This window comes from Williamsia maris (assembly GCF_024171815.1).
In the GTDB taxonomy this organism is placed as follows: Bacteria; Actinomycetota; Actinomycetes; order Mycobacteriales; family Mycobacteriaceae; genus Williamsia_A; species Williamsia_A maris.
In genome coordinates this window covers 400,633-515,975 of record NZ_JAMTCJ010000004.1, presented here as the reverse complement: position 1 = coordinate 515,975, position 115,343 = coordinate 400,633, and the positions used below count along the sequence as shown (strand labels likewise).

The following is a 115,343-nucleotide window of genomic DNA, read 5'->3' as shown; positions in this document are numbered from 1 at the left end:
ACTGCTCGTCGCCGCACTTCAACTGATCCGGCCCGGCGGTGTGGTCATCTACTCGACGTGCTCGCCGCACCCGGCCGAGACCGTCGGCGTGGTGGAGTCGGTGGTCGCCGACGGACTGGCCCGCACCCTCGACGCCCGCCCCCTCGTGCCGGTCGACGACCTCGGCGACGGCCCGTACGTCCAGCTCTGGCCGCATGTGCACGGCACCGACGCGATGTTCCTGGCGGCGCTGACCCGACCGTGACATCGCGGGGGATCCGACGGTCGGCGCAGCGGGCGACACGCGGGGGTGGAGTTCGCCGTGCAGGCGATGCATAGACTTCCGGCCATGTCTCTCGACCGTCCGGCCCAGCCGATGATCGCGCCGTCCATCCTCTCCGCCGACTTCGCCAACCTGGCCGCCGAGGCCAATTCGGTCGGCGACTCCGACTGGCTGCACGTCGATGTCATGGACGCACACTTCGTCCCGAACCTCACCCTCGGGTTGCCGGTGGTGCAGAGCCTGCTCAAGGCCACCGAGATCCCGATCGACTGCCACCTGATGATCGAGGACCCCGCCCGCTGGGCGCCGCCGTACGCCGAGGCCGGCGCCCACAACGTCACCTTCCACGCCGAGGCCACCGACGACCCGATCGCCGTCGCCAAGGACATCCGCGCCGCCGGGGCGAAGGCGGGGCTCAGCCTGAAGCCGGGCACCGACCTCGATCCCTACCTCGAGATCCTCTCCGAGTTCGACACCCTGCTGGTGATGAGCGTGGAACCGGGTTTCGGAGGACAGTCCTTCATGCCGGAGGTGCTCGAGAAGGTCCGGACCATCCGCAAACGCATCGACTCGGGCGCGCTACGACTTCTCGTGGAGATCGACGGCGGCATCAACGCCGACACGATCGAGCAGGCCGCCGAGGCCGGGGTCGACTGCTTTGTCGCGGGTTCCGCGGTCTACGGCGCCGCCGATCCCGCGGTCGCGGTGTCGAAACTGCGCGCGCAGGCACTCGCCGCGCGCGGCTGACAATGATCACCGGCGGCCCGCGACGCCACGAGTCGGCGATGCGCGAGGCCATCGCCGAATCCCTGCGGGCGCGGGGTGTGAGCTCGCCCAACCCGCCGGTCGGCGCAGTCATCGTCGACGACACCGGCGTCGTCGTCGGACGCGGACACACCCAACCCGTCGGCGGCCCCCACGCCGAGGTCATGGCCCTGCGCGATGCCGGTGATCGCGCCCGGGGCGCCACGGCGGTGGTGACCCTCGAGCCCTGTGATCACACCGGCCGCACCGGTCCGTGCACCCGCGCGCTGCTCGACGCGGGCGTGTCCCGGGTGATCTATGCCGTCGACGACCCGAACCCGGGGGCGGGTGGGGGAGCGACGACGCTGCGCTCGGCCGGGACCGCGGTCGAGGCGGGGCTGCTCGCCGATGTCGTCAGGGACGGCCCCTTACGCGAATGGCTGTTCCGGCAGCGGACTTCTCGGCCGCACGTGACCGCCAAGATCGCGGCGACCCTGGACGGCCGTATCGCCGCACCGGACGGGACCAGCCAGTGGATCACCGGCTCCGGCGCGCGCGAGCGCGTCCACGTCGATCGCGGTGAACTCGACGCGATCGTCGTGGGTACCGGCACGGTCCTGCGCGACGACCCGACGCTGACCGCGCGGTTCCCCGACGGCACCCTGCGCGAGCACCAACCGGTCCGGGTGGTCCTGGGCAACCGGCCCATCCCGTCCGGCGCGCGGATCCTGGGACCCGATGCCCCGACCGTCCACGTCCCCGGGCACGACCCCGTCGCGGTCCTGAGCGCGCTCGACGACGCACTGCACGTGCAGGTCGAGGGCGGGCCGACGATCCTCGGCGCGTTCTTCGCCGCGGGACTCGTCGACCGAGTCCAGGTCTATCTCGCGCCGACGATCCTGGGGGGCGGGGCCGCCGCGGTCGACGACCACTCGGTGCAGACGCTGACCGACGCGCACCGATTCGTCCGTTCCGGGCTGGAGATCCTCGGCGACGACGTTCTGATCACCCTGACCTCAACCCCCTGACCGGCGTTTTCGCCGGTCGCGGGCGCGCGGTGTGCGGTTCGCGCTGTGCTAGCGTCGAGGGAGAAGTTCTCAGGGCGGGGTGTGATTCCCCACCGGCGGTGACGACGAGAAATCGGCGAAGCCCGCGAGCGCCCGGACCATCGACCGACCGGTCGGAGGGACGGGGTCAGCAGATCCGGTGTGACTCCGGAGCCGACGGTCATAGTCCGGATGAGAGAGAACGCACCGCGGTGGATTCCGCGTTCGTATCGCCCTGGGTCGTGACGACTCGAGGAGCATTGGTGTTCACCGGAATTGTCGAAGAGCGCGGGACCGTCGTCTCGCGCGAGGACCTCGTCGACGCGGCGCGGTTCACCGTGCGCGGCCCCCTGGTCACCAGCGACGCCGGACACGGGGACTCGATCTCCGTCAACGGCGTGTGCCTGACCGTGGTCGACCAGCCCGCGGCCGACGACTTCACCGTCGACGTGATGGCCGAGACCCTGCGCCGCAGCAGCCTCGCGTCCCTGGACGCCGGCGCGCCGGTCAACCTGGAGCGCGCCATGGCCGCAGGTGGTCGGTTCGGCGGCCACATCGTGCAGGGCCACGTCGACGGCGTCGGTCGTGTGTCGTCGGTCAGCCCGTCGGAGAACTGGACCGTCATCCGCATCGGCATCGACGCGGCCACCTCGCGCTACATCGTCGAGAAGGGATCGATCACCGTCGACGGTGTCTCCCTGACCGTCTCGGGCATATCCGAGCCCGGAGCGGAGTTGTCCTGGTTCGAGATCTCGCTGATCCCGACCACCCTGGCGATGACCACACTCGGCACCGTCACCGTCGACACCGTGGTCAACCTCGAGGTCGACGTGATCGCCAAGTACGTCGAGCGGCTCACGGCCACCCAGAACCACCCCACCGTCTCCCAGCAGAACGACGAGGTTGCATCGTGACGATCTTCGACACCGTTGAGCGCGCAGTCGCCGACATCGCAGCGGGCAAGGCCGTCGTCGTGGTCGACGACGAGGACCGCGAGAACGAGGGCGACCTCATCTTCGCCGCCGAGAAGGCCACGCCCGAACTGGTGGCGTTCATGGTCCGCTACACCTCGGGTTACCTCTGTGTGCCGCTCGACGGCGCCGACTGCGACCGTCTCGGCCTGCCGCCGATGTATTCGGTGAACCAGGACAAGCACGGGACCGCCTACACCGTCACCGTCGACGCCCGCGAGGGCATCGGCACCGGTATCAGCGCCTCGGACCGGGCCGCGACCATGCGCCTGCTCGCCTCGTCGGAGAGCACCGCCAACGACTTCACCCGTCCCGGGCACGTGGTCCCGCTGCGCGCCAAGGAGGGCGGGGTGCTGCGACGTCCCGGCCACACCGAGGCCGCGGTCGACCTCGCGCGGATGGCCGACCTCGCACCCGCGGGCGTCATCTGCGAGATCGTCAGCCAGAAAGACGTCGGCGCGATGGCCCAGACCGACGAACTGCGGGTCTTCGCCGACGAGCACGACCTCGCGCTGATCTCCATCGCCGACCTCATCTCGTGGCGTCGCCGGCACGAGAAGCACGTCGTCCGGGTGGCCGACGCGCGTATCCCGACCGGGCACGGCACCTTCCGCGCTGTCGGGTATACCAGCATCTACGACGAGGTCGAGCACATCGCGCTCGTCCTCGGCGACATCCCCGGGCCCGACGGCGAGGGCAACGACGTCCTGGTGCGCGTGCACTCGGAGTGTCTCACCGGTGACGTCTTCGGCTCGTTGCGGTGCGACTGCGGACCGCAACTCGACGCGGCGATGGAGATGGTCGCCGCTGAAGGACGCGGCATCGTGCTCTACATGCGGGGACACGAGGGCCGGGGGATCGGACTGCTGCACAAGCTGCAGGCCTACCAGCTCCAGGACAGCGGTTCGGACACCGTCGACGCGAATCTCGAACTCGGACTGCCCGCCGACGCCCGCGACTACGGACTCGGCGCGCAGATCCTCGTCGACCTCGGCGTCAGCTCCATGCGCCTGCTCACCAACAACCCGGCCAAGCGGGTCGGGCTCGACGGATACGGACTTCACATCACCGAGCGGGTCCCGATGCCGGTACGTCCCAACGCCGAGAACCTGCGGTACCTGCGTACCAAGCGTGACCGGATGGGCCACGACCTGATCGGCCTCGACGACGTCGCGGGTTCGGCCGCCAACGCGGGCGGGACGTCGGCGTGAGCGGGGCGGGCGAACCGACCGTCGAACTCGCCGCCGCGTCGGACCTGAAGCTGGCGATCGTCGCGTCGCAGTGGCACGCCACCATCTGTACCGCGTTGCTCGACGGCGCCCTGCGCGTCGCCCAGACCGCGAAGATCGAGTCGCCGACGGTGGTGCGGGTGGCCGGGGCGATCGAGCTGCCGGTCGTGGTGCAGGCACTGGCCCGCACGCACGACGCGGTCGTGGCGCTCGGGGTCGTCATCCGCGGCGAGACACCGCATTTCGAGTACGTCTGTGACGCGGTGACCGCGGGGCTGACCCGGGTGTCGCTCGACGAGAGCACCCCGGTGGGCAACGGTGTGCTCACGACGCTGAACGAGCAGCAGGCGCTCGACCGCGCCGGGCTGCCGGACTCGTTCGAGGACAAGGGCGCACAGGCGGCCACCGCAGCGCTGGCCTCGGCGATCACCCTGACAGAGCTCGCGAAGCTCCCACCCCGGTGACCCGTCCGATGGATGCCTCCACCTCGACCGAATGGGACTTCACCTATCGGAGTCGGCGGACCGCGCGCTACGCGACGATCGTGGCGGCGCTGTTCGTCATCGCCCACGTGGCCGTCGGCATCCTGCTGCGGGTCTCCGACACCGGCGTGCGGTTCCGCATCACCGATCAGATCGGTCTCGCGATGATCGGCGTCGTGCTCGGTGGCGCAATCATGACCCTCACGTTGCCCAGAATTCGTGTCGGCGCATCCGGTGTCGCGGTGCGGAACATCCTGGGGGAGCGCGTCTTCGACTGGGCTGACGTCGAGGGCATCTGGTACCCCGATTCCGGCCACTGGGCCCGACTCGAACTGCCTGCCTACGAGCATGTCCCGGTGATGGCCATCCAGGCCAACGACGGCATCCGCGCGGTCGAGGCCATGGACACCGTCCGCGAACTCCTCGAGAGATATCGCGCCTAGAGGGTTTGTCGAGCCCGTCGAGTGCGCCGACGCTGATCAGTGCAGATGGTCGGCTCACGTGACGAAAAGCCGCTGACGGTGCGGAAAGCGCGCATCGAGTGTGCGTCGTCTCGTCGAATCTCGCGTGCCGTCGTCAGCACACTCGATGGCGCTTTCCACACAGCCAGCAATCATGATCAGCGGGTGTCGCCCATGACCTCTCCCTCGCGGCGGGGGTCGGCGCCACCGATCCACCCGTCCTGGTCGCGGACGACCGCGGCGAGTCCGGACGACTGGTCGGCGACCGACACCTGATGGCCCATCTTCCGTAGCGCGAGGACCAGGGGATCCCGGTCACCGTTGTCGGTCGGGTCGACGCCGGGGTGCTCACCACCGACGTTCGTGGTCGGGCTGTTGGCGGCACCGAAGTCCACACCGGAGACCGCCTGCTGCGGATCGAGCCCCCAGTCGAGGATCCCGACGAGGGTCTTGATGACGAACTGGATGATCACCGAACCACCGGGCGAGCCCACCGCGGCGGTGAGATCCCCGCGGCCACCGTCGGCGGCGTCGAAGACCAGGGTCGGCGACATCGAGCTCCGCGGTCGCTTGCCCGGCTCCACCCGGTTGGCCACGGGCGCACCGGATTCGTCGACCGGGTCGGCGGAGAAGTCCGTCAGCTGATTGTTCAGGATGAACCCGTCGACCATGTGGAACGACCCGAACGCGGACTCGACCGTCGTCGTCATCGAGGCGGCGTCCCCCTTCTTGTCGATGACCACGATCTGGCTGGTCCCGTGCTCCGGTGTCGGCACGACACCGGCGGGCACCGGTCCGAAGTCACCCGGCTCCGCCTCGCCCATCGAGCGGTTCGGATCGATCAGCGACGCACGCTTCTTCAGATAGGCGGGGTCGGTGAGCGCCGCGGGTGAACCGCCCGGCAGGGGGACGAAATCGGTGTCGGCGACGTACTTGTCGCGATCGGCGTAGGCGAGCCGCTCGGCTTCGGAGATCAGGTGCACGGCCTGTGCGGTCGGCACACCGCCGTTGCGGTCCCTCTCGCGCGGGCCCATCGAGGCCAGGTCGAAGTTCGACAGGATCCCCATCGCCGACGCGACGGTGATGCCGCCGGACGAGGGCGGCGGCATGCCACACAGGACGTGACCGCGGTAGGTGGTGCACAGCGACTCCCGCTTGCGGGCGCGGTAACCGGCCAGGTCGTCGAGGGTGGTCAGTCCGGGCGTCATACCGCCGGCGGTCGACCCGACCTTGTCGACGATGTCGCGGGCGATCGCGCCGGTGTAGAACGCGTCGGGTCCCTCGCTCGCGATCGCCCCGAGCGACTTCGCGTAGGCCGGGTTGTTCAGCGTCGTGCCCGCGGCCTTGGGGGTCCCGTCGGGGTTGAGGAAGTAGGCCTTCGCCTCCGGGTCGGCGACCAGATCGGTTCTGCTGTCGGCGATCGCGGCCGCCATCCGCGGGCTGATGGCGAACCCGTCGTCGGCCAGCCGCACGGCGGGGGAGAACAGGTCACCCCACTTCTTCACGCCGTGGTCGGACTGCGCCATCTCGAGCATCCGCAGCACGCCCGGCGTACCGATGGACCGTCCGCTCGCGCGCGCCGAGGGGACTGGTTCGGTGCGCTCGGTCGGGCTGATGTGACGCAGGTAGTCGCCGGTCGCCGCGGCCGGTGCGGTCTCGCGACCGTCGTAGGCCTGCACCGATCTCGACGCCGCGTCGTAGTAGACGAGGAACGCACCGCCGCCGATCCCGGTGGCCTGCGGCTCCACCAGACCGAGCACGGCCTGCGCGGCGACGAGCCCGTCCGCGGCGCTGCCACCGTCGCGGACGACGTCGCAGGCGGCCTTCGTCGCGAGGGGGTTCGCGGTCACCACCGAGTACGACCCGGTGCGCACCGGCGTCATCTGCGTCCGGTAGCCGGTGGCGACCTCCGGGTTGGTGGCGATGTCGCGGCTCGCCGGTGCCCCCGCGGTGGCCGAGGCTGCCGCGATCGGTGTCCCGTTGGCCACATTCGTACACGTCCCCGAGTCGGGCCCGGACGCGGTGGAGCCGTCGTCGCCGCACGCGGCCGAGGTCAGGGCGATGGCGGCGACGGCGAGGACGGCCACGCTGCGGACGGGACGGGGGTGCACCTTCATCCGCCGACGCTAACAAGTCGGGCACGTCTGTGGGCCGTACTAACCTGGACGCGTGCCCGATCCGACCACGTACCGCCCGGCGCCGGGGAGCATTCCGGTCCACCCCGGCGTCTACAAGTTCCGGGACACCTATGGCCGCGTCATCTACGTCGGCAAGGCGAAGAACCTCCGCTCGCGGCTCACCTCGTATTTCGCCGACCTGTCCACGCTGCACCCGCGCACACGGCGGATGGTCACCACCGCCGCGTCCGTCGAGTGGACGGTGGTCGGTACCGAGGTCGAGGCGCTGCAGCTCGAATACAACTGGATCAAGGAGTTCGATCCGCGGTTCAACGTCCGCTACCGCGACGACAAGACGTACCCGATGCTCGCGGTCACGTTGAACGAGGAGTACCCGCGGTTGTTCGTCTACCGCGGACCGCGGCGCAAGGGTGTCCGCTACTTCGGCCCGTACTCGCACGCCTGGGCCATCCGCGAGACCCTCGATCTGCTGACCCGGGTGTTCCCGGCCCGGACGTGTTCGGCCGGGGTGTTCAAACGTCACCGGCAGATCGACCGCCCGTGCCTGCTGGGCTACATCGACAAGTGCGCCGCGCCCTGCGTGGGACGGGTCGACGCGGTCGAGCACCGCGAGATCGTCCAGGACTTCTGCGACTTCCTCGCCGGCCGCACCGACCGCATGATCAAGCATCTCGACAACCAGATGGCAGCCGCGGCTGCCGATCTCGACTTCGAGCGTGCCGCACGTCTGCGTGACGACGTCGGCGCCCTGCGTCGGGCCCTGGAGAAGCAGGCCGTCGTCCTCGGCGACGGCACCGACGCCGACGTCGTCGCGATGGTGGCCGACCAGCTCGAGGTGTCGGTGCAGATCTTCCACGTCCGCGGCGGTCGCGTCCGGGGCGAGCGTGGGTGGGTGGTCGAACGCACCGACGTGCTGAACGCGACCACCGACTCCGACGACGACACCCCCGACCTGGCCGAGCAGGTCGGGCAGTTCCTGACCCAGTTCTACGGCGCCCAGGTCGATCAGGACGCGACGGTGAGCGTCGACTCCGACCACGAGGGCAGCGAGCCGGTACCGCGCGAGGTCCTGGTGCCGGTGCTCCCGCCCGACGCCCCCGAGTTCACCCGGTGGCTGTCCGGGCTGCGCGGGTCGAACGTCGACCTGCGCGTCCCGCAACGCGGCGACAAGAAGGCGTTGTTCGAGACCGTCGAACGCAATGCTGGCGAGGCGCTCACCCAGCACAAGCTGCGCCGGGCGGGGGACCTGACGACCCGGTCGGCGGCCCTCACCGAGATCCAGGAGACCCTCGGACTCGACATCGCGCCGTTGCGGATCGAGTGCATCGACATCTCGCACGTGCAGGGAACCGATGTCGTCGCCTCGCTGGTCGTCTTCGAGGACGGCCTGCCCCGCAAGTCGGACTACCGGCACTACGCGATCAAAGAGGCTGCGGGCGACGGGCGTTCGGACGACGTGGCATCGATCGCCGAGGTGACCCGACGCCGGTTCCTGCGCTACCGCTCCGACGCCGAACCGAACGCCGGTGTGGTGCTCGAGAGTGGTCCGGTGCCCGCGCCCGGCGCGACCGCCGACCCCGCCGACAACGGGGGAGATCTCGCCCCCGAGGCGTCGATCGACCCGGCCACCGGCCGACCGCGCCGCTTCGCCTACCCCCCGAACCTGTTCGTCGTCGACGGTGGCGGCCCGCAGGTCCGCGCCGCGGCACAGGTGTTGAGCGAGCTCGGCGTCACCGACGTCGCGGTGATCGGGTTGGCCAAACGTCTCGAGGAGGTCTGGGTCCCCGACGACGAGGACCCGGTGATCTTCCCGCGCACGAGTGAGGCGTTGTTCCTCCTGCAGCGGGTGCGCGACGAGGCGCACCGGTTCGCGATCACCTTCCATCGCAGCAAGCGCAGCAAGCGGATGACGGCCTCGGTCCTCGACGGTGTGCCGGGACTCGGCCAGACCCGTCGGGCCGCGTTGGTGTCGCACTTCGGTTCGGTCGCCCGGCTCCGCGACGCGTCGATCGAGGAGATCGCGACCGTGCCGGGGATCGGTCAGTCCACCGCGAAGGCCGTACAGATGGCTCTCGCCGGCCCGGTGGTCGAGGCCTCATCCGGTGCGTCGGAGCCGCAGCAGGCAGGATCGACCGAGCGGACACAGGATTCGCGAACAGATGGGAACAGTGATGGCTGACCGGGACCCCGCGTCCGACACCGACATGGTGCCCGGCGCGACGACCGGACGACAGATCGACGTCCTGCTCGTCACCGGGATGTCCGGTGCCGGTCGTGGCACGGTGGCGAAACTGCTCGAGGACCTCGGCTGGTATGTCGCCGACAACGTCCCGGCGTCGCTGATCACCCAGATGGTCGGTGTGGCGCAGAGCGACGACCCGTCGATCACCCGACTCGCGTTGGTGATGCGGGCGGGCGCGGAGTCGTTCAGCGCCGAGGTGTCCGACGTCCGCGAGGAGCTCGAGGCCCTCGGTCAGCACCCGCGACTGCTGTTCCTCGACGCCGGTGACGCCGCGCTGGTGCGTCGCTTCGAGCAGGTCCGCCGCTCGCATCCACTGCAGGACAACGGAACCCTGATCGAGGCGATCGCGCGTGAGCGCGCCGTGCTGGCCAAGGTGTCGGAGACGGCGGATCTGGTCGTCGACACCTCCGATCTGTCGGTCACCGCGCTGCGCCGCATCGTCGACAACGCGTTCGCCCAGCCGTCGACCACCGAGGTGCGGATCGCGTTCCAGTCGTTCGGGTTCAAGTACGGGCTGCCCATCGACGCCGATCTCGTCGCCGATGTGCGTTTCCTGCCCAACCCCTACTGGGTGCCCGAACTGCGCGACCACAACGGCCTGGAGTCGCCGGTCTCGGACTACGTGCTGGGCCAACCCGGCGCGTCGGACTACCTCGATGCTTTCGAGCGCGTGATCCGACTCACGGCCCGGGGATACGAGCGAGAGGGCAAGCGCTACATGACCGTCGCCGTCGGGTGCACCGGCGGCATGCACCGCAGCGTGGCGATGGCCGAACAGCTGCGGACACGGCTGTCGGTCGCGACCGCGGACTCACCGGACTCCGGCGCGGACACCGACGTCGCCGACACCGCGGAGGGCCGCGCGTTCGCCGTCCGGGTGGTCCACCGCGACCTGGGACGCGAATGAGCAGCGGGATCGGCAAGGTCGTCGCGCTCGGTGGCGGACACGGTCTGCACGCCACCCTGACGGCCATGCGACGACTCAGCGACGAGGTCACCGCGGTGGTCACCGTGGCCGACGACGGCGGGTCGTCGGGCCGGTTGCGCTCGGAACTCGGGGTCATCCCGCCCGGTGATCTGCGGATGGCGATCGCGGCGCTGATGTCGGCAGGCGGCGAGCACGAACCGGCCGGTGGCCGGGACCGTTGGGTGGCCCTGTTGCAGCACCGATTCGGCGGCCGTGGCGCCCTCGCCGGACACCCGGTGGGCAACCTGCTGCTCGCGGGCCTCACCGAGGAACTCGGCGACCCCGTGACCGCCCTCGACGCCGTGATGGAGCTGTTCGGCGTCCCCGGACGCGTGCTCCCCATGTCGGCGGTGCCCCTGAACATCGAGGCGGAGGTCTCCGGGCTGGAGGCCGATCCGCGGATCAGCCGCAGCATCGCCGGGCAGGTAGCGGTCGCCACGACACCGGGCACCGTGCGACGCGTTCGTCTCCTCCCGCCCGATCCGCCGGCGTGTCCGGAGGCCGTCGAGGCGATCGCCGCCGCCGATCTCGTGGTGCTCGGCCCCGGGTCGTGGTTCTCCAGCGTCATCCCGCACGTCCTCGTGCCCGAGCAGCTCGCCGCCCTCAAGGCGACGTCCGCCCGCCGGATGCTGTTCGTCAACCTCGCGCCGGAAGCCGGTGAGACCAGCGGCTTCTCGGTCGAACGACACCTGCACGTGCTGCACGCCCACGCCGACGACTTCCGCGTGGACGACGTCATCGTCGACGCCGGTTCGGCACCCGCCGGGCGCGAACGCGACCACGTGGAGCGTGCCGCCGCACTGTTCGGCGCCCGATTGCACGTGGGCGACCTCGCGCAGCCGGGCACCCATGTACACGATCCGGAGAAATTGGCCTCCATGGTGCTTACGCTGTGCGAGGAACAGACCGATGGCTACGCTGTCGGGGCAGTCGACCGACCGCCTTCGGCAGACCGGCTCGGGTAGCCCCGCCGCCGCGAGCACGACGGGGGACGTCGTCGACGCCCGCGATCACGGGCCAGCAGCGACGAGTCGGCGCAGCGCCGAGGAAACTACGCGTCTGGGGGGCGACCCCCGGCAGGAGGACAGCAACCGGTGGCGATGACAGCAGCCGTCAAGGACGAGCTGAGTCGGCTCGTGGTGACTCAGACGAGTTGCCGCAAGGCCGAGGTGTCGGCGTTACTGCGGTTCGCGGGCGGCCTGCACATCGTCGCCGGACGAGTCGTCGTCGAGGCCGAGGTCGACCTCGGCAACGTCGCCCGCCGACTCCGCAAGGAGATCTTCGACCTCTACGGCTACAACTCCGAGGTCCACGTCCTGCGCAGCGGCGGGATCCGCAAGTCCGCCCGCTACATCGTCCGCGTCACCAAGGACGGTGAGGCCCTGGCCCGCCAGACCGGTCTGCTGGACATGCGTGGTCGCCCGGTGCGCGGACTGCCCGCACAGGTTGTCGGCGGCGGTGTCGCCGACGCCGAAGCCGCTTGGCGCGGAGCATTTCTCGCGCACGGATCGCTCACCGAGCCGGGACGCTCTTCGGCCCTGGAGGTCAGTTGCCCCGGACCCGAGGCGGCGCTCGCGCTCGTCGGTGCCGCACGGCGGTTGGGGGTCTCGGCCAAGGCCCGGGAGGTCCGTGGCGCCGACCGCGTCGTCATCCGAGACGGCGAGGCCATCGGCGCCCTGCTGACCCGGATGGGCGCACAGGACACCCGCCTCACGTGGGAGGAACGCCGGATGCGCCGCGAGGTGCGTGCGACCGCGAACCGGCTCGCCAACTTCGACGACGCGAACCTTCGCCGCTCGGCGCGGGCCGCCGTGGCCGCGGCCGCACGGGTCGAGCGCGCCCTCGACATCCTCGGCGACACCGTCCCCGACCACCTCGTCGCGGCCGGTCGGCTGCGGGTGACCCATCGTCAGGCCTCGTTGGAGGAGCTCGGACAGCTCGCCGACCCGCCGATGACCAAGGACGCGGTCGCCGGGCGGATCCGCCGGTTGTTGTCGATGGCCGACAAGAAGGCCCGCACCGACGGCATCCCCGACACCGAGTCGGCGGTCACCTCCGAACTGCTCGACGAGGCCTGAGAACACCCTGCTCGCACGCGGTGAAGGCGTCGCCTTCGCCTGCGGGACCCCGGCAGATTAGGCTGGCCGTACCGCGACAGATCGATCCACACCCCACAGCTGAGGAGCTCATTGTGACCGTTCGGGTAGGCGTCAACGGATTCGGCCGGATCGGCCGCAACTTCTTCCGTGCCGTCGAGGCGCAGAAAGCGCTGGGCACCACCGACATCGAGATCGTCGCCGTCAACGACCTGACCGACAACGCGACCCTCGCGCACCTGCTGAAGTTCGACTCGATCCTGGGTCGTCTCGACGCGGACGTGTCGCTCGAGGGTGACGACACCATCGTCATCGGTGACCACAAGCTGAAGAGCCTGTCGGTCAAGGAAGGCCCCGCCGCGCTCCCGTGGGGTGACCTGGGTGTCGATGTCGTCGTCGAGTCCACCGGCATCTTCACCAAGCGCGACAAGGCCCAGGGCCACCTCGACGCCGGCGCCAAGAAGGTCATCATCTCCGCCCCCGCCTCCGACGAGGACATCACCATCGTGATGGGCGTGAACCACGACAAGTACGACGGCAGCCAGAACATCATCTCCAACGCGTCGTGCACCACGAACTGCCTCGGCCCGATCGCGAAGGTCCTCAACGACGAGTTCGGCATCGTCAAGGGCCTCATGACCACGATCCACGCCTACACCCAGGATCAGAACCTGCAGGACGGCCCGCACTCCGATCTGCGCCGCGCTCGCGCCGCCGCGATCAACGTGGTGCCCACCTCGACCGGTGCCGCCAAGGCCATCGGCCTGGTGATGCCCGAGCTGAAGGGCAAGCTCGACGGCTACGCACTGCGCGTGCCGATCCCGACCGGCTCGGTCACCGACCTCACCGCGCACCTGCGCAAGGCCGCCACGGTCGAGGAGATCAACGCCGCGATGAAGGCCGCCGCCGAGGGACCGCTCAAGGGCATCCTCAAGTACTACGACGCGCCGATCGTCTCGTCCGACATCGTCACCGACCCGCACAGCTCGCTGTTCGACGCCGGCCTGACCAAGGTCATCGACGACCAGGCCAAGATCGTCTCCTGGTATGACAACGAGTGGGGCTACTCGAACCGCCTCGTGGACCTCATCGGTCTCGTCGGCAAGTCGCTGTAAAGGGCGGTCGGTCTCCTCTCATGGCACTTGCATCGCTGAAAGACCTGCTCGAGAAGGGCGTGCCCGGCCGCATCGTCCTGGTGCGCTCGGATCTCAACGTCCCGCTGGACGGGGAGACCATCACCGACGCCGGGCGAATCATCGCCTCGGCGCCCACCATCGCGGCCCTGGCCGACGCGGGTGCCTCGGTGATCGTCACCGCGCATCTCGGACGCCCCAAGGGTGAGCCGGACCCGAAGTTCTCCCTGGCGCCGGTCGCCGCCCGCCTCGGCGAGGAGCTCGGACGCAACGTCCAGCTCGCGTCCGACGTCGTCGGCACCGATGCGCTCGCGCGCGCCGAGGGTCTGACCGACGGTGACGTCCTGCTCCTGGAGAACATCCGGTTCGATCCGCGGGAGACCTCGAAGGACGCCTCCGAGCGGGAGGCGCTGGCCAAGGCCCTCGTCGAACTCGTGGGTGACGACGGTGCGTTCGTGTCCGACGGTTTCGGCGTGGTCCACCGCGAGCAGGCGTCGGTCTACGACGTGGCGAAGTTGTTGCCGCACTACGCCGGTGGGCTCGTCGAGTCCGAGGTCAAGGTTCTGCAGAAGCTGACCGCCGACGTCGCGCGACCGTACGCGGTCGTGCTCGGCGGGTCGAAGGTGTCCGACAAGCTCGGCGTCATCGAGGCCCTCGCACCCAAGGTCGACACGCTGGTCATCGGCGGCGGCATGGCGTTCACGTTCCTCGTCGCCCAGGGCCTCTCGGTCGGCACGTCGCTGCTGCAGGACGATCAGGTCGCGGTCTGCAAGGACCTGCTCGAGCGGTTCGGCGACGTCATCCATCTGCCGGTCGACGTGGTCGTCGCCGACTCGTTCTCCGCCGACGCCGCCACCCAGACCGTGTCGGTGCGCGACATCCCGGACGGCTGGATGGGTCTCGACATCGGCCCGGAGTCGGTGAAGCGATTCGCCGCCGTCCTGGCCGAGGCGCAGACCATCTTCTGGAACGGTCCGGCCGGTGTGTTCGAGTTCGACGCCTTCGCGGCGGGTACCAAGGGGGTGGCCGAGGCCATCGCCGGCGCCACCGCGTCGGGCGCGTTCAGTGTTGTCGGCGGCGGTGACTCCGCCGCGGCGGTGCGCCACCTCGGTCTGTCCGACGACGCGTTCTCGCACATCTCCACCGGCGGCGGCGCCTCGCTGGAATACCTCGAGGGCAAGGAGCTCCCGGGGCTGAAGGTCCTGGAGGACTGAGAACGTGGCAAACCGCAAGCCGCTCATCGCGGGCAACTGGAAGTGCAACCTCAACCACCTCGAGGCCATCGCGCTCGTCCAGAAGATCGCCTTCGCGCTCCCCGCGAAGTACTTCGACAAGGTCGACGTGACGGTCATCCCGCCGTTCACCGACATCCGCAGCGTCCAGACCGTCGTCGACGGCGACAAGCTGCTGGTGACGTACGGCGCGCAGGATCTGTCCGAGCACGACTCCGGTGCGCACACCGGCGAGATCAGCGGCGCGTTCCTGGCCAAGCTGGGCTGCACCTTCGTCGTCGTCGGGCACTCGGAGCGTCGGACCCTGCACGCCGAGACCGACGAGGTCGTCCTCGGCAAGACCAAGGCCGCGCTGCGGCACGGGCTGACGCCCATCGTCTGCATCGGTGAGGGCCTCGACGTCCGCGAGGCGGGGGAGCACGTGGCCTACAACGTCGCGCAGCTGACCGGTTCGCTCGCCGGCCTCTCGGCCGACGAGATCGCGAAGGTCGTCATCGCCTACGAACCGGTGTGGGCGATCGGTACCGGTCGGGTCGCGAGCGCGGCCGATGCCCAGGAGGTCTGCGCGGCCATCCGTTCGACGCTGGCCGAACTGGCCGACGCCACGGTGGCCGCATCCGTGCGGGTCCTCTACGGCGGCTCGGTGAGCTCGAAGAACGTCGGCGAGATCGTCGGCCAGACCGACGTCGACGGCGCCCTCGTGGGCGGCGCGTCGCTCAAGTCCGACGAGTTCGCGACCCTGTCCGCGATCGCCGCAGGTGGACCGCTGCCCTGATCGAGGGGTGGACCACGTAGACTCGCCGAGAGTTTGCGTCGCGACAACGAAAAGGATCACCGTCAGTGAAGTTCGTCTTGGACATCGGATTGGTCATCACCAGCGTTCTGATGGTGATCCTCGTGCTGCTGCATCGCGGTAAGGGCGGCGGCCTGTCCTCTCTGTTCGGTGGTGGCGTCCAGTCGAGCCTGTCCGGATCCAGCGTCGTCGAGCGCAACCTCGACCGCCTGACCGTCTTCGTCGGCGTCATCTGGTTCATCTTCATCCTCGGCATCGGTCTGGACATCAAGCTGTCCTGACCGCCCGAGATGCCGCCGATCGCATTGGGCGGGATACTGGAGCGATGACGGAACAGTCCACGGCAGCAAGCAGTCCCGCGTCCGACCGCACCACCTCCGAGCACGGAGCGGACGAGAGCTTCGTCGCCCCCTCGGACGTCCGGGTCACCTCGACCGCCACCGGTAGGCAGGCGACCGAACCCCTCCGCGAGGACATCCGACTGCTCGGCGGTCTGCTGGGCGACATCGTCCGCGAACACGCCGGCGAGGAGATCTTCGACCTCGTGGAGCGGGCACGCGTCGAGTCCTTCCGGGTCCGTCGTTCCGAGATCGACCGCAGCGAGCTCGCCGAGACCCTCGCCGGCCTGGACGTGGCGCAGGCGACGCCCGTCATCCGGGCCTTCAGCCACTTCGCCCTGCTGGCCAACCTGGCCGAGGACATCCACCGCGAGCGCCGCCGCGCCATCCACGTCCGTGCGGGCGATCCGCCGGTGGACTCCAGCCTCACCGCGACCTACGCCAAACTCGCCGAGGCAGGCCTGTCCGACGAGGAGGTGGGTCGCGCCCTCTCCGACGCCGTGGTCGTCCCGGTGATCACCGCGCACCCGACCGAGACCCGCCGCCGTACCGTCTTCGAGGCCCAACGCCGCATCACCGACCTGATGCGCTTCCGCGGACGCACCGAGTTGACCCCCGACGAGGACACCGAGGTGACCGCCGCGCTGCGCAGGCAGGTGCTGACGCTGTGGCAGACCGCGTTGATCCGCCTCGAGCGTCTGCGCATCGAGGACGAGATCGAGGTGGGCCTGCGGTACTACGACGCCGCGTTCTTCTCGGTGATCCCCACGATCAACGCCGCCTTACGCGACCAGCTGCGCGACCAGTACCCCGGGGCGGGCCTGTCCGACGAGCCGATCCTGCGAATGGGGTCGTGGATCGGAGGCGACCGCGACGGCAACCCGTTCGTCACCGACGAGATCGTCGCCATGGCCACCGGACGGGCCGCGCAGACCGCGGTGACCCATCACCTCGAACAGCTCACCATCCTGGCCCAGGAGTTGAGCATGTCCTCGCGACTGGTCACCGTCAGCGACGAACTCGTCGCGCTCGGCGGGATCGACGACCCCGAGGACACCGCGACCGACGAGCCCTACCGACTCGCGTTGCGGCGTATCCGCTCGCGTCTGATGTCGACCGCCCACGACCGCTTCGGTCCGCAGACGCAGGCCCTGGTCGACGCATTCGTCGACACCGAGGCCCAGCCGTACGCGACCGCCGCGGAACTGCTCGCCGACCTCGACGTCGTCGACGCGTCGCTGCGCGCGAACCGTGACGGCCCACTCGCCGACGACCGCCTGCTCACCCTCCGCGAAGCGGTGCGCGCGTTCGGTTTCCACCTGTCCGGCCTCGACATGCGGCAGAACTCCGACGTCCACGAGGAGGTCGTGGCCGAGCTGCTCGCGTGGTCGGGGGTGCACGACGACTACTGCTCGCTCGACGAGGCCGACCGGGTGGCGCTGCTGACCCGCGAGCTCGCCGACCGCCGTCCGCTGGTGCGCCCGGGCGCGCAGCTCGGTGAGCTGGCCGCCAAGGAACTCGCGATCGTGACCGCGGGCGCCCGCGCCGTCGCCGACTACGGCCCGGAATCGGTGCCGAACTACATCATCAGCATGTGCACCTCGGTCAGCGACATGCTCGAGGCGCTGATCATGCTCAAGGAGGCCGGTCTCTTCGATCCCGGATCGGCGGAGGAGGACCCGCGCTGCACCGTGCGCGTCGTACCGCTGTTCGAGACCATCGAGGACCTCCAGCAGGGTGCCGCGACTCTGCTGGCCGCGCTGGACGTCCCGCTTTACCGCGCGCTGGTGTCGGCGCAGGGCGACATCCAGGAGGTCATGCTCGGCTACTCCGACTCCAACAAGGACGGCGGGTACCTGGCCGCGAACTGGGCTCTCTACCGAGCCGAACTCGACCTCGTCGAGGCGTCGCAGAAGGCCGGGATCCGTCTGCGACTGTTCCACGGTCGCGGCGGAACGGTCGGACGCGGTGGCGGACCGTCTTACGACGCGATCCTGGCCCAGCCCCCGGGGGCGGTACAGGGATCGTTGCGTATCACCGAGCAGGGTGAGGTCATCGCGGCCAAGTACGCCGAACCGGTGCTGGCCCGACGCAACCTCGAGACACTGCTGGCGGCGACCATCGAGTCGACCCTGCTCGACACCGAGGGTCTCGGGGACGAGGCCGAGGCCGCGTACGTGGTGCTCGACGAGCTCGCCGCGCTGGCCCGCGGCGCCTACAGCGCGCTGGTCCACGACACCCCCGGATTCGTCGAGTACTTCACCTCGTCCACGCCGCTGTCGGAGATCGGTGCCCTCAACATCGGCAGCCGTCCGGCGTCGCGCAAGCAGACCGAGAAGATCTCCGACCTCCGTGCCATCCCGTGGGTGCTCTCCTGGACACAGTCCCGCGTGATGTTGCCGGGTTGGTACGGCACCGGGTCGGCGTTCGAGCAGTGGATCGACGGAGATCCGGAGCGGCTCGAGACCCTGCGCGGGTACTACCGCAGCTGGCCGTTCTTCCGGACCGTGATGTCGAACATGGCCCAGGTGATGGCCAAGTCGGACCTCGGGCTGGCCGAGCGGTACTCGCGCCTGGTCGCCGACGAGTCGTTGCGCGAGCGGGTGTTCGGGATGATCACCGCCGAGCACAAGCGCACCGTGCAGATGTACTTCGACATCACCGAGAGCACCGATCTGCTCGCCGACAACGCGTCGCTGGCCCGATCGGTGTTCAACCGGTTCCCGTACCTCGAGCCGCTGAACCTGCTGCAACTCGAACTGCTGAAGCGATTCCGTGCCGGCGACGACTCCCCGCAGGTGCGACGTGGTATCCAGCTGACGATGAACGGACTGGCCACCGCGCTGCGCAACAGCGGCTAGCGCGGGTGATCAGGGCGCGGGTGATCAGGCGTCCGGGCGCGCGGTGATGACCCAGAAGATCGACCGGATCTCGTCCGCGGTGGGCGTGTCGAGGCTGTCTCGTGCGTGCAGGAAACCGATGCCCGCGTAGACGAGGGCGCCGGCACGCAGGCGCGCCTCGGCGTGGTCGAACCCCAGCTCCAGCAGGGCCTCCTGCACGACGGAGAACACCAACCGGTCGAGTCGGCGCACGGTGTCGGCCACGATCACGTTGCTGCGGGCCCACTCGCGGATCGCGTTCTCGACCGCCCAGGAGCGATCGCCGACGAGCGCCGCCGTCATCGTCTCGAGTCGGTCGCGTGGCGCCATCGACCCGAGGTCGACGAGAGCTCCCATCGACGTGTTCTGGGTGTCGCACCAGTGGTCGGCCACCGCTTCCATCAACCCGTTGATGTCGGTGAAATGCCAGTAGAAGCTGCCCTTGGTGACGTGCAGTTCCTCGCACAGCCGCGTGATGCGGACCGCGGCCACGCCGTCCCGGACGAGCAGGTCCAACGCGGCGCGCACCCAGTCGTCGACGGACAACCGACCGGTGCGCCTGGCCGGCTCGGACTGCTCCTGCGGTACGGCGAACGCCTCGGACGCGGTCATGTCGCGACGCCGGTGATGCCACCGATCGGGACGGGGTGCAGTGAATGGGTATGGACGATCATCCGCAATCCTCATGAGTGGAGCCGGTGGTTACGACAAGCGCCCCTGCGGCGTCTCGACGGTGCTGCGATGACCCGGTCCGACCACCCGACGTCGGACTTGTTGACCCACGGCACACACTACCGGGACCTGTGACAGTTCACAGGACGGTCGAATAATTGAGATGCGGTGTCACATCGCGTGACCCGATCCGGGCGTCACAACGCGCCGGCAGCCCCACGATCGACGAACCAGACCGTCGCCGCCGACCCGTGTGCACCCGCACACGGCCATTCGACCGGGTCCCCGCCGGTGACCCCGGCGGACACGGCATCGGCCTTGTCCTCACCGGCGACCAGGAACCACACCTGTGCGGCGCGGTTGACCGCGGGCAGGGTCAGGGTGATGCGCCGCGGCGGGGGTTTGGGGGAGTCGGTGACGGCCACGACGGCCGCGGACTGCTCGGCTCGTGCGTCGGTGTGCGGGAAGAGCGAGTTGATGTGGCCCTCGCCGCCCATCCCCAGCAGGTGCACGTCGAAGACCGGGCTGTCCGCGCCGTCTCCGTGCTCTCGCAGGATCCGGGCGTAATCGGCTGCGGCGGCATCGATGTCATCGCCGAAACGGCCGTCGGACGGCTCCATGACGAACACGCGGGCGGGGTCGACGTCGACGTGGTCGAGCAGTGCGCGCGCCGCCTGGCCGTGGTTGCGCTCGTCGTCGTCGCGCGGGACGAAACGGTCGTCGCCGAAGTACACGTCGACCGCTCGCCAGTCGACGCCCTGCGAGTTCTCACGAAGCCATTCGAGGATCGCGATCCCGTTGCTGCCCCCGGTCAGGACGATCGAGGCCGAGCCGCGGTCGCCCTGCGCCGCGACGACGACGTCGACGAGGCGTCGGCCGGCCTGCGCGACCAACTCGGCGGGATCGGCCGCGACGACGACCTCGGGTTCCGGTGTGCTCACAGCGATGCCTCCGCGGTCGGTCGGGTGATGCGCGATGCCCCCTGCAGGGCGAGGTGGTAGATCTCGTCGGGATCGAGGCGCCGAAGCTCCTCGGCGATGCAGTCACGCACGCCCCGGGCGCTCATCGCGACCTTGCCGTCGGGCTTGCCGGGGTTGCTGAGCACCGCATTGTTGTTCTGGTCGACGGCGAGTACGAGCGGGCCGGTGGTGCGCTCGAGGCGGACCTCGAAACTGCCGGCATGGCGTTCGGTCGGTACCCCGAGCTGAGCCTGGAGCCAGCCGGCCAGCAGGTCGATCGACGGCGACCGACCCGGTCCGGTCACGACGACCCGGTCGACGGGCTCGAACGGGGGACGATCGAGCGCGGCGGTCAGGATCGCGCGCCAGTAGGTGATCTGCGCCCAGGCGAGGTCGGAGTCGCCGGGTGCGTAGGTGGCCAGCCGGTGCGCGAGCGCCTCGTCGGGAGCGGCGGCCCTCGTCGAGTCGGTGATGCGACGGGTGCCCAGACGACCGACCGGATCCAGCGCCGGGTTCTCCGGAGCCTCGCCGGGCCACCAGGTCACCACCGGGGTGTCGGGCAGCAGGAAGGGGACCACGACGCTCTCGGCGTGGCCGGCGAGCTCGCCGTACAGCCGCAGCACCACGACCTCGGATGCGCCGGCGTCGCCGCCCACCCGGATCTGCGCGTCGAGTCGGGACGCCGCCGCGCTGTTGCCCAGCGACACCACGATCACGCGACAGGGGTGCTCACGGCTGGCCTCGTTGGCCGCCTCGATCGCGCCCTCGGTGGGTTCGCCCTCGTCGGCGCAGACCACCAGGGTCAGCACCCGACCGAGGGTCACCGCACCGCCCGACTCGCGCATCTTGACGAGCTTCTTGCTGACCTTCTCGGTCGTCGTGGCGGGCAGATCCAAGATCATCGGAGACGTTCCTTCGCTGGGGGAGCAGGGGTCACGGTCGGCGTCCGTTCACGGACGGCGCCACGCCCGCCCGACGCGGGTCATCATGTCCTCGGCCGACCGCGGTCCCCACATCCCGGATTCGTAGGTGTCCGGCCTGCCTTCTGCGGCCCACGCCCGCAGCACGGGATCGAGGATGCGCCAGGACAATTCGACCTCGGCGTTGACCGGGAACAGCGACGGTTCGCCGAGCAGCACGTCGAGGATGAGACGTTCGTAGGCCTCGGGCGACGACTCGGTGAAGGCCTGGCCGTAGCTGAAGTCCATGTTGACGTCGCGGACCTGCATGCTCGAGCCGGGCACCTTCGAACCGAATCGCAGCGTGATGCCCTCGTCCGGCTGGACCCGGATCACCAGGGCGTTCTCGCCCAGTTCCTCGGTCATCGTCTTGTCGAACGGCAGATGCGGTGCCTTCTTGAACACCAGGGCGATCTCGGTGACGCGCCGCCCCAGGCGTTTCCCGGTACGCAGATAGAACGGCACACCGGCCCACCGGCGACTGTCGACCTCCACCGCGATCGCGGCGAACGTCTCGGTCGTCGAGTCCGCGGAGAACCCCTCCTCGTCGACCAGACCGGGAACCGGGTGACTGCCCTGCCACCCGGGGCCGTACTGGCCGCGGGCGGTGTTGAGGTCCAACGGCAGGATGTTGCGCGTCGCCGAGAGGACCTTGATCTTCTCCGCCTGCAGCTCCCGGGGCTCGAAGGAGACCGGCTCCTCCATGGCCACCAGGGCGAGCAGCTGCAGCAGGTGGTTCTGGATGACGTCGCGCGCCGCACCGATGCCGTCGTAGTACCCCGCCCGACCGCCGAGTCCGATGTCCTCGGCCATGGTGATCTGGACGTGGTCGACGTAGTGCGAACTCCACAGCGGATCGAACAGTTGGTTCGCGAACCGCAGGGCGAGGATGTTCTGGACGGTCTCCTTGCCCAGGTAATGGTCGATGCGGAACACCGAGTCCTCCGGGAACACGCCGTTGACCACGGCGTTGAGTTCCTTCGCGCTGGCCAGGTCGTGACCGAACGGCTTCTCGATGACCACCCGGCGCCACCGCTCCGCGGGCAGGCCCCCGTCGTCTCCGCCGGGGACCGCGAGCCCGGACCGCTGCAACTGCTCGCAGACGGTCGGGAACGCCCCCGGCGGGATCGACAGGTAGAACGCGTGATTGCCGTCGGTGCCGCGCTCGGCGTCGAGTTCGGCCAGCGTGGTGCGCAACTGGTCGAACGCGTCGTCGTCGTCGAACGCGCCCTGCACGAAGCGGAACCCCTCGGCCAACCGCTCCCACACGTCCTCGCGGAACGGGGTCCGGGAGTGCTCACGCACCGCGTCGTGGACGACCTGACCGAAGTCCTGGTCGTCCCAGTCGCGACGGGCGAACCCGACCAGCGCGAAGCTGGGCGGCAGCAGACCACGGTTGGCGAGGTCGTACACCGCCGGCATCAGCTTGCGCTTGGCCAGGTCACCGGTGACACCGAAGATCACCAGGCTGCACGGGCCCGCGATCCGGGGCAGCCGCTTGTCGCGGCTGTCCCGGAGCGGGTTGATCCACGTCGTGTCGGCGGCGGCCGTCACGCGCCTCAGCCCTTGGACGCCGAGTCGAGCTGCTTCTGCGTCGCGTCGAGCAGCTCACCCCACGACTTCTCGAACTTGTCGACACCCTCGTTCTCGAGGGTGAGGAACACGTCGTCGAGGTCGATGCCGATGTCGGACAACGCCGTGAAGACCTCTTCGGACTCGGGTCCGCGACCGACCAGCGACCCGGTGTCGACCGCGCCGTGATCGGCGAAGGCGTCCATCGTCTTCTCCGGCATGGTGTTCACCGTGTTCGGCGCCACCAGATCCGAGACGTACAGCGTGTCGGAGTAGTCGGGGTTCTTCACCCCGGTCGAGGCCCACAGCGGACGCTGCGGACGGGCGCCGTCGGACACCAGGGCCTGGAAACGCGACTCGACCTCGAAGACCTGCTGGTAGGCGACGTAGGCCAGGCGAGCGTTGGCCAAGGCAGCCTTGCCCTTCAACGCGGTCGCGTCGGGGGTACCGATGGCGTCGAGCCGCGAGTCGATCTCGGTGTCGACACGGGAGACGAAGAACGACGCCACCGAGTGGATCTTCGAGACGTCGTGGCCCGCGGCCTTGGCCGCCTCGATGCCGTCGAGGTAGGCGCCCATCACCAGTCGATAGCGCTCGACCGAGAAGATCAGGGTCACGTTGACGCTGATGCCCTCGGCCAGGGTCTTGGCGATGGCGGGCAGACCCTCCTCGGTCGCGGGGATCTTGATGAGCAGGTTCGGACGGTCGACGATCTTCCACAGCTCGATCGCCTGCGCGGCGGTCTTGTCCGCGTCGTGGGCCAGGCGCGGGTCGACCTCGATCGACACCCGTCCGTCGACGCCGTTGCTGGCCTCGTAGACCGGGGTGAAGATGTCGCACGCGTTGCGGACGTCGTCGGTGGTCACCGTGCGGATGGTGGCGTCGACGTCGGCGCCCTGGGCGGCGAGTTCACGGACCTGCAGGTCGTAGCTGTCACCGGCGGACAGTGCGGCCTGGAAGATCGACGGGTTGGTGGTCACGCCGACCACCGACTTCGTCTCGATCAGCTCGGCGAGGTTGCCCGAGGAGATCCGCTCACGCGAGAGATCGTCGAGCCAGACCGATACCCCGGCCTCGGAGAGTTCGTGCAGATGTGCGTTCTGGGCCATGGTGGCTATCCCTTCACTGTGGTGATGGAGCGCTGAGCGGCCGCAACGACGGCGTCGGCGGTGAATCCGTACTCGCGGAACAGGGTCTCGTAGTCCGCGGACTCGCCGAAGTGCTCGAGCGAGATGATCTCGCCGGCCTCGCCGACGACCCGGTACCACGGCATCGCGATACCGGCCTCGACGGATACACGGGCCTTCACGGTCGGCGGGATGACCTGATCCCGGTAGTTCTGGTCCTGGTCGAAGAACCACTCGAAGCAGGGCAACGACACGACGCGCGTCGGGATTCCCAGCTCTTCCAACTTCGTCCGTCCCTCGACGGCCAGCTGCAGTTCGGAACCGGTGGCGATGAGGATGACCTCGGGGGCGCCGGTGGACGCGTCGGCGAGGACGTAGCCGCCCTTGGACACGCCCTCGGCGTCGGTGCCCTCGAGGATCGGCACGCCCTGGCGGGTCAGCGCGAGACCGACGGGACCGCTGCTCGACGAGCGGGCGATCACCGACTTCCACGCGAACGCGGTCTCGTTGGCGTCACCGGGGCGCACCACCGAGAGGTTGGGGATGGCCCGCAGCGCGGCGAGGTGCTCGATCGGCTGGTGGGTCGGTCCGTCCTCGCCGAGCCCGATCGAGTCGTGGGTCCAGACGTAGATCGGGTCGATGTCCATCAGCGACGCGAGTCGGACCGCGGGACGCATGTAGTCGGAGAACTGCATGAACGTGCCGCCGTAGACGCGGGTGGGTCCGTGCAGCACGATGCCGGACAGGATGGCGCCCATGGCGTGCTCACGGATGCCGAAGTGCAGCGTCCGGCCGTAGGGGTGTGCATCCCAGTCGTCGGTCGAGATCGACTCCGGGCCGAAGGACTGCGCGCCGTCGATGGTGGTGTTGTTCGATCCGGCGAGGTCGGCCGAACCGCCCCACAGCTCGGGCAGCACCGGTCCGAGGGCGTTGAGCACCTTGCCGGAGGCGGCGCGGGTGGCCACCCCCTTGTCGCCGACGTTCCAGGTCGGAAGGACATCGGCCCAGCCGTCGGGCAGTTCGTCGGCGGTCAGCCGGTCCAGCAGCGCCTTGCGCTCGGGGTTGGCCGAGGCCCAGGCGTCGAAATCCTTGGTCCACGCCTCATGTGCGCTGCGGCCGCGGGCCTGCAGTTCCCGGGTGTGGGCGATGACGTCGTCACCGACCTCGAACGTCTTCTCTGGGTCGAACTTCAGGATCTTCTTGACCGCGGCGACCTCGTCGTCACCGAGCGCGGCACCATGTGCACCGCCGGTGTTCATCTTGGTCGGGGCGGGGAACCCGATGATGGTGCGCAGCAAGATGATCGACGGCTTGTCGGTCACGGCCTTGGCCGCGGCGACCGCATCCTCGATGCCGGAGACGTTCTCGCCGCTCTCGACGACCTGCACGTGCCAGCCGTAGGCCTCGTAGCGCGCCGCGGTGTCCTCCGACAGGGCGATGTCGGTGTTGTGCTCGATGGAGATGTTGTTCTGGTCGTAGAACAGGATCAGGTTGCCCAGCTGCTGCGTGCCTGCCAGCGACGAGGCCTCGGAGGTGATGCCCTCCTCGATGTCGCCGTCGGAGGCGACGCAGTAGATGTGGTGGTCGAAGATGCTGTCGCCGACGGCGGGCTCGGGATCGAAGAGTCCACGTTCGCGACGGGCGGCCATGGCCATGCCCACCGCGGTGGCCAGACCCTGACCCAGCGGACCGGTGGTGATCTCCACGCCACGCGTGTGGCGGAACTCCGGGTGTCCCGGGGTCTTCGAGCCGAAGGTGCGCAGCGCCTCGAGGTCGGACAGCTCGAGTCCGAAGCCACCGAGGTACAGCTGGATGTAGAGGGTGAGGCTCGAGTGTCCGCACGACAGGATGAAGCGGTCGCGGCCGAGCCACGCCGTGTCGTTGGGGTCGTGACGCATCACACGCTGGAAGAGGGTGTACGCGAGCGGGGCCAGGCTCATGGCGGTGCCGGGGTGGCCGGATCCGCACTTCTCGACGGCATCGGCGGCGAGGACGCGCACCGTGTCGACGGCTCTGGTGTCGAGATCGCTCCAGTCGTCGGGGTAGGACGCCTTGGTGAAGGCCTTGATCTCATCTGTAACTGCCACGATGGGGAATTCTCCTGTGTCGGTCGCATCGAGCGGGGAAGAGTCGGTCGGTGTCCCGACGGTGCGCGCCCGGTGCCGATCGTGACGGTTCGACCCGATCGCCGGCAGCTCGCATCTTCCGACTCCTGGCCCCAACCCTAGTCGGCCCACCCGGTGCCGGGGCGCATCGGTAAATCATCCGATACGCGCAGTTCTCTCCCGGCGCGTGAGACGTCCAATTGTCGATCGGCAGGTCCCGCCGTCTACCATGCCCTGTAGTAGATGTCGGCGTTCTCGACGACGGTCTCGACGAGGTGTCACCTCGCGACCACCGCCCACCCGTATCCCGCTCAGCGCCACGGGATACGGCACGCGACGACACGACACGACGAGTGCAGCGGAATCAGGAGAGCACGTGGAGATCGGGCACAGCGGTGGAGGACACGGAGCCGCCACCACCCGCCCCGTCCGTTCCCCCGACGAGACGCCGGGAACGTCCGGTGCGAGCCGCCTGCGGACCACGCTCCTCGCCTACATCGCGCTGACCAAGCCGCGCGTCATCGAGCTGCTGCTCGTCGCCACCGTGCCGGTGATGCTGCTGGCCGATCGCGGATCGGTCGACATCGGTCTGATCGCGATCACCCTGGTCGGCGGATGGCTCGGTGCGGCGAGCGCCAACACGCTCAACATGGTCATCGACCACGACATCGACCAGAAGATGAAGCGCACCGAGCGGCGCCCGCTGGCCCGTCATGCGGTGTCGCGCCTGAACGCACTGATCTTCGGACTCGTCCTCGGCGCCGCCTCCTTCGCGGTGCTGTGGAGCTTCGCCAACCTGCTCAGCGCCCTGCTCGTGATGGCCACCATCGCGTTCTACGTGTTCGTCTACACGATGGTCCTCAAGCGCCGGACCTGGCAGAACGTCGTCTGGGGCGGGGCCGCGGGATGCATGCCGACCCTGGTCGGCTGGGCCGCGGTCACCGGATCGATCAGTTGGCAGCCGGTTGTGCTGTTCCTGGTCATCTTCTTCTGGACGCCGCCGCACACCTGGGCGCTGGCGATGCGCTACAAGGAGGACTACCGGGCCGCGGGCGTGCCGATGCTGCCGGTGATCGCCACCGAGCTGCACGTCGCCCGGCAGATGGTTTATTACACCTGGGCCACCGTCGCCGCGACGCTCGTCCTGGTGTGGGCCACCGGACCCATCTACGCCGTCGTCGCGATCGGCGCCGGTGCCTGGTTTCTACGGGCGGTGCACAAGCTGCTCGCCGCCACCCGCCGTGGCGAGCCCATCACCCCGCTCAAGGTGTTCCTGCAGTCCAACGAGTACCTGGCCATCGTGTTCTGCGGCCTCGCGATCGACTCCGTGGTGCACCTGCCCACGATCGCCTCGTACTTCTGATCTCCCGCGTCGGGCGCGATCAGGGGATGAGCACGACCGATCCCGTCGTCGCGCGAGCCTCGAGATCGCGGTGCGCCTGCTCGGCGTCGGCCAACGCATAGCTGTTGCCCACCCGGACGTCGACCCGTCCCTGTGCCACCGCCGACATCACCTCGCCGCTGCGCCAGGCGAACTCGTCCGGATCGGACACGAAGTTCGCCAGCGTCGGGCGGGTCACGCTCAGTGAGCCGAGTCCGTTGAGTCGCTGCAGGTCGAACGGCGGTACCGGGCCGCTGGCGGCACCGAAGAGCACGACCGTTCCGCGCACGCGGGTGCTGCGCAGACTCTGTTCGAAGGTGTCGGCCCCGACGCCGTCGTAGACCACCGCGACGCCCGCGCCGTCGGTGAGTTCGCGGACCGTGTCCGCGACGTGGTCGCCGTAGCGCAGCACCTCCGACGCCCCCGCGGTACGCGAGAGTTCTTCCTTGGCGTCGGTGGACACCGTCGTGATCACCCGGATCCCGCGGGCCGCCGCCATCTGGGTCAGCACGAGCCCGACACCGCCGGCACCCGCGTGCACCAGGATCGTGTCGCCGGGCGTGTCCGCGGTGGGTCCCTGCGGATGCGCGCTGCCGTCGAGGAGATAGTGCGCGGTCAGTCCCTGCAGGAGGGCGCTGGCGGCGACCGGGTCACTGACCCCGTCCGGTACCGGCACCGCGCGCGCGGCGGTGACCAGCGCGATCTCGGCGTAGCTGCCCGGCGCGTCCGACCACGCGACGCGCGATCCGACCCGGCTCTCGTCGACACCCTCGCCGACCGCGACGACGGTGCCCGCGCCCTCCGAGCCCGGGACATACGGCGTCTGCGACGGATAGAGCCCCGATCGCAGGTAGGTGTCGATGAAGTTGATCCCGACTGCGCCCACCCGTACGGCCAACTGACCGGGTCCCGGGGTCGGATCGTCGACGTCGACGCTGCGCAGGACTTCGGGTCCGCCGTGGGCGGTGACGTGGATTGCCTTCATGCCCACCGTTCTACCGCGAGGCGTCCGACCGGGTGTCGCAGGCCCACCGATATGCTGGCGTGCATGGCCGATACCACCGAAGACCAGGGCACCGTCGAGCAGGACGAGAACGCACGGTCGATCCGCATCCCGCGCGGCACGCTCGCCGCGGCCGCCCGCTTCGTGCGCAGCAACGGCGGTTCCGCCAGTGCGGTGATCGAACCGGTCGGCACCTCCGGCGTGCGGGTCCTCATGGTCGGCTCGGAGAACGGCGTGATGGGTGATCAGGTCGTCGAGGACGTGGAGACCGCGCACGCGCTCGTCGGCGCCGTGGACGGCCTCGAACTAGCCGAGTGGGATCGCGAGCTCAGTGCCGCGGCGACACCACGCACGGGTCACTGGGCCACGATGGCCGGATGGGTCGCCCGCAGCTGATCGATCAGGCGTGCAGGCCGGGTGCCTCGGTCGGTGACGCAACCGCGTCGGTCGACGGCGTCATCGCCTGACGGGGTCGCATCGCGACCCGCAGCGCGGCGGTCGCGGCGACACACGCCCCGGCGCCGGCCACGTGCATGACCACGAGCACCTCGGGAACCCCGGTGAGGTACTGGGTGAGGCCGATCAGTCCCTGGGCCAGCACGAGCGCCACCAGGACGTAGAGACGGCGTCGCAGGCGGACGGGTGCACCGACCGCCGCGAGCCCGAATCCCAGCGCGACCACCAGGGCCAGGTACGCGATCATCAGCTCGGCGTGCGCGTGCACCAGCGTGGTGATCTCGATCGCCAGCCGGGGGACCGGCTTCTCGACACTCTTGTCCCCGGCGTGCGGTCCGGCGCCGGTGACCATCGTGCCGGCCACCAGCAGTGCACTCATCACCACGGCACTGAGCGCGGCCAGCCAGCGCAGCGGGTCGGGCACCTGCTTCAGCGCCTCGCCGTCGTCGGGCTCGCGGACCTTCTCGAGCAGCAGCACCGACAGCCAGACCATCCCCATCGACACCAGCAGGTGGATCGCGACGGTCCACCAGAGCAGGCCGGTGAGCACGGTGAGGCCACCGAGAACGGCCTGCAGGACCGTCGAGAGCGGCATCAGCCACGCGTAGAAGCGGACCTCGCGGCGACGGTTCGCGCGGGTGACGGCCAGGACGATCAGAGCCGCGGTGAGGACCACCGCGAACGTCAGCATCCGGTTGCCGAACTCGACCGCGGTGTGGATGGCGGCCACCGACGCGTGCGGCTCGGGGGTGAAGCTGCCCGGGAAGCACTGTGGCCACGTGGGGCAACCGAGGCCGGACGACGTGACCCGCACGATCGACCCGGTGACAGCGATACCGGCCTGCGAGAGCATCACCGCGATGGCGATGCCGACCTGTACGCGTCGGGAGGGGAGTGGGAGGTGATTCACCAGCCGGACGAAACCGCGATACAACACGGCTTCGATGCTATAGACCCCGGTGAGAGCGCATCACCAACGCGTCGGTGTACCCACGTGATCCTGGCCACGCGGCCTTCAGGTGAAGCGGAAATACCGCACGGCGGCGGCCCCGGCGACGACACCCCAGGCGATGAGCACGCCGAAACCCACGTAGTCGACGGACTGCTCGCCCGCGCGGTGCAGGATCTCGCTCAACGCCCCCGAGGGGGTGCACCGGGCGATCCAGCGGACGGCGGTCGGGACACCGTCGCCGATGACGACCAGGCTGCCGACACCGATGAGCACGAACCAGATGACGTTGGCCAACGCGAGCACGATCTCGGCCCGCAGCGTGCCGCCGAGCAGCAACCCCAGCGCGGAGAACGCCATCGTGCCGATCGCGATGGCGACGGCACCGAGGAGCAGCCCCGGCACCGACCAGTTCCATCCGAAGGCGACGCCGATGAGGCCGATGATGATCGCCTGCAGCACCACGACGATCGCGACGGCGATCGACTTGCCCGCGATGACGCCCCAGCGGGGCAGAGGGGTGGCGCCGAGTCGTTTGAGCGCGCCGTAGCGGCGGTCAAAGCCGACCGCGATCGCCTGGCCGGTGAACGCGGTCGACATCACCGCGACCGTCATGATCGCGGGGACGAACCGGTCGGCGCGGTTCTCCTCGAAGGTGCCGATCGGCAACAGGCACAGACCGATCAGCAGGGTGACCGGGATGAAGAGCGTCAGCAGCAACTGCTCGCCGTTGCGCAGCAGCAGGATCAGCTCGATCCGCGACTGGGCGAGAAGCATCCGCAGGACCGGCGCCGGGCGCGGATCGGGGGTGAACTGGCCCGGGGTGAAGTGGGAGGCCCGTGAGGCCGCGGGGGTGGTCATCCGCGCAACTCCCGTCCGGTCAGGTCGAGGAAGACGTCCTCGAGGCTGCGTGTCTCCACGCGGAGGTCAGTGGCGAGCACGTTGATCTTGGCGCACCACCCGGTCACGGCGGCGAGCACCTGGGGGGTGACCTCGCCCGCCACGAGGTAGGTGCCGGGGTTGACCTCCGAGACGCGGTAGCCCTCGGCGAGGATCGACACGAGCAGGGTCAGGTCGAGTCCGCGGGGTGCGCGGAAACGCAGTTCGTTCTCGGCGCCACGACTGGTCACCTCGGCGGGTGTGCCGTGCGCGACGACGCGGCCTTTGTCGATGATGATCAGGTCGTCGGCGAGTTGTTCGGCCTCGTCCATCAGGTGGGTGGTCAGCAGCACCGACACCCCGTCGGCGCGGAGCCGATCGATCAACTCCCACACCAGGATCCGCGCTGCGGCGTCCAGTCCGGCGGTCGGCTCGTCGAGGAACACCAACTCCGGACGTCCGACGATGGCGCACGCCAGGGCCAGTCGCTGCTGCTGCCCACCCGACAGACGGCGGTAGGAGGTGCGGGCGGCGTCGACGAGCCCGAGGGTCCGCAGCAGCCAGTCGGGGTCGATCGGGTTGGCCGAGTAGGCGGCGCACAGTCGCAACATCTCGCCGGCGCGGGCGCCCGGGTAGGCGCCGCCGCCCTGCAGCATGACCCCGATGCGGGTGCGCAGGCGTTCGTTGTCGGCGACCGGGTCCAGACCCAGCACGCGGACCTCGCCGGAGTCAGGGACACCGAACCCCTCGCAGATCTCGACCGTCGTGGTCTTGCCCGCACCGTTGGGACCGAGGAGGGCGAGCACCTGCCCGCGCTGGAGGTCGAGGTCGAGACCGTCGACCGCGGTCAGGTCGCCGTACCGCTTGACCAGCCCGCGGATCTGCAATGCGGGCGCGTCGGCACCGGGTCCGGTGTGCACGGAACCGCTCCCGTCGGCGGGCGGCGCGGCGGCCGGGCGACCGAGGGGACTCTTCACAGGGCCCAACACTATTCGTCGGCGGCCTCGAGTCGCCAAACGGACCTGCGTGGACGGCGGTGTCGCCGATCAGTCCCCGGGGGTCGCGGTCGCCGGCTCGCGGGCCGGCGCCGCCTCGGTGGGCCCGGGAGGCGGTGGTCCGACGTCGTCGTGATCGACGGTCGGCGGGGCGTCGCCGGTCTTCTGCCAGGGCATCTTCTCGAAGAACACGGCGGTGAGCACAGCGGTGAGGAAGATCGACGCGACGATCGCCTCCGCGAGTTGGAAGCCGCGCGTGCCCGCCCCTGTGGGCAACACCACCACGGCGATGATCGCCGAGACGGCGATCGCGACGAGGCGGAACCACCGACCGGTCGCCCACGCGGCCAGCGGGATGACCGCCCAGAGCAGGTACCAGGCCTGTACGAACGGGAACAGCAGCACGAACGTCGCCATCGCGATCCCGAGCGCACCGAGCGGATGAAGTCGGCCGGCCAGGGCGGCGAGCAGCCATCGGATGATGAACAGCCCCGCGATGACCTGCCCGATGGGGCGCGCGACGTCGAGCATCGCCTGGGTGTGGTCGCCGAGTCCCATCAGCACGCCGACCCGACCACCGGTCACCGACAGCAACGTGGGCATCGACATCCACGACCGGACCACTCCGCCGGTGCTCAGCGTCGACGTCCAGCCGAAGCCCAGGCCGGTGCCGAGGCAGATCGAGACGACCACGACCACGAGGACGGTCACCAGCACGGTCGCGGACGCGGCGAGCGCGATCACCGACTGTCGGGAGCGCGCCCACCACTGCGAGGGCGGTGCGTGGCGCAGTGCGGGCAGGGTGGCACCCCAGCGCAGGGCGAGGGCGATGCCGACGAAACCGAGGGCCAGCAGCGAACTGATCTTGATCATCGCCGAGGCCGCGATGATCGCCGTGCCCGCGATCAGCAGCCATCCGGACGGACTCGGCAGGACCGTCCCGACCCGTCGGAGTCGGTGGGTGCCGTAGATCGCCCGGAAACACAGCTCGAGGCCGGCGAGCATCAGTCCCAGCATCAGGGCCTCGTTGTGGATGCCGCCGACCAGATGCAGGATCAACAGCGGGTTGAGGGCGCCGAGCCAGAGCGCGGCGGTCGGCGACACCCCGCAGCGGCGGGCCAGGCGGGGCAGCGCCCAGACGATGAGCGCGACGCCCACCAGTGCGAGCACGCGGTGCAGCAGGATCGCGGTGGTGAGGTTGTCGCCGGTGATGGCGGTGATGTTCTTGCCGAGCCACAGGAACAGCGGTCCGTACGGCGCCGGGGTGTCACGCCACAGATTGGGCACCGACCGCGTCAGCACGTCGCCGACCCCGAGGCCGCGGACCGGGCTGACCTTGTAGGGATCCATCCCGCGGTAGGCGATCGCGCTCTGCGCGAGATACGAGTAGATGTCCTTGCTCAGCAGTGGGGGCGCCAGGATGATCGGCGTGATCCACAGCAGCAGCGTGCGATCGGCCTGCCGCTGCGTCATGCGGCGTCGGGGTGTTTTGCCGCCCATCACCTCGACGTTGAGCCGGCCGACCGCGAAGCGCCCGAGCAACAGCCAGGCCAGTACCAGGATCAGGGTGCCGCCGATGGACAGCGTCAGCGCGACCGGCCACATGCGCGAGGGCAGCGACAGCAGCCGGACCCCGGCGATGGGGTTCTGCAGGACGGGGACGGCGCCGGTGCCCAGCGAGCCGATCAGGATCAGGATCGACCCGACGGCCCCGAAGACGCGGACGCGGTTGAGACGACGGTTCTCGTCCGGCTCGAGGTCGCCCACCTCGGGCTCGTCACCGTGCAGGCGGGCCATGGTGACGCCGTAGTCGCCGGTGTCGTCGACCGCGGGCGTCGCCGACCGATGCCGTAACCCCAGGTAGGTCAGCATGGCGCGGACGCGGGCCCGGACGCCGGTCACGGCGTCGGGATCGGTGGTGTCGACGCTCCCTGCGTGCGCAGGCAGCTCCGCGCGAGGTGTGGGATCGGGCACAAGACAAGACTGTAATCGTCTTCGGCGACGCGGGTGGTCGGGCGCGTGTGCAGGTCTTTCCGCGGTGTTCGGGTATCGATGGTCATGCGGTCCCGGCCGTGGTCAGAGCAGGATAGGTAACCCTTGCTGGCATGCGGTGTCCAATTAGGTGACACTTGTGTTGTGAAATCCACTCAGGACGGTTCTGCCGTGTCCGTCGACGCCGGTGCTGCACCGGTGTCGGTGTCACACGACGGTCAGACCCGCACCGCGGTGGTGGCCTTCCTCGTCGAGCACGGACCGGCCACCGCCGGTGACATCGGTGAGGAGCTGGGCATGAGCGCGGCGGGTGTGCGCAGGCACCTCGATGCTCTCATCGCCGGCGGCGAGATCCGGGCGTCGGCGGTGTCGACGCGGTATGCGCGGCGCGGTCGCGGACGTCCGGCCAAGCAGTTCCAGCTCACCTCCATCGGACGCGGCAAATTGCACCACGCCTACGACGACCTCGCCGGGGCGGCGATGCGTCGCCTGCGTGACGTGGCGGGCGACCAGGCGGTCCGTGACTTCGCGGCCGACCGGATCGACGCGATCGTGTCCGACGTACCCGGGAACACCGCGGGCGATTCCGATCCCGACGCCGTGATCGAGACCGCCGACCGGATCGCGGTCGCCCTCACCGCCGCGGGCTTCTCCGCCAACACCCGACGCGTCGGCGCCGGTGTGCAGATCTGCCAGCACCACTGCCCGGTCGCCCATGTGGCCACCGAGTTCCCCGAACTGTGCGAGGCCGAGACCGCCCGGTTCACCGACCTCCTCGGCACGCACGTGCAGCGCCTGGCGACCATCGCCAACGGTGACTGCGCCTGCACCACCCACGTGCCGCTCGCGGTGGCGTCTCCGGCCGAACCGGCCGCCGACGACTCCCGCAGCACGATCGACAGCCCGTCGGGATCCGATGCACAGCTCGCATCGGCCACCGGCACCAAACGAGAGGATTCTCGATGACAATCACCGATCCCCAGACCGCCGCGACGGGAACGACCGTGCTGCCCACCGGCACCACGCCGCTGACGCAGGAGGAGACGATCGACTCGTTCGGCTCCTACGGATACGGCTGGTCCGACTCCGATGTCGCCGGTGCGAGCGCCAAGCGCGGCATCAACGAGGCCGTCGTCGCCGACATCTCGGCCCGCAAGAGCGAGCCCGAGTGGATGCTGGCCGCGCGCCTCAAGGCGCTGCAGACCTTCGGCAAGAAGCCCATGCCCACCTGGGGTTCGAACCTCGACGGCATCGACTTCGACAACATCAAGTACTTCGTGCGCTCCAGCGAGAAGCAGGCCGCCACGTGGGACGACCTGCCCGCCGATATCAAGAACACCTACGACAAGCTCGGCATCCCCGAGGCCGAGAAGCAGCGGCTCGTCTCCGGTGTCGCGGCGCAGTACGAGTCCGAGGTCGTCTACCACTCGATCCGAGAGGATCTCGAGGCCCAGGGCGTGTTGTTCCTCGACACCGACACCGCGCTCAAGGAGCAGCCCGAGCTGTTCCGCGAGTACTTCGGCACCGTCATCCCCGCCGGTGACAACAAGTTCTCCGCGCTGAACACCGCCGTGTGGTCGGGTGGCTCGTTCATCTACGTCCCGCCGGGCGTCCACGTCGACATCCCGCTGCAGGCGTATTTCCGCATCAACACCGAGAACATGGGTCAGTTCGAGCGCACGCTGATCATCGTCGACGAGGGCGCCTACGTGCACTACGTCGAGGGCTGCACCGCGCCGATCTACAAGACCGACTCGCTGCACTCCGCGGTCGTCGAGATCATCGTCAAGAAGGGTGGTCGGTGCCGCTACACGACCATCCAGAACTGGTCGAACAACGTCTACAACCTGGTGACCAAGCGCGCCAAGGCCGAGGCCGGCGCGACGATGGAGTGGGTCGACGGCAACATCGGCTCCAAGGTCACCATGAAGTACCCCGCGGTGTGGATGACCGGTGAGCACGCCAAGGGCGAGGTGCTCTCGGTGGCGTTCGCCGGACCCGGCCAGCACCAGGACACCGGTTCGAAGATGGTGCACCTCGCGCCCAACACGTCGAGCAACATCGTCTCGAAGTCGGTCGCCCGTGGCGGCGGTCGCGCGTCGTACCGCGGTCTGGTCCAGATCAACAAGGGTGCGCACGGATCGCGATCGACGGTCAAGTGTGACGCCCTGCTGGTCGACCAGATCAGCCGCAGCGACACCTACCCCTACGTCGACATCCGCGAGGACGACGTGACGATGGGCCACGAGGCCACCGTCTCCAAGGTCAGCGACGAGCAGCTCTTCTACCTGATGAGCCGCGGACTGACCGAGGACGAGGCCATGGCCATGGTGGTCCGCGGGTTCGTCGAGCCGATCGCCAAGGAGCTCCCGATGGAGTACGCCCTGGAGCTGAACCGGCTCATCGAGCTGCAGATGGAAGGATCCGTCGGTTGAGTACCGAGAACATCACCCCGGACACCGCCGGCGTCGTCGGCGCTGTTCGCGGGGAGAACGTCCACCCGGTCACCAACAAGGGTGAGCTGTTCACCTCGTTCGACGTCAACGCCTTCGAGGTCCCCGGGTCGCGCGACGAGGCATGGCGTTTCACGCCGTTCCGTCGCCTGCGCGGTCTGCACAACGGCGAGGCCACGGCCAGTGGCACGGCGACGGTCTCCGTCGAGGGTGCCTCGGACGGCGTGACCGTCGAGACCGTCGATCGCGACGACACGCGCCTCGGTGACGGCGGCGTCCCGTTCGACCGGATCGCCGCGCAGGCGTTCTCGTCGTTCACCTCGGCCACCGTCATCACCGTCGGCCGCGAGGTGGAGGTGGCCGATCCGGTCACCGTCACCATCACCGGTCCCGGTGAGGGACAGGTCGCGTTCGGGCACACCCAGATCCGTGTCGAGCGCTTCGGGCGGGCCGTGGTCGTCATCGATCAGGCCGGCAGCGGTACCTACGCCGAGAACATCGAGTTCGTGGTCGCCGACGGTGCACATCTGACCGTCGTCAACCTGCACGACTGGGCCGACGACACCGTGCACGTCGCCGCCCATCATGTGCGGCTCGGTCGCGACGCGACCATCCGGCACTTCGCGATCAGCCTCGGTGGCGACCTGATCCGTCTGTCCCCGCTGGTGCACTACGACGGCCCGGGCGGCGACGCCGAGATGTGGGGCCTGTACTTCGCCGACGCCGGACAGCATCTGGAGCAGCGACTGCTGGTGGACCACTCGCAGCCCAACTGCAAGTCCAACGTCGTCTACAAGGGTGCGCTGCAGGGCGATTCGAGCAACCGTGCCCGCGAGGCACACACGGTGTGGGTCGGCGACGTGCTGATCCGCGCGGAGGCCGAGGGCACCGAGACGTTCGAGGTCAACCGCAACCTGCTGCTGACCGACGGCGCGCGCGCCGACTCGGTGCCCAACCTGGAGATCGAGACCGGCGAGATCGTCGGCGCCGGCCACGCCAGCGCCACGGGACGATTCGACGACGAGCAGTTGTTCTACCTACAGGCTCGGGGCATCCCCGAGGACCAGGCACGACGACTGGTGGTCCGTGGTTTCTTCGGCGAGGTCATCGCCAAGATCGGCGTGCCCGAGATCCGCGAGCGACTCGAGGCGGCCGTCGAGGCCGAACTCCAGATCGCCGGTGCCTGAGATGTCTCGGGCCTGACGGGCTCCGCGCCCGCACACACTTCGCACGACTACGACCAAGAGGACTGAAACACCGTGGCAAAACTCGAAATCCGTGACCTGCACGTCAACGTCACACCCAAGGACTCCGACGCGGAGCCCATCGTCATCCTCAAGGGTGTCGACCTGACCGTCGAGTCCGGTCAGACCCACGCGATCATGGGGCCCAACGGTTCCGGCAAGTCGACGCTGTCGTACGCGATCGCCGGTCACCCGAAATACCAGGTGACCCAGGGGACGATCACCCTCGACGGTGAGGACGTCCTGGCGATGACCGTCGACGAGCGTGCACGCGCCGGGCTGTTCCTGGCCATGCAGTACCCGGTCGAGGTCCCCGGCGTCTCGATGTCGAACTTCCTGCGCACCGCGGCGACCGCGGTCCGCGGCGAGGCGCCCAAGCTGCGCCACTGGGTCAAAGAGGTCAAGGAATCCCTGAGCGAGTTGGAGATCGATCCCTCGTTCGTCGAGCGGTCGGTCAACGAGGGCTTCTCCGGTGGTGAGAAGAAGCGTCACGAGATCCTGCAGCTGGGCATGCTCAAGCCGAAGATCGCGATCCTCGACGAGACCGACTCCGGCCTCGACGTCGACGCGCTGCGGGTCGTCTCGCAGGGTGTCAACAGCTACCGCGAGCGCGAGAACGGCGGCGTGCTGCTGATCACGCACTACACGCGGATCCTGCGCTACATCAAGCCCGAGTTCGTCCACGTCTTCGTCAACGGTCGTGTCGTCGAGTCCGGCGGCCCCGAGCTCGCCGACGAGCTCGAGGAGAACGGCTACGTGAAGTTCACCAGCGCGGCCGCGGGCGCCTGAGCGTTCGCCCCACGGACCGCTCGCATTCTCTCGGGAGGTGATCGCATGACCACAACCGTCGCGACCGAATCGCCGGTCGACGCCCTCGACGTGGAGCGGCTCCGCGCCGACTTCCCGATCCTGGCCCGGACCGTGCGTGATTCGAAGCCCCTGGTCTATCTCGACTCCGGGGCGACCTCGCAGCGTCCGTTGCAGGTGCTCGACGCCGAACGGGACTTCCTGACCACCTGCAACGCCGCCGTGCACCGGGGCGCGCATCAGCTGGCCGAGGAGGCCACCGACGCCTACGAGGACGCCCGCGAGATCATCGCCGGCTTCGTGGGCGCCGAGACCGACGAGATCGTGTTCACCAAGAACGCGACCGAGTCGCTCAACCTCGTCGCCTACACCCTCGGGGACGACCGATCGGGCGCGTTGTTCGGCGGGAAACCGCTCGGACCCGGCGACACGATCGTCGTCACCGAACTCGAACACCACGCCAATCTCGTTCCGTGGCAGGAACTCTGCCGCCGGACCGGGGCGACGCTGCGTTGGTACGGCGTCACCGACGACGGTCGTGTCGACCTGACCTCGCTCGACCTCGACGACTCCGTCAAGGTCCTGGCGTTCACGCATCAGTCCAATGTGACCGGCGCGGTCACCGACGTCGACGAGATGGTCCGCCGCGCCCGCGCGGTCGGAGCCCTCGTCGTCCTCGACGCCTGCCAGTCGGTTCCGCACATGCCGGTCGATTTCGCCGCGTCCGACGTCGATTTCGCCGCCTTCTCCGGGCACAAGATGTTCGGTCCGTCGGGCGTGGGTGTGCTCTACGGCAAGCGCGCGTTGCTGGCCGAACTGCCCCCGTTCATCACCGGCGGATCAATGATCGAGACCGTGTCGATGGAGGTGTCGACCTACGCCGACCCGCCGCAGCGGTTCGAGGCCGGCGTCCCGATGACCTCCCAGGTCGTCGGACTCGGCGCAGCAGTCCGTTATCTGCAGGCCATCGGGATGGACGCCATCGCGTCGCATGAACGTGTCCTCGTCGGGCACGCGCTCGCCGCGCTCGGCGCGATCCCGGGCGTACGGATCATCGGTCCCACCGACACGACGAACCGCGGGGGAGCGGTGGCGTTCCTTGTCGACGGCATCCACGCGCACGACCTCGGCCAGGTCCTCGACGACGAGGGTGTCGCCATCCGCGTCGGGCACCACTGCGCGTGGCCGCTGCACAAGCGACTGGGGGTCGCGGCCAGCGCGCGCGCGTCGTTCGCCGCCTACAACACCACCGCCGAGGTCGACGCGCTCGCCGCGGCCATCGTCACCGCACAGGAATTCTTCGGAGTGACTGCGGGAACGGGGCAGCGATGAGAATGGAACAGATGTACCAGGAGGTCATCCTGGACCATTACAAGCACCCGCACGGTCGCGGACTCCGTGAGCCGTACGGCGCCGAGGTGCACCACGTCAACCCCACGTGTGGCGACGAGATCACCCTGCGTGTCACGCTCTCCGACGACGGCTCGTCGGTCACCGACATCTCCTACGACGGCCAGGGCTGCTCGATCTCCCAGGCCGCGACGTCGGTGCTCTACGACCAGGTGGTCGGCATGGACATCGCCGAGGCGCTGGCCACGGTCGGCTCGTTCAACGACATGATGACCTCACGCGGGAAGGACGAGGGCGACGAGGACGTCGTGGGCGACGGCATCGCCTTCGTCGGCGTCAGCAAGTACCCGGCCCGCGTCAAGTGCGCGCTACTGGGCTGGCTGGCCTTCAAAGACGCTCTCGCACAGACCGTTGCACTGCAGTCCGCGGAAAGGAACTGACATGACCGACACCACAGCACCGACCGGCGAGGTGGCCACCTCCCTGCCCAGCCTCGACGACATCGAGGAGGCCATGCGCGACGTGGTCGACCCCGAGTTGGGGATCAACGTCGTCGATCTCGGGCTCATCTACGGCATCGACGTCGACGCCGAGGCCGTCGCGAAGATCGACATGACCCTCACCTCGGCGGCCTGCCCGCTGACCGACGTCATCGAGGACCAGTCGCGCGCCGCGGTCGTCGGCAGCGGCCTGTGCACCGAACTGGTGATCAACTGGGTCTGGCTGCCGCCGTGGGGACCGGACAAGATCACCGACGACGGACGCGAGCAGCTCCGCGCGCTCGGCTTCACCGTCTGACCCTCGTCGATCGGCGGTGGATCCTCACACCGGCCCCGAGCGGCCCACCCACCCTCCCGAGGCGTCGGACCCGGACGCGAGGTCGGATCTCGACGCGAGACGTGCGCGCAGGCTGCGGCGTTGGCAACGGCCGCCGGTACCGGAATCCCGTGTCGACCGACTGATACGGGAAGCCCGTGAGCGGGGCGATTTCGACGACCTGCCCGGTCTCGGCAAGCCGCTGGATCTGCGGGGTCTCGACGACCCGGACTGGTGGGCCAAGAAGAAGATCCGGGACGAGGGGCTCGATTCGTCGGAGTTGCTACCGGCCACGTTGCAGTTGCGGCGCGAACGCCAGGAGTATCCGGAGTCGTTGCGCGACATACGCAGCGAGGAGTCGGTTCGCCGCATCCTCGTCGATTTCAACCGCCGGGTGAAGCGAGAACGACTGGCGCCGTCGCTGGGCCCGTCCTCACGCATCGTCGTGCCCACCATCGACGTCGAGGACATGGTCGAACGGTGGCGGGCACTTCCGCGCTAGTCGCCCCGGTCGCCGATGTTTGGTGGCGCCCTTTTAGTTGTAGTGGTAACAATGGTTGTTGTGACTACAACTGATTTGGTGTCGGAAGCACCCCCTCGTCCGCTCGACCGCATCCTGTTGATCGGGGCCTCCCGCGGCCTGGGTCTCGCACTCGCCGACGAATGGTCCGGGCTCGGCAGGCACGTGGTGGCCACCGTGCGCGGTTCCTCGCGCACGCCGCTGCACGAGCTCGCGGACCGCGATGACCGCGACGTCGAGATCGAGACCGTCGACATCACCGCGCCCGACCAGATCGCTGCCCTGCGTGATCGCCTGTCCGGGCGCACCTTCGACCTCCTGTTCATCAACGCCGGTGTGACGAACGAACCCGATGGGACGGTCGCCGAGACCACCGACGAGGAGTTCACCCGGGTGATGATCACCAACGCCCTGAGCCCGTTGCGCGTCATCGAGGCGCTGGCCGACCTGGTGGAGCCCGACGGCACCATCGGCGTCATGTCGTCGGGACAGGGGAGCGTCACCAACAACGTCAACGGAGGCCACGAGGTGTATCGCGGCAGCAAGGCGGCGCTCAACACCTATGTGCGCAGTTACGCCGCACGGCACGTCGGCGACCGGCGATCGCTGGTGCTGATGGCGCCGGGGTGGGTACAGACCGACCTCGGTGGCAGCGAGGCACGTCTGACCGTCGACGACTCCATCCCGAATGTCGTCACGACGCTGGACTCGCTGTCCGGATCGACGGATCTGCGCTACGTCGACTACCTGGGACGTACGGTGCCGTGGTGAGTGATCCGACCGAGCGGGACCACGGGGCCTGGACGCTGATGTACCGCTACGTCGAGGCGCAGAACCGCCGCGGCGCACTCGCCGAGGCTCTCGGGTTCCGATTGGGTGGTGGTCGGGGCAAGGTCCTGTTCCAGCTGCGCGATCGACCGATGACGCTGCGCGAACTCGCCGAGGCCAACAACGTCGACGCGCCGTACGCGACGCTGATCGTCGACAAACTCGAAGCGCACGGACTCGTCGAGCGGCGCCCGCACCCCGACGACCGGCGACGCAAGCTCGTCACTCTCACCGCGGCCGGTCATGACGCCATCGCGACGGCCGACGCGATCCTCCTGCGGCCGCCGTCGTCGGTCTCGGCACTCACCTCCGACGAACTCCGACAGCTGGCCGACCTGATCCGCCGCCTGCTCGACGCCGAGGGCGACACCGCCGTGCGTGACTGAAGGTCACCAGCGGGTCGGCGCCGCGGCCCCTCGCGCCACTGCGATCCCGACCCCGGGATCGGCGACCCGCATCATCGTGAGCATCGCCGCCATCACCCCGCGCGGGTCGTCGCGACCCGAGAGGTAGGCCCGCTGCCGGTCGGCCGGCAGCGCGAAGAAGGCGTCGAAGAACTCGACGGTCGTCTCGGCGTCGAGTCCCAGCAGTGCGTTGAGCCCGCGCCGACGCAGGGTGTGCACCAGTCGCGCGCGGGCCGACCACAGGGCCGACCCGGGATCGTTGCCGCGCTCGATTGCCGCGACCACGTCGTCGGCACATCGCATCGACGTGGCGACGCTGTACCCGGTCGCCGGGTGCATGAGCCCGCCGGCCGCACCGAACGTCATGGGTCGCGACGTCCACGGGCGTCCGCCGCCCCCGGTGACCGCGAAATGGACCCGCTCGATGTCGTCACCGTCGACGTCGACGGCGTGCCCACGAAGATTCATCCTGGTACGCAGGCGATCTCGTAGGGTGCCGACCGACAACGCCGGGTGCCCGACGAGGCACGTCTCCTCGACGAGAACACGGTCGGCCGAGACCGGGACGGTGTACAGGAAGCTCGCGACGCGCGGCTGTCGGTCAGAGCCGTCGAACGGCCGCCAGTCCATCAGGACGGCCGGGTCGGCGCCCAGGATCGGTGCGGCTGCCCCGGTGGGGACGAACACCCCGTACGCGGTCTGGGCGGGACCGGTCGTCGAGATCGACCCGCGTGCGTCGACGACGACCTGTGCGCGCACGGTGACGCCGGTGCTCAACGACACCGACCGTGCGTCGGTGGTCATCGCCGTCCCACCGACCACCCGGACCCCGTCCAGCCCCAGGCTGCGCTGCAGGGCGGCGGTGTCGAGCACCGTATAACCGCGTCGCAGGATGTGGTGCGAAGGGGAGTACACCGCCACCGCGTCGACCTGATGCGAGATGGCGGCCGGGTCGACCCACCACGGCAGTTCGTCGGTCCAGGTGGCGTAGGTCGACCGCCACACCCGCTCGGGGTCGCGGTCGACGAGTACGACGTCGATCCCGGCCCCCGCGGCGCGGTGGGCGAGCGACCGTCCGGCGGGTCCGGCACCGACGACGGCCAGGGTGCACCGATGGTCGGCGTCGACCACGATGGTCCTAGCTGCCGGCGGCGAGCATGCCGCCGTCGATCCGGATCGTCTCGCCGGTGATCCAGCTGGACTCGTCGCCGGCGAGGAACGCCACGACCTGCGCGACGTCGGTCGGCACCCCGACGCGTTTGAGCGGGTAGCGCGACGCCACGACGTCCTCACCGGCGGCGAGCAGACCCTCGGCGAACTGCGTCTTGACCACCGCGGGGGCGACCGCGTTCACGCGGATGCCGGGCCCGAGCTCGGCTGCGAGTTCCTCGGTCAGCCGGATCAGCGCGGCCTTCGACGCCCCGTACGCGGCGATCACGCCGGTGGAGCGCAGGCCGGCGACACTTGCGATGTTGACGACGGTCCCGCCGTTCTCGCCCATGCCCGCGCGGTGGCATTCCTGGATGAATCCGAGTGCGGCGACGACGTTGACGTCGAAGATCTTGCGGACGGCATCGAGGTCGGCCGACATCAGCGGCCCGAAGATCGGGTTGATACCGGTGTTGTTGACCAGGATGTCGACGGTGCCGGTGGGCGTGGCCGCGGTGGCGACCGCGCGGGTGCGGTCCTCGGGCGACCCAGCGTTGCCGGGTTCGGCCGCGACGACGGCCCCCGGTACGGCGGCGCGGATCGACTCCGCGGCCTGCTCCAGTGGTTCGGGTTTCCGCGCGGTGATGGTGACGGCGGCACCGCGGCGGGCGAGCTCGGTGGCGATCGACAACCCGATGCCCCGGCTCGCGCCGGTCACCAGGGCCGAGCGTCCGGCGAGCGATCGGAGGTCGGATCCGGTGGGTGCGTCTGTTGGTCTGGTCACATCCAGCACCGTAACGAAGCACCTCCGGCGCCCGCCCGGCCGGTCGTGGCGAAAAGCAATGGTCATGAGCGCGTAAACTCAAACGTCGTGATCACGGCAACCGACCTCGAGGTGCGCGCAGGCGTCCGCACCCTCCTCAATGTTCCGGGGCCGGGTATCCGCATTCAGCCCGGCGACCGGATCGGACTGGTCGGCCGCAACGGTGCCGGCAAGACGACCACCCTGCGCATCCTGGCCGGTGAGGGCGAACCGTACGCCGGTTCCGTCAGCACCATCGGTGAGGTCGGATACCTGCCACAGGACCCCAAAGAGGGCGACCTGAACGTCCTCGCCAAGGATCGCGTCCTGTCCGCGCGGGGTCTCGACACCCTGCTGCGTGACCTGGAGAAGCAGCAGGCACTGATGGCCGAGGTCGCCGACCCGGTGGCCCAGGACAAGGCGGTGCGTCGCTACGGCGAACTCGAGGACCGGTTCTCCTCCCTCGGTGGCTATGTCGCCGAGTCCGAGGCCGCGCGCATCTGCAACAGCCTGAGCCTGCCCGACCGCGTCCTCGAGCAACCGCTCAAGACGCTCTCGGGCGGACAGCGTCGCCGCATCGAGCTCGCCCGGATCCTGTTCGCCGCGGCCGACGGCAGTGGCGGGAAGTCCAACACCACCCTGCTGCTCGACGAGCCGACCAACCACCTCGACGCCGACTCGATCGGCTGGCTGCGTGCCTTCCTGCACAACCACGACGGCGGCCTCGTCGTGATCAGTCACGACGTGGATCTGCTGGCCGACGTCGTCAACCGCGTCTGGTTCCTCGACGCGGTCCGCAGCGAGGTCGACGTCTACAACATGACGTGGAAGAAATACCTCGACGCCCGCGCCAGCGACGAGCAGCGACGCAAGCGTGAACGCGCCAACGCCGAGAAGAAGGCGGGTGCGCTGCGCGTGCAGGCCGCGAAGATGGGGGCCAAGGCCACCAAGGCCGTGGCCGCGCAGAACATGCTCAAGCGGGCCGACCGGATGATGGACGAGCTCGACGCCGAGCGGGTCTCGGACAAGACCGCCAAGATCCGTTTCCCCGAGCCCGCATCCTGCGGCAAGACGCCGCTGATGGCGTCGAACCTGACCAAGATGTACGGGTCGCTGGAGATCTTCACCGGCGTCGACCTCGCCATCGACAAGGGCAGCCGGGTGGTCATCCTCGGGCTCAACGGCGCGGGCAAGACCACGCTGCTGCGGCTGCTCGCCGGTGTCGAGAAGCCCGACACCGGATCGCTCGAACCCGGGTTCGGGCTCAAGGTCGGGTATTTCGCGCAGGAGCACGACACCCTCGACGACCGGGCGTCGGTGTGGGAGAACATCCGTCACGCGGCACCCGATGCGGGCGAGCAGGACCTGCGCGGCCTGCTCGGTGCGTTCATGTTCACCGGACCGCAGCTCGAGCAGCCGGCCGGGACGCTGTCCGGCGGTGAGAAGACCCGCCTCGCGCTGGCGGGGCTGGTGTCATCGGCGGCCAACGTGCTGCTGCTCGACGAGCCGACCAACAACCTCGACCCGATCTCCCGCGAGCAGGTCCTCGACGCGCTGCGTACCTACTCGGGCGCGGTCGTGCTGGTCACGCACGATCCCGGTGCTGCCGCCGCACTGGAACCCGAGCGGGTCATCCTGCTGCCTGACGGCACCGAGGACCACTGGAGCGACGAATACCAGGAGCTCATCGAGCTCGCCTGATGACAGCGCTCCGCGGAGTGCAGATCACTGGTATTGCTCGCGCAGCTGACCTTTCACGAGCTTGCCGGTGGCGGTGCGGGGTAGTTCGTCGACGAAGTCCACGGTGCGTGGGACCTTGTAGGCCGCGATCGCCTCGCCGGTGAACGCGATGAGGTCGGCCGCCAGTTCCTCCGACGCGGTGGCCCCCGCCTCGAGTTGCACGCAGGCCTTGACCTCCTCGCCGAGCTCGTCGTTCGGCACACCGATCACCGCGACGTCGAACACAGCGGGGTGGCCGATCAGGATGTTCTCGGCCTCCTGCGGGTAGATGTTCACTCCACCGGAGATGATCATGAACGCCTTGCGGTCGGTGAGGTAGAGGAAACCGTCGGAGTCGACGTGCCCGATGTCGCCGGTGGTGGCCCACAGCGGATGCTCGGGATGCTGTGCGGCCCGGGTCTTCGCGGGATCGTTGTGGTAGGAGAAGGTCTGCGCCTCACGCTCGAAGAACACGGTCCCGGTCTCGCCGGTCGCCAACTCGGTCCCGTCGTCGTCGCAGACGTGGATGACCCCGAGCAGCGGTTTGCCCACCGACCCCGGATGCTCGAGAGCCTCCTCGCTGTTGATGAACGTGGCCCCGACGGCCTCGGTCGACGAGTAGTACTCCTGGATCACCGGGCCCCACCACTCGATCATCGCGCGCTTCACGTGCACCGGACACGGTGCGGCGGCGTGGATGGCGACCTTCATCGACGACACGTCGTAGGAGTCGCGGGTCTCGGCGGGGAGCTTGAGCATGCGGATGAACATGGTCGGCACCCACTGGCTGTGCGTGGCCCCGTACTTCTCGATCAGTCGCAGCGCCTCCTCGGCGTCGAACCGGTCCATCATCACCACGGTTCCGCCCACCGACTGGGTCATGCCGCAATACCGCAGCGGCGCAGCGTGATAGAGCGGTGCGGGGGAGAGGTAGACGGTGTTCTCGTCGAACCCGTACATGGGCGCGAAGATCGCCGTGTAGACGTCCGGGATCTCGTCGACCTGGCCCTCGGGCAGCGCGGGCTTGATGCCCTTGGGGCGACCGGTCGTCCCCGACGAGTAGAGCATGTCGTGTCCGCGTGGTTGGGTCGCCGGTCGGAGCGGTGATGCCTGCGCGAGGGCCTCGTCGTAGGAGTCGAACCCGTCGATGCCCGCGCCCCAGGCGAAGCGGCGTTCCAGGTTCGGCACCTCGCCGCTGGCCGCGACCGCGTCGGCGGAGGCGGTGCTCGCGAACAGCACGCGCGCACCACAATCGCCGAGGATGAAGTTCGTCTCCGCGGCGGTCAGGTGATAGTTGACCGGTGTGATGTAGAGCCCGGAACGCAGTGCGGCCCAGTAGACCTCGAACACCTGGAGATCGTTGGTCGACACCATCGCGATGCAGTCGCCGCGGCGCAGACCCAAGTCGTGCAGCAGGTTGGCCAGGCGGGTCGATCGCTCGTCGAGTTCGCGGTAGGTGAGTTGCTCACCCGTGGCCGGGGAGATCGCGGCCGGTTTGTCGGGCGTCGTCGCCGCGAAAACTCCTGGGAACATATGTGGGGCCGACCTTCCGCTGACGTGATCGCACGTGGGTCCGATGCTATCGATCGACGACGATCCCGGAGGACGAATAACTCAACTTACGGACAGGGTGTCGCAGGCTTTGTCGAGGCGGTCATCGTGCCCGGGGACGGCGCACGGACTCCTCGACGAGATCGAGGACCGCGTGCAGGTCGCCGCTGCGATGCCCCGACGCGAGCCGGGTGATCATTCCGTCGAGCACGAGGTCCAGGTACTGCACGATGACCGCGGTCGGGATGTCGTCGCGCAGGCGGCCCGCGCTGCGCTGACGTTCGAGTCGGGCCAGGGTCGCGGTCTCGAGATCGACCGACCGCGCCAACCACTCGGTGCGGAACGCGGCGTCCGTGCGGAGCTTGCGCGCTATCTCCAGGCGGGTGCCGAGCCAGTCGAAATCCTCGGGGTGGTCGAGCATGTCGCGCATGACCTGGACGAGACCCTGCTCGGCGGCGACGTCGGCCATCCGCTCGGCGTCCTCGTGGGCCAGCGCCAGGAACAGCGCTTCCTTGTCGCGGAAGTGGTGGAAGATCGCGCCGCGGGAGAGTTCGGTCGCCTCCTCGAGGCGACGGACGGTGGCGCCGTCATAGCCGTATTCGGCGAAGCACCGCCGAGCCCCGTCGAGGATCTCGCGACGGCGCGCGGCGAGATGGTCCTCGCTGACCTTGGGCACGGTGATGACCTCTAACTCATGGGGCGCTCACCCACGGTGGACCCTCGAGCGGGCCCACCGTGGGATGAACGGACTTCGGCACTGCGGTACTGCGTCAGTCCTTGATCATGTTGCGCAGCACGTACTGCAGGATGCCGCCGTTGCGGTAGTAGTCCGCCTCGCCGGGGGTGTCGATACGCACGACCGCGTCGAACTCGACGGTGGAGCCGTCGGTCTTGGTCGCGACGACCTTCACCGTGGCCGGGACACCGCCGTTGTTGAGCTCCTCGATGCCCGAGATGTCGAACGTCTCGGTGCCGTCGAGCTTCAGCGACCCGTGCGACTCGCCCTCGGGGAACTGCAGCGGGATGACGCCCATGCCGATCAGGTTCGAGCGGTGGATGCGCTCGAAGCTCTCGGTGATGACGGCCTTGACGCCCAGCAGGCTGGTGCCCTTGGCGGCCCAGTCACGCGACGACCCGGTGCCGTACTCCTTGCCACCGAGCACCACGAGCGGGGTGCCCTGCGCGGCGTAGTTCTGCGCGGCATCGTAGATGAACGACTGCGGTGCGTCGTCCTGCGTGAAGTCGCGGGTGTATCCACCCGAGACCCCGTCGAGCAGCTGGTTCTGCAACCGGATGTTGCCGAACGTCGAGCGGATCATCACCTCGTGGTTGCCGCGACGGGCACCCAGCGAGTTGTAGTCCTTGCGCTCCACGCCGTTGGCGTCGAGGTACTGCGCGGCGGGGGTACCCGGCTTGATCGTCGAGGCGGGGGAGATGTGGTCGGTGGTGACCGAGTCGCCCAGCTTCGCGAGCACGCGTGCACCGGTGATGTCCTTGACGGGAGCCGGCTCACGCTGCATGCCCTCGAAGTACGGGGGCTTGCGCACGTAGGTGGACTTCTCGTCCCACTCGAACGTCTTGCCGTCCGGGGTGGGCAGTCCGCGCCAGCGCTCGTCGCCCTTGAACACGTCGGCGTAGTCGGCCGCGTACTGCTCCGGCGAGATCGACTCGGAGATCGTCTTCTCGATCTCCTCACCCGAGGGCCAGATGTCCTTCAGGAAGACGTCGTTGCCGTCGGTGTCCTGGCCCAGCGGGTCGGACTCGAAGTCGAAGTCCATGGTGCCGGCGAGGGCGTAGGCGATGACCAGCGGCGGCGACGCCAGGTAGTTCATCTTCACGTCGGGGTTGATGCGTCCCTCGAAGTTGCGGTTGCCGGAGAGCACCGCAGTCGCGGTCAGATCGTGCTCGTTGATCGCCTTGGAGATCTCCTCCGGCAGCGGTCCCGAGTTACCGATGCAGGTGGTGCAGCCGTACCCGACAAGGAAGAAGCCCAGCTTCTCCAGGTAGGGCCACAGGCCGGCCTTCTCGTAGTAGCCGGTGACGACCTGCGACCCCGGGGCCATCGAGGTCTTGACCCACGGCTTGGAGGTGAGGCCGCGATCGACCGCGTTGCGGGCCAGCAGTCCGGCGCCGATCATGACCGACGGGTTGGAGGTGTTGGTGCAGCTGGTGATCGACGCGATCGAGACGATGCCGTGGTCGAGGACCATCGAGCCGAGCTCGTCGGAATCGACACGGACCGGCTTGGTCGGGCGACCGGTGGCGTTGCGCGCGGCGGAGTGCAGCGGTGCGGCATCGTCGTCGGCGAAGGACAGCGCGGCCGGATCGGACGCCGGGAAGGTGTCCTCGACGGCGTCGTCGAGCTTGGTGTGCTCGGCGGAGTTTCCGTTCTCCACGTAGTTGTGGATGTCCTTGCGGAACGCGTTCTTCGCGTCCCACAGCTCGATACGGTCCTGCGGACGCTTCGGTCCGGCGATCGACGGGACGACCTCGGCGAGGTCGAGCTCGAGGTACTCCGAGTACACCGACTCCTTGTCGCCGTCGTGCCACATGCCCTGCTCTTTGGCGTAGGCCTCGACCAGCGCGAGCTGCTCCTCGCTGCGACCGGTCAGACGGAGGTACTTCACCGTCTCCTCGTCGATGGGGAACATCGCACAGGTGGAACCGAACTCGGGACTCATGTTGCCGATGGTCGCGCGGTTGGCCAGCGGCACCGCGGCCACGCCCTTGCCGTAGAACTCGACGAACTTGCCGACGACGCCGTGCTTGCGCAACATCTCGGTGATGGTGAGGACCACGTCGGTCGCGGTCACGCCCGCCTTGGTCTCGCCGGACAGCTTGAAGCCGACGACGCGGGGGATGAGCATGGAGATCGGCTGGCCGAGCATCGCGGCCTCGGCCTCGATGCCGCCGACGCCCCAGCCCAGGACGCCCAGACCGTTCTCCATCGTCGTGTGCGAGTCGGTGCCCACACAGGTGTCGGGGTAGGCCTGTCCGTCGCGGACCATGATCGACCGGGCGAGGTGCTCGATGTTGACCTGGTGGACGATGCCGGTGCCCGGGGGGACGACCTTGAAGTCGTCGAACGCGCCCTGGCCCCAGCGGAGGAACTGGTAGCGCTCCTCGTTGCGCTGGTACTCGATGTCGACGTTGCGCTCGAACGCCTGCGCGTTGCCGAACGCCTCGATGATGACCGAGTGGTCGATGACCATCTCGGCGGGCGCGAGCGGGTTGACCTTGTCCGGGTCGCCGCCGAGCTCCTGCACGGCCTCGCGCATGGTGGCGAGGTCGACGATGCAGGGGACGCCGGTGAAGTCCTGCATGATCACGCGCGCAGGCGTGAACTGGATCTCGATGCTCGGATCCGCGGACGGGTCCCAGTCGGCGATCGCACGGATGTGGTCGGCGGTGATGTTCGCGCCGTCCTCGGTGCGCAGGAGGTTCTCCGCGAGAACCTTCAACGCGTAGGGAAGTTTCTCGGCACCTTCGACCGCGCTGAGCCGGAAGATCTCATACGAGTTCTCGCCGACCTCCAACGTCCCCTTGGCACCATATGTATCGATACTCGAGCTCACAGAACACTCCACTCTCGCTGTGTCGACGGGGCGGCGCCGACGTTTTTCACCGGCGGGCTGGCCGGCGCTGTTGCGGGCACCCGAGGCAGATCGGATGCGTGGCACAAGTCTAGCAGTACGCGCGTACTGGTTAAATCACCACCGGTGACAATGTGTCGCGCGCACGGTGAACATCGCGTGTCCCCGACCCGCGCGAGCGGGCCGGGACACCGCGGTTCGATCACCGCGGCTCAATTGTGTCGTACTGTGCCTGTGGATGTGACCCCTATGGAGGGTCTTGGCGGGGTCGAGTCATCAACCCCGGAGCGGAAGGCAGCGACACGACATGGCCCCCAACGCGAGCACCTGGGCGCAGAGTCCGGCGATGTCGATCATCCCCGCCGATGTCGACCTGAAGGCGATCGAGGCCGATCTGGCCGACGACCACGTCGCAGCGCCCGCCGACATCACGCCGCGTCTGACCTCGGTGGTCTCGCAGGCCAAAGACGAGGGCCACGACATGTACTTCGTGGTGCTGTCGGAATCGCAGCCGAAGTTCACCTACTTCCGAGACATCGCCACCGCGCTGCAGGACGAGACCGGGGGAACGGTCGTCGTGTTCGGTCCCGGGACCGTCGGTTCGGCGTCCGACGACTTCAGCCGTGTTCAGCTCGAGCAGGCCCAGGACAACCTGTCCACCAGCAATCCGCCGGTCGCCGCTCAGCAGCTGCTCGACCGGATGACCGACCAGACGCAGGTCCCGTGGACTGTCGTCACCATCGCGCTGATCGTCGTGGTGGCGGTGGGCGCCGTTGCGGCCCGTGTGCTCGGACGCCGCCGCGTGAGCGCGACGAACTCGTCCACACCTGCGGAGACGGCGTCGGTCGCACCCGCCGCGGGTGCCGGATCCGCACCCGGCGACGACGAGCGGGACAGCTCGAACCGCTAGATCATCTCGGCAAATACTCGGTTTGCCACATTTAATGAATTACCGCCGTGTCATTCACGAAATACATTCGTGATGACGCGCAGTTCACCGCATATATGCAGGTAATCACCTCTTTGTAATTTGTGACTCATGTTTCGCTCGGGGCTTTTGTGGCGTACGGTTCGACATGTCATAGGTGGTGTTGATGGGGAAGTTGACACCTGCCGGGACACAAGTTGGCGGTGGTGATCGGTGATCGTGTCGTATCCGGCGGTGTCGGAATCGACCGGATTGCGGTGTCGCCGGACGGTCGGGCGTCCACCAGCCGCACGTCAGTTCTGCGAGGGAGTCATCAGTGAGGCGACGTTTCGTTCCCGTCGGCCGAGCACGCGCAGCGCGCGTCTCGTACCGACGGCCACACGCCGCTCCGGGTCGTCGCGACCCGGGTCGAAACCACCACACCGAATCATCCGAGAGCCGCGATCGTGGCCCCCGGATGACCGCGGTCGCCACGATGGCACTGGTGGTGATCATCGCCCTGCTGGGTATGGGCGTGGGCCCGTCGGTGGCCGCCCCGTCCGCGGGTGACTCGCCACGCAGTCCCGGCGGGATCGCGGACCTGATCAACCAGATCGCAGGCACCGACCAACATCTGGCCGATCTCGACAACACCGTCGCACTCAAGCGGGAGTCGGTGAACCGCACGCTCGTCGACCTGCAGAACGCCCGCGATCAGGAACGCCTCGCGTCGATCGCCATGAAGGGGTCGCAGGACGCACTCGGCAAGGCCACCGCCGCCATCAGCACGGCGCAGCGCGGCTTCGACGACTTCGTGCGCAACCTCTACCGCCAGGGCAGCTCGCAGAGTTCGATGACGAACTACCTGTCGACCTCCGATCCGAGCGCGGTTCTCGACCGCGCCGGGATCCTGGATCGGCTCACCAAGAAGCAGAAGGCCTCGATCACCCAGTTGAAGGTCGCCCGCAACGAGCAGGCGAACCGTGTCGCGACCGCGGCGGCCACCCGAGCGCAGGCGTCGTTCGCGACCAAGTCGGCAGCAGCCCGCAAGAACGATGCGCTGCAGGCGATCCAGGACGCGATGGCCGCGGTGCGGACCGAGTCGGCGCGACGCGTCGAACTGACCGCCGCCCGTGACCAGGCGCAGGCCCAGCTCGACGCACTTCGCGGACGAGCCGCCGCGGCTGCGGCCGCAGCGGTCCCGGGTCAGGTCCAGGCCTCCGCTCCGACGCAGGCCCCGGCCGCGGGCGCACCAGCAGCACAGGCCCCGGCAGGACAGGTGCCCGCCGCGGCACCGGTCATTCCGGGACGCGTCCCGGCGGCCGCTCCGGTGAACCCGATGCAGAACGCGATCCAGACCGCCGCGCAATCGGCACTCAAGGTCGCAGCCGAGGCCGCCGCGAAGCTCGCGGTCGACGCCGCACAGCAGGTCCTGGCCTCGGTCGTCGCCTCGATCCAGCGCCCGCACACCGATCTCAACGGCACCGATCAGGGCACCGCGGCCACACCGGGTACCGGTGGGTCGACCTCGGTCACCCCCGGCGTCACCGGGTCGGCGGCCGTCGAGATCGTGGTCAACCGTGCCCTCTCGCAACTCGGCGTCACCTACGCCTGGGGCGGTGGCAACGCCAACGGACCCACCAAGGGCATCCGGGACGGCGGCGTCGCCGACAGCTACGGCGACTACAACAAGTCCGGCTTCGACTGCTCGGGTCTGATGATCTACGCGTTCGCAGGCATCGGTATCTCGTTGCCGCACTACACCGGCTACCAGTACACCTCGGGCAAGAAGGTGCCGCTGTCGCAGATGCAACGCGGCGACATGATCTTCTACGGCCCCAACGCGAGCGAGCACGTCGCTCTCGTCCTGGGCAACAACCAGATGGTGGAGGCACCGCAGTCCGGCGACGTCGTGAAGATCTCGCCCCTGCGGACCAGCGGCGCCATGCCGTACGTCATCCGCCTCACCGGGTAGCCACCAGGCTCCGCCGGTCGGCGACCTCGACACGGTCGGCGTCGTCGGTGAGCAGCGCGTTCGCACGCATCCGACCCTCGGGTGCGTGCGACCGCTACTCTCGGTGAGGTCAAGTCTCCCCACTACCGGCTCTCAATCGGAGGATCACGCGTGTCCGCAACGCACGACGGCAATGACCAGGGCGGCGAGTTCGCACTCACCGACGCGGACGTGAAGCTCCTGGAGCGCACGATGTTCGAGGTCAAGCGCGTCATCGTCGGGCAGGATCAGCTGATCGAGCGGATCCTGGTCGGTCTGCTGGCCCGCGGCCACATCCTGCTCGAGGGCGTCCCCGGTGTCGCCAAGACCCTCGCGGTGGAGACCTACGCGCACGTCATCGGCGGCAGCTTCTCCCGCGTGCAGTTCACCCCCGACCTGGTGCCGACCGACCTGATCGGTACCCGCATCTACCGGCAGGGCCGCGAGGAGTTCGACACCGAACTCGGACCGGTCGTGGCAAACTTCCTGCTCGCCGACGAGATCAACCGAGCGCCGGCCAAGGTGCAGTCGGCGTTGCTCGAGGTGATGGCCGAGCGGCACCTGTCGATCGGCGGGACCACCTACCCGATGCCCGATCCGTTCCTCGTCATGGCGACGCAGAACCCGATCGAGAACGAGGGCGTCTACCCGCTGCCCGAGGCGCAGCGCGACCGCTTCCTGTTCAAGGTCCTCGTCGACTACCCCTCGGTGGAGGAGGAGCGCGAGATCGTCTACCGGATGGGCACCCGCGTGCCGACCGCCGGACAGATCCTCGACCCCGCGTCGACCGTGCGGCTGCAGAAGGTCGCCGCGAACGTCTTCGTCCATCACGCGCTGGTGGATTACGTGGTCCGCGTCATCACCGCGACCCGCCGTCCGGCCGACTTCGGCATGAACGACGTCGCGAGCTGGCTGTCCTACGGCGCGTCGCCGCGCGCCACCCTGGGCATCGTCGCCGCGGCCCGGGCGCTGGCCCTGGTCCGCGGACGTGACTACGTGATCCCCTCCGACGTCGTCGAGATCATCCCCGACGTCCTGCGGCACCGTCTGGTGCTCAGCTACGACGCGCTCGCCGACGAGATCGACGCCGATCAGGTCATCACGCGCGTACTGCAGACCGTCGGACTGCCCCAGGTCAGTGCACAGCCGATCCAGGGTGGGCCGATACCGCAGTCCGCCCCCGGGGGTCCGCCGCAGGGTGCACCCCAGCACGGCGTACCCCAGCCCCCCAACGGCGCCCCGGTGGGCATGGCCAAGCCGCAGCAGTCCACACCCGGCCAGGCACCGGATCCGCGCGCCACCGGCGGCCATCCGGCGCCGACGCACGGCCGCATCGATGGCGGACGCTGACCGCCTGCCGTCGTTCGGCGCGGGCACCCTCGACGACCCGACGCTGACCGCGGCACTGAAGACGCTCGAGATCACCGTCCGCCGCAAGCTCGACGGTGTGCTGCAGGGCGACCACATGGGCCTGATCCCCGGTCCCGGTTCCGAGCCCGGTGAGGCGCGGATGTACCAGCCGGGCGACGACGTCCGCCGGATGGACTGGTCGGTCACCGCGCGGACGACGCACGCCCACGTCCGGCAGATGGTCGCCGACCGCGAGCTCGAGACCTGGTTGGTCGTCGACATGTCCGCGAGTCTCGACTTCGGCACGGTCAACGGCACCAAGCGCGACCTGTCGGTCGCCGCGTGTGCCGCGATCACCCACCTGACCCTCGGTGGCGGCAATCGTATCGGTGCGATCGTGGCCACCGGCGACACCATCGTGCGGATCCCGGCCCGCAGCGGACGAGCCCACGCGCTGAATCTCCTCAAGACCATCGCGACCACCCACCGCAGTTCCGACGGGGTGCGTGGCGACCTCAACGCGGGCATCGACGCGCTCCGTCGCCCCGAGCGCCGACGCGGACTCGCCGTCGTCGTCAGCGACTTCCTCGGCCCCATCGACTGGGACCGACCACTGCGAGCGGTCGGTGGCCATCACGAACTGCTCGGCATCGAGGTTCTCGACCCCCGCGACATGGCGCTGCCCGACGTCGGCGAGGTGGTGCTGCGCGACGCCGAGAGCGGCCAGGTCCGTGAGATCACGGTGACCGATCGGGTCCGCGACGACTTCGCACGCGCGGCGCACGCCCACCAGTCCGACGTCCACCGGACGTTGCGTACCTGTGGTGCACCGACATTGACGTTGCGCACCGACCGCGACTGGATCTCCGACGTGGTGCGTTTCGTCGTGCGCCGCCGTCGCGGTCTCGGCGCCGGGTCGGGACGGTAGGGCCCATGTTCGATCTCGCGACACCGTGGTGGTTGCTGATCCTGCTGCTCGTCGTCGGCCTCGGCGCCGGCTACGTCTACATGCAGCGACGCCGACACAACCGCGCCCTCAAGTTCGCCAACCTCGACCTGCTGAACTCGGTGGTCCCGACACAGCGCAACCGGCTCCGCCACGTCCCGATCGCGGTGATGCTGGTGGGACTGATCCTGCTGACCGTGGCATTGGCCGGTCCACAGGCCGATCGCCGCATCCCCCGGAACAAGGCGACGGTCATCCTGGTGATCGACGTGTCCCGGTCGATGAACGCGACGGACGTCGCACCGTCGCGCATCAAGGCGGCGCAGCAGGCCGCCAAGAAGTTCGCCGACGACCTCACCGACGGCATCAACCTCGGGCTGATCTCCTACGCCGGTACCGCCGCGACCCTGGTCTCGCCGACCCCGGACCACAACGCGACCAAGGTCGCGGTCGACAAACTGCAGCTCGAGGACAAGACGGCGACCGGCGAGGGCATCTTCGCGGCCATCCAGCAGATCAAGACCCTCAACGCCGTGCTCGGCGGCGACAAGGGGGCCCCGCCCGCGCGGATCGTGCTCGAGTCCGACGGCAAGGAGACGGTGCCCGACGATCCGGACGATCCCCGGGGCGCGTTCACCGCCGCCCGCAAGGCCAAGGAGGAACGGATCCCGGTCAACACGATCTCGTTCGGTACCTCGACGGGCTCGGTGGATCTCGAGGGTGACCGGATCCCGGTTCCGGTCGACGACGAGTCGCTGAACAAGATCGCGAGCCTGTCCGGCGGCGAGTTCTTCACCGCGTCCAGTCTCGACGAACTCACCAAGGTCTACGACACCCTGCAGCAGCAGATCGGGTACGAGACCCGCAAGGGCGACAACTCACGTCCGTGGTTGATCGCGGGCACGATCCTGGTGCTGCTGGCCGCTGTGGGTGCCGTGGCACTCAATCGGCGCCTACCGTGATCGGTCACAACACCAGATCGTCGAGCCGTGCAGTGCCCACCCGGGATTCGACCTGCTCCACGTCGCGCCACGCGCGGACGATAGGTTGACCTCCATGGCAGACACCACGACATCGACAGACGAGTCCACAGCCGCGGGGGGCCGGATCTCCCGCTCGGTACTGGTGACCGGCGGCAACCGCGGCATCGGACTGGCCATCGCGCAGCGCCTGGCCGCCGACGGACACAAGGTCGCGGTGACCCACCGCGGTTCCGGTGTGCCCGACGGATTGTTCGGCGTGGTGTGCGACGTGACCGACGCCGAGTCCATCACCACGGCCTTCGCCGAGGTCGAGAAGCACCAGGGTCCGGTCGAGGTCCTGGTCTCCAACGCGGGCGTCACCGACGACACGTTGCTGATGCGGATGAGCGAGGAGCAGTTCTCCAAGGTCATCGACGCCAACCTCACCGGGTCGTTCCGGGTCGCCAAGGCCGCGTGTCGGTCGATGCTGCGCAAGCGATTCGGGCGGTTCATCTTCATCGGCTCGGTGGTCGCCACGATGGGTACCCCCGGCCAGATCAATTACGCGTCGTCGAAGGCCGGTCTCATCGGCATGGCACGGTCGTTGACCCGTGAGCTCGGTTCCCGCTCGATCACCGCGAACGTCGTCGCCCCCGGCTTCATCGACACCGAGATGACGGCAGCACTGCCGGAGAACTATCAGGAGCAGGCGCTGCAGTTGATCCCGGCGCAGCGCATGGGCCGCACCGACGAGGTCGCGGCGGTCGTCAGCTGGCTCGCCTCGGACGACTCGTCGTACGTGTCGGGGGCAGTCATCCCCGTCGACGGCGGCCTCGGCATGGGCCACTGACCCACCCCACATCACCCGCACGACCCCCACATCCACAGCCAGGAGGACACACGTGAGCGGACTGCTCGAGGGCAAGACCATCTTGATCACCGGCATCATCACCGATTCGTCGATCGCGTTCCACGCCGCGGCGATGGCGCAGAACGAGGGTGCCAAGGTCATCATCACCGGCATCCCCGAGCGTCTGCGCCTGATCGATCGCATCGCCCGCCGACTCCCGCAGGAGGTCCCGGCCGCCATCGGTCTCGACGTGACCAACGAGGAGAACCTCGGCCAGCTCGCCGACAAGGTGCGTGAACTGGCCCCCGAGGGTGTCGACGGTGTCCTGCACTCGATCGCGATGGCACCCAAGAACCTGATGGGCCCCGACGCCGTGCCGTTCCTCGACGCGCCCGGACCCGATGCGGCCAAGTCGTTCGAGATCTCCGCCTGGAGCTACGCGGCACTGGCCCGCGCCGTGCTGCCGGTGATGAACGAGGGCGGCTCCATCGTCGGCATGGACTTCGATCCGCGCACCGCCATGCCGTACTACAACTGGATGGGCGTGGCCAAGGCCGCGCTCGAGTCGGTGAACCGTTACGTGGCACGGGAAGTCGGCGCCGCCAAGCGGATCCGGTCCAACCTCGTCGCGGCCGGCCCGATCAAGACGCTCGCCGCCAAGGCGATCGCGGGCACCGCCACCGACGACGCCAAGCAGCTCAACATGCTCAACGAGTACTGGGACGGCGCGTCGCCCATCGGGTGGAACGTCGACGACCCCACCGTGGTGGCGAAGTCCATCTGTGCGCTGCTGTCGGACTGGCTGCCCGGCACCACCGGATCGATCGTCTACGTCGACGGCGGTGCGAGCCACAACACCTGGTTCCCCGAGGGGTTCACCGGTTCATGAGCACTCCCTTCGACTCCATCCTGGTGCTGTCGTTCGGTGGTCCCGACGGGCCCGAGGACGTCCGGCCGTTCCTGGAGAACGTCACACGGGGTCGAGGGGTGCCACCGGAACGTCTCGACGCGGTCGCCGAGCACTATCTGCACTTCGGCGGCGTCTCGCCGATCAACCGCCTCAACCTCGACATCATCGATCACCTCCGGGCCGGTCTGGAATCGGCGGGCATCGACCTCCCGGTGTACTTCGGGAACCGGAACTGGCACCCGATGATCGAGGACACGGTGTCGGCGATGTACGACGACGGCCGCCGCCATGCCCTGGTGTTCCCGACCTCGGCGTGGGGTGGCTACTCCGGCTGCGCGCAGTACCACGAGGACATCCGCCGAGCGCTGGATGCGTTGTCGGACAAGCACGGTCAGCCTGGCACGGATCTGATGGGCCTGCGCAAGCTGCCGCACTACTGGGATCGGCCGGAGATGATCGCGGCCTGTGCCGACGCGATCACCGCCGCCCGGGACCGACTTCCGGCCGACTCGCGTGGTGACGCCCGACTCGTGTTCACCGCGCACTCGATCCCGTCCGCGGCCGACAAGGCCGCGGGTCCGCCCACGCTGGGCGGACACCTCTACAGCCGCCAGGTGGCCGCCGCGTCCGAACGCGCGGCCGCCGCAGCCGGATTCGCCGCGCACGACCTCGTGTGGCAGTCGCGATCAGGCCCGCCGCAGATCCCGTGGCTCGAGCCCGACATCTGCGATCACCTCGAAACCCTTGCCGCACAGAACCTCGACCCGGTCATCGTGTGCCCGATCGGGTTCGTCTCCGACCACCTCGAGGTGGTCTGGGACCTCGACACCGAGGCGGTGGAGGTCGCCGAGCGACTCGACCTGCCGATGGAACGTGCGGGCACGGTGGGTGTGGACCCGCGGTTCACCGACATGATCATCGCGCTGATCTCGGCGCAGTTGCAGGGACTCGACACCGACGCCGCGGGGATGGGCTGCACCGAGAACGGTGCACGCTGTGCGGTGGGATGCTGTGTCTCACAGCGTCCGTCACGTCCGGCGGCCTGAGCGGGGTCACTCAGGGCGGGGTCACCTCAGGCTCTGCTCTGATTCGCTGATGATCGTGTTGACAGCGGTCATCCGCGCCACCCGCGTCAACGATCGCAGCCGTTCCACCGCGTGATCCCCGCTCGACTGGGCTCCCGAGGTCAGCCCGAACGCCGGAGTCCGTTCGAGTACGAGATCGACGATCGCCGCGACCTGGGTCGCCTGATCGATCACGCGGATGACGCGTTCGGAGGTGTGCGGCGGCAGATCGATGTGTGAGCGCGCGGTCAGCTCCGTGAGTCTGGTGCGCAGATCGGGCGCATCCGCCGCGGACGTCGGGGCGTCCATCGACCCGAGCTGGGTGAACAGTTCGGCCGCCGAGCGGATGCCCTGTCGCAGGTCGTATTCCACGGTCGCCAGGCTCTCGACCGGTCGGGGGGTGACCCGGCCCAGGTGGTACGCCGTCCAGGTCACCGTGTCCGTGGCGATCGTCCGCGCGACGAGGCCGTAGGCGTCGTCACTGTCGGGTTCGGGACCCCGGGGCCACAGCACCAGGATCTCGCCGGTGTCGAGTGCGCTGCGCAGAGCCGGCGACGCGACGATCCCGCAGGTGTCACCCGGTGACGGCATGAGCAATCGGATGCACCGCGAGTTGCGGATCATCCGCAGCAGGCTCCCGGTGCCGGTCTCGGCGGCGCCCAGCGACAGCGCCTGCGCCGCCGCGGGGTCGGCGGCGGTGATGCGGTGACTGTCGGCGGCATCGGACAGTGCGTCGACGATGTCGTCGGGGGCGCACTGCCCACTGCGCCACCGCGCACCCCACGTGGCGAGGCTGGTGAGGGCGCGGAGGCTGCCGGTCGGTGGCTGGTGGGTGGTCTCGGTCATCGATCGCCACGATAGCGCTCCGTCCCGACCCGCATCGGACTCACCGCCGACGCACCCACCCACCTCGGCGTGGCGTCGCGATCGGTTCGACGCGGATCTCTACGGTGGTTCCGGTGAGCGCATTCTCCGGCAACGACCCGTACGGAACCGACGTCCTCGCCGGTGGTGGCCATCGGCGCCGACCGGTCGTCCCCGAGGTGCCCGCCGATCGCGGCACCGTGGTCGAGGACGCCGCGAGCGGTTTCTGCGGTGCGGTCGTGGGGTTCGAGAAGGGCTACGACGGCGACTATGTCCGCCTCGAGGACCGCAGGGGAGCCACCCGGATCTTCGGGATGCGACCGTCGGCCTTCCTCATCGACGGCGCCACGGTCACCCTGACCCGACCCGTCGCGGCCCCGGCGGCGGGTCGCACGCTCACCGCCTCCGGATCCGTCGCGGCGCCCACCCGACGAGCCCGCACCGCACGAGCCAGCCGGCTGTTCGTCGAGGGCGTCCACGATGCGGCACTCGTCGAGCGCGTGTGGGGTGACGACCTGCGCGCCGAAGGCGTGGTGGTGGAGAGCCTCGACGGCCTCGACAACCTCGACGCCGTCCTCGACGTGTTCGAGCCCGCCCCACACCGACGTGCCGGCGTGCTCGTCGACCACCTGGTCGCGAACTCGAAGGAGTCCCGCCTGACCGCCGAGGTGGGACCGGACGTCCTCGTCTGCGGACACCCCTTCATCGACGTCTGGGAGGCGGTCAAACCCGACCGGATGGGTATCGAGGAATGGCCGCGGGTCCCGCGCGGCGAGGAGTGGAAGACCGGCGTGTGCCGCCGGTTGGGCTGGGGCACACCGCAAGACGGATGGCGCCGGATCTACGGCCGGGTGCACGACTATCGCGACATCCGCGTCGAACTCATGCGCAGCGTCGAAGAGCTCATCGATTTCGTCACCGCAGGCGAGGACCGAGTGCCCTGAGGGTCCCGTACGGATCAGCCGGCAGAATGCCGAATTCTGGCACTATGGGGCCATGGCGGCTCTGGTGTGGTTGGCCGCGGCGCTCGTACTCCTGGGCGTCGAGGCACTCAGTGGTGAACTGATCCTGCTCATGTTGGCGGGTGGTGCTCTCGCCGCGTCCGGGAGTGCATTGTTCTTCGACCTCCCGATCGCCGTCGACGGCGTCGTGTTCGCCGTCGTGTCGGTGCTCCTGCTGGCGGCAGCTCGTCCCGTGGCCAAACGGCATCTCATGCGTCGGCCGGCTCTGGCCACCAATGCCGAAGCGCTGCAGGGGAAGACCGCGGTGGTGACCGCCGAGGTCACCTCACGGGGCGGTCAGGTCCGACTCGACGGGGACACCTGGTCGGCGCGGCCCATGCACGACGCCGACGTGTACGAGACGGGCCAGGACGTGATGGTCATGCAGATCGACGGAGCTACCGCGGTCGTGTGGAAGGGATAGGTGCGCTGATGATTGCCGGACTCGTCGTGGTGGTGGTGCTGGTTCTGCTGGCGTTCATCATCCTTTTCCGATCGGTCGCGTTGATACCGCAGGCCGAGGCCGCCGTGATCGAGCGGCTGGGTCGGTACACCAAGACGGTGTCGGGGCAGCTGACGCTGCTCATCCCGTTCGTGGATCGCATCCGCGCACGCGTCGACCTCCGCGAGCAGGTCGTCTCGTTCCCGCCCCAGCCGGTCATCACCGAGGACAACCTGACGCTGTCGATCGACACCGTCGTCTACTTCCAGGTGACCGTGCCGCAGTCGGCGGTCTATGAGATCAACGACTACATCATCGGTGTCGAGCAGCTCGCGACCACGACGCTGCGCAACGTGGTCGGTGGTATGACGCTCGAGGAGACCCTGACCTCACGTGATTCCATCAACGCCCAGTTGCGTGGTGTCCTCGACGAGGCCACCGGCCGCTGGGGACTCCGGGTCGCCCGCGTCGAGCTCAAGAGCATCATGCCGCCTCCGTCGATCCAGGAGTCGATGGAGAAGCAGATGAAGGCCGACCGCGAGAAGCGCGCCATGATCCTGACCGCGGAAGGTCAGCGCGAGTCGTCGATCAAGACGGCCGAGGGCAACAAGCAGAGTCAGATCCTCTCTGCCGAGGGCGCCAAGCAGGCCGCCATCCTCGCCGCCGAGGCCGACCGTCAGTCCCGCATCCTCAGCGCCCAGGGTGAGCGCGCCGCGCAGTACCTGTACGCACAGGGTGAGGCGAAGTCCATCGAGAAGGTGTTCGCCGCGATCAAGGCGGGCAAGCCCACCCCGGAACTGCTGGCCTACCAGTACCTGCAGAAGCTGCCGGAAATGGCTGCGGGCGAGGGTAACTCGGTCTGGGTCGTTCCGTCGGACTTCGGGTCGGCGCTTCAGGGCTTCGCGAAGTCATTCGGGGCGCAGGGCGACGACGGCGTGTTCCGATACGAGTCCTCCGACACCGACGTGCCGCCCGTGGTCGACGATTCCGACGTCGAGGACTGGTTCGACCTCGCGTCGGACCCGAAGGTCGCGCAGGCGGTCGCCGAGGCCGAGGCGGTTGCCCGTAAGCCGGTGTCGGAGCCGCTCACGGCGCGGTCGCAGTCGACCGCTCCGGAGACGGTGCTCGGGGGTCGCGACCGCGGATACCCCGACGCCGAGCAGAGCGAGATCGAACCGGGCGAGGACACCGACCGCACCTGAGTCCGACCAGGCCCGCTCACCTCGAACAGACGGACCGTTCCGCCTGGACGAGGGCGATCGTGTGTACCGCATCGAGTCCGCGGTCGACGACCACGCGCGACGTCACAGACGCCAGGTCGGCGAGGCAGCCGATCCCACCGACGGTGCCGGGACGGACCGTCGCCGCGGCGATCTCGGCGGTCAGGTCGCTGATCCGGGTGCGCACATTCCGCAGGTCCGGATCGGTGCGCGGTGCGGTTCGGGGCGTGGCCGACCACCCGGCGAACAGCGCACGCTGGACGGTCTTGCTCGCCTCGATCTGATCGCGCACCACCACCCGCACCCGGAGGGCGGGGGCTCCGGGCGGCGCCGTGCGGGCCGCCGCGTCGAGAACGGCGTGTTCACGCACGGGGTCGTCGATGGCCGAACGGGTCACCCATTTCGACCGGGCCACCGTGTCCGCCAACACGAGTCGGTCCGCGATCAGCGTGACGATCGTGGTCGCCGACGACGCGGCGACGTCAGGACTCGCCGCCGCAGATCCGGCGGTGGCGGTTGCAGCAGTGGCGGCCGCGGTCACCGCACCGATCACCCCGACCACCGACGCGATGCGTACTCGCGTGCCCACGCGTGTCATCGCCGGGCTCAACTGACGATCAGATGTGCGGTGCCGGCCACGGCGACGGCGTAGAGCACCGACCCGAACGTGCCGATGATGAACTGCTCGCCGGCGTGCGACTCACGCAGTTCGGGATACCGGGCGAGCCCCTTGACCGCGAGGATGATCGCGAGCCCCTCCGGCCAGCCGACGATGAGGGTCACCGCCACCGCACCACGCTCGAGGAAACCGATGACGCGGCCACCGCGCAGAGGCGGTGCGGCGAGCGGTTCCGTCGAGTCGGGGTCATCGGGCGTCGGTGTTGGGGAGACCGACTCGTCGGTCGACATCGGGGTGTCCGACCGCCAGGGGTCGACGCCACCGAGGACCAGGACCGATCGGACCACCGCGCCACCGCCGGTGACGGCGGCGATCACCGCCGCGCACTGGGCGATTCGAGCCCCGACACCGTCGGCCGGTCCGGCGATGCCCGCGACGATCGCGGTCGCCGCGAGCAGCACCAGCGTCACCGAGGCCGCGAACAGCACCGGGGTGACCCGGTGCCTGCGGGCGATCGGGTGCAGTGCCGCGGGCAGCACCGCGAGCGCCACGAGCAACACGATGGCGGTCATCGTCATCCGGTGGGCTCCTGTCCTGGGGTCTGCGTCCGTCTCAACATCTCAGTGACCAGGGCGCGGGTGTCGGCGTCGATGTCCCATCGCGCGCTGCGCAGTCGTTGCGACATCGCCTGGGGCGTGATGCCGAGTGTGGCAGCAGCCTCTGACTGACTGGATGCCGCGCGCATCGCGTCGACCGCGTCGGCCCCGGGTTCGCTGCGTCCGAGCACCAGGTCGCCGAGCAGCCGGGCCGCGGTCTGTGCGTGATGGCACGGGTCCCCGTCCGGACCACGGACGGCCACCGGGACCCGGGATCTCTTGGCCCCGTCCACCGCCTCCCGGGCGAATTCGAACGCAGGTCCGCGGCCGGCCCGGGTGGTGCGTGGCAGCGGGGAGTCGACGGGACCGGTCCCGACGCCGACACTCCAGTGGCCGGTGCGGACCAGCTCGACGATCAGGCGGGTGACCTCGGCGGGTTCGTCGAGGACACCCTGTATCTCGTCCCCGGCCGTGCGTTCGAAGGGTCGTACGGTGATCGCGTCGGCGAGCATGTCGAGGACGGCCCCGACGCGGTCGACGTCGTGGCGACTGTCCCGCTGGTCGACGGTCATCACGAACACGAGATCCTCCGTAAGTACTGGGACTTGATCCGGAAGAATCAAGTATGGACCCTTTACTGCGAAGAATCCAGTCTCACGACTTGATCGCGGGAGTGGAGTGATCCGTGGCCTGCTCCGGCGGAGCCACCCGGTTGCGTCGGTCCAGCGCGATGTCGACGGCCAGACCGCCGATACCCACCAGGAAGAACGTGGCGCTGAACGCCAACGTGATCGGGTTCAACCGGCCGGTCAACGCGTCCCCGACGAACACGATCGACGCGGTCCCCGGCGCCATGCCCACCACCGAACCCAGCAGATACGACCGCAGTGGCACCGACGACAGGCCCGAGCAGTAGTTGACGACCGAGAACGGACACGCCGCGATCAGGCGCAGCGAACCGACCGCCAACCATCCGCGGCGGCGGAGCCGATGTTCGATGCTCGCGACGATCGGGCGGTCGACGAAACCCTGGACGCGACCGCGGCCGAGTCGTCGGGCCAGGACGAACGCGAGAGCCGCGGCGACGGTCGACGCGACCATCGCGCCCACGAAACCGACGACCGGCCCGAACAGCAGTCCCGACGACACGGTGAACGCCGTGCGGGGGATGGGGCCGACGGTGATGAGTGCGTAGGCGCAGAAGAACAGGGCCACGAAGCCCGGCCCGACCGAGTCGGCCCAGGTCCGCAGGTATCCCACCGACGGCAGCGGGACCACGTAGGCCAGTCCGATCACCGCGATGACGACCAGCCCGGCCAGCGCCGCGGTCACCAGGGTGCGCACCGGGGAGCGCTCGACCGCGTCGTCGGGTCGTTCGGGTGCGGTCACGTCGTCGAGCATACGAACCCGACGGTGGTGTGGCGTGGATCGCACTGCCGGGGTGACGGCCCGAGCGATCGATCGGCTAGTGTCGATTCACCGATGGACCGCCGGGCAGATCGCCCTCGAATACGTCCTCACGCTGCGGCGGGATCGGGCGAGGAAGGCAGGCGCGATGTCCGACAATGGGATCTCGAACACGGACACCCCGACTGCGGACGCCACCACGAACGCGGCTACGGCCACCGGCTCCGCGCTGCAGGATGCGTACCGACAGTGGTCGGAATCGGCCACTGCGGTCCTCGCCAAGTCGCGCCGGGTGTCGGCCGACGAACTGCCGGGCAGCCCCGAAGAACTCCTGTCGACGAACCTGCCGGGTTCACTGACCGTCAGGCCGCTCTACACCCGACGCGATGAGCTCCCCGAGTCGTCGTTGCCGGGCGAGTTCCCGTACGTGCGGGGCAGCGACGCCGACCGCGACCCGATCATGGGGTGGCGCGTCACCGAGCGTTTCGGGGATCCGAGCTCACCGCGTGACCCCGGGGCGATCAACGACGCCATCATCGATGCGCTCGAGAACGGCGCCAGCGGGCTGTGGCTGTCGGTCGGCACCGACGGGATCGCGCTCGACGACCTTCCCGCCGCTCTCGACGGTGTCCTGTTCGACCTGGTGCCGGTCACGGTGGACGCAGGCGTCGACGGCGTCGCCGCGGCCCGGACGCTCCTCGACCTGCTTCCCGACGAGCACCGTCCGACCGTGTCCACCGTCATCAGCCTCGGTCTGGCCCCGCTCACCTCCGCCTACTCGACGCGCCCCGACGTCGACCTCGCAGCCGCCGTCGACATCGCCCACCGGGCCGGGACTCGCGCTCGCGCACTGCGCGTCGACGGCACCGACTTCGCCGCGGCGGGCGCCACCGACGTCGCGGAACTGGCGTTCTCCGTCGCCGCCGGCGTCGACTACCTGCGCGCCCTGACCGACTCGGGGTTGTCGCCCGAACAGGCGTTGGGTCAGCTGACCTTCGCCCTCGGCGCGTCCGACGACCAGTTCCTCTCGATCGCGAAATTCCGTGCACTGCGCCGACTCTGGGCGCGCGTCGCCGACGTGGTCGGTGCACCGGCAGCCGGTGGCGCCGTCACCCACGCCGTCACCACGATCGGCATGTTCTCCCAGCGCGACGCATGGGTGAACATGCTCCGGTCGACCGTGGCCGCGTTCGGGGCCGGGGTGGGCGGAGCCGACCAGGTCACCGTGCTCGGGTTCGACGCCGCTCTCCCGCTCGAGGCACGCACCTCGAGTCCCGCCTTCTCCCGCCGCATGGCCCGCAACACCCAACTCCTCCTGCTGGAGGAGTCGAACCTCGGCCGGGTCCTCGATCCGGCGGGCGGCTCATGGTTCGTCGAATCGCTGACCGACGACGTCGCACACGCGGCCTGGGCCCTGTTCCAGACAGTGGAGGGACACGGCGGATACCGGGCTGCGCTCGAGCGCGGGTTCATCGCCGAACAGATCGCCGAGTCGTTGGCCGAGCGGGACCGGGCCATCGCCCACCGCACCGTCCCGCTGACCGGGATCAGCGAGTTCCCGAACCTCGACGAGCGACCGCTCGTGACCTCGGAATCCGCCACGTCGCCGAACACACCGGTCGCCCCGGCGCCACCCAACCTGGTCCGCACGGCCCACCAGTTCGAGGAACTGCGCGACGCCTCCGACCGAACGCTGGCCGAGGCGGGCGCACGGCCCACGGTCGTGCTGGTGCCGCTCGGTCCGGTGGCCGAGCACAACGGCCGCACCACGTTCGTCGCGAACCTGCTGGCCGCAGGCGGTATCGCCGCGGTGAACCCCGGTCCACTGCGCCCCGAGGAGATCGCCGACGCGGTGGCCGCGGCCGGTGACCCGTCCGTCGCCGTCCTGTGTGCCGCGAACCCCCGCTATCGCGAGGAGGGATCGGCAGCACTACAGGCACTCCGAGACGCCGGCGTGACGACCGTCCACGTGGCGGGCCCGGCCTCGGCGTGGCCCTCGGATGAGCCTGCCCCCGACGACTTCGTCGGCATCGGTGTCGACGCGATCGACACGCTGACGTCCCTGCAGCAACTCCTCGGTGTCGGTGCCCGCTCGGGCGCCGGGGCCGCCAACCGACAGGACGCGCGGTGACCACCACCCGATCCACGATCGCCACCTTCGCCGACATCGCACTCGACCCCGAGACCCCGTCGGACGCCACCCCGGCCGGACCGGCCGCCGCCTCGGCCGCCCCGGAGACGGTCTGGACCACGCCCGAGCAGATCGAGGTCGGTCCGGTCTTCGGACGATCCGACCGCGACGCGGTGGCCGATGACGCCGGCGAGCACCCCTACCCGTTGGACTCCGTCCCCGGGGCGGCGCCGTTCCTGCGGGGCCCGTACCCGACGATGTACGTCAACCAGCCGTGGACCATCCGCCAATACGCCGGGTTCTCCACCGCCGCCGAGTCGAACGCCTTCTACCGCCGCAACCTCGCGGCCGGACAGAAGGGACTCTCGGTCGCCTTCGACCTCGCGACCCACCGCGGCTACGACTCCGACCACCCGCGGGTCCAGGGCGACGTCGGCATGGCCGGCGTCGCGATCGACTCGATCCTCGACATGCGTCAGCTCTTCGACGGCATCGACCTCGGGTCGGTGTCGGTGTCGATGACCATGAACGGCGCCGTGCTGCCGATCCTGGCGCTGTACGTGGCCGCCGCCGAGGAGCAGGGCGTCGGACCGGAGAAGCTCGCCGGGACAATCCAGAACGACATCCTCAAAGAGTTCATGGTCCGCAACACCTACATCTATCCGCCGAAGCCGTCGATGCGGATCATCTCCGACATCTTCGCCTACACCAGCGAACGGATGCCGCGGTACAACTCGATCTCGATCTCCGGCTACCACATCCAGGAAGCCGGTGCCACAGCCGATCTCGAGCTGGCCTACACCCTGGCCGACGGCGTGGAGTACATCCGCGCCGGGCTGGCCGCGGGCATGGACATCGACTCGTTCGCACCCCGGTTGTCGTTCTTCTGGGGCATCGGGATGAACTTCTTCATGGAGGTCGCCAAACTCCGTGCGGCCCGGCTCATCTGGAGCGAACTCGTCGCCGAGTTCGAGCCGAAGAACCCCAAATCGCGCTCGCTACGGACACATTCGCAGACCTCGGGGTGGTCGCTGACCGCGCAGGACCCGTTCAACAACGTCGCCCGCACCTGCATCGAGGCGATGGCCGCCACACAGGGCCACACCCAATCGCTGCACACCAACGCCCTCGACGAGGCGCTCGCGCTGCCCACCGACTTCTCCGCGCGCATCGCGCGCAACACCCAGCTGCTGCTGCAGCAGGAGTCGGGCACGACGCGGCCCATCGACCCGTGGGGCGGTTCGTACTACGTCGAATGGCTGACCCACCAGCTCGCCCAGCGCACCCGCGAGCACATCGCCGAGGTCGAGGAGGCCGGCGGCATGGCGCAGGCCATCAACGAGGGCATCCCGAAGCTGCGCATCGAGGAGGCCGCGGCCCGTACCCAGGCCAGGATCGATTCGGGGCGTCAACCCGTCATCGGCATCAACAAGTACCGCGTCGACTCCGACCAGGAGGTCGAGGTCCTCAAGGTCGAGAACAGTCGCGTGCAGACCGAGCAGCTCGAGAAGCTGTCCTCGCTCAAGGCATCTCGCGACTCCGCCGCGGTCGAGGCCGCGCTGGCAGACCTCAGCCGCGCGGCCGCCGACACCTCCGGCGGGATGGGCAACAACCTGATGGCGCTGGCCATCGAGGCGGCCCGCCACCAGGCGACGGTCGGGGAGATCTCCGAGGCGATGGAGAAGGTCTACGGTCGGCACCAGGCGGAGATCAAGACCATCAGCGGGGTGTATCGGGATGAGGCGGGACAGGTGAGCAACATCGACGCCGCGATCGACATCGTGCACCGGTTCGCCGAGGCCGAAGGGCGCCGTCCCCGTGTGCTCGTCGCGAAGATGGGGCAGGACGGCCACGACCGCGGGCAGAAGGTCATCGCGACCGCCTTCGCCGATCTCGGCTTCGACGTCGACGTGGGCCCGCTGTTCCAGACCCCGGACGAGGTCGCGCAGCAGGCGGCCGACAACGACGTGCACGTGGTGGGCGTGAGCTCGCTCGCCGCCGGTCACCTGACCCTGGTACCCGCGCTCAGGGCCGCGCTGGCCGCGGTCGGCCGCGAGGACATCATGATCGTGGTCGGTGGCGTGATCCCGCCCGGCGACTTCGACGAGTTGTACGCCGCGGGTGCCGCCGCGATCTTCCCGCCCGGGACCGTGATCGCCGACAGCGCGGTGGAGCTCATCACCAAGCTGGCCGTCGAACTCGGCCACGACCTCGAGGGTGCAGCTCCCGCGGACCCGGCAGAGCAGTGAGTCCGACGCTCATCTGATGCCACGTCAACCCATCGACCCGCGGGCTCTCGCCGAGGCGGTCCGAGCGGATCGCCGACCGCAGCTCGCACGCGCCATCACCCTCATCGAGTCGACGCGCGCCGACCACCGGGCGTTGGCCCAGGAGTTGCTGCTCGACCTCACCCCGGACTCCGGACGCTCCTACCGGGTCGGTATCACCGGTGTCCCCGGCGTCGGGAAGTCCACCGCGATCGAGGCGCTCGGGATGTACCTCATCGAGCAGGGACACAAGGTCGCGGTGCTCGCGGTGGACCCGTCGTCGACGCGTACCGGGGGCTCGATCCTGGGGGACAAGACGCGCATGGGGCGACTGTCGGTCGCACCGCAGGCCTACATCCGGCCGTCGCCGACGTCGGGCACCCTCGGAGGTGTCGCGAAGGCCACCCGAGAGACCATCGTGCTGCTCGAGGCCGCCGGGTTCGACGTCGTGCTCGTCGAGACTGTCGGGGTGGGGCAGTCCGAGGTGACCGTCGCGAACATGGTCGACAGCTTCTGCTTCCTCACCCTCGCGCGCACCGGGGACTCGTTGCAGGGCATCAAGAAGGGCGTCCTCGAGCTCGCCGACATCGTCGTGGTCAACAAGGCCGACGGCAAGCACGAACGTGAGGCCCGCTCGGCCGCCCGCGAACTCGGCGGCGCGATCCGTCTGCTCTACCCGCACGACGCCCTGTGGCTTCCCCCGGTGCTGACGATGAGCGCGCTGGAGAACGTCGGCGTGGACGATTTCTGGCAGACGGTGCTGCGGCACAAGAAGGTGCTCGCCGACGCCGGCCGCTTCGAGTCGCGGCGCGCCCAGCAGCAGGTCGACTGGATGTGGGCCATGGTCAACGACCAGCTCATGCACCGCCTCGACACCGACCCGACCGTGCGGGCGACCCGGCGACGGGTCGAGCACGAGGTGCGGGCGGGCACGCTCACACCGGCACTCGCCGCGACCGCGATCGTCGAGGCGTTCGACCAGAGCTGATCGCGCACTACACATTTCGTACACGTGAACCGTGTGAGGGTAATGACCCACGTCATTGTTCTCCGCGTAACCATCGGGAAACACCTCGGGCGTCAACTGGGTACAGATCGAATCGACCCCACCGAAGGACATCCGATGACAACCATCGCAGCGGTCGCCGCCAACTTCACCCGCGACCTCGACCAGAATTATGCCCTGATCCAGACGCTCACCACGCAGGCCCGTGACCAGGGCGTCGAGTTCCTCGTCTTCCCCGAGGCGGCCATCGGCGGGTACCTGTCGTCGCTGGGCAACCACGGCGACACGGTCAAGAACACCGATCGTTCACTGCCCCCGGCGATCTCGCTCGACGGACCGGAGATCCGTCGGGTCCAGGACATCGTGGGCGATCTCGTCGTCGCCATCGGATTCTGTGAGCTGGACCGTGACGGCGAGACCCGGTACAACGCGGCCGCGGTGCTCGACGGGCAGCGGATCTACGGCAGCTACCGCAAGGTGCACCAGCCGCTCGGTGAGAACATGTCGTACTCGGCCGGGTCGGAGTACCCGGTCTTCGACACACCGGTCGGACGCGTCGGTCTCCAGATCTGTTACGACAAGGCATTTCCCGAGGCCGCACGCTCGATGGCGCTCGACGGGGCCGAGATCATCGCCAGCCTGTCGGCGTGGCCGGCCGCGCGGACCGCGACCGCGACCGATCTGCAGGAGGACCGGTGGACCTACCGGTTCAACCTCTTCGACATGGCCCGGGCGTTGGACAACCAGGTGTTCTGGGTGGCGTCGAACCAGTCGGGCACCTTCGGGTCGCTCAACTACGTCGGCAACGCCAAGGTCGTCGATCCCGGCGGGAACATCCTCGCCACCACGCTTCTCGGTAGCGGGATGGCGGTCGCCGACATCGACATCGAGGGCACCTTCCGTGCGATGCGCGGCGGCATGTTCCATCTCCGTGATCGCCGTCCCGACGTCTACGGTGCGCTGACCGACGCCGACCACACCGCCGCATGGAACGGGTTGGCCCGTGCCTGAGATGACGTTCGAGGTGCGGTGGCCAGACGGCGCCGTGGAGAACTGCTACTCGCCGAGCCTGGTGATGCACGACCACCTCACCGCCGGGGCGAGCTACACCGTCGCCGAGTTCGTCGACCGCTCCACCACCGCGCTGAGCGAGGCGAGCGAGCGGGTGCGCGCCAAGTACGGGTTCGCGTGCACGTCGGCCGCAGCCACCACACACCAGATCATTACCAGCGCAGCACGATACCCGGACGGGGCGAAGGTGGACGTCGTGTCCATGAGCCCGCCCCTCTGACGCCGACGACCTCCACCGGCACGCCTGTCCGACCCCCGTACGTCCATCGTCCATCCCAGCGATCAGGGACATCCTCATGAGCACATCGCCCGCGACCCCCGAACACCTCGCCTCCGACGACACCACCCACGTGCCGGTCATCGTGATCGGCGGCGGACAGGCCGGCCTGTCGGTGAGCTGGTATCTCGGCGCCAACGACATCGACCATCTCGTCGTCGAGGCCGGTACCCCGATGCACCAGTGGTCCGACACCCGCTGGGACAACTTCACCCTCGTGACCCCCAACTGGCACTGCCGGCTGCCGGGATACGCCTACCAGGGCCCCGACCCCGACGGTTTCATGACCCGCGACGAGGTCGTCGAATGGCTGCGCGGCTGGCTCGACACGTTCTCCCCGCCGCTGCGCACCGGCACCCGGGTCACGCGCCTGTCGCACGGCGAGGACGGTGGCTACGAGCTCATGACCGAGGGGGAGCACGGGCCGGAGATCCTCACCTGCGACGAGGTCGTCGTCGCCACCGGCGGCTATCCCGTCCCGGTCGTCCCGACCTTCGCGCCGACCCTGGATCCCGCGATCCGTCAGCTGCACTCCGAGGAGTACCGCAACTCCGACCAACTCGCCGACGGCGCCGTACTGGTGGTCGGCTCGGGGCAGTCCGGCGCACAGATCGCCGAGGACCTCCACCTCGAGGGACGGTCGGTCCACCTGGCCATCGGAACCGCTCCGCGGGTGGCCCGCTTCTACCGCGGCCGCGACTGCATGACCTGGCTCGCCGACATGGGCCTCTACGAGACCCCGGCCCAGCAGTACCCGGGTGGGAAGGCCGCCCGGGAGAAGACGAACCACTACGTCACGGGTCGTGACGGCGGACGTGACGTCGACCTGAGGGCTTTCGCGCTCGAGGGGATGTCCCTGTACGGAACCCTCACCGACGGGCGCGACACCGGCCTCACCTTCGCCCCGACCCTGACGAGTTCGCTGGACAAGGCCGACTCGGTCTACAACTCGATCTGCGCCGACATCGACGCCCACATCGCCCGCGAGGGGATCGACGCCCCGCCGGCGTCGCGGTACGAGCCGGTGTGGCGTCCGTCGACCGATCCCGAGACGCTCGACCTGGCCGCGGCCGGCATCACCACCATCATCTGGGCCATCGGGTACCGACCGGACTACCGCTGGATCGAGGCGAGCGCGTTCGACGGCGGCGGCCGACCGATGCAGACCCGCGGTGTCACCGGCGTCTCCGGGCTGTCGTTCATCGGTCTGCCGTGGATGCACACCTGGGGTTCGGGTCGGTTCCTCGGCATCGACGACGATGCCCGGCACATCGCCGAGACCATCATCGACCGCGGGCGCGGCACCGCCGGCGGCCTGCGCCTCGCGGTCGGTAGCTGACCCCGTGGCCCGGCGATCGATCTCCCGCCTGATCTCCGCGAGGGCGGCAGCCGAACCGGACCACCCCGTGGTCATCGGAGCCGACGACCGGTGTGTACTCACCGCCGCCGAGCTCGATCGCGCGGGCAACCGGCTGGCCCGTGACTACCGGGCCCGTGGTGTCCGCGCCGACGACCTGGTGACCATCGCCCTGCCCACCTGCATCGAGTTCGTCGTCGCGTGCACGGCCGTCTGGAAACTCGGCGCCACACCGCAGCCGATGGACCCGGACATGGCGCGGGCGGAGCGCGAAGTGCTCGAACGAGTCGACCGTCCCGCACTGGCGATCGGAGCCCGACCCGCCGACCACACCATCGGATGGGTCCCCGCGGGGCACCGGGCCGACGACTCGATGTCCGACGCCGCCCTGCCCGACGCGTCGGCGTCCTGTTGGAAGGCCTCCACCTCGTCGGGCAGCACGGGACGACCCAAGGTCATCCGCAGCACCGCTCCCGCCCGGTTCGATCCCGATGCCGATGTCGCCCCGTTCCTACCGGCCCGGGCGGTCCAGCTGATCTGCGGTCCGCTGTGGCATTCGGCGACGTTCACCTACGCGTTCCGGGGCCTGATGACCGACCACCGGTTGGTGCTGGCCGACGACTTCGACGAGCACACCTTCACCGACATCGTCGCCCGGCACCGCATCACGTGGGCGTTGTTGTCGCCGAGCATGATCCACCGGCTGATGCGACTGCCCGAAGCGGATCTCGCCGCCGCCGACACCTCGTCGATCCGATCGGTGTTGCACATGGGCTCCCCGTGTCCCGAGGGGGACAAGCGCGCGCTGATCGACTGGCTCGGCCCGCAGCGTGTGCACGAGGTCTACGCGGGCAGTGAGTCCAACGGGCTGACCATGATCGACGGGGCGGACTGGCTGGCCCACCCGGGCAGTGTCGGTCGTCCCATCGGCGGTACAGAGGTGTCCGTCCGCGCCGACGACGGATCGGCCGTGGCGCCGGGGGTCATCGGCCAGATCTGGATGCGCCGTGCCGGCGGTGCCCGCTACACCTATGTCGGTCACCGGTCTGCGCGAACCCGCGACGGCTGGGACACGTTGGGCGACATGGGCGTCGTCGACGACGACGGATTCCTCACCGTCATCGACCGCCGGTCGGACACCATCCGATGCGGTGACCGCACCGTCTATCCGGCACGGATGGAGCAGGCGATCGTCGCCCACCCCGCGATCCGGGACGCAGTGGTCTACGCGGTGCGCGACGACACCGGTGCGCAGACGGTGTCCGCAGTCCTCGACATCGCCGATTCCGACGTCGATCCCGGCGAGATGGAACACTTCACGCTCGGTCACCTCGCCGCCGTCTGCCGACCCGGGCGGGTGCACGTCGCCCGGCGCCCTCTGCGCAACGCGGCCGGGAAGGTGCGGCGCAGCTCGTTCGCCGCGGCCGACGCGGGGATCACCCCGAGTGCCCGGGAAACCTGACCGCAACACCACGGCGATTGCGTAACCGCGCGTTATTCCGTCAACAACCACAACGCAATTCGGCACCGATGTAATCAACACAGGCACCGAGATCGACCACCTACGAGAGGACCCTACCCATGACCGAGATCGACGACACCATCGCCGAGAACATCAAGAAATCCCTCGCCGAGATCCCGCACCCGTCCCTGCCCAAGGGGTCGAACATCTACGGCGGCACCAAGCTGTTCCCCGACTACCAGGCCGAGGACGGCGAGACGTACTTCACGCTGGTGCACGGCATCGCCCACGAGTCGTCGGTGAGCTTCGTCGCCGTCCTGCAGGCCACCCGTGCGCTGCGCAAGGGCTTCGAGTCGGCGCTGTACTTCTACGGACCGGGTGCGATCAACTGCCTTGCCACGCGCGGCTTCCCGACCACCGGCGACTCCGGATTCCCGGGCGAGCAGAACATCAACGACTCACTCGCCACGTTCATCGGTGAGGGCGGCACGGTGTACTGCTGCCGATTCGGCCTGGCGCTGCACGGTGGTCGCGAAGAGGACCTCATCGAGGGCGTCATCCCCGCCCACCCCCTCGACGTGCAGGATGCGCTGATCCACTACGCACGCAAGGGAGCCATCATCAACTCCACGTACATGGTCTAGGAGACACCCATGTCGGTATCCACCCGAGTCGACCTCGCGCTGTTGGGCGTTCGCGGACGGCCGCCGGTGACCCGCACCGCCGGTGCCGGTCCCAGCGACGACGGACACCTGGTGATCGACGGCCTCAACGCCGCGATTCCCCGGAACCCGCTCAGTCCCTATGTGTTCGACGGTGATCGGGTCCTGCTCGACGGTGTCGACACCGGACTCGACGTCGAGGCGGTCGATCGTCCACGGTTCTACGACCTGACGACGCACGACGGGGTGCGATACGAGAAGTTGGCCAAGCTGCACGGCCGCGACGTGCTCGCCACCACCGTGGTGCAGACCTGCATCCGATACGACGCCGATCAGAGGTGTCGGTTCTGCTCCATCGAGGAGTCACTGCGCTCGGGTGCCACGGTCGCGGTGAAGAAGCCGGCCGAGCTCGCCGAGGTCGCCGAGGCGGCGGTCCGCCTCGACGGGGTCAGGCAGATGGTGATGACCACCGGCACCTCGGCCGGTCGTGACCGTGGTGCACGCCATCTCGCGCGCTGCGTGGCCGCGGTGCGCGCGGCGGTTCCCGACCTGCCCATCCAGGTGCAGTGCGAACCGCCCGCCGATCTGGCGACCATCACCGAGCTGTACGACGCGGGTGCCCGATCGATCGGGATCCACGTCGAATCCCTCGACGACGACGTCCGGCGTCGGTGGATGCCCGGCAAGTCCACCGTGCCGTTGGACGAGTACCGGACGGCCTGGCGCGAGGCGGTACGGGTCTTCGGCCGCAACCAGGTGTCGACCTACCTGCTGATCGGGCTCGGTGAGGACCCTGACGATGTCGTCGACGGCGCACGGGAGCTGATCGATATGGGCGTCTACCCGTTCGTCGTCCCGTTCCGCCCGCATCCCGGCACGCTCGCGGTCGACGTCGACTCCGCGCGGGCCCCGGATCCGGCTGTCGTGGAGAAGGTCTCGCGGCGCGTTGCCGAACACCTGCAGCTCGCGGGGATGGCCGGTGCCGACCAGAACGCCGGCTGCGCGGCCTGTGGCGCCTGCAGCGTGTTGCAGAACGTCGGGGGATGACGCGGTGGACCACCACGCACCGACCCTGCGGACATCCACCGCCGAGATGTCCATCCTGTCCGGACACCGCCGTGACGACTCCGACCACCGGCCGCCGTTCATCATCCGGCCCGCCGGGTCGCCTGCCGACCTCGACGCCTATCACCGGTTGCGGCGGACGACGTTCGTCGACGATCAACGCATCTTCGCCTCCACCGATCACGACGAGATCGACGACGATCCGCGGATGATCGTGCTGCTGGCACATTCCCTCGACGGCGGGGTCCTGGGCGGTGTCCGGCTCGCACCGCACGGCGACACCGACATCGGGTGGTGGACCGGCAGCCGGCTCGTGGTGGACGGCGCCGCACACAGTGCCGGCATCGGTCCGGCCCTCGTCCGGGCCGCCTGCGCCCACGCCCAGGCGCGCGGCGTGCTGCGATTCGACGCCACCGTGCAGGAGCGACACCGACCGATGTTCGCCCGGCTGGGCTGGGAGAGCCACGGGTCGACCGTCGTCGGTGGGATCGCGCACCGGTCGATGCGGTGGCCACTACACGGCATCCAGGACGTGGCCGACGCCACCAAGTCGTTCCTCGCCGAGGTACTCGACCCGCTGCGTGCGCAGTCCGGCGGACTGGGCCCCGACGGTTTCCGCGGGGACGACGGGGTACCGGTCCCCGGCAGCGACATCATCGCGGCGTGCGACGCGATCATCCCGTCGATGGTCGAACGTGACCCGGAATGGGCCGGGTGGTGTTCGGTCCTGGTCAACATCAACGATCTCAGCGCCATGGGTGCTGCCCCCAGCGGCATGTTGGACGCGGTGGGCGCACCGACACGGTCGCTGCTGACCCGCATCATCCGGGGCATCGCGCAGGCGTCGCAGGCATGGGGTGTGCCGGTGCTCGGTGGCCACACCCAGGTCGGGGTCCCCGCATCGCTGGCGGTCACGGCGTTCGGCTCCACCAGCACCCCGGTACGGGCCGGGGGAGCCTCCGCGGGCGACGCGATCCGTCTCACCGCCGACCTCACCGGATCATGGCGTCCCGGCCACCACGGTCGCCAGTGGGACTCGACGAGCACCCGCAGCGGACCCGATCTCCGCACGATGACCGGTCTGGTCGCGGCGATGTCGCCACGCGCGGCCAAGGACGTCAGCATGGCCGGTATCGCCGGGACCACCGGCATGATGGCCGAGGCCTGCGGCGCCGGGGCCGAACTCGAGGTCGCGTCCATCCCGCGGCCCGCCGCGGCCGAGATGGGTTCGTGGCTCACGTGTTTCCCCGGATTCGCGATGCTCACCGCAGAGGCTGTCGACCGACCGGCCGGCCTCGCGGGGCACCCCGTCCCCGACGGGGTCGTCGGTGCGGTGTGCGGGAGTCTCACGTCCGAGCCCGGGGTGCGCCTGCGCTGGCCGGACGGGGTCACCACGGTGGCCGTCACCGCCGGAGTGACCGGTCTCGGTCGAGCGTGACGGGCCGACTCGGATGAACGGCAACGCCTTTGAGCGACCCCGGTAGGGTCTCCTGACATGGCACCGATCACTGTGGGCGCGGTCGCGGCACACTTCGGTCGTGACGTCGATCGAGCCGTCGCGAAGGCGGTCGGCATCATCGAGGCCGCCGCCCGCGACGGCGTCGACCTTTTGGTGTTCCCCGACGCGTCGCTGGGCGGGTACATCGGTGATCTGAACGCCCCCGACGTCGCCGAGCTGCCGTCGGCCCTCGACGCCGACGGACCCGAGATCGCGGCGGTCATCGCCGCCGCCGGGGCCATGACGGTCTGCGTCGGATACGCCGAGGCGTCCGACGGACTGACCTACAACTCGGCCATCTGCGTGAGCGGCGACGGGGTGCACGGCACCCACCGCAAGGTCCACCAACCGGCCGGGGAGGCCCTGGCGTATGCCGCCGGGGACTCGTTCTCCGCGTTCGACAGTCCGGTCGGCCGGATGGGGATGCTCATCGACTACGACAAGACCTTCCCGGAGGCCGCCCGCACCATCGCACTCGACGGTGCGCACATCATCGCCGCCCTGTCGGCCTGGCCGGCCAGCGTCACCGACCGCGCCTCCCGCCTGCCCGCCGACCGCCAGTCCCGTCTGTTCGACCTCTACGACGCCGCCCGGGCCGCGGAGAACCAGGTCGTCCTCGTGTCGTCGAATCAGACCGGGGTGATGGGCTCGCTGCGGTTCCTCGGACAGGCCAAGGTCGTCGGTCCCGGCGGCGAGATCCTCGCAACCACCCGCTCGAAGGGCGGTCTGGCGACGGTCACCCTCGACGTGGAGGCCGAGATCACCCGCGCCAGAAGGGTCCTCGACCATCTCGGCGAACGGCGCAGCGAGACCTACGTCCTCGACCCCGTCCCGGCCGTCGAACGGTGAAGGGGTTCGGTATGCGCGTCGCGCTGATCACGTACTCGACCAAACCGCGCGGCGGGGTGGTGCACACCCTGGCCTTGGCCGAGGCCCTCGCCGACGCCGGGGCCGACGTGACGGTGTGGTCCCTCGCCCGCGGGTCCGACAGCGGTTTCTTCCGCAGGGTCGACCCCCGGGTCCGGTTGCGGCTCGTCGAGTTCGCCACGATCCCCGACGAGACCGTCACCGATCGGATCGTCCGCTCGATCGAGACCATGCGCCGGGCGTTCGACCGACAGCACTACGACATCGTCCACGCCCAGGACTGCATCAGCGCCAACGCCGTCGGGCCGTGCATCCGCACCGTGCACCACCTCGACGAGTTCACCACCCCGGTCCTCGCCGAATGCCACGAGAAGGCGATCGTCGACCCCTACGCACGGATCTGCGTGTCCCGTGCCGTGGCGGACGAGATCGTCGACGGGTGGGACCTGCATCCCACCGTGATCCCCAACGGGGTTGCCGCACAGCGGTTCAACGACGCCGCCGACGACACCCCCGACGCGATCGCCGCACGCGAGCGTTGGCGTTCGCAGCTCGGCCCCTACGTGCTCGCCGTCGGCGGCATCGAACCCCGCAAGGGCAGCATCGATCTGCTCGACGCGTACGCCCTGTTCCAGACCACCCATCCGGGGTTGTCGTTGGTGTTCGCCGGCGGGGAGACCCTGTTCGACTACCGTGACTACCGCGCCGAGTTCGACCGTCGGCGCGGTGAACTCGATGTCACACCGACGGTGTTGGGCACCGTCGACGACGACGACCTGCCCGCGCTGGTCGCGGCGTCGGACGTCTTCGCCTTCCCGTCGACCAAAGAGGGATTCGGTCTCGCCGCCATGGAGGCCCTCGCCGCCGGGCGTCCGGTGGTGACGCGCGATCTACCGGTGTTGCGGGAGGTGTTCGGCGACAGCGTCTCCTACGCCGCCGACGTGCCACAGCTCGCAGATGCCCTGGCCGACGCGTTGACCGTCGATGCCGATCGCGTCGCGTCGGGACGACGACTGGCGGAGTCGATGACGTGGGCAGCCGCAGCTCGGGCGCATCTGCGTTTCTACGCCGATCACCCGATGGCGATCCGCTAGAACCGTGCCGCGAGCCCCGCGACGCGTTCGATCAGCTCGTCGAAGAACAGTTCCGGATCGGTCGAGGTGGCGATCGCGGCGTTGGGCTCCCGGCCCCACATCCCACGTTCGTCGGCGACCGTCGTCCCGCGCGTCAACGTGCCGACGAGTTCCACGTCCACACACGCCGGGCGGGTCGTGGTGATGGTCGGATCGAGTGCAACCGCGGCGGCGAACGGGTCGTGCATGTGGGCGATGTAGCCCTCGTCGTGGTCGGCGTGGAACTCGAAGTAGAAGCGGATGGCGTCGACCAGGTGCCGGACGACCGCCCGGCTGGCCACCGATCGCGTTCCCGGCTCGTCCACCGGCGTCGGCTGTTCGACCGGCGTGCTGCCCGCCGACGCGGCCAGACGACCGAGGTGATCGGGGGTCATCACGATCGTCTCGGTGAGATCGAGCGGGCAGATGATCGGGCTGGGCGCCCCGGAGTGGCCGAACGCGGCGAACACCCGTTGCGCCGCCTCGGGATCCACCGCGATGTTCCACTCCGAGGTGGGCGTGGTGTTGCCCGGGTGATGGAACGACCCACCCATGACCACCAGACGGCGCAACCGGGAGGGCAGGCCGGGATCGCGGTCGATGGCGATCGCGAGGTTGGTCAGGGGGCCGGTGACCAACCCGATGATCTCGCCGGGGCGCTCGGTGGTGAGGTCGATCCAGGCGTCGGCGGCGTCGCGGTGCGAGGGCGGTGTCGGGGCGGGCGGGAGTTCGGCGTAGCCGATTCCCAACGGGCCGTGCGTGTCCTCGGTCGTCATCAGCTCGGCGACCAGCGGTGCGGCGGCGCCGAGACACACCTCCACGTCGTCCCGGCCACACAGCGCGAGCCAGGCGAGGTTGTTGGCGCACACCACGTCGGTGGGCACGTTGCCTGCCGTGGAGAGAACGGCGAGCAGATCGGCGTCGGGGTGGGCCAGGAGGTAGAGCAGGGCCAGCGAGTCGTCGATGCCGGTGTCGCAGTCGAACACGAGGGGATGGGCGGCCACGTGCAGAACCCTAACCGACGCCGTGGACCAGGATGTCCCGGCTCAACTCGAGCTGGCCCAGGTGCTGCGACAGCTCGCGGATGATGTGCAGCAGCATCCATTCCGCCGACCTCGAGGAGACGTCCGAGCTGCGGGTCGACCCCTCGGCGTCGCGGTCCCGCGGACCTTCGGTCAGTGCGATGTGCACCCAGCCACCGACGCGCGCCGCCACGTCGTCGATCGCCGACTCGAGTGCGCCCACGGTGCCCGTCGCGGTGAACTCCGAGGCACGGTCACGCGGGATCCGTTCGCCGCCGATGACACTGCCGCCCCAGAACTTCAGCATTCCCACACAGTGGAAAACGATTGCGAACGGAGAGTTGGCCCCCGGCAGCGCGGGCACCGTGTTCACCCGATCGTCACCGAGTTCGACGACGATGGCGCGCATGGCCGTCAGGTTCTCCTCGATCAGAACCTCGACGGCGCCGCGGAGCGGTGTGTTCACCACGGGTAGGGCTCGAAATCCTTGAGGAAGCATCCGTAGCGGTCGATCCCGTTCTCCCCGTCCACGATCGGGTGATAGACGCGCGCGGCACCGTCGACGAGGTCGAGTGGGGCTCGGAATCCCTCCTCGGCCAGGCGCATCTTCGAGTCGTGGGGACGCTCGTCGGTGATCCACCCGGTGTCGACCGCGGTCACCAGGATGCCGTCGTCGAACAGTTCGCCGGCGCTGGTCCGGGTCAGCATGTTCAGCGCGGCCTTGGCCATGTTGGTGTGCGGGTGGCCGGGCCCCTTGTAGCCGCGGGAGAAGATGCCCTCCATCGCCGAGACGTTCACCACGTATTTGCGGCGAGCGGTCGAGGCACGCAGGGCCGGGGTGAGGCGCGAGAGCAGGATGAACGGCGCCACGCTGTTGCAGAGCTGCACCTCGAGCAGTTCGAGCGGGTCGACGTGATCGACCGAGGCGACCCAGCTGTTCGAGCTGACGAGGTCGGGGAGCAGACCGCCGGCATCCACTGCGGTGCCGTCGGCGATCCGTGCGGGTGAGGCCGATCCCGCGGTCATCGCCAGGGCCACCAGCGATTCCGCGGCCGCATCCGAGTCCGAACCGCCGGCGAGCGCGTTGGGGTGCAGTTCGCTGCTGTCGCCCATGGTCAGTGTCGGGATCTGCGCTGCACGACCGGACAGCGGCGCGTTCTCGGCGTCGGTCAGCGACCGGTACGAGCCGGGGGAGCGGCGCACGGTCTGTGCGGCGTTGTTGACCAGGATGTCGAGGCTGCCCTTCGCGGCGACCGCGTCGGCCAGCGCCACCACCTGCGCCGGGTCACGCAGGTCGATGCCGACGATGTCGAGTCGGTGCAGCCAGTCGGCCGAGTCATCTTGGCGCGCAAAGCGTCTGGCGGCGTCGCGCGGAAAGCGCGTGGTGATGGTGAGCTCTGCTCCGTCGCGCAGCAGCATCAGAGCGATGTACATGCCGATCTTCGCCCTACCACCGGTCAGCAGCGCCCGGCGTCCGGTGAGGTCGGTGCGCTGGTCGCGACGCGCGCGGTTGGTGCGCACGCAGTCCGGACAGAGCTGATGGTGGAACGCGTTGACCTCGGTGTACTCGCGCTTGCAGATGTAGCAGGCCTGGGCGCGGATCAGATGGCCGGCGACACCGGTCGCGTCGCCGGACAGGCCGATCCCCGCGGTCTCGTCGTCGATGCGGTCGGCCGACCCGGTCGCCGTGGCGGCGAGCACGGCACGGTCGGCGTCGAGTCGCTGACGGTGCTTGGCGCGCCGATGGGTGCGCTTGGCGACCTTGAACATGCGTGCCACCGCGCGCTGTACCGCCACCGAGTCCGGATGCCCGTCGTCGAGCAACGCGGCCTGCTCGAGAACCCGACGCATCGTCGCCATGTCATCGGGGTCGATCTGCTCGGTCACCCGACCAGTGTAGAAGGGTCCGTCGACCGGTTCCGGCCGGGACGGGTTGTGCTACAAGGAACTATGACCAAGCCTGCGATCGGCCGGGACGTACACCTCTGCGTGATGGGCGTCAGCGGGGTGGGGAAGTCGACCGTGGGCGCTGAACTCGCACGGCGACTGGGTCGTTCGTTCGGCGACGCCGACGATCTGCATCCACGGTCCAACGTCGTCGAGATGGCCGCGGGCACCCCGCTCACCGACACCGAACGCGGTCCGTGGCTCGACGCCGTGGCAGCGTGGCTCGACGAGCAGTCCGAGACCGTGGGCGGGGTCGTCTTCGCGTGTTCGGCGCTCAAGAGGCGCTACCGCGATCGGCTCGCCGAGTCGGACGCACCGGTGTTCTTCCTGCACCTCACCGCGGACACCGACGAACTGCGGCGCCGGATGACCGAGCGGAAGGGACACTTCATGCACGTGAACATGCTCGAATCGCAGCTGGCCGATCTGGAGCCGATCGAATCCGACGAGCGCGGTCTGCAGATCCTGACCGGCGGGTCGGTGACCGAGACGGTCGAACGCGTGCTGGCGAGTATTCGCCCTGAATGAGGGTCTCGACCGAAGCCGAGACGAGTGTGTCCGGAGGGGGACTTGAACCCCCACGCCCGTTAATAGGGCACTAGCACCTCAAGCTAGCGCGTCTGCCATTCCGCCACCCGGACATGCACGGTTTTGCTCCCGTACGAGTGCCGGACAACATTAACCGACCGCCTGACCGGAACCCAAATCACCAGCACGCCCGACGGTGTGACCAGTGATAGGAATGGGACGTGACCGACAACACCGCACCCCGCGCGACCGACGAGGTAGTCGACCTCGTCAGCGCCCTCATCCAGTTCGACACCACCAACACCGGTGAACTCGAGACCACCGTCGGCGAGGAGGAATGCGCCCGCTGGGTGGCTGCCCAGCTCGAGGAGGTCGGCTACGAGACCGAGTACGTCGAGTCCGGACAGCCCGGTCGCGGCAACGTCTTCGCGCGCCTACGCGGGTCCGACCCCGAGCGCGGCACGCTGCTGCTGCACACGCACCTCGACGTCGTACCCGCCCGTCCGGAGGACTGGAGCGTCCATCCGTTCTCGGGGTCGGTGAAGGACGGCTACGTGTGGGGTCGCGGTGCGATCGACATGAAGGACATGGTCGGGATGGCCCTCGCCCTCGCCCGTCAGTTCCGCCGCGAGGGCACCGTCCCGCCCCGCGACATCGTGTTCGCCTTCCTCGCCGACGAGGAGGCGGGCGGCAAGTGGGGTTCACACTGGCTCGTCGAGAACCGTCCGGACATCTTCGAGGGCATCACCGAGGCGGTCGGCGAGGTGGGCGGCTACTCGCTGACCGTCGACACCCCGGACGGGTCGCAGAAGCGCCTGTATCTCGTGGAGACGGCCGAGAAGGGCATCGCCTGGATGCGACTCACCGCGTCGGCCACCGCGGGCCACGGATCGTTCCTGCACGAGAACAACGCGGTGACCATCCTGGCCGAGGCCGTCGCGAAGCTCGGGCGGCACACCTTCCCGCTCGTGATGACCGACTCGGTGGCCGAGTTCCTCGGGGCCGTCAGCGCCGAGTCGACGCTCGAGTTGTCGCCGGACTCCCCGGATCTCGAGACCACGCTGCACAAACTCGGCTCGATCGCGCGGATCATCGGCGCCACCCTGCGCGACACGGCGAACCCGACGATGTTGAACGCCGGCTACAAGGCGAACGTCATCCCGCAGACCGCGACCGCGGTCGTCGACTGCCGCGTGCTCCCCGGCAGGCAGGCCGCGTTCGAGGCCGAGGTCGATGCCATCATCGGACCCGACGTGACCCGGGAGTGGGTCACCAAGCTGGACTCGTACGAGACCACCTTCGACGGGGCCCTCGTGGACGCGATGAACGACGCGATCCTCGCCTTCGACCCGGACGGCCGCACCGTCCCGTACATGCTCTCCGGCGGCACCGATGCGAAGGCCTTCGCCAAGCTCGGCATCCGCTGCTTCGGTTTCGCACCCCTGCGGCTGCCGCCCGAACTCGACTTCGCCGCGCTGTTCCACGGCATCGACGAACGGGTCCCCGTCGACGGGCTGCTGTTCGGCACCGAGGTGCTCGAGCACTTCCTGCTGCACAGCTGACCGAAGGGAACACCGTCGGCGTCCCGGGGCGTTGAATGGTTCCACGGCGTGCCCGACCGGCACGCACCACGTCGAAAGGATGTGCACCGCACTCATGTCGAGAAACCCGTACGACGATCTGCCCGACCTCCCGACCTTCACCATCTCGTCGGAGAGCTTCACCGACGGTGGGGCCTTCGCCACGGCGCAGGTGAGCGGGATCATGGGGGCCGGCGGCGACGACGCGTCACCGCAGGTGAGCTGGTCGGGCTTCCCCGCCGAGACCAAGAGTTTCGCCGTGACGGTCTACGACCCCGACGCCCCGACCGCGGCCGGCTTCTGGCACTGGGCGGTGGCCGACATCCCCGTGACCACGACGTCGCTGGTCGAGGGTGCCGGCGACGAGAACGGCAGCGGCCTGCCGTCGGGTGCGGTGACCCTGGCCTCCGACGCGTCGGCGAAGCGGTTCATCGGCGCGGCGCCGCCCCCCGGACACGGACCGCACCACTACTACATCGCGGTCCACGCCGTGGACGTGGAGACCCTGGAACTGCCCGACGGCGCGACGCCGGCGTTCCTCGGTTTCAACCTGTTCAGTCACGCGATCGCCCGCGCGGTGATCCACGCGACCCACGAACAGCCGGCCGAGTGAACTGAGCGAGACGACACGGACACCGCCGGGGCCTCAGGCCTCGGCGGTGTTCTCGCTTCCCACCGCGGCCGAGAGTGATTCGAAGCCCCCGGCGCGCAGTCGGGCGGCGATGCCGTCGTGGATGTCCTTGATCCACATGGGCCCGCCGTAGATGAATCCGGTGTAGCCCTGGATCAGCGATGCGCCCGCACAGATGCGTTCCCACGCCTGATCGGGTGTCTCGATGCCCCCGACCGAGATGAGTTCGAGCCGGTCACCCACACGTCGGTACAACCGGCGCAGTACCTCGAGGGAGCGTTCGGCCAGCGGCGCGCCGGACAGTCCACCGGCGCCGATGTCGCGGATGGTCGCCTCCTCGGTTCGCAGGCCGTCGCGACCGATGGTCGTGTTCGTGCAGACGATCCCGGCGAGCCCCAGCTCGACGGCCAGGTCCGCGATGTCGTCGATGTCGGTGTCGCTGAGGTCGGGGGCGATCTTGACCAGCACCGGGGTGGTGGTCGCCCCGATCACCGCCGTGAGCAGGGGGCGTAGCGAGGCGACCGCCTGGAGGTCGCGCAGACCCGGCGTGTTCGGTGAGCTGACGTTGACCACGACGAAATCCGACAGCGGACCGAGCAGCCGCGCACTGATCAGGTAGTCGGCGACGGCGTCGATGGGGTCGACGAGCTTGGTCTTGCCGATGTTCGCCGCCACCGGTACCGATCGAGAATCGCGTCGGCGTGCGGCCAGTCGACCGGCGGCCGCGGAGGCGCCGTGGTTGTTGAACCCCATGCGGTTGATCAACGCACGGTCGGCGGGCAGGCGGAACAGCCGTGGCGTGGGGTTACCCGGCTGTGCGACCCCGGTCACGGTGCCGATCTCGGCGAAACCGAATCCGAGTGCGCCCCAGGCATTCACGGCCTCGGCATTCTTGTCGAACCCGGCCGCCAGTCCCATCGGCGCCGCGAAGTCGATGCCGAACACCGTGGTCTGCAGGATGGGGTCGTGGCGGGCGAACACGCGCGCACACAGTGCCGTCACCAGGCGGGTCGACCCGACCGTGGCCAGGGTGCGCGAGACCAGGGTGTGGATCCGCTCCGCGGGCAGCAGGAACATCGCGCGCAGGAGCAGGGGGTAGGCGAGGCGATCGACCCGGCGCAGCAGCGACCCGGATCCCGCCGACGTCGCCGGGGGAGCAGCGCTCACCGATCGACCTCGACGCCGTTGCGCTCGGCCCGTGTCTTCTTGCGTTTCAACAACACCTTGCGCGTGCCGTCCGAGTAGAGCCGGACACGTGAGATCTCCCACCCGCCGAACTCCGCCTCGATCGACAGCCGCATCGACGCGGTCACCCGCGTGACGTCCGGGGGCAGCCGGAGCGGGGTGTACTCGTAGTCGTCGCTGGTCGCCGATGTCCACTCACGGGGGAACCCGGGGCCGCGACCACCTGCCGTCGTGCGCCGCATGTCGCCTCCCATGGTCGTTGTCGTCACCGGATGATCTGGAGCCCCTCGCCACGGGCGGAGAGCAGGTAGACGGTGCCGGTGGCGCTGTCGACCGCCAGCGAGTCCACCTGACCCACTGTGGCCAACCGTCGGCGCTCCACCGGAATTCCGGTGGACAGATCGTAGGCCACGACCTGGTTGTTGCCGGTGGTCGCGACCCACGCCAGGTTCTTCGTGTCGTCGTATCCTACGGCGTACGGACCGGCCGCCACCGGGTAGCGGAACTTCGCCACCAGCGGGTTCCCGTCGAATCCGAGGAACTCGTTGCCGCGGGTGTCGGTGGTCAGGAACCGACCGTAGTGATCGACGGTGATGCCGGTCGCGCCGTCACCGGCGCGCAGCGCGGCCCCCAGCGATCCGTCCTCGACATCGACCGTCGTGACCGACGACTGTGCCCGGTCCAGCGCCACCACCTGACCGTCGCCGCTGTTCTGGTCCGCAGAGGCCACCGCGAGACCGTCGACGCGGACGAACCCGGTGATGGTCCTCGCGATCGTGCCGTCGGCGCGCACCCGCAGGATCGACCCCGAGCCCGTCCCGACGAGCAGTGAGCCGTCGGTGTACCTCGCCAGGCTCAGTGGATCGGGGGCCGGGATGTCCTGCTTCGACACGGCCCCGGTCGTCGTGTCGACCCGCAGGACCGCATCGGGCGCGATCGCCGCGACCGCGCCGTCGCCGACGGTCGTGATCGCGACGACGGTCGTGGGCAACGTCACCCGACGGGGTGCGGTGTCCGCGCCGGAACCGGCGGTCGAATAGATCTCCAGAGAGGACCGATCGGCCCCCAACACGGCCAGCGTCGAGGTCGACGGGTCCAGCGCCATCGACTGCGACGCCGGCGCGGGCACCACGGTCCCGGCCGCGGCGGCAGCAGTGGGAGGCGCGCTGATCGGCGTCTGCGGTGTGGTCGTCGGGACGTTCGGGCCACTCGACGAGCTGTTCCCGCAGGCGCCCACGGTCAGGATCACGAGCGCGCTCAGTGCGACGGCGAGGGCGGTCGACGTGCGACGCGGCAGTACGGGCATGCGGTCCATAGTGCTGCACGCACGGGCGCACATCCGATTCCGCCCGCGCAGGGGTGCGCCCCGGTCGGTCCGCTGCCGTAGTGTCTGACGCCGTGACTGATGCGATGACGTGGACCCAGACCGTCGTGCTCGGGGCGGTGCAGGGCCTGACCGAGTTCCTCCCGGTCTCGTCGTCCGGGCACCTGCGGATCGTGTCCGGGGTCTTCTTCGGCGACGACGCCGGCGCCTCGTTCACCGCGGTCACACAGCTCGGCACCGAGGCCGCGGTGCTCATCTACTTCCTGCGCGACATCATCCGCATCGTCGGCGCCTGGTTCCGCGGTTTGTTCTCCCCGCAGGAGCGCGGACTCGACTACAAGATCGGGTGGTACGTGATCTTCGCCACCATCCCGATCGGTGTGCTCGGAATCGTGTTCAAGGACCAGATCCGTACCGGCGCACGCAACCTCTGGCTGATCGCGTCGATGCTCATCGTCTTCTCGGTCGTCATCTTCCTCGCCGAGCGGTACGGCAAGCGGGAACGGCCGCTCGAACAACTCACGCTGCGCGACGGCGTGACGATGGGACTCGCGCAGTGTTTGGCGCTGATCCCCGGAGTGTCCCGCTCGGGCGCGACCGCCAGCGCCGGCCTGTTCCTCGGTCTGGAACGCGAGGCGGCGGTGCGGTTCTCCTTCCTCCTCGCCATCCCCGCGGTGACCGCATCGGGGCTGTTCAGCCTTCCGGACGCGTTCTCGCCGAGCGGCGACGGTCTCGAGGCCAGCGGCGTGCAACTGCTGGTCGCGACGGTCATCGCGTTCGTCATCGGCTACGCCTCGATCGCCTGGTTGCTGCGTTTCGTCGCCAAGCACTCGCTCAACTGGTTCGTCGGATACCGGGTCGTCGTCGGCCTGATCGTCATCGGACTGCTTGCGGGCGGCGTGGTCAGCGCGACCTGATCGCCCCGCGGCGGACGCATATGGTGAACGTGTGACCGTCATCCTGCTCCGCCACGGACGCTCGACCGCGAACACCTCGGGCGTGCTCGCCGGACGCAGCATCGGCGTCGACCTCGATGACACCGGGCGCACCCAGGCCCAGTCCATCATCGACCGGTTGTCCGACGTCGCGACGTTGACCGCGGTGGTCCGGTCGCCGTTGCAGCGCTGCGAGCAGACCGTTGCGCCGCTCGTCGCCGAACGTGGACTCACCGAGATCGTCGACGACCGGCTCATCGAGGTGGACTACGGCCAGTGGACCGGCCGCCCCATCAAGGACCTGCTGGGCGAGGACATGTGGAAGACGGTGCAGCAGCAACCGTCCGCCGCGATCTTTCCCGACGGTGAGGGGCTGGCTCATGTCCAGAGTCGCGCGGTGGCCGCCATCCGCGAACTCGACGCGCTGCACGGCGGACCGGACGGCAGCGGCGTCTGGGTGGCCTGCTCACACGGCGACGTCATCAAGTCGATCCTCGCCGACGCCATGGGAATGCACCTCGACTCGTTCCAGCGGATAGTGGTGGAACCGGCGTCGATCAGCATCATCCGGTACAGCCCGTCCCGGCCGTACGTGCACACGGTCAACTCCACGGGTGTGAAGCCGTCGTTCCCCGCCCCGCCGCCGCCGACCACGGACGCCGCCGCAGACGGGGGCTCGGCCGACGATGCGGTCATCGGTGGATCGACCGGGACGCCTGCCGCACCGGCGGGCGGACACCCACCGCACTAGCCACACCGGTCGGGTCGAGAACCCATCGGGCAGTATTGAGACAACAGCTTGGAGGAGGTGCCATGCCCAGAGCGATACACGTGTTCCGCAGCCCGGATCGATTCGTCGCGGGGACCGTCGGCGCACCCGGCGACCGGACGTTCTATCTGCAGGCCACCCACGAGGCCCGCATCGTCAGCGTGATGTTGGAGAAGCAGCAGGTACAGATCCTGGCCGACCGCATCGGTGCCCTGCTCGAGGAGATCCACCGCCGGTTCGGGACCCCGTTGCCCCCGGAGACCGATCGGGTCGACGATCTGAGTCCGTTGCAGATGCCGGTCGACGCCGAGTTCCGGGTCGGGACCATGGGTCTGGGCTGGGACGCCGAGGCCGAGGCCGTCGTCGTGGAGCTGCTGGCGATCACCGAGGGCGAGTTCGACGAGAGCGTCGTCCTCGACGACACCGACGAGGGCCCCGACGCAGTACGCGTCTTCCTCAGCACCGCGGCCGCCCGGGAGTTCGCAGCCCGGTCGACGAGAGTCATCTCCGCGGGCCGCGAACCCTGCCCGCTGTGCGCCGAACCGCTCGATCCCGCAGGCCACGTGTGCGTGCGGACCAACGGCTACAAGCGCGACGTCGCTATCGACAAGTCCATCGAGTTCGTCGATCCGATCGTCTTCGACGACCCCACGCTGCGGGCCGCGTTGGAGGACGCCGAGGACGACGACCCGTCGGACGACGACGATCCCGACACCGACAGGCCCTGACCCGATGCCGCCGAGCGCTGCCGCGTCGGAGTCGTCGGAGACCGGGTCGTCCGCCGGCACCGCGGAGATCCTGCGCACCGGGGAACTCGAACTCATCGGCCAGGTCCGTGGCGCCAGCAACGCCACACTGGTCTGTGAGGCCGTCCTCGGCGACGACACCGTCCGCTGCGTCTACAAGCCGGTCCGCGGTGAACAGCCGCTGTGGGACTTCCCCGACGGCACGCTCGCCGGTCGTGAGATCTCGTCGTTCCTGGTGTCGGACGCCCTCGGGTGGTCGGTCATCCCGGTCACGGTGTTGCGCGACGGACAGTTCGGTCCGGGCATGGTGCAGCGCTGGATCGACACACCGGAACCCAGCGACAGCGTCCCCGAGCACCTCGACCTCGTCGACCTGTGTCCCAGCGGCGCGATCCCGGACAACTTCCGGCGGATCATCGACGCCTACGACGCGCTCGGCGAAGAGGTGACGCTCGTGCACGCCGACGACCCGCGTCTGCAGCGGATGGCGGTGCTCGACCTGCTGATCAACAACGCCGACCGCAAGGGCGGTCACGTGCTCGAAGGGTGCGACGGCGAGGTGTACGGCGTCGACCACGGCATCTGCATGCACACCGAGGACAAGCTGCGCACCGTCCTGTGGGGGTGGGCGGGAGAGGCGATCCCGGCGCACCTCGTCGCCGACATCGAGACCCTGCTGAGCACCCTGACCACGCCCACGTCGGCGCTGTCGGAGGCGTTGCCGTCGCTGATCACCCCCGCCGAGGTGGTCGCTCTGCACGATCGCGCCCGCGAACTGGTGCGCAGCCCGGTCATGCCGACGCCCGCACGGTCGCGGCCGATACCGTGGCCGGCCTTCTAGAGACGAGCCGTTCGGGGACGGTGCAGGTGAGGGGGTGGATGCGCGTCCTCGACCACCTCGCCCATATGGTGGAGCGATGCAGTCGTGGTCAGATGTCGCGGTACGTCCGCTCGCCGGGCAGGGCCCGCAACTCAGGCTCTACGACACCTCCGATCAGCAGGTCCGGCCGGTCACACCCGGCCCGGTCGCGACGATGTACGTCTGCGGCATCACCCCGTACGACGCAACCCATCTGGGCCACGCCGCGACCTACGTGACGTTCGATCTCGTCAACCGGATCTGGCGCGATCTGGGCCACGAGGTCAACTACGTGCAGAACGTCACCGACGTCGACGACCCGCTGTTCGAGCGGGCCGACCGCGACGGCATCGACTGGCGTGATCTGGGACGGCGTGAGACGCAACTGTTCTGCGACGACATGGCGGCGCTGCGGGTGCTGCCGCCGCGTGACTACATCGGCGCCGTCGAGTCCATCGACGAGGTCGTCGAGGTCGTCGGCAAGCTCCTCGACTCCGGCGCGGCCTACATCGTCGACGACGCAACGTATCCCGACATCTACTTCCGGGCCGACGCCACCGAGCAGTTCGGCTACGAGTCCAACTACGACCGCGCGACGATGGACACGTTCTTCGCCGAGCGCGGCGGGGATCCCGACCGAGCGGGCAAACGCGATCCGCTCGACGCCCTGATCTGGCGCGCGGCCCGCGACGGCGAACCGTCCTGGCCGTCGCCGCACGGACCCGGACGCCCGGGATGGCACATCGAGTGCGCCGCAATCGCTCTGAACCGCCTGGGGGCACCGTTCGACGTCCAGGGCGGCGGCAGCGACCTCATCTTCCCGCACCACGAGTTCTCGGCCGCCCACGGCGAGGCCCTGACCGGCGAGCGTCGGTTCGCCGACCATTACGTGCACACCGGGATGATCGGCCTCGACGGCGAGAAGATGTCGAAGAGCCGGGGCAACCTGGTCTTCGTCTCCAAGCTGCGCGCGGCGGGGGTCGACCCGAACGCGATCCGTCTCGCGCTGATCGCCGAGCACTACCGGACCGACCGGATGTGGACCGACACCACGCTCGACGACGCCAGTGCGCGCCTGGCCCGGTGGCGCGACGCCATCGGTCGCCCGACCGCCCCCGACGCGGCCGACACCATCGCGCGGATCCGTCAGCACCTGGCCGACGACCTCGACACCCCGAAAGCGATTGCCGCGCTCGACGCGTGGGCCTCCGACGCCATCGGCGGGTTGGGGTCGGCGACCGACGCCGGTGCCGACATCGCGATCGCCGTCGACAGCCTTCTGGGCATCGACCTGTAGACGTTGATCGCGTGTCCACGACGGATCCGGTGGTGAGCGTGCCTCACGTCCGGACGCGTGGGTAGAGTTCCCGCTGTGGCGAACACGCAGGAGCTCGAGCCCGACACCACCGACGGCGTCTGGACGGTGGTCACCCGGACGTCCACTTACCTCCTCGATTTCGAGGAGATGACGCTGCTCCGCGCTCCGGGCGTGGGCGGCAGCACCGACGACACCTGGGCGGTCAGTCAGCTGCGCCGCGACTCCGAGGACATCCCGCTGCTCGGCGTGAAGTCATGTCGGGTCGGGGAATCGGCCCAGTTCTGGGTCCGCGCCGCCGACGATCCCGATGTCCGGACCTGGCGCATCACCACGCCGGTCGTGTCGATCGAACGGATCAGCTGACCGCGACCTCGATCACGCCGTCGACCACCCGTGCCGGGTACACCGCCAACGTCGGGATCGACGGATCGTTGCAGGCCCCGTCGGCGAACGAGTACACGTACTGGTGCAGCGGGCACATGACCTTGGTGTCGTCGCTCTGACCATCGGCGATCGGCCCTCCACGGTGCGGACAGACCGCTGCGGTGGCCCGTACCGTGCCGTCGCCGAGGAGGAAGACCGCGATCTGGTCGCCGCCCACGGCGTAGGCGCGCCCCTCACCGCGAGTGAGGTCGGAGACCGCTCCCACGGGCACGAAGGTGACGTCGGTGGCGGTGTCGGTGCTCATCGGACCGGCACCCGGGGCAGCGGCAGCAGCGGCAACGCCGAGACGAACTGCGCAGGCGACCGCGGCTCGACGCGCTCCTCCCACGGATCGCGGTACTGACCGACGGCCGCGGTCACCCGCTCGTGCAGACCCTCGACGAGTCCGTCGCGGTCGTCGACGAGGATGGCCCTCAGCTCGTCGATCCCGACCCGGGGGACCCACGCGTAGGTGCGTTCGAGCCACTTGGCCTGTTCCCGGTAGTACTGGATGAAGATGCCGCACAGGCGGATCACCTCGGCGCTCGAATCCGCCGTCGCCAGCAGGTCGCCCTTGCGGATGTGTGCGCCCGCGGCCCCGCCGACGTAGATCTCCCAGCGGTCCGAGGCACCGCCGTCGGCACCGACGGCGACCACACCGAAGTCCTTGCAGAGCGACTCGGCGCAGTTGCGCGGGCACCCGGTCACGGCCAACTTCAGTTTCGCGGGCGATTCCAGGCCCTGGAACCGCTGCTCGATGGCTATGCCCAGCGCGGTCGAGTCCCCGAGGCCGAACCGGCAGTAGTCGGTGCCCACGCAGGTCTTCACGGTCCGGAAGCTCTTGCCGTAGGCGAAACCCGACGGCATGTCGAGGTCGCCCCACACCTTCGGCAGGTCCTCCTTGCGGACGCCCAGCAGATCGATCCGCTGCCCACCGGTGATCTTCACCATCGGGATCGAGTACTTGTCGGCCACGTCGGCGATCCTGCGCAGCTGCGCGGCCGTCGTGACGCCACCCTTGATCTGCGGCACCACCGAGAACGTGCCGTCCCGTTGGATGTTGGCGTGCACCCGGTCGTTGATGAACAACGCGCCGCGCTCGTCGGTCCACTCGGGACCCCAGATGACGCGCAGCAGCGAGGCCAGCGGCATCTTGGCCGCGGCGTCCTCGCCCGCGGGCGCGAGTTTCTCGAACACCTCGGAGACCGAACGGATCCCGCTCGCGCGGATGGCGCCGATCAACTCCGGTTTGGTCATCGGGATGGCGGGCACGTACCAGTCGGCGGAGACGTCGACCGCGAGATCGTCGCCGGCGGCGAAGGTGACGATGTCGGAGACGAGTCCCTTGCAGGACCCGCAGCCCTTGCCCGCTCGGGTGGCGGCGACCACCTCGCCGAGGCTCGTCGCGCCACCGCGGACACATCCGAGGATCTGGCCCTTGGTGACGCCGTTGCAGTTGCAGACCTGGGTGTCGTCGGACAACTCGGCCGCGCCGGTCTCCGCCGACGGCGTCCCCATGTCGAAGAGCATGCTGATGCGCTCGTCGGGGAGCGCCACCTTCTCGTCGAAGGCCTGCGTCAGGAAGGCGGCCTTGCTGATGTCGCCGAGCAGCATCGCGCCGATCAGCTTGTTGTCACGGACGACCACCGACTTGTATGTGCCGCTGCGGGGTTCGTAGAACTGGACGAACTCGTCGTCGTCCCGCTCGGGACCCTTGACGCCCATGGCGGCGACGTCGACGCCGGCCACCTTGAGCTTCGTCGTCAGACGCGACCCGTGGTAGGCGGCCGTGGGATCGGCCCCGGTGAGGACGTCGGCGAGGACCACGGCCTGCTCCCACAGCGGTGCGACGAGACCGTAGACCTCACCGCGGTGCTGGCAGCACTCGCCGACCGCGTAGATCGATCCCTCGTCCTCGCAGCGCATCTGGTCGTCGACGACGATGCCACGCTCGATGACCAGTCCGGCGCTGCGGGCGATCTCGACGTTCGGTCGGATACCCGCGGTGACCACGATCATGTCGGCGGGCAGCGTGGTGTCGTCGTTGAAGCCGACCCCGACGACCACACCGTCGGGGTCGCGGAGCACCGACGTCGTCCGTTTCGAGGTGTGCACACCGACACCGAGGGACTCGATCTTGTTGCGGAGCACCCGTCCGCCGCGCTCGTCGAGTTGCTGGTTCATCAGGTGGCCGGGGGAGTGCACGACGTCGACATCGACTCCCTGCGTGCGTAATCCGTAGGCGGCCTCGAGTCCGAGCAGTCCGCCTCCGATGACCACCGCGCGCACGTCGGCGGCGGCCTCGGCCATCTGCAGCATGCCGTTGGTGTCGGCGATGGTCCGGAACCCGAACACGCCGCGCGCCAGCCGTCCGTCGGGTTCGCGTAGTCCGTCCATGTTCGGGAAGAAGGTGTTGCTGCCGGTGGCGACGACGAGCACGTCGTAGTCGACGTCGCGTCCGCTCTCACACGTGACCGTCTTGGCGAACCGGTCGATGCGTCGGGCGCGGTCGCCGGCGTGCAGGGTGACGCCGTTCTCGCGATACCACGCCATCGGGTTGAGCATCAGATCGTCGTCGTCGATGGCGTTCTCGCCCGCCAGCACGTGCGAGAGCATGATGCGGTTGTAGTTGCCGTAGGGCTCGTCGCCGACCATCGTGATGTCGAACATCGCGCCACCGCCGCGCGACAGGATCTCCTCGACGGTCCGGGCGCCGGCCATACCGTTGCCGACCACCACCAGCCGGCGACGTCCCGAAGCTGACCCAACGGCCGAACTCGTGTCCCTCACAAGATCACGAACCCGAAGTCGACGACGACCTCGCCGCTCGCTCCATGCGGCGCCGCGAACACCAACTCGAGCACCGAGTCCGGGTCGACGTCCTCGACGACCCGCAGCGGCACGTTCACCGACGCCTTGGCTCCGATCGGGAACATCCGCATGGTCGCGCCGTCGCGCGTGAGGCTGACGTAGACCAGTTCGTCGGAGCTGTTGCCGCCGCGGAAGTACAGCGGCTGGGCGATCATCCCGGCCGGGACGAGGAAGGTGAGGGACGGATCCAGCGGTGCCGGTTTCGTGAGGCCGCTACCGGTGAAACCGAACACCCCCTGCAGGAACTTCGGAGTGGTCGACATGAGCGCCAGTGTTCGTGGCCGGGATCAACCCGCATTTGCGCCTGCGTTACGAGTCGATTGTCAGGTGCTCACGATCGGGGCGACCGACGGGTGATCACGCCCCGAACGAACCGGGGCCGCGTCGACGCAGGTATTTCTCGAACTCGGCGGCCAATGCGTCGCCGTCGATCTTCGACATCGCGTCGTCGACGGAGACCTCGGCGTCGCCGCGCTCCTCGAGCCCACGCACGTACTCGGCGATCTCCTCGTCGTCCTCGGTCATCTCGGTGACGGCCTGTTCCCACTCCTCGGCCTGCCCCGGGAGATCGCCGAGGGGGACCTCGATGTCGAGGACCTCCTCGACCTGGCTGAGCAACGCGACCGTGGCCTTCGGGTTGGGCGGGGTCGACACGTAGTGCGGGACGGCGGCCCAGAACGACACCGCCGGGATACCCGCGTTGACGCACTGGTCCTGCAACACGCCGGTGATGCCGGTCGGTCCCTCGTACCGGCTCTCCTGCAGGTTGTAGGCCAACGCGGAGTCGGTGCTGTAGGCGGTGCCGGTGACCGGTACCGGCCGGGTGTGTGGCGCGTCGGCCAGCAGCGCACCCAGGATGACCATGGTCTGGACGTTCAACGCGCGGGCCAGATCGAGGATCTCCGCGCAGAAGCCGCGCCAGCGCATGTTGGGTTCGATGCCGCGCAACAGGACGATGTCGCGGTCGGATCCGGGTGGGCTGCACCAGGAGATCGACGTGGTCGGCCAATCAATACGTCGCGTGACACCGTCGATCTGCTTTACGATCGGACGGTTGACCTGGAAGTCGTAGTAGTCGTCGGAATCGATGTCGACGAGTGGCTGCGCATCCCAGATCAGCGCCAGATGTTCGACCGCGCCACTCGCTGCATCGCCCGCGTCATTCCAGCCCTCGAAGGCCGCTACCAGGATCGGCGTCCGCAGGGTGGGAAGATCTCCGGTCGCATCAGCGTTCACTGAACCAGCCTACGACCGAACACCGATAGGGAGCGAACTACCCTGAACACCATGTCTGCACCCACACGAAGCGCCTCGTACGACTCGGCCTTCCTCGATGCCATGGCCAAACGGGTCCTGATCGGCGACGGAGCCATGGGCACCATGCTGCAGGCGGCCGACCTGACCCTCGACGACTTCCTCGGTCTCGAGGGCTGCAACGAGATCCTCAACGACACCCGCCCCGAGGTATTGGCCGCGATCCATCGCGCCTACTTCGAGGCCGGCGCCGACGCGGTCGAGACCAACACCTTCGGCTGCAACCTGTCCAACCTCGGCGACTACGACATCGCCGACCGGATCCGTGAGCTGGCCCGCAAGGGTGTGGCGATCGCCAAGGGCGTGGCCGACGAGATGGGTCCGTCCTCCGACGGCACGCCGCGTTTCGTCCTCGGCTCGATCGGCCCGGGCACCAAACTGCCCAGCCTCGGTCACACCACCTTCGAGGTCATCCGCGACGCGTATCAGGAGTGCGCGATGGGGATGCTCGAGGGCGGCGCCGACGCCATCCTCATCGAGACCTCACAGGACCTGCTGCAGGTGAAGGCGGCCGTGCTGGCCTCCAAGCGTGCGATGGTCGACCTCGGCCGTCGGATCCCGATCATCTCCCACGTCACGGTCGAGACGACCGGCACGATGCTGCTGGGCTCGGAGATCGGTGCCGCGCTGGCCGCGATCGAGCCGCTCGGCGTCGACCTCATCGGTCTGAACTGTGCGACCGGTCCGGCCGAGATGAGCGAGCACCTGCGTTACCTCTCCAAGCACGCGCGCATCCCGGTGTCGGTCATGCCCAACGCCGGTCTGCCCCAGCTCGGGCCCAAGGGCGCCGAGTACCCGTTGATGCCCGACGAGCTGGCCGAGGCCGTCAGCGGCTTCGTCTCCGACTACGGCCTGTCGTTCGTCGGTGGTTGCTGTGGCACCACCCCCGAGCACATCGCGCAGCTCGCCGAAGCCGTCCGCGGCTCGAGCAAGGGCACCCGGACCATCGAGCACGAGCCCGAGGTGTCGTCGCTCTACGCGTCGGTGCCGTTCGAGCAGGAGAACAGCTTCATGATGGTCGGGGAGCGGACGAACTCCAACGGCTCCAAGGCGTTCCGCGAGGCAATGCTCTCCGGCGACTACCAGAAGTGCCTGGACATCGCGAAGGACCAGACCCGCGACGGCGCGCACATGCTCGACCTGAACGTCGACTATGTGGGCCGCAACGGTGCCGATGACATGACCGCGCTCGCCACCCGACTCGCCACCGCGTCGACGCTGCCGATCATGCTCGACTCGACCGAGCCCGCGGTGATCAAGGCGGGCCTGGAGGCCCTCGGTGGTCGTTGTGCGGTCAACTCGGTCAACTACGAGGACGGCGACGGCCCCGAATCGCGGTTCACGAAGATCATGGAGATGGCCGTCGAGCACGGTGCCGCCGTGGTCGCTCTGACGATCGACGAGGAAGGTCAGGCGCGTACCGCCGACACGAAGACCGCGATCGCCGAACGGCTCATCACCGACATCACCACCAACTGGGGCCTCGGCGAGGAGGACATCATCATCGATGCCCTCACCTTCCCGGTGTCCACGGGTCAGGAAGAGACCCGGATGGACGGCATCGAGACGATCGAGGCCATCCGTCGGATCAAGGAGGCTCATCCGGCCGTCCACTTCACCCTGGGCATTTCGAACATCTCGTTCGGCCTGAACCCGGCTGCACGTCAGGTGCTCAACTCGGTGTTCCTGCACGAGTGCGCGCAGGTCGGTCTCGACACCGCGATCGTGCACGCGTCGAAGATCGTGCCGATGGCCCGCATCCCCGACGACCAGCGCGAGGTCGCGCTCGACCTCGTCTACAACCGTCGCGGCGTGGAGGGAACGCGCAGCGAGGGCAACTCCGACTACGACCCGCTGCAGACCCTGATGGGGCTGTTCGAGGGCGTCTCGGCGGCCTCGGCACGCGAGAGTCGCGCCGAGGAGATGGCGAAACTGCCGCTGTTCGAGCGTCTCGAGCGTCGCATCGTCGACGGCGAGCGCAACGGTCTCGAGTCCGACCTCGACGACGCGATGAAAGAGGTCCCGCCGCTCAAGATCATCAACGAGACGTTGCTCTCGGGCATGAAGACCGTCGGTGAGCTGTTCGGGTCGGGTCAGATGCAGCTGCCGTTCGTGTTGCAGTCGGCCGAGGTCATGAAGATGTCGGTCGCGCATCTCGAACCGCACATGGAGGCCACCGGCGAGGACGGCAAGGGCCGCATCGTGCTGGCGACGGTCAAGGGCGACGTCCACGACATCGGCAAGAACCTGGTCGACATCATCCTGTCCAACAACGGCTACGAGGTCGTCAACATCGGCATCAAGCAGCCGATCGCGACGATCCTGGAGGTCGCCGAGGACAAGCGTGCCGACGTGATCGGCATGTCCGGACTGCTGGTCAAGTCGACGGTCGTCATGAAGGAGAACCTGCAGGAGATCAACTCCCGGGGGCTCGCCGAGAAGTACCAGGTCCTCCTCGGTGGTGCCGCGCTCACCCGTGGCTACGTCGAGAACGATCTCAGCGAGACCTACGAGGGCGACGTGCACTATGCGCGTGACGCATTCGAGGGTCTGCGTCTCATGGACGACATCATGTCGGCGAAGCGCGGCGGCGGATCCACCCAGGATCCCGAGGTCAAGGCGGCCGCCGAGGCCAAGGCCGCCGAGCGCAAGGCACGTCACGAGAAGTCGGCGCGGATCGCGGCCAAGCGCAAGGCGGAGGCCGCGCCCGTCGAGGTGCCCGCACGTTCGGATGTCGCCGCCGACAACCCGATCCCGGTCCCGCCGTTCTGGGGATCGCGGATCATCAAGGGCATCCCGATCGCGGACTACCGCAATCTGCTCGACGAGCGTGCGTTGTTCCTGGGCCAGTGGGGTCTGCGTGAGACCCGCACCGGCGACGGTCCGACGTACGAGGAGCTGGTGGAGACCGAGGGCCGTCCGCGCCTGCGCGAGTGGATCGCCCGGCTCTCGACCGAGAACATCCTGCAGCACGCTGCGGTCGTCTACGGCTATTACCCGGCGGTCAGCGAGGGCGACACGATCCACGTGTTGGCCGAGCCCACGCCGGACGCCGAGACGCTCTTCAGCTTCGAGTTCCCGCGTCAGCAGCGCAGTCGATTCCTGTGCATCTCCGACTTCATCGCCTCGCGTGAGCGGGCCCGTGAACTCGGTCAGGTCGACGTGCTGCCGTTCCAGCTGGTCACGATGGGTCAGCCCATCGCCGACTTCGCCAACGAGCTGTTCGCCAAGGACGCCTACCGCGACTACCTCGAGGTGCACGGCATCGGCGTGCAGCTGACCGAGGCGCTGGCCGAGTACTGGCATCAGCGGGTGCGCTCGGAACTGACGTTCGGTGACTCCTCGGCCGCGGCCGACGACCCGGATTCGCCGCAGGGGTTCTTCGACCTGAAGTACCGGGGTGCGCGCTACTCCTTCGGGTACGGGGCCTGCCCCGACCTCGAGGACCGCGCGAAGATGGTGGCGTTGCTCGAGCCGGAGCGCATCGGTGTGGAACTGTCGGAGGAGCTGCAGCTGCATCCCGAGCAGTCGACCGACGCCTTCGTCCTGCATCACCCCGAGGCCAAGTACTTCAACACGTAAGGCACCGTGAACCGATCTGATCTGCCGGTACCCGATCTCGGCCGGCAGGAGTTCGAGCTGCCGCGTGCCGTCCTGTGGGACATGGACGGCACGCTGCTCGACTCCGAGAAGTTGTGGGACGTCGCGATGGCCGAGCTCGCGGAGCGACTCGGCGTCACGATGACCGTCGCGCTGCGTCAGTCGACCCTGGGCAACTCGATGCAGGGCGCGATGACCAAGCTCTACGTGGCCGCGGGCATCGCCGAGGCCGACCGCGACCTCGACGCGCAGGCGGCGTGGATACGTGGCCGGGTGGCCGAGCTGTTCGCCGGCGGCATCCCGTGGCGGCCGGGCGCCGACGCGGCGCTCGACACCGTTGCGTCGCTGGGTATCCCGATGGTGTTGGTCACCAACACCGAGCGCGATCTCACCGAACGCGCACTGCCCACGATCGGCAAGCACCGCTTCGCGCACACGTTGTGCGGCGACGAGGTCGCCGAGGGCAAACCCGCACCCGACCTGTATCTCGCGGCCGCTGCGGCGGTCGGTGCGACCCCGGCTCAGTGCCTGGCCATCGAGGACTCGCCGACCGGCACCGAGGCGGCGACCGCAGCGGGGTGCCCGGTGCTGGTGGTCCCGTCGGACGCCGAGGTCCCGCCGGGGCCGGGCCGCACGTTCCGCGACGGACTACTGGGTCTCGACATCGCCGACGTCGTCACCGCATGGCGCCCGATCGGGTCGGCCGGCGACTCCGTGGGACACTGATCCCTCGTGAAGACCTTCGACGAACTCTTTATCGAGCTCACCGACCGCGCCGCGACCCGTCCTGAGGGCAGCGGGACGGTCGCCGCACTCGACTCCGGGGTGCACACGCTGGGCAAGAAGATCATCGAGGAGGCCGGTGAGGTGTGGCTGGCCGCCGAGCACGAGCCCGACGAGTCGCTCGCCGAGGAGATATCTCAATTGCTCTATTGGCTCCAGGTGATGATGATCAAGCGAGGCCTGACCCCGGCCGACGTGTACAAGCACCTCTGACCCAGTCATCCCTGCCCCGAACGTCCCTGACCCGAAGGACCGATCCCCATGCTGCGGGTAGCTGTACCCAACAAAGGCGCGCTGTCCGACTCGGCCGCCGCGATGCTCGCCGAGGCGGGCTATCGACGTCGGACCGACGCCAAGGACCTGACCGTGCTCGACGCGGCCAATGACGTCGAGTTCTTCTTCCTCCGTCCGAAAGACATCGCGATCTATGTCGGATCCGGTGAGCTCGACCTCGGGATCACCGGCCGCGACCTCGCCCTGGACTCGCAGGCCCCGGTGGTCGAGCAGTTGTCCCTGGGCTTCGGCGGATCCACGTTCCGCTACGCCGGTCCGACCGACCGCGAGATGTCGGCCGCCGACCTCGCCGGGTCGCGCATCGCCACGTCGTTCGCCAACATCGTGCGCGCCGACCTGGACTCCCGCGGCATCGACGCCGAGATCATCCGGCTCGACGGCGCGGTGGAGATCTCCATCCAGCTCGGTCTCGCCGATGCCATCGCCGACGTGGTCGGGTCGGGACGCACTCTGCGCCAACACAACCTCAAGGCCTTCGGCGACGTGATGTGCGCGTCCGAGGCCGTCCTGGTCAGCGGCGCCGATGTCGAACCGTCCCGCGCCGCCAAGCAGCTCATCGCACGCGTGCAGGGCGTCGTCGTCGGTCAGCAGTACGTGATGATGGACTACGACTGCCGCAAGGACCTGCTCGACCGCGCGGTGGCCATCACCCCCGGCCTGGAGTCGCCCACGGTGGCGCCGATGGCCGACGAGAACTGGGTCGCCGTGCGCGCGATGGTCCCGCGCAGCGGACACCAGAACGTCATGGACGACCTGTCTGCGATGGGCGCCAAGGCGATCCTTGCGAGCGACATCCGCTCCTGCCGCTTCTGACCCGTCGACTGGGCGTCTGCGGACGCCAGTTGGGCAGCTAAGTCCCCCAGTTGGGCAGTTACGTCAACCATCTGGGCACCGGGTGCCCAACGAACGGGTGTACGTGCCCAACTGGTGGGTGTACGTGCCCAACTGGCGGGGTCGGTCAGAGCCGGGTGAGCAGCACCGTCTGGCTCGATCGCCCGACTGATCCGGCCTCGTCGAACAGATCCGCGGCGGTGTAACCGAACCCGCGTCCGCCGCCGACGAGCTGCGCGTCGACACCGAACCAGTCGCCGGCCGGCGCGCGACGGAGGTGGATGGTCGTGTCGGTGTTCATCCAGGTCCATTCGCGGGGCGAGAGGGTGCTACCGAGTCCGTTGGCGATGTCCACCACGCAGGCGAACCGGGACAACGGTGTCGCGGTCTCACCCTCGACGAGATCGATCCGCGGGCGAAGCCACGTCAGGCCCGGCCGAGAGGTCCCGGTGTCGGCACGGTGGAAGTCGACCGAGGAGATGAACCCCGTTGTCGCCCAGCCCATCGCCGTCCAATCCGGCAACGCGCCACCCGCCACGTCGTCGGTCGGGATGGGGAACACCTCAGACGGTGTGACGAGCTCGGCGGTGTCGGTCGACGCGAGGAGCCAGGCGGTCGCCCGCGCGGCGGTGCGGTATCGGCCGTCGGGACCGAGTACGTCCAGCTCGGCCTGAACCTGCGAGATCTGCCGGCCGGGTCGGATCGCGGTCGCGCGGATCCGGTTCTCCGACAACCCGATCGCCCCCAGGATGTCGATGGTCACCCGCGATATCGACAACCCCGGCGCCGACGCCAGTCCCTCCAGCGCGCGGACCAGCAGCGCCGATGGGGGACCGCCGTGCTGGATGGTGTCGGTCCACACGCTCACCGTCGAATGGGTCGGGGTGAAGTGTTCGTATCCGTCGGTGACACCGAGCGGTAGATAGTAGGCCGCGTCGGTGGGCTCGCGCGAGGTCACGAGGCCAGGTAGTCCGCGGCGGAATCCTCGGCGGGGCGGCCGGGCCATCCGGGGTAGGCCGGGATCTCGCCGCCGAACTCCGGGCACCGCGCCTTGTGGTCGCACCACTGGCACATGCGCGACTTCTTCGGGCGGAAGTCCCCGGTGGCACCGGCCTCGGTGATGGCCCGCCAGATCGCGGTCAGGGTGCCCGCGAACCGTTCGAGCTCGTCGCGGTCGGGTGTGTACCGCAGTTGCTGGCCGTCGGCCAGGTACATCAGCTGGAGGCGGGTCGGCACCACGCCGCGCAATCGCAGGATGGCCAGTGCGTAGAACTTCATCTGGAACAGCGCGCGCGCCTCGAACAACTCACTGGGGGAGCGGCCGGTCTTGTAGTCGACGACACGGACCTCGCCGGTGGGCGCGACGTCGATACGGTCGACGAAACCCCGCAGTGCGACGTCGTCGGCCAGATCGACCTCGATGCGCAGCTCGCAGGACTCGGCCTCGAACGCGGTCGGGTCCTCCATCTTGTAATAGGTGGTGAGCAGCCGGTGCGCCTCGGCGAGGAAGGCGGGCACGTCGGTGTCGGGCACCAGCGCACGCAGTGCGGGTTCCTTCTCGCACAGCGTGTCCCACGCCGCGTCGACCAACACGTCGGCGGTGTCGGGGGTGCGCAGATGTGCGGGCATGTCGAAGAGGTTCTCCAACGCCGAGTGCACGACGGTGCCTTTGACCTGGGCGGTCGTCGACGTCTCGGGGAACTTGTCGATGGCGCGGTACCGGTACAGCAGTGGGCACTGCTTGAAATCGGCTGCGCGCGACGGCGACAACGCCGGGCGCCTGGGCCCCTCCGGGATCGGATCGACCAGCGATGCGGGGTTGTTCTCGAACGTCGTACTCACACCTGGCAGGGTATGCCTGATGTACGACAGACCCGCGCAGGACGCGACCCCATGACCGTCTCCGCGAGTTTCGAACCCGGTGACCGTGTCCAGCTCACCGACACCAAGGGCCGTAAGTTCACCGTCCACCTCGAGGTGGGCAAGAGTTTCCACACCCATCACGGCGCCATCGCGCACGACGACCTGATCGGCGCGGACGAGGGCAGCATCGTCACCTCGACCGGCAACGCGCAGTACTTGGCTCTGCGTCCGCTGCTCACCGACTACGTCCTGTCGATGCCTCGCGGCGCGCAGGTCATCTACCCCAAGGACGCCGCGCAGATCGTCGCCGAGGGCGACGTCCACCCCGGCGCGGTGGTGCTCGAGGCCGGCGCCGGTTCCGGCGCGTTGACCTGCTCGCTGCTGCGTGCGGTCGGTCCGACCGGTCGGGTCATCTCGTATGAGGTGCGCGACGACCACGCCGAGCACGCGGTGCGCAACGTCGAGACGTTCTTCGGTGGACGCCCCGACAACTGGGACCTCGTCCTCGGCGACATCGTCGACTACGGCGCGACCGAGAACTCCCGGGCCTCTGTCGACCGCGTCATCCTCGACATGCTGTCGCCCTGGGAGACCCTCGAGACGGTGTCGGCGGTGTTGCGCCCAGGCGGGGTCCTGATCGTCTATGTGGCGACCGTCACACAGTTGTCCCGCGTGGTCGAGGCCCTGCGTGAACTGCAGTGCTGGACCGAACCACGCTCCTGGGAGTCGCTGGTCCGTGAGTGGAACGTGGTCGGACTCGCGGTCCGCCCGTCGCACAAGATGCAAGGTCACACCGCTTTTCTGGTCTCCGCCCGTCGTCTCGCCGACGGCACCGTCACCCTGCGACCGCAACGCAGGCCCAGCAAGGGGTGATCGGCACACGCGCCGAACCGTCCGTCGACGAACGGGCGAGTTAACGAGACGTCAACACCGAACGTCGCGTGGTGTGGGGCACAACGGCCGACACGCCGGTAACGTGAGGGAACGGTGAAACCATTGGTGTTCCGCCGGGGAGAGGAGTCAGCAATGACCGAATCTGACCGAGACAATGCCCGGGACGCGTCCGAGACCAGTGCGCGTTCCACCGACTCGGGTGAGACCCCCGTGCCCGACACCGGCGGGCGCAGCCCGTTCGGACGCCCCGGCGACACGCCCGGGAGCAACGATTCACAGGGTCGCATCGACACCCTGACCGCACGCAACACCAAACTCCTGGAGACCCTCAAGGAGGCGCGGCAGCAGCTCCTCGTCCTGCGCGAGGAGGTCGACCGCCTCGGCCAGCCGCCGAGTGGCTACGGCGTGCTGCTCTCGACCTACGAGGACTCGACGGTTGACGTGTTCACCTCCGGCCGCAAGATGCGCCTGACCATCTCGCCGAACATCGACGTCGACACCCTCAAGCGCGGACAGACCGTCCGCCTCAACGAGGCCCTCACGATCGTCGAGGCCTGCGACTACGACCTGGTGGGCGAGATCAGCACCCTGCGCGAGGTTCTCGGCAACGGTGACCGCGCCCTGGTGGTCGGTCACGCCGACGAGGAACGCGTCGTCTGGCTGGCCGAGCCGCTGACCGGTGAGGTCGACGGTGAGGACGGCAAGCGCCGCAAGCTGCGCCCCGGCGACTCGCTGCTCGTCGACACCAAGGCCGGGTTCGCCTTCGAGCGGGTGCCCAAGGCCGAGGTCGAGGATCTCGTCCTCGAAGAGGTGCCCGACGTCGGCTACGAGGACATCGGTGGTCTCGGCCGCCAGATCGAGCAGATCCGCGACGCGGTCGAACTGCCGTTCCTGCACAAGGACCTGTTCCGCGACTACGACCTGCGCCCGCCCAAGGGTGTCCTGCTCTACGGCCCTCCCGGCTGCGGCAAGACACTGATCGCCAAGGCGGTCGCGAACTCGCTGGCCAAGAAGATCGCCCTGGCCCGCGGCGACGACGCCCGTGAGGCGAAGTCGTACTTCCTCAACATCAAGGGGCCTGAGCTGCTCAACAAGTTCGTCGGCGAGACCGAGCGGCACATCCGCCTGATCTTCCAGCGAGCCCGCGAGAAGGCCTCCGAGGGCACCCCGGTGATCGTGTTCTTCGACGAGATGGACTCGATCTTCCGGACCCGCGGTTCGGGCGTCTCCTCCGACGTGGAGACCACCGTCGTCCCGCAGCTGCTCAGCGAGATCGACGGCGTCGAGGGTCTCGAGAACGTCATCGTGATCGGTGCGTCGAACCGCGAGGACATGATCGACCCCGCGATCCTGCGACCCGGCCGTCTCGACGTGAAGATCAAGATCGAGCGTCCTGATGCGGAGTCGGCGATCGACATCTTCTCGAAGTACCTCGTCGACACCCTGCCGATCCACGCCGACGACATCAACGAGTTCGGCGGCGATCGTGCCGCCTGCATCGCCGCGATGATCGAACGCGTGGTGGAGAAGATGTACGCCGAGAACGACGACAACCGGTTCCTGGAGGTCACCTACGCCAACGGCGACAAGGAGATCATGTACTTCAAGGACTTCAACTCCGGCGCGATGATCCAGAACGTCGTCGACCGGTCGAAGAAGTACGCGATCAAGTCGCAGCTCGAGACCGGTACACCGGGCCTGCGGGTGCAGCACCTCTTCGACTCGATCCTCGACGAGTTCGCCGAGAACGAAGATCTGCCCAACACCACCAATCCCGATGACTGGGCGCGCATCTCGGGCAAGAAGGGCGAGCGGATCGTGTACATCCGTACGCTTGTCACCGGTAAGAGCGCCGGCGCGAGCCGCGCCATCGACACCGAGACGAACACCGGCCAGTATCTGTAGTCGCCCACGTGTTCCGTCACCGAGTGGGTCGTGAAGGCCCACTCGGTGGTGGCACTAGGCTTTGGTGATGCAGCGAATCATCGGCACCGAGGTCGAGTACGGGATCTCCGCGCCCAACGATCCGAGCGCCAATCCGATCATGACGTCCACGCAGGCCGTGCTGGCCTACGCGGCCGCCGCCGGTGTCCCGCGCGCCAAGCGCACCCGGTGGGACTACGAGGTCGAGTCGCCCCTGCGTGATGCACGTGGCTTCGACTTCAGCCGCGGGTCCGGACCGGCACCGATCATCGACGCCGACGAGGTCGGCGCGGCCAACATGATCCTCACCAACGGTGCCCGTCTCTACGTCGACCACGCCCACCCCGAGTACTCCGCGCCCGAGGTCACCGACCCGATGGACGCGGTGATCTGGGACAAGGCGGGCGAGCGGGTGATGGAGGCCGCCGCACGACACGTCGCGAGCGTTCCCGGCGCCCCGAAACTCCAGCTCTACAAGAACAACATCGACGGCAAGGGCGCCTCCTACGGCACCCACGAGAACTACCTGATGGCCCGCGAGACCCCGTTCGCGTCGGTCATCACCGGTCTCACACCGTTTTTCGCGTCCCGACAGGTGTTCACCGGTTCCGGTCGGGTGGGCATCGGTCAGTCCGGCGACGAACCCGGCTTCCAGCTGTCGCAGCGGGCCGACTACATCGAGGTCGAGGTCGGCCTCGAGACCACCCTCAAGCGCGGCATCATCAACACCCGCGACGAGCCGCACGCCGACCCCGAGCGCTATCGGCGTCTGCACGTCATCATCGGCGACGCGAATCTCGCCGAGACCTCCACCTACCTCAAAGTCGGCACCACCTCGCTGGTGCTCGACCTGATCGAGGCCGGCGTCGATCTCTCCGACCTCGAACTGGCCCGTCCGGTGCACGCCGTCCACGTCATCAGCCACGATCCCGGCCTGACCGCGACCGTCGCGTTGTCCGACGGCCGTGAGATGACCGCGATTGCGCTGCAACGGATCTATCACGAGCGGTGCGCCCGCTTCCACGCCGAGAACCACAGCGACGACGCCCGCGCCAAGCACGTCCTCGACACGTGGGCCGACATCCTCGACCGCCTCGACCGCGACCCGATGGAGTGCTCGGACCTGCTCGACTGGCCCGCCAAGCTGCGGCTGCTCGAGGGCTTCCGGCACCGCGAGGGGCTGGGCTGGTCGGCACCGCGCCTGCAGCTGGTCGATCTGCAGTACTCCGACGTCCGTCTCGACAAGGGTCTCTACAACCGTCTCGTCGCCCGCGGCTCGATGCAGCGTCTGACCACCGAGGCGCAGGTCATGGAGGCCGTCGGCACCCCGCCGGAGAACACCCGCGCGTACTTCCGTGGAGAGTGCCTGCGCCGTTTCGGCGCCGACATCGCGGCGGCGAGCTGGGACTCGGTCATCTTCGACCTGGGCGGCGACTCGCTGGTCCGCATCCCGACTCTCGAGCCGCTGCGCGGCAGTCGCGCCCACGTCGGCGCGCTCCTCGATTCGGTCAACTCGGCCGCCGAACTCGTCGACCAACTGACCAACTGAGGTCGCCCCCGACACCGTCGTCCGGTGTCGTGGCGCAACCCGTTCACAACCCCATCGGCGGTAGGGTGGTCACACGGAGCTCCCGCTGGTGCACCAGTGGGGGATCGCAGGCTCAAGGAGGCAGCAATGGCGCAGGAACAGACACGGCGAAGTGGTGGCGGGGACGACGATTCCGGTTCGGGCCCCGACACGAGTGCCGGTCAGGAACGTCGCGAGAAGCTGGCCGACGACACCGATGACCTGCTCGACGAGATCGACGACGTGCTCGAGGAGAATGCCGAGGACTTCGTGCGCGCGTACGTGCAGAAAGGCGGCCAGTGAGCGACCAGGTCAACTCGCTCGGCCGGGACCTCTCCTCGTTCTCGGATTATCTTCGACAGAACGCGCCGGAGTTGTTGCCGGACAAGGCATTTGCCAACGTGACGGGTAGCGATTCGATCCCGCACGGCACGACGATCGTCGCAGTGAACTACCCCGGCGGGGTGCTCATCGCCGGTGATCGCCGCGCGACCGCTGGCAACATGATCGCCAGCCGCGACATCCGCAAGGTGTTCGTCACCGACGAGTACTCGGCCGCGGGCATCGCAGGCACCGCGGGTATCGCCGTCGAGATGGTCCGGTTGTTCGCCGTCGAGCTCGAGCACTACGAGAAGCTCGAAGGCGTCCCACTCACGCTGGACGGCAAGGTCAACCGGCTCGCCGGGATGGTCCGCGCCAACCTGGGCGCGGCCATGCAGGGCCTGGCCGCCATCCCCATGCTCGTCGGATACGACCACGACGGCACCGACCCGGACCGCAGCGGTCGGATCTTCTCCTTCGACGTCGCCGGCGACCGGCACGAGGAGTTCGGTGGCTTCCAGGCCATCGGCTCCGGCTCGGTGTTCGCGAAATCGGCGCTGAAGAAGCTCTACCGACCGGACCTCGACGCGACGTCCGCGTTGGGCATCGCGGTCGAGTCCCTGTGGGACGCGGCCGACGACGACTCCGCCACCGGCGGTCCGGACACCGTCCGCCGGATCTACCCCACGGCGGTCACCATCGGCGCCGACGGTGCGGTCGAGGTCGACCGCGACCAGATCGAGATCGCCGCTCGCGCGGTCATCGACGCCCGTTCCGCGCAGTATCAGGACAATCGGGGCGACACCGCACCAGGAGCTCACGCATGACGTTTCCGTACTACGCCAGTGCCGAGCAGATCATGCGCGACCGGTCCGACCTGGCGCGCAAGGGAATCGCCCGCGGACGCAGTGTCATCGTGTTGACCTACCCCGGCGGCGTCCTGTTCGTCGCGGAGAACCCGTCGAACACGTTGCGCAAGGTCAGCGAGATCTACGACCGCATCGGCTTCGCGGCCGTCGGCAAGTACAACGAGTTCGAGAGCCTGCGCAAGGCGGGTATCCAGCACGCCGACATGCGTGGATACAGCTACGACCGCGCCGACGTGAGCGGGTTGTCGCTGGCCAACGCCTACGCGAGCACGCTGGGAGCGGTGTTCACCGAGCAGCCCAAGCCCTACGAGGTGGAGCTGTGCGTCGCCGAGGTGGCGCGCGCGGGCAGCTCGAAGAGCTCGCAGCTCTACCGCATCACCTACGACGGCTCGATCAACGACGAGACCCGGTTCCTGGTCATGGGTGGCGCCAACGAGTCCATCTCCACCGCGATGAAGGAGAGCTACGACCCCGAGGCGGACCTGGCCAGCGCGCTGGCCGGCGCGGTCGCCGCTCTCGGCACCCCGGCGGCGCCCGCGAACGGCACCCCCGCCACGTCGACACCCGCCGAGCCGCGGGTGCTCACACCGGGTGACCTCGAGGTCGCCGTGCTCGATCGGGAACGGCCGCGACGTGCGTTCCGTCGACTCAGCGCGGAGGTGGTGGCGAGCTACCTGCCCACACCGGACCCGTCCGTCGCGGAGCCGACCGCCGAGGGCGACGCGCACAGCACCGACTGATCGTCGCTCCACCGGCCTCCTCACGGCGGCGCTTGCCGACCGCGAACCGCCCACACCGGTAGGGTCGATGGAGTGGAACGACGAATCATGGGCATCGAAACCGAGTTCGGGGTGACCTGCACCTTTCACGGACATCGGCGCCTGAGTCCCGACGAAGTCGCGCGCTATCTGTTCCGGCGGGTGGTGTCGTGGGGTCGATCATCGAATGTGTTCCTGCAGAACGGTGCACGGCTCTACCTCGACGTCGGATCGCACCCCGAGTACGCGACCGCCGAGTGCGACAGCCTCGTGCAGCTCATCAACCACGACCGTGCGGGCGAACTCGTGTTGGAGGAGCTGCTCATCGACGCCGAGCGGCGCCTCGCCGACGAGGGCATCGGCGGCGACATCTACCTGTTCAAGAACAACACCGACTCCGCGGGCAACTCCTACGGCTGCCACGAGAACTACCTCGTGGTGCGGGCGGGGGAGTTCTCCCGGATCTCCGACGTGCTGCTCCCGTTCCTGGTCACGCGCCAGCTCATCTGCGGCGCAGGCAAGGTGCTGCAGACCCCCAAGGCCGCCACCTACTGCCTGTCGCAGCGGGCCGAGCACATCTGGGAGGGCGTCTCCTCCGCGACCACCCGGTCGCGTCCGATCATCAACACACGCGACGAACCGCACGCCGACGCCGAGAAGTACCGGCGTCTGCACGTGATCGTCGGCGACTCGAACATGGCCGAGACCACCACCATGCTCAAGGTGGGCACCGCGGCCCTGGTGCTCGAGATGATCGAGGCGGGCGTCGCGTTCCGGGACTTCGCCCTCGACAACCCGATCCGCGCGATCCGCGAGGTCAGCCACGACACCACCGGGCGGCGTCCGGTGCGTCTGGCCGGCGGCAGGCAGGCGAGCGCCCTCGACATCCAGCGTGAGTACCACGCACGTGCGGTCGAACACCTGCGCAACCGCAAGCCCGACCCGGAGATGGACCGTGTCGTCGACCTGTGGGGGCGCACGCTCGACGCGGTCGAGTCGCAGGACTTCTCCGGCGTCGACACCGAGATCGACTGGGTCATCAAGCGCAAGCTCTTCCAGCGCTACATCGACCGGTACGACATGGACATGTCGGATCCGAAGATCGCGCAGCTCGACCTCGCGTTCCACGACATCAAGCGGGGACGCGGGGTCTTCGACCTGCTCTCCCGCAAAGGCCTCGTCGCGCGCGTCACGACCGACGAGGCGATCGCCGCCGCGGTCGACGAGCCGCCGCAGACGACCCGCGCGAAGCTGCGCGGCGACTTCATCTCCGCAGCGCAGAAGGCCGGGCGGGACTTCACCGTCGACTGGGTGCACCTCAAGCTCAACGACCAGGCGCAGCGCACCGTGCTGTGCAAGGACCCGTTCCGCAACGTCGATGAGCGCGTCGATCGCCTGATCGCCTCGATGTAGTCCGCGGACCACTAGGCTTCTCCTCCGTGGCAACCTCCAAAGTCGAGCGGCTGATGAACCTGGTCATCTGCCTGCTGTCGACGCGACAGTTCCTGTCGGCCGAGCAGATCCGCAAGAGTGTGGCCGGCTACAGCGATTCCCCGTCCGACGACGCCTTCAACCGGATGTTCGAGCGCGACAAGGGCGAACTGCGCGATCTCGGTATCCCGTTGGAGACCGGTCGCGCGTCGGGGATGGTCCCGGTCGACGGCTACCGCATCAACCGGGACGCCTACGAACTGCCCGACATCGATCTCGACCGCGACGAGGCGGCCGCGGTCACCATGGCCGCCGCGCTGTGGGACACCCCCGAGCTCGCGGCGACCGCGCACACCGCACTGCTCAAGCTGCGGGCCGGCGGCGTCGACCTCGCCTCGGATTCCGAACTCGATGTCGGCGTGCACTCCGCCACACCGCGATCGATGGGCTCGGAGTCGGTCCTGGGTCCCCTGCTCGCCGCGGTCGACCACGGTCGGGGCGTCACCTTCGGGTACCGACCGACACGCAACCGTCCGTTCACCCCCCGCAGCCTGGAGCCGTGGGGCGTCGTGACGTTCCGTGGTCGCTGGTATGTGGTCGGCCACGACCACGACCGCAACGACACGCGCACGTTCCGGCTGTCGCGGATCGGTGGCGACGTCCGCGAGATCGACGTCGCGACCCCAGCGGAGCGTCCCGCGGACCTCGACCTGCAGCAGATCGTCGCCTCGGCCGTCGGCCACGTGGACCCGCCGGATTCCGCCCAGAGCGCGCGGGTATGGATCGCCGAGGGCCGTGCCGAGGGGCTGCGTCGCAGCGCCCGCGAGCTCACCGCCCACGACCTCGACGGACGCCGTGGCTCCATCGCCGAGATCCCACAGTGGTCCGTCGAAGGCCTGGCCCGTCGGGTGCTGGGCGCCGGCGCCGACGCGGTGGTGCTCGAGCCAGTCGAGCTCCGCGACCGTGTGATCACCGAACTGCGCGCGCTGGCGGTGTCCCGATGACCGGCCCGGCCGGCGCCAAGGCGTCGGCGAGCTCGGGGGTCCCGTCGCGGTTGAGTCGACTCCTGGCGATGGTCCCGTACTTCCTGGCCCATCCCGGGATCAGCGCGGCCGACGCCGCCGCCGACCTGGGCACGACCCCCGCCCAGGTGATGACCGATCTCAACCAGCTGTGGATGTGCGGGCTGCCGGGGTATTCGCCCGGCGACCTCATCGACCTCGCGTTCACCGAGGAGAGCATCGAGGTCACGTTCTCGGCCGGGATGGACCGCCCGCTGCGGCTCACCGCGACCGAGGCGTCGGTCCTGCTGGTCGCACTGCGCGCGTTGATCGACGTGGGGGGCCTGTTGGACACCGCCGCGGCGCAACGCGCCATCGCGAAGGTCGAGAAGGCGGTCGGCACCAGCATCACGGTCACCGACGAGCCCGGACCACCCGCACCTGCCGACACCTCGACGGGACCGATGTCGACGGTGCGGGATGCGGTCCGCCTGACGCAGGCCGTCTGGATCCGCTACTACTCGGCGTCACGGGATGCGGTGTCCGAGCGCG

The 115,343-nt window shown here is 68.9% G+C and carries 108 protein-coding genes, 1 tRNA gene and 1 riboswitch (2 of these 110 only partly in view); of the genes, 74 read left to right on the top strand and 35 right to left on the bottom strand.

Annotated features, from left to right (window positions below):
- From LX13_RS21065 to LX13_RS21035, 7 genes are all read left to right on the top strand, one after another.
- Nucleotides 1–244, top strand: the 3' portion of a protein-coding gene (locus tag LX13_RS21065) for an RsmB/NOP family class I SAM-dependent RNA methyltransferase (protein WP_253663275.1). The gene continues 1,136 nt to the left of window position 1, outside the view; 244 of the gene's 1,380 nt are visible here — the last part of the coding sequence; the start codon falls outside the window, past its left edge; its stop codon occupies nucleotides 242–244.
- A gap of 84 nt (nucleotides 245–328) precedes the next feature.
- Nucleotides 329–1,009, top strand: coding sequence for a ribulose-phosphate 3-epimerase (gene rpe / locus LX13_RS21060; RefSeq protein WP_253663274.1), 681 nt, complete (start codon nucleotides 329–331; stop codon nucleotides 1,007–1,009).
- A gap of 2 nt (nucleotides 1,010–1,011) precedes the next feature.
- The gene (gene ribD, locus LX13_RS21055) at nucleotides 1,012–2,034 is read left to right on the top strand and encodes a bifunctional diaminohydroxyphosphoribosylaminopyrimidine deaminase/5-amino-6-(5-phosphoribosylamino)uracil reductase RibD (RefSeq protein WP_253663273.1); all 1,023 of its coding nucleotides are present in this window, start codon (nucleotides 1,012–1,014) and stop codon (nucleotides 2,032–2,034) included.
- Between the two features lie 61 nt (nucleotides 2,035–2,095).
- A riboswitch (FMN riboswitch) is annotated at nucleotides 2,096–2,260 on the top strand.
- Nucleotides 2,261–2,315: 55 nt separating this feature from the next.
- Nucleotides 2,316–2,966, top strand: coding sequence for a riboflavin synthase (locus tag LX13_RS21050; RefSeq protein ID WP_253663272.1), 651 nt, complete (start codon nucleotides 2,316–2,318; stop codon nucleotides 2,964–2,966).
- On the top strand, nucleotides 2,963–4,234 hold the full coding sequence (locus LX13_RS21045; protein ID WP_253663271.1) for a bifunctional 3,4-dihydroxy-2-butanone-4-phosphate synthase/GTP cyclohydrolase II: 1,272 nt from the start codon (nucleotides 2,963–2,965) through the stop codon (nucleotides 4,232–4,234). Before LX13_RS21050 ends, LX13_RS21045 begins: the two co-directional genes overlap by 4 nt.
- Nucleotides 4,231–4,716: a 6,7-dimethyl-8-ribityllumazine synthase gene (gene ribH / locus LX13_RS21040; RefSeq protein WP_253663270.1), complete on the top strand. Its 486-nt coding sequence runs from the start codon at nucleotides 4,231–4,233 to the stop codon at nucleotides 4,714–4,716. Before LX13_RS21045 ends, ribH begins: the two co-directional genes overlap by 4 nt.
- Nucleotides 4,717–4,724: 8 nt before the next feature.
- Complete coding sequence (locus tag LX13_RS21035) at nucleotides 4,725–5,177, top strand: PH domain-containing protein (RefSeq protein ID WP_253663269.1); 453 nt, start codon at nucleotides 4,725–4,727, stop codon at nucleotides 5,175–5,177.
- A 176-nt stretch (nucleotides 5,178–5,353) separates the two neighbouring features.
- Here the strand turns inward: LX13_RS21035 and LX13_RS21030 are convergent, their stop codons facing one another.
- Nucleotides 5,354–7,312 carry a gamma-glutamyltransferase family protein gene (locus tag LX13_RS21030; protein WP_253663268.1) on the bottom strand — a complete coding sequence of 653 codons (1,959 nt, stop codon included), beginning with the start codon at nucleotides 7,310–7,312 and terminating at the stop codon, nucleotides 5,354–5,356.
- 52 nt (nucleotides 7,313–7,364) lie between these two features.
- On the opposite strand from LX13_RS21030, the gene uvrC reads away from it, so the two are divergent.
- From uvrC to ppc, 9 genes are all read left to right on the top strand, one after another.
- Nucleotides 7,365–9,512: an excinuclease ABC subunit UvrC gene (gene uvrC, locus LX13_RS21025; RefSeq protein ID WP_253663267.1), complete on the top strand. Its 2,148-nt coding sequence runs from the start codon at nucleotides 7,365–7,367 to the stop codon at nucleotides 9,510–9,512.
- Nucleotides 9,505–10,482: an RNase adapter RapZ gene (rapZ, locus tag LX13_RS21020; RefSeq protein ID WP_372499982.1), complete on the top strand. Its 978-nt coding sequence runs from the start codon at nucleotides 9,505–9,507 to the stop codon at nucleotides 10,480–10,482. Before uvrC ends, rapZ begins: the two co-directional genes overlap by 8 nt.
- On the top strand, nucleotides 10,479–11,507 hold the full coding sequence (locus LX13_RS21015) for a gluconeogenesis factor YvcK family protein (RefSeq protein WP_253663266.1): 1,029 nt from the start codon (nucleotides 10,479–10,481) through the stop codon (nucleotides 11,505–11,507). Before rapZ ends, LX13_RS21015 begins: the two co-directional genes overlap by 4 nt.
- A gap of 135 nt (nucleotides 11,508–11,642) precedes the next feature.
- On the top strand, nucleotides 11,643–12,620 hold the full coding sequence (whiA, locus tag LX13_RS21010) for a DNA-binding protein WhiA (protein ID WP_188492554.1): 978 nt from the start codon (nucleotides 11,643–11,645) through the stop codon (nucleotides 12,618–12,620).
- Nucleotides 12,621–12,733: 113 nt separating this feature from the next.
- A complete protein-coding gene (gene gap, locus LX13_RS21005; protein WP_253663265.1) occupies nucleotides 12,734–13,753 on the top strand; it encodes a type I glyceraldehyde-3-phosphate dehydrogenase in 1,020 nt (339 codons plus the stop codon).
- A gap of 20 nt (nucleotides 13,754–13,773) precedes the next feature.
- Nucleotides 13,774–14,985 carry a phosphoglycerate kinase gene (locus LX13_RS21000; RefSeq protein ID WP_253663264.1) on the top strand — a complete coding sequence of 404 codons (1,212 nt, stop codon included), beginning with the start codon at nucleotides 13,774–13,776 and terminating at the stop codon, nucleotides 14,983–14,985.
- 4 nt (nucleotides 14,986–14,989) lie between these two features.
- Nucleotides 14,990–15,778 (top strand): triose-phosphate isomerase, encoded by a 789-nt coding sequence (gene tpiA / locus LX13_RS20995; protein ID WP_253663263.1) that lies wholly within the window; start codon nucleotides 14,990–14,992, stop codon nucleotides 15,776–15,778.
- A gap of 65 nt (nucleotides 15,779–15,843) precedes the next feature.
- Nucleotides 15,844–16,077 carry a preprotein translocase subunit SecG gene (gene secG / locus LX13_RS20990; protein WP_253663262.1) on the top strand — a complete coding sequence of 78 codons (234 nt, stop codon included), beginning with the start codon at nucleotides 15,844–15,846 and terminating at the stop codon, nucleotides 16,075–16,077.
- A gap of 44 nt (nucleotides 16,078–16,121) precedes the next feature.
- Nucleotides 16,122–18,995 carry a phosphoenolpyruvate carboxylase gene (gene ppc / locus LX13_RS20985; protein ID WP_253663261.1) on the top strand — a complete coding sequence of 958 codons (2,874 nt, stop codon included), beginning with the start codon at nucleotides 16,122–16,124 and terminating at the stop codon, nucleotides 18,993–18,995.
- A gap of 24 nt (nucleotides 18,996–19,019) precedes the next feature.
- Here ppc and LX13_RS20980 read toward each other — a convergent pair whose 3' ends face one another.
- The 6 genes from LX13_RS20980 to tkt all read right to left on the bottom strand — a co-directional run bounded on the left by LX13_RS20980 (nucleotide 19,020) and on the right by tkt (nucleotide 26,389).
- Nucleotides 19,020–19,625, bottom strand: a complete 606-nt coding sequence (locus tag LX13_RS20980; protein WP_253663260.1) for a TetR/AcrR family transcriptional regulator — start codon at nucleotides 19,623–19,625, stop codon at nucleotides 19,020–19,022.
- 257 nt (nucleotides 19,626–19,882) lie between these two features.
- Nucleotides 19,883–20,626, bottom strand: a complete 744-nt coding sequence (gene pgl / locus LX13_RS20975) for a 6-phosphogluconolactonase (protein ID WP_253663259.1) — start codon at nucleotides 20,624–20,626, stop codon at nucleotides 19,883–19,885.
- Nucleotides 20,623–21,546, bottom strand: coding sequence for a glucose-6-phosphate dehydrogenase assembly protein OpcA (gene opcA, locus LX13_RS20970; protein WP_253663258.1), 924 nt, complete (start codon nucleotides 21,544–21,546; stop codon nucleotides 20,623–20,625). The genes pgl and opcA overlap by 4 nt, the downstream gene beginning before the upstream one ends.
- Nucleotides 21,547–21,594: 48 nt before the next feature.
- Complete coding sequence (gene zwf / locus LX13_RS20965) at nucleotides 21,595–23,157, bottom strand: glucose-6-phosphate dehydrogenase (protein ID WP_253663257.1); 1,563 nt, start codon at nucleotides 23,155–23,157, stop codon at nucleotides 21,595–21,597.
- A gap of 5 nt (nucleotides 23,158–23,162) precedes the next feature.
- Nucleotides 23,163–24,284 carry a transaldolase gene (gene tal, locus LX13_RS20960; RefSeq protein ID WP_253663256.1) on the bottom strand — a complete coding sequence of 374 codons (1,122 nt, stop codon included), beginning with the start codon at nucleotides 24,282–24,284 and terminating at the stop codon, nucleotides 23,163–23,165.
- A gap of 5 nt (nucleotides 24,285–24,289) precedes the next feature.
- Nucleotides 24,290–26,389 (bottom strand): transketolase, encoded by a 2,100-nt coding sequence (tkt, locus tag LX13_RS20955; protein WP_253663255.1) that lies wholly within the window; start codon nucleotides 26,387–26,389, stop codon nucleotides 24,290–24,292.
- Nucleotides 26,390–26,783: 394 nt separating this feature from the next.
- On the opposite strand from tkt, the gene LX13_RS20950 reads away from it, so the two are divergent.
- Nucleotides 26,784–27,770: a heme o synthase gene (locus tag LX13_RS20950; RefSeq protein WP_308214774.1), complete on the top strand. Its 987-nt coding sequence runs from the start codon at nucleotides 26,784–26,786 to the stop codon at nucleotides 27,768–27,770.
- Between the two features lie 19 nt (nucleotides 27,771–27,789).
- On the opposite strand, the gene LX13_RS20945 is transcribed toward LX13_RS20950, so the two are convergent.
- On the bottom strand, nucleotides 27,790–28,773 hold the full coding sequence (locus tag LX13_RS20945) for a quinone oxidoreductase family protein (protein WP_253663254.1): 984 nt from the start codon (nucleotides 28,771–28,773) through the stop codon (nucleotides 27,790–27,792).
- A gap of 63 nt (nucleotides 28,774–28,836) precedes the next feature.
- Between LX13_RS20945 and LX13_RS20940 the strand changes: the two genes are divergently transcribed.
- Nucleotides 28,837–29,187: a hypothetical protein gene (locus LX13_RS20940; RefSeq protein ID WP_253663253.1), complete on the top strand. Its 351-nt coding sequence runs from the start codon at nucleotides 28,837–28,839 to the stop codon at nucleotides 29,185–29,187.
- A gap of 4 nt (nucleotides 29,188–29,191) precedes the next feature.
- Here the strand turns inward: LX13_RS20940 and LX13_RS20935 are convergent, their stop codons facing one another.
- The 4 genes from LX13_RS20935 to mptB form a co-directional block, all read right to left on the bottom strand.
- A complete protein-coding gene (locus LX13_RS20935) occupies nucleotides 29,192–30,184 on the bottom strand; it encodes a COX15/CtaA family protein (protein WP_253663252.1) in 993 nt (330 codons plus the stop codon).
- A 78-nt stretch (nucleotides 30,185–30,262) separates the two neighbouring features.
- The gene (locus LX13_RS20930) at nucleotides 30,263–31,057 is read right to left on the bottom strand and encodes an ABC transporter permease (RefSeq protein ID WP_253663251.1); all 795 of its coding nucleotides are present in this window, start codon (nucleotides 31,055–31,057) and stop codon (nucleotides 30,263–30,265) included.
- Nucleotides 31,054–31,995 (bottom strand): ABC transporter ATP-binding protein, encoded by a 942-nt coding sequence (locus LX13_RS20925; protein ID WP_253663631.1) that lies wholly within the window; start codon nucleotides 31,993–31,995, stop codon nucleotides 31,054–31,056. Before LX13_RS20925 ends, LX13_RS20930 begins: the two co-directional genes overlap by 4 nt.
- Before the next feature lie 126 nt (nucleotides 31,996–32,121).
- Nucleotides 32,122–33,942: a polyprenol phosphomannose-dependent alpha 1,6 mannosyltransferase MptB gene (gene mptB / locus LX13_RS20920; RefSeq protein ID WP_253663630.1), complete on the bottom strand. Its 1,821-nt coding sequence runs from the start codon at nucleotides 33,940–33,942 to the stop codon at nucleotides 32,122–32,124.
- A gap of 264 nt (nucleotides 33,943–34,206) precedes the next feature.
- Here mptB and LX13_RS20915 point away from each other — a divergent pair, with 264 nt between their 5' ends.
- The 10 genes from LX13_RS20915 to LX13_RS20870 all read left to right on the top strand — a co-directional run bounded on the left by LX13_RS20915 (nucleotide 34,207) and on the right by LX13_RS20870 (nucleotide 42,466).
- Nucleotides 34,207–35,028, top strand: a complete 822-nt coding sequence (locus LX13_RS20915; RefSeq protein WP_253663250.1) for a helix-turn-helix transcriptional regulator — start codon at nucleotides 34,207–34,209, stop codon at nucleotides 35,026–35,028.
- Entirely contained in the window at nucleotides 35,025–36,497 is a 1,473-nt protein-coding gene (sufB, locus tag LX13_RS20910; protein ID WP_253663249.1) for a Fe-S cluster assembly protein SufB, read from the top strand. Before LX13_RS20915 ends, sufB begins: the two co-directional genes overlap by 4 nt.
- Before the next feature lie 11 nt (nucleotides 36,498–36,508).
- On the top strand, nucleotides 36,509–37,702 hold the full coding sequence (gene sufD / locus LX13_RS20905; RefSeq protein ID WP_372500018.1) for a Fe-S cluster assembly protein SufD: 1,194 nt from the start codon (nucleotides 36,509–36,511) through the stop codon (nucleotides 37,700–37,702).
- A gap of 72 nt (nucleotides 37,703–37,774) precedes the next feature.
- Nucleotides 37,775–38,548 (top strand): Fe-S cluster assembly ATPase SufC, encoded by a 774-nt coding sequence (gene sufC, locus LX13_RS20900; RefSeq protein ID WP_253663248.1) that lies wholly within the window; start codon nucleotides 37,775–37,777, stop codon nucleotides 38,546–38,548.
- A gap of 45 nt (nucleotides 38,549–38,593) precedes the next feature.
- Complete coding sequence (locus LX13_RS20895; RefSeq protein WP_253663247.1) at nucleotides 38,594–39,898, top strand: cysteine desulfurase; 1,305 nt, start codon at nucleotides 38,594–38,596, stop codon at nucleotides 39,896–39,898.
- Nucleotides 39,895–40,356, top strand: a complete 462-nt coding sequence (sufU, locus tag LX13_RS20890) for a Fe-S cluster assembly sulfur transfer protein SufU (protein ID WP_253663246.1) — start codon at nucleotides 39,895–39,897, stop codon at nucleotides 40,354–40,356. The genes LX13_RS20895 and sufU overlap by 4 nt, the downstream gene beginning before the upstream one ends.
- 1 nt (nucleotide 40,357) lies before the next feature.
- On the top strand, nucleotides 40,358–40,714 hold the full coding sequence (locus LX13_RS20885; protein ID WP_253663245.1) for a metal-sulfur cluster assembly factor: 357 nt from the start codon (nucleotides 40,358–40,360) through the stop codon (nucleotides 40,712–40,714).
- A 112-nt stretch (nucleotides 40,715–40,826) separates the two neighbouring features.
- Complete coding sequence (locus LX13_RS20880) at nucleotides 40,827–41,234, top strand: DnaJ family domain-containing protein (RefSeq protein WP_253663628.1); 408 nt, start codon at nucleotides 40,827–40,829, stop codon at nucleotides 41,232–41,234.
- A gap of 78 nt (nucleotides 41,235–41,312) precedes the next feature.
- Entirely contained in the window at nucleotides 41,313–42,023 is a 711-nt protein-coding gene (locus LX13_RS20875; RefSeq protein ID WP_253663244.1) for an SDR family oxidoreductase, read from the top strand.
- On the top strand, nucleotides 42,020–42,466 hold the full coding sequence (locus LX13_RS20870; protein ID WP_253663243.1) for a MarR family winged helix-turn-helix transcriptional regulator: 447 nt from the start codon (nucleotides 42,020–42,022) through the stop codon (nucleotides 42,464–42,466). Before LX13_RS20875 ends, LX13_RS20870 begins: the two co-directional genes overlap by 4 nt.
- Before the next feature lie 3 nt (nucleotides 42,467–42,469).
- Here LX13_RS20870 and LX13_RS20865 read toward each other — a convergent pair whose 3' ends face one another.
- Both LX13_RS20865 and LX13_RS20860 read right to left on the bottom strand, forming a co-directional pair.
- A complete protein-coding gene (locus LX13_RS20865) occupies nucleotides 42,470–43,615 on the bottom strand; it encodes a lycopene cyclase family protein (protein WP_253663242.1) in 1,146 nt (381 codons plus the stop codon).
- Between the two features lie 7 nt (nucleotides 43,616–43,622).
- Nucleotides 43,623–44,426 (bottom strand): SDR family oxidoreductase, encoded by an 804-nt coding sequence (locus tag LX13_RS20860; RefSeq protein WP_372499981.1) that lies wholly within the window; start codon nucleotides 44,424–44,426, stop codon nucleotides 43,623–43,625.
- A gap of 78 nt (nucleotides 44,427–44,504) precedes the next feature.
- Here LX13_RS20860 and LX13_RS20855 point away from each other — a divergent pair, with 78 nt between their 5' ends.
- Nucleotides 44,505–46,136 (top strand): ABC-F family ATP-binding cassette domain-containing protein, encoded by a 1,632-nt coding sequence (locus LX13_RS20855; protein WP_253663240.1) that lies wholly within the window; start codon nucleotides 44,505–44,507, stop codon nucleotides 46,134–46,136.
- Nucleotides 46,137–46,160: 24 nt separating this feature from the next.
- Here LX13_RS20855 and LX13_RS20850 read toward each other — a convergent pair whose 3' ends face one another.
- From LX13_RS20850 to LX13_RS20840, 3 genes are all read right to left on the bottom strand, one after another.
- Nucleotides 46,161–47,687 carry an AMP-binding protein gene (locus LX13_RS20850; protein WP_253663239.1) on the bottom strand — a complete coding sequence of 509 codons (1,527 nt, stop codon included), beginning with the start codon at nucleotides 47,685–47,687 and terminating at the stop codon, nucleotides 46,161–46,163.
- A 121-nt stretch (nucleotides 47,688–47,808) separates the two neighbouring features.
- Nucleotides 47,809–48,381 (bottom strand): TetR/AcrR family transcriptional regulator, encoded by a 573-nt coding sequence (locus LX13_RS20845; RefSeq protein ID WP_253663238.1) that lies wholly within the window; start codon nucleotides 48,379–48,381, stop codon nucleotides 47,809–47,811.
- Between the two features lie 94 nt (nucleotides 48,382–48,475).
- Nucleotides 48,476–51,280: an aconitate hydratase gene (locus LX13_RS20840; RefSeq protein ID WP_253663237.1), complete on the bottom strand. Its 2,805-nt coding sequence runs from the start codon at nucleotides 51,278–51,280 to the stop codon at nucleotides 48,476–48,478.
- Nucleotides 51,281–51,605: 325 nt separating this feature from the next.
- Here LX13_RS20840 and LX13_RS20835 point away from each other — a divergent pair, with 325 nt between their 5' ends.
- The 8 genes from LX13_RS20835 (at nucleotide 51,606) to LX13_RS20800 (ending at nucleotide 60,262) form a co-directional block, all read left to right on the top strand.
- The gene (locus LX13_RS20835) at nucleotides 51,606–52,208 is read left to right on the top strand and encodes an Rv1476 family membrane protein (RefSeq protein WP_253663236.1); all 603 of its coding nucleotides are present in this window, start codon (nucleotides 51,606–51,608) and stop codon (nucleotides 52,206–52,208) included.
- Between the two features lie 475 nt (nucleotides 52,209–52,683).
- Complete coding sequence (locus LX13_RS20830; RefSeq protein WP_253663235.1) at nucleotides 52,684–54,180, top strand: NlpC/P60 family protein; 1,497 nt, start codon at nucleotides 52,684–52,686, stop codon at nucleotides 54,178–54,180.
- A gap of 150 nt (nucleotides 54,181–54,330) precedes the next feature.
- Nucleotides 54,331–55,548 (top strand): AAA family ATPase, encoded by a 1,218-nt coding sequence (locus LX13_RS20825; protein ID WP_253663234.1) that lies wholly within the window; start codon nucleotides 54,331–54,333, stop codon nucleotides 55,546–55,548.
- Complete coding sequence (locus LX13_RS20820) at nucleotides 55,535–56,476, top strand: DUF58 domain-containing protein (RefSeq protein WP_253663233.1); 942 nt, start codon at nucleotides 55,535–55,537, stop codon at nucleotides 56,474–56,476. The genes LX13_RS20825 and LX13_RS20820 overlap by 14 nt, the downstream gene beginning before the upstream one ends.
- A 5-nt stretch (nucleotides 56,477–56,481) precedes the next feature.
- A complete protein-coding gene (locus tag LX13_RS20815; RefSeq protein WP_253663232.1) occupies nucleotides 56,482–57,456 on the top strand; it encodes a VWA domain-containing protein in 975 nt (324 codons plus the stop codon).
- Between the two features lie 94 nt (nucleotides 57,457–57,550).
- Nucleotides 57,551–58,306 (top strand): 3-oxoacyl-ACP reductase FabG1, encoded by a 756-nt coding sequence (gene fabG1 / locus LX13_RS20810; protein ID WP_188492624.1) that lies wholly within the window; start codon nucleotides 57,551–57,553, stop codon nucleotides 58,304–58,306.
- Between the two features lie 52 nt (nucleotides 58,307–58,358).
- Nucleotides 58,359–59,195, top strand: a complete 837-nt coding sequence (gene inhA / locus LX13_RS20805) for an NADH-dependent enoyl-ACP reductase InhA (RefSeq protein ID WP_253663231.1) — start codon at nucleotides 58,359–58,361, stop codon at nucleotides 59,193–59,195.
- A complete protein-coding gene (locus LX13_RS20800; protein ID WP_253663230.1) occupies nucleotides 59,192–60,262 on the top strand; it encodes a ferrochelatase in 1,071 nt (356 codons plus the stop codon). Before inhA ends, LX13_RS20800 begins: the two co-directional genes overlap by 4 nt.
- 21 nt (nucleotides 60,263–60,283) lie before the next feature.
- Here LX13_RS20800 and LX13_RS20795 read toward each other — a convergent pair whose 3' ends face one another.
- The gene (locus tag LX13_RS20795) at nucleotides 60,284–61,126 is read right to left on the bottom strand and encodes an Rv1486c family protein (RefSeq protein WP_253663229.1); all 843 of its coding nucleotides are present in this window, start codon (nucleotides 61,124–61,126) and stop codon (nucleotides 60,284–60,286) included.
- Between the two features lie 113 nt (nucleotides 61,127–61,239).
- On the opposite strand from LX13_RS20795, the gene LX13_RS20790 reads away from it, so the two are divergent.
- Genes LX13_RS20790 through LX13_RS20780 form a run of 3 tightly spaced genes read left to right on the top strand, consistent with a single transcriptional unit; the run spans nucleotide 61,240 to nucleotide 63,789 of the window.
- Complete coding sequence (locus LX13_RS20790) at nucleotides 61,240–62,088, top strand: DUF3097 domain-containing protein (RefSeq protein WP_253663228.1); 849 nt, start codon at nucleotides 61,240–61,242, stop codon at nucleotides 62,086–62,088.
- A 52-nt stretch (nucleotides 62,089–62,140) separates the two neighbouring features.
- On the top strand, nucleotides 62,141–62,569 hold the full coding sequence (locus LX13_RS20785) for an NfeD family protein (protein ID WP_253663227.1): 429 nt from the start codon (nucleotides 62,141–62,143) through the stop codon (nucleotides 62,567–62,569).
- Nucleotides 62,570–62,577: 8 nt separating this feature from the next.
- On the top strand, nucleotides 62,578–63,789 hold the full coding sequence (locus LX13_RS20780; protein WP_253663226.1) for an SPFH domain-containing protein: 1,212 nt from the start codon (nucleotides 62,578–62,580) through the stop codon (nucleotides 63,787–63,789).
- A gap of 16 nt (nucleotides 63,790–63,805) precedes the next feature.
- Here LX13_RS20780 and aroQ read toward each other — a convergent pair whose 3' ends face one another.
- From aroQ to LX13_RS20760, 4 genes are all read right to left on the bottom strand, one after another.
- On the bottom strand, nucleotides 63,806–64,405 hold the full coding sequence (gene aroQ, locus LX13_RS20775) for a gamma subclass chorismate mutase AroQ (RefSeq protein ID WP_253663225.1): 600 nt from the start codon (nucleotides 64,403–64,405) through the stop codon (nucleotides 63,806–63,808).
- Nucleotides 64,406–64,413: 8 nt separating this feature from the next.
- Nucleotides 64,414–65,004, bottom strand: coding sequence for a hypothetical protein (locus tag LX13_RS20770; RefSeq protein ID WP_253663224.1), 591 nt, complete (start codon nucleotides 65,002–65,004; stop codon nucleotides 64,414–64,416).
- Nucleotides 65,001–65,603, bottom strand: a complete 603-nt coding sequence (locus tag LX13_RS20765) for a hypothetical protein (protein WP_253663223.1) — start codon at nucleotides 65,601–65,603, stop codon at nucleotides 65,001–65,003. The genes LX13_RS20770 and LX13_RS20765 overlap by 4 nt, the downstream gene beginning before the upstream one ends.
- 73 nt (nucleotides 65,604–65,676) lie before the next feature.
- Nucleotides 65,677–66,411 carry a TVP38/TMEM64 family protein gene (locus tag LX13_RS20760; protein WP_253663222.1) on the bottom strand — a complete coding sequence of 245 codons (735 nt, stop codon included), beginning with the start codon at nucleotides 66,409–66,411 and terminating at the stop codon, nucleotides 65,677–65,679.
- A gap of 166 nt (nucleotides 66,412–66,577) precedes the next feature.
- Between LX13_RS20760 and LX13_RS20755 the strand changes: the two genes are divergently transcribed.
- The 12 genes from LX13_RS20755 to LX13_RS20700 all read left to right on the top strand — a co-directional run bounded on the left by LX13_RS20755 (nucleotide 66,578) and on the right by LX13_RS20700 (nucleotide 81,186).
- The gene (locus tag LX13_RS20755; protein ID WP_253663221.1) at nucleotides 66,578–68,560 is read left to right on the top strand and encodes a methylmalonyl-CoA mutase family protein; all 1,983 of its coding nucleotides are present in this window, start codon (nucleotides 66,578–66,580) and stop codon (nucleotides 68,558–68,560) included.
- The gene (gene scpA / locus LX13_RS20750) at nucleotides 68,557–70,809 is read left to right on the top strand and encodes a methylmalonyl-CoA mutase (protein ID WP_253663220.1); all 2,253 of its coding nucleotides are present in this window, start codon (nucleotides 68,557–68,559) and stop codon (nucleotides 70,807–70,809) included. The genes LX13_RS20755 and scpA overlap by 4 nt, the downstream gene beginning before the upstream one ends.
- A gap of 16 nt (nucleotides 70,810–70,825) precedes the next feature.
- Nucleotides 70,826–71,815, top strand: coding sequence for a methylmalonyl Co-A mutase-associated GTPase MeaB (gene meaB, locus LX13_RS20745; protein WP_253663219.1), 990 nt, complete (start codon nucleotides 70,826–70,828; stop codon nucleotides 71,813–71,815).
- Nucleotides 71,816–71,950: 135 nt separating this feature from the next.
- A complete protein-coding gene (locus tag LX13_RS20740; protein WP_253663218.1) occupies nucleotides 71,951–72,844 on the top strand; it encodes a carbon-nitrogen hydrolase family protein in 894 nt (297 codons plus the stop codon).
- A complete protein-coding gene (locus LX13_RS20735; protein WP_253663217.1) occupies nucleotides 72,837–73,124 on the top strand; it encodes an MSMEG_0570 family nitrogen starvation response protein in 288 nt (95 codons plus the stop codon). Before LX13_RS20740 ends, LX13_RS20735 begins: the two co-directional genes overlap by 8 nt.
- A gap of 76 nt (nucleotides 73,125–73,200) precedes the next feature.
- Nucleotides 73,201–74,520: an MSMEG_0569 family flavin-dependent oxidoreductase gene (locus tag LX13_RS20730; protein WP_253663216.1), complete on the top strand. Its 1,320-nt coding sequence runs from the start codon at nucleotides 73,201–73,203 to the stop codon at nucleotides 74,518–74,520.
- 4 nt (nucleotides 74,521–74,524) lie between these two features.
- On the top strand, nucleotides 74,525–76,000 hold the full coding sequence (locus LX13_RS20725; RefSeq protein WP_253663215.1) for an AMP-binding protein: 1,476 nt from the start codon (nucleotides 74,525–74,527) through the stop codon (nucleotides 75,998–76,000).
- Nucleotides 76,001–76,119: 119 nt separating this feature from the next.
- Nucleotides 76,120–76,644, top strand: coding sequence for an MSMEG_0572/Sll0783 family nitrogen starvation response protein (locus LX13_RS20720; RefSeq protein ID WP_188492655.1), 525 nt, complete (start codon nucleotides 76,120–76,122; stop codon nucleotides 76,642–76,644).
- 9 nt (nucleotides 76,645–76,653) lie between these two features.
- Nucleotides 76,654–77,709, top strand: coding sequence for an MSMEG_0568 family radical SAM protein (locus LX13_RS20715; RefSeq protein WP_253663214.1), 1,056 nt, complete (start codon nucleotides 76,654–76,656; stop codon nucleotides 77,707–77,709).
- Nucleotides 77,710–77,755: 46 nt separating this feature from the next.
- A complete protein-coding gene (locus LX13_RS20710) occupies nucleotides 77,756–79,165 on the top strand; it encodes an MSMEG_0567/sll0787 family protein (RefSeq protein WP_253663627.1) in 1,410 nt (469 codons plus the stop codon).
- Between the two features lie 57 nt (nucleotides 79,166–79,222).
- The gene (locus LX13_RS20705; protein ID WP_253663213.1) at nucleotides 79,223–80,074 is read left to right on the top strand and encodes a carbon-nitrogen hydrolase family protein; all 852 of its coding nucleotides are present in this window, start codon (nucleotides 79,223–79,225) and stop codon (nucleotides 80,072–80,074) included.
- Nucleotides 80,075–80,085: 11 nt separating this feature from the next.
- A complete protein-coding gene (locus LX13_RS20700; protein ID WP_253663212.1) occupies nucleotides 80,086–81,186 on the top strand; it encodes an MSMEG_0565 family glycosyltransferase in 1,101 nt (366 codons plus the stop codon).
- On the opposite strand, the gene LX13_RS20695 is transcribed toward LX13_RS20700, so the two are convergent.
- From LX13_RS20695 to LX13_RS20685, 3 genes are read right to left on the bottom strand one after another with little or no spacing between them, the layout of a single operon-like run.
- Entirely contained in the window at nucleotides 81,183–82,208 is a 1,026-nt protein-coding gene (locus tag LX13_RS20695) for a nucleoside hydrolase (RefSeq protein WP_253663211.1), read from the bottom strand. The genes LX13_RS20700 and LX13_RS20695 overlap by 4 nt on opposite strands.
- A 10-nt stretch (nucleotides 82,209–82,218) precedes the next feature.
- The gene (locus tag LX13_RS20690) at nucleotides 82,219–82,695 is read right to left on the bottom strand and encodes a DinB family protein (protein ID WP_253663210.1); all 477 of its coding nucleotides are present in this window, start codon (nucleotides 82,693–82,695) and stop codon (nucleotides 82,219–82,221) included.
- On the bottom strand, nucleotides 82,689–84,086 hold the full coding sequence (locus tag LX13_RS20685; RefSeq protein ID WP_253663626.1) for an SDR family NAD(P)-dependent oxidoreductase: 1,398 nt from the start codon (nucleotides 84,084–84,086) through the stop codon (nucleotides 82,689–82,691). The genes LX13_RS20690 and LX13_RS20685 overlap by 7 nt, the downstream gene beginning before the upstream one ends.
- A 90-nt stretch (nucleotides 84,087–84,176) precedes the next feature.
- On the opposite strand from LX13_RS20685, the gene LX13_RS20680 reads away from it, so the two are divergent.
- Nucleotides 84,177–84,701 carry a gluconokinase gene (locus LX13_RS20680; RefSeq protein WP_253663209.1) on the top strand — a complete coding sequence of 175 codons (525 nt, stop codon included), beginning with the start codon at nucleotides 84,177–84,179 and terminating at the stop codon, nucleotides 84,699–84,701.
- A gap of 27 nt (nucleotides 84,702–84,728) precedes the next feature.
- On the opposite strand, the gene LX13_RS20675 is transcribed toward LX13_RS20680, so the two are convergent.
- Nucleotides 84,729–84,814: transfer RNA gene (locus tag LX13_RS20675), tRNA-Leu, on the bottom strand.
- A gap of 108 nt (nucleotides 84,815–84,922) precedes the next feature.
- On the opposite strand from LX13_RS20675, the gene LX13_RS20670 reads away from it, so the two are divergent.
- Both LX13_RS20670 and LX13_RS20665 read left to right on the top strand, forming a co-directional pair.
- Nucleotides 84,923–86,263, top strand: coding sequence for a M20/M25/M40 family metallo-hydrolase (locus tag LX13_RS20670; RefSeq protein ID WP_253663208.1), 1,341 nt, complete (start codon nucleotides 84,923–84,925; stop codon nucleotides 86,261–86,263).
- Between the two features lie 94 nt (nucleotides 86,264–86,357).
- Complete coding sequence (locus LX13_RS20665) at nucleotides 86,358–86,894, top strand: YbhB/YbcL family Raf kinase inhibitor-like protein (RefSeq protein WP_253663207.1); 537 nt, start codon at nucleotides 86,358–86,360, stop codon at nucleotides 86,892–86,894.
- A gap of 33 nt (nucleotides 86,895–86,927) precedes the next feature.
- Here LX13_RS20665 and LX13_RS20660 read toward each other — a convergent pair whose 3' ends face one another.
- From LX13_RS20660 to LX13_RS20650, 3 genes are read right to left on the bottom strand one after another with little or no spacing between them, the layout of a single operon-like run.
- Nucleotides 86,928–88,037: a quinone-dependent dihydroorotate dehydrogenase gene (locus LX13_RS20660; protein ID WP_253663625.1), complete on the bottom strand. Its 1,110-nt coding sequence runs from the start codon at nucleotides 88,035–88,037 to the stop codon at nucleotides 86,928–86,930.
- 38 nt (nucleotides 88,038–88,075) lie between these two features.
- Nucleotides 88,076–88,339 carry a DUF5703 family protein gene (locus tag LX13_RS20655; protein WP_253663206.1) on the bottom strand — a complete coding sequence of 88 codons (264 nt, stop codon included), beginning with the start codon at nucleotides 88,337–88,339 and terminating at the stop codon, nucleotides 88,076–88,078.
- Nucleotides 88,340–88,362: 23 nt separating this feature from the next.
- Nucleotides 88,363–89,403: an NHL repeat-containing protein gene (locus LX13_RS20650; RefSeq protein WP_253663205.1), complete on the bottom strand. Its 1,041-nt coding sequence runs from the start codon at nucleotides 89,401–89,403 to the stop codon at nucleotides 88,363–88,365.
- 92 nt (nucleotides 89,404–89,495) lie between these two features.
- Here LX13_RS20650 and LX13_RS20645 point away from each other — a divergent pair, with 92 nt between their 5' ends.
- From LX13_RS20645 to LX13_RS20620, 6 genes are all read left to right on the top strand, one after another.
- Entirely contained in the window at nucleotides 89,496–90,338 is an 843-nt protein-coding gene (locus tag LX13_RS20645) for an undecaprenyl-diphosphate phosphatase (protein WP_253663204.1), read from the top strand.
- Between the two features lie 31 nt (nucleotides 90,339–90,369).
- On the top strand, nucleotides 90,370–91,107 hold the full coding sequence (locus LX13_RS20640; RefSeq protein WP_253663203.1) for a histidine phosphatase family protein: 738 nt from the start codon (nucleotides 90,370–90,372) through the stop codon (nucleotides 91,105–91,107).
- 62 nt (nucleotides 91,108–91,169) lie between these two features.
- Nucleotides 91,170–91,853, top strand: coding sequence for a DUF3090 domain-containing protein (locus tag LX13_RS20635; protein ID WP_253663202.1), 684 nt, complete (start codon nucleotides 91,170–91,172; stop codon nucleotides 91,851–91,853).
- 4 nt (nucleotides 91,854–91,857) lie between these two features.
- Nucleotides 91,858–92,712 carry an SCO1664 family protein gene (locus LX13_RS20630; protein ID WP_253663201.1) on the top strand — a complete coding sequence of 285 codons (855 nt, stop codon included), beginning with the start codon at nucleotides 91,858–91,860 and terminating at the stop codon, nucleotides 92,710–92,712.
- A gap of 76 nt (nucleotides 92,713–92,788) precedes the next feature.
- The gene (mshC, locus tag LX13_RS20625) at nucleotides 92,789–94,027 is read left to right on the top strand and encodes a cysteine--1-D-myo-inosityl 2-amino-2-deoxy-alpha-D-glucopyranoside ligase (RefSeq protein ID WP_253663200.1); all 1,239 of its coding nucleotides are present in this window, start codon (nucleotides 92,789–92,791) and stop codon (nucleotides 94,025–94,027) included.
- A 75-nt stretch (nucleotides 94,028–94,102) separates the two neighbouring features.
- Nucleotides 94,103–94,411 (top strand): hypothetical protein, encoded by a 309-nt coding sequence (locus LX13_RS20620; protein ID WP_253663199.1) that lies wholly within the window; start codon nucleotides 94,103–94,105, stop codon nucleotides 94,409–94,411.
- Here the strand turns inward: LX13_RS20620 and LX13_RS20615 are convergent.
- The 4 genes from LX13_RS20615 to LX13_RS20600 all read right to left on the bottom strand — a co-directional run bounded on the left by LX13_RS20615 (nucleotide 94,404) and on the right by LX13_RS20600 (nucleotide 98,578).
- Complete coding sequence (locus LX13_RS20615) at nucleotides 94,404–94,736, bottom strand: Rieske (2Fe-2S) protein (RefSeq protein WP_253663198.1); 333 nt, start codon at nucleotides 94,734–94,736, stop codon at nucleotides 94,404–94,406. The genes LX13_RS20620 and LX13_RS20615 overlap by 8 nt on opposite strands.
- On the bottom strand, nucleotides 94,733–97,261 hold the full coding sequence (gene nirB / locus LX13_RS20610; RefSeq protein WP_308214773.1) for a nitrite reductase large subunit NirB: 2,529 nt from the start codon (nucleotides 97,259–97,261) through the stop codon (nucleotides 94,733–94,735). The genes LX13_RS20615 and nirB overlap by 4 nt, the downstream gene beginning before the upstream one ends.
- A complete protein-coding gene (locus LX13_RS20605; RefSeq protein WP_253663196.1) occupies nucleotides 97,258–97,605 on the bottom strand; it encodes a molybdopterin oxidoreductase in 348 nt (115 codons plus the stop codon). The genes nirB and LX13_RS20605 overlap by 4 nt, the downstream gene beginning before the upstream one ends.
- Nucleotides 97,606–97,699: 94 nt before the next feature.
- Nucleotides 97,700–98,578, bottom strand: coding sequence for a PAC2 family protein (locus LX13_RS20600; protein ID WP_253663195.1), 879 nt, complete (start codon nucleotides 98,576–98,578; stop codon nucleotides 97,700–97,702).
- 51 nt (nucleotides 98,579–98,629) lie between these two features.
- Between LX13_RS20600 and metH the strand changes: the two genes are divergently transcribed.
- Genes metH through hisG form a run of 4 tightly spaced genes read left to right on the top strand, consistent with a single transcriptional unit; the run spans nucleotide 98,630 to nucleotide 104,146 of the window.
- On the top strand, nucleotides 98,630–102,238 hold the full coding sequence (gene metH / locus LX13_RS20595) for a methionine synthase (protein WP_253663194.1): 3,609 nt from the start codon (nucleotides 98,630–98,632) through the stop codon (nucleotides 102,236–102,238).
- A gap of 6 nt (nucleotides 102,239–102,244) precedes the next feature.
- Entirely contained in the window at nucleotides 102,245–102,982 is a 738-nt protein-coding gene (locus tag LX13_RS20590; protein ID WP_308214772.1) for an HAD family hydrolase, read from the top strand.
- Nucleotides 102,983–102,988: 6 nt separating this feature from the next.
- Nucleotides 102,989–103,252 carry a phosphoribosyl-ATP diphosphatase gene (locus LX13_RS20585; RefSeq protein ID WP_188492700.1) on the top strand — a complete coding sequence of 88 codons (264 nt, stop codon included), beginning with the start codon at nucleotides 102,989–102,991 and terminating at the stop codon, nucleotides 103,250–103,252.
- Between the two features lie 48 nt (nucleotides 103,253–103,300).
- Nucleotides 103,301–104,146, top strand: a complete 846-nt coding sequence (hisG, locus tag LX13_RS20580) for an ATP phosphoribosyltransferase (protein WP_253663193.1) — start codon at nucleotides 103,301–103,303, stop codon at nucleotides 104,144–104,146.
- A 145-nt stretch (nucleotides 104,147–104,291) separates the two neighbouring features.
- Here the strand turns inward: hisG and LX13_RS20575 are convergent, their stop codons facing one another.
- Together LX13_RS20575 and LX13_RS20570 are read right to left on the bottom strand one after the other, a co-directional pair.
- Complete coding sequence (locus LX13_RS20575; RefSeq protein WP_253663192.1) at nucleotides 104,292–105,122, bottom strand: thioesterase family protein; 831 nt, start codon at nucleotides 105,120–105,122, stop codon at nucleotides 104,292–104,294.
- Nucleotides 105,119–106,006: a RecB family exonuclease gene (locus LX13_RS20570; RefSeq protein WP_372499978.1), complete on the bottom strand. Its 888-nt coding sequence runs from the start codon at nucleotides 106,004–106,006 to the stop codon at nucleotides 105,119–105,121. Before LX13_RS20570 ends, LX13_RS20575 begins: the two co-directional genes overlap by 4 nt.
- A 51-nt stretch (nucleotides 106,007–106,057) precedes the next feature.
- Between LX13_RS20570 and LX13_RS20565 the strand changes: the two genes are divergently transcribed.
- The 9 genes from LX13_RS20565 to LX13_RS20525 form a co-directional block, all read left to right on the top strand.
- Nucleotides 106,058–106,900, top strand: coding sequence for a tRNA (adenine-N1)-methyltransferase (locus LX13_RS20565; RefSeq protein WP_188492708.1), 843 nt, complete (start codon nucleotides 106,058–106,060; stop codon nucleotides 106,898–106,900).
- Between the two features lie 153 nt (nucleotides 106,901–107,053).
- Nucleotides 107,054–108,826, top strand: coding sequence for a proteasome ATPase (gene arc / locus LX13_RS20560; protein WP_253663191.1), 1,773 nt, complete (start codon nucleotides 107,054–107,056; stop codon nucleotides 108,824–108,826).
- Nucleotides 108,827–108,893: 67 nt separating this feature from the next.
- Entirely contained in the window at nucleotides 108,894–110,393 is a 1,500-nt protein-coding gene (dop, locus tag LX13_RS20555) for a depupylase/deamidase Dop (protein WP_253663190.1), read from the top strand.
- A gap of 126 nt (nucleotides 110,394–110,519) precedes the next feature.
- Nucleotides 110,520–110,714, top strand: coding sequence for a ubiquitin-like protein Pup (locus LX13_RS20550; RefSeq protein WP_253663189.1), 195 nt, complete (start codon nucleotides 110,520–110,522; stop codon nucleotides 110,712–110,714).
- A complete protein-coding gene (prcB, locus tag LX13_RS20545; RefSeq protein ID WP_253663188.1) occupies nucleotides 110,711–111,559 on the top strand; it encodes a proteasome subunit beta in 849 nt (282 codons plus the stop codon). Before LX13_RS20550 ends, prcB begins: the two co-directional genes overlap by 4 nt.
- Nucleotides 111,556–112,341, top strand: a complete 786-nt coding sequence (gene prcA, locus LX13_RS20540) for a proteasome subunit alpha (protein WP_253663187.1) — start codon at nucleotides 111,556–111,558, stop codon at nucleotides 112,339–112,341. The genes prcB and prcA overlap by 4 nt, the downstream gene beginning before the upstream one ends.
- Nucleotides 112,342–112,413: 72 nt before the next feature.
- A complete protein-coding gene (gene pafA / locus LX13_RS20535) occupies nucleotides 112,414–113,772 on the top strand; it encodes a Pup--protein ligase (RefSeq protein WP_253663186.1) in 1,359 nt (452 codons plus the stop codon).
- Nucleotides 113,773–113,798: 26 nt separating this feature from the next.
- On the top strand, nucleotides 113,799–114,794 hold the full coding sequence (locus tag LX13_RS20530) for a helix-turn-helix transcriptional regulator (protein WP_253663185.1): 996 nt from the start codon (nucleotides 113,799–113,801) through the stop codon (nucleotides 114,792–114,794).
- On the top strand, nucleotides 114,791–115,343 hold the 5' portion of the coding sequence (locus tag LX13_RS20525; protein WP_253663184.1) for a helix-turn-helix transcriptional regulator. It continues 458 nt past the right edge of the window; only the first 553 of its 1,011 coding nucleotides appear in the window; it begins with the start codon at nucleotides 114,791–114,793; the stop codon falls past the right edge of the window. Before LX13_RS20530 ends, LX13_RS20525 begins: the two co-directional genes overlap by 4 nt.

What these genes read in the sequence shown, in the direction of transcription:
- ppc (WP_253663261.1), top strand. Translation starts at nt 16,122, where the DNA reads ATGACGGAACAGTCCACGGCAGCAAGCAGTCCCGCGTCCGACCGCACC.
- LX13_RS20705 (WP_253663213.1), top strand. Translation starts at nt 79,223, where the DNA reads ATGGCACCGATCACTGTGGGCGCGGTCGCGGCACACTTCGGTCGTGAC.
- aroQ (WP_253663225.1), bottom strand. Translation starts at nt 64,405, where the DNA reads ATGACACGCGTGGGCACGCGAGTACGCATCGCGTCGGTGGTCGGGGTG.
- LX13_RS21000 (WP_253663264.1), top strand. Translation starts at nt 13,774, where the DNA reads ATGGCACTTGCATCGCTGAAAGACCTGCTCGAGAAGGGCGTGCCCGGC.
- LX13_RS20830 (WP_253663235.1), top strand. Translation starts at nt 52,684, where the DNA reads ATGACCGCGGTCGCCACGATGGCACTGGTGGTGATCATCGCCCTGCTG.
- sufU (WP_253663246.1), top strand. Translation starts at nt 39,895, where the DNA reads ATGAGAATGGAACAGATGTACCAGGAGGTCATCCTGGACCATTACAAG.
- LX13_RS20800 (WP_253663230.1), top strand. Translation starts at nt 59,192, where the DNA reads ATGAGCACTCCCTTCGACTCCATCCTGGTGCTGTCGTTCGGTGGTCCC.
- LX13_RS20930 (WP_253663251.1), bottom strand. Translation starts at nt 31,057, where the DNA reads ATGACCACCCCCGCGGCCTCACGGGCCTCCCACTTCACCCCGGGCCAG.
- LX13_RS20740 (WP_253663218.1), top strand. Translation starts at nt 71,951, where the DNA reads ATGACAACCATCGCAGCGGTCGCCGCCAACTTCACCCGCGACCTCGAC.
- LX13_RS20665 (WP_253663207.1), top strand. Translation starts at nt 86,358, where the DNA reads ATGTCGAGAAACCCGTACGACGATCTGCCCGACCTCCCGACCTTCACC.
- LX13_RS20895 (WP_253663247.1), top strand. Translation starts at nt 38,594, where the DNA reads ATGACCACAACCGTCGCGACCGAATCGCCGGTCGACGCCCTCGACGTG.
- LX13_RS20820 (WP_253663233.1), top strand. Translation starts at nt 55,535, where the DNA reads ATGGCGGACGCTGACCGCCTGCCGTCGTTCGGCGCGGGCACCCTCGAC.
- LX13_RS21035 (WP_253663269.1), top strand. Translation starts at nt 4,725, where the DNA reads ATGGATGCCTCCACCTCGACCGAATGGGACTTCACCTATCGGAGTCGG.
- LX13_RS20885 (WP_253663245.1), top strand. Translation starts at nt 40,358, where the DNA reads ATGACCGACACCACAGCACCGACCGGCGAGGTGGCCACCTCCCTGCCC.
- LX13_RS20770 (WP_253663224.1), bottom strand. Translation starts at nt 65,004, where the DNA reads ATGACGATGACCGCCATCGTGTTGCTCGTGGCGCTCGCGGTGCTGCCC.
- LX13_RS20700 (WP_253663212.1), top strand. Translation starts at nt 80,086, where the DNA reads ATGCGCGTCGCGCTGATCACGTACTCGACCAAACCGCGCGGCGGGGTG.
- LX13_RS21015 (WP_253663266.1), top strand. Translation starts at nt 10,479, where the DNA reads ATGAGCAGCGGGATCGGCAAGGTCGTCGCGCTCGGTGGCGGACACGGT.
- LX13_RS20680 (WP_253663209.1), top strand. Translation starts at nt 84,177, where the DNA reads ATGACCAAGCCTGCGATCGGCCGGGACGTACACCTCTGCGTGATGGGC.
- LX13_RS21030 (WP_253663268.1), bottom strand. Translation starts at nt 7,312, where the DNA reads ATGAAGGTGCACCCCCGTCCCGTCCGCAGCGTGGCCGTCCTCGCCGTC.
- LX13_RS20795 (WP_253663229.1), bottom strand. Translation starts at nt 61,126, where the DNA reads ATGACCGAGACCACCCACCAGCCACCGACCGGCAGCCTCCGCGCCCTC.
- LX13_RS20655 (WP_253663206.1), bottom strand. Translation starts at nt 88,339, where the DNA reads ATGCGGCGCACGACGGCAGGTGGTCGCGGCCCCGGGTTCCCCCGTGAG.
- LX13_RS20720 (WP_188492655.1), top strand. Translation starts at nt 76,120, where the DNA reads ATGACCGAGATCGACGACACCATCGCCGAGAACATCAAGAAATCCCTC.
- ribD (WP_253663273.1), top strand. Translation starts at nt 1,012, where the DNA reads ATGATCACCGGCGGCCCGCGACGCCACGAGTCGGCGATGCGCGAGGCC.
- LX13_RS20730 (WP_253663216.1), top strand. Translation starts at nt 73,201, where the DNA reads ATGAGCACATCGCCCGCGACCCCCGAACACCTCGCCTCCGACGACACC.
- meaB (WP_253663219.1), top strand. Translation starts at nt 70,826, where the DNA reads ATGCCACGTCAACCCATCGACCCGCGGGCTCTCGCCGAGGCGGTCCGA.
- LX13_RS20550 (WP_253663189.1), top strand. Translation starts at nt 110,520, where the DNA reads ATGGCGCAGGAACAGACACGGCGAAGTGGTGGCGGGGACGACGATTCC.
- LX13_RS20785 (WP_253663227.1), top strand. Translation starts at nt 62,141, where the DNA reads ATGGCGGCTCTGGTGTGGTTGGCCGCGGCGCTCGTACTCCTGGGCGTC.
- fabG1 (WP_188492624.1), top strand. Translation starts at nt 57,551, where the DNA reads ATGGCAGACACCACGACATCGACAGACGAGTCCACAGCCGCGGGGGGC.
- LX13_RS20940 (WP_253663253.1), top strand. Translation starts at nt 28,837, where the DNA reads ATGGCCGATACCACCGAAGACCAGGGCACCGTCGAGCAGGACGAGAAC.
- mshC (WP_253663200.1), top strand. Translation starts at nt 92,789, where the DNA reads ATGCAGTCGTGGTCAGATGTCGCGGTACGTCCGCTCGCCGGGCAGGGC.
- LX13_RS20605 (WP_253663196.1), bottom strand. Translation starts at nt 97,605, where the DNA reads ATGTCGACCACTCCGAAGTTCCTGCAGGGGGTGTTCGGTTTCACCGGT.
- LX13_RS20650 (WP_253663205.1), bottom strand. Translation starts at nt 89,403, where the DNA reads ATGCCCGTACTGCCGCGTCGCACGTCGACCGCCCTCGCCGTCGCACTG.
- LX13_RS20630 (WP_253663201.1), top strand. Translation starts at nt 91,858, where the DNA reads ATGCCGCCGAGCGCTGCCGCGTCGGAGTCGTCGGAGACCGGGTCGTCC.
- tal (WP_253663256.1), bottom strand. Translation starts at nt 24,284, where the DNA reads ATGGCCCAGAACGCACATCTGCACGAACTCTCCGAGGCCGGGGTATCG.
- whiA (WP_188492554.1), top strand. Translation starts at nt 11,643, where the DNA reads ATGACAGCAGCCGTCAAGGACGAGCTGAGTCGGCTCGTGGTGACTCAG.
- LX13_RS20715 (WP_253663214.1), top strand. Translation starts at nt 76,654, where the DNA reads ATGTCGGTATCCACCCGAGTCGACCTCGCGCTGTTGGGCGTTCGCGGA.
- sufB (WP_253663249.1), top strand. Translation starts at nt 35,025, where the DNA reads ATGACAATCACCGATCCCCAGACCGCCGCGACGGGAACGACCGTGCTG.
- opcA (WP_253663258.1), bottom strand. Translation starts at nt 21,546, where the DNA reads ATGATCTTGGATCTGCCCGCCACGACGACCGAGAAGGTCAGCAAGAAG.
- LX13_RS20710 (WP_253663627.1), top strand. Translation starts at nt 77,756, where the DNA reads ATGTCCATCCTGTCCGGACACCGCCGTGACGACTCCGACCACCGGCCG.
- LX13_RS20980 (WP_253663260.1), bottom strand. Translation starts at nt 19,625, where the DNA reads ATGACCGCGTCCGAGGCGTTCGCCGTACCGCAGGAGCAGTCCGAGCCG.
- LX13_RS20565 (WP_188492708.1), top strand. Translation starts at nt 106,058, where the DNA reads ATGACCGTCTCCGCGAGTTTCGAACCCGGTGACCGTGTCCAGCTCACC.
- hisG (WP_253663193.1), top strand. Translation starts at nt 103,301, where the DNA reads ATGCTGCGGGTAGCTGTACCCAACAAAGGCGCGCTGTCCGACTCGGCC.
- metH (WP_253663194.1), top strand. Translation starts at nt 98,630, where the DNA reads ATGTCTGCACCCACACGAAGCGCCTCGTACGACTCGGCCTTCCTCGAT.
- LX13_RS20685 (WP_253663626.1), bottom strand. Translation starts at nt 84,086, where the DNA reads ATGGCGACGATGCGTCGGGTTCTCGAGCAGGCCGCGTTGCTCGACGAC.
- rapZ (WP_372499982.1), top strand. Translation starts at nt 9,505, where the DNA reads ATGGCTGACCGGGACCCCGCGTCCGACACCGACATGGTGCCCGGCGCG.
- LX13_RS20835 (WP_253663236.1), top strand. Translation starts at nt 51,606, where the DNA reads ATGGCCCCCAACGCGAGCACCTGGGCGCAGAGTCCGGCGATGTCGATC.
- LX13_RS20850 (WP_253663239.1), bottom strand. Translation starts at nt 47,687, where the DNA reads ATGTTCCCAGGAGTTTTCGCGGCGACGACGCCCGACAAACCGGCCGCG.
- dop (WP_253663190.1), top strand. Translation starts at nt 108,894, where the DNA reads ATGCAGCGAATCATCGGCACCGAGGTCGAGTACGGGATCTCCGCGCCC.
- arc (WP_253663191.1), top strand. Translation starts at nt 107,054, where the DNA reads ATGACCGAATCTGACCGAGACAATGCCCGGGACGCGTCCGAGACCAGT.
- LX13_RS20615 (WP_253663198.1), bottom strand. Translation starts at nt 94,736, where the DNA reads ATGAGCACCGACACCGCCACCGACGTCACCTTCGTGCCCGTGGGAGCG.
- LX13_RS20780 (WP_253663226.1), top strand. Translation starts at nt 62,578, where the DNA reads ATGATTGCCGGACTCGTCGTGGTGGTGGTGCTGGTTCTGCTGGCGTTC.
- rpe (WP_253663274.1), top strand. Translation starts at nt 329, where the DNA reads ATGTCTCTCGACCGTCCGGCCCAGCCGATGATCGCGCCGTCCATCCTC.
- LX13_RS20755 (WP_253663221.1), top strand. Translation starts at nt 66,578, where the DNA reads ATGTCCGACAATGGGATCTCGAACACGGACACCCCGACTGCGGACGCC.
- LX13_RS20815 (WP_253663232.1), top strand. Translation starts at nt 56,482, where the DNA reads ATGTTCGATCTCGCGACACCGTGGTGGTTGCTGATCCTGCTGCTCGTC.
- prcA (WP_253663187.1), top strand. Translation starts at nt 111,556, where the DNA reads ATGACGTTTCCGTACTACGCCAGTGCCGAGCAGATCATGCGCGACCGG.
- mptB (WP_253663630.1), bottom strand. Translation starts at nt 33,942, where the DNA reads ATGCTGACCTACCTGGGGTTACGGCATCGGTCGGCGACGCCCGCGGTC.
- LX13_RS20635 (WP_253663202.1), top strand. Translation starts at nt 91,170, where the DNA reads ATGCCCAGAGCGATACACGTGTTCCGCAGCCCGGATCGATTCGTCGCG.
- LX13_RS20945 (WP_253663254.1), bottom strand. Translation starts at nt 28,773, where the DNA reads ATGAAGGCAATCCACGTCACCGCCCACGGCGGACCCGAAGTCCTGCGC.